This is a genomic window from Streptomyces sp. AP-93, from assembly GCF_022808175.1.
Classification (GTDB): domain Bacteria; phylum Actinomycetota; class Actinomycetes; order Streptomycetales; family Streptomycetaceae; genus Streptomyces.
This window is the reverse complement of sequence record NZ_JALGBX010000027.1, coordinates 1-115,343: the sequence shown is the minus strand read 5'-3', so window position 1 is coordinate 115,343 and position 115,343 is coordinate 1. Positions and strand designations below refer to the sequence as shown.

100 protein-coding genes, 1 tRNA gene and 1 pseudogene (1 of these 102 running past the window's edge) are annotated in these 115,343 nt (G+C 72.2%); 49 read left to right on the top strand and 53 right to left on the bottom strand.

Features of this window, described 5'->3' with window-relative positions:
* Positions 1-1,307 carry the 5' portion of a DUF1996 domain-containing protein gene (locus tag MTF69_RS34770; RefSeq protein WP_243340366.1) on the bottom strand. Its footprint begins 94 nt before the window's first position, so only the first 1,307 of its 1,401 coding nucleotides appear in the window; it begins with the start codon at positions 1,305-1,307; its stop codon lies off the left edge, out of view.
* Positions 1,308-1,316: 9 nt separating this feature from the next.
* Positions 1,317-2,075, bottom strand: a complete 759-nt coding sequence (locus tag MTF69_RS34765) for a DUF4142 domain-containing protein (RefSeq protein WP_243340365.1) — start codon at positions 2,073-2,075, stop codon at positions 1,317-1,319.
* A gap of 455 nt (positions 2,076-2,530) precedes the next feature.
* Here MTF69_RS34765 and MTF69_RS34760 point away from each other — a divergent pair, with 455 nt between their 5' ends.
* Positions 2,531-4,168 (top strand): alpha/beta hydrolase, encoded by a 1,638-nt coding sequence (locus tag MTF69_RS34760; protein WP_243340364.1) that lies wholly within the window; start codon positions 2,531-2,533, stop codon positions 4,166-4,168.
* Between the two features lie 83 nt (positions 4,169-4,251).
* Here MTF69_RS34760 and MTF69_RS34755 read toward each other — a convergent pair whose 3' ends face one another.
* Positions 4,252-4,707 (bottom strand): SRPBCC family protein, encoded by a 456-nt coding sequence (locus tag MTF69_RS34755; RefSeq protein WP_243340363.1) that lies wholly within the window; start codon positions 4,705-4,707, stop codon positions 4,252-4,254.
* A 105-nt stretch (positions 4,708-4,812) separates the two neighbouring features.
* Positions 4,813-6,948 (bottom strand): FUSC family protein, encoded by a 2,136-nt coding sequence (locus MTF69_RS34750; RefSeq protein ID WP_243340362.1) that lies wholly within the window; start codon positions 6,946-6,948, stop codon positions 4,813-4,815.
* A gap of 131 nt (positions 6,949-7,079) precedes the next feature.
* Here MTF69_RS34750 and MTF69_RS34745 point away from each other — a divergent pair, with 131 nt between their 5' ends.
* From MTF69_RS34745 to MTF69_RS34735, 3 genes are all read left to right on the top strand, one after another.
* Positions 7,080-7,742, top strand: coding sequence for a TetR/AcrR family transcriptional regulator (locus tag MTF69_RS34745; protein ID WP_243340361.1), 663 nt, complete (start codon positions 7,080-7,082; stop codon positions 7,740-7,742).
* Positions 7,743-7,890: 148 nt separating this feature from the next.
* Entirely contained in the window at positions 7,891-9,108 is a 1,218-nt protein-coding gene (locus MTF69_RS34740; RefSeq protein WP_243340360.1) for a cytochrome P450, read from the top strand.
* A gap of 328 nt (positions 9,109-9,436) precedes the next feature.
* Complete coding sequence (locus tag MTF69_RS34735; protein WP_243340359.1) at positions 9,437-10,021, top strand: TMEM165/GDT1 family protein; 585 nt, start codon at positions 9,437-9,439, stop codon at positions 10,019-10,021.
* Positions 10,022-10,040: 19 nt separating this feature from the next.
* On the opposite strand, the gene MTF69_RS34730 is transcribed toward MTF69_RS34735, so the two are convergent.
* The 4 genes from MTF69_RS34730 to MTF69_RS34715 all read right to left on the bottom strand — a co-directional run bounded on the left by MTF69_RS34730 (position 10,041) and on the right by MTF69_RS34715 (position 13,682).
* Positions 10,041-10,820 (bottom strand): VOC family protein, encoded by a 780-nt coding sequence (locus MTF69_RS34730; RefSeq protein ID WP_243340358.1) that lies wholly within the window; start codon positions 10,818-10,820, stop codon positions 10,041-10,043.
* Between the two features lie 183 nt (positions 10,821-11,003).
* Positions 11,004-11,915, bottom strand: coding sequence for an RNA polymerase sigma-70 factor (locus tag MTF69_RS34725; RefSeq protein ID WP_243340357.1), 912 nt, complete (start codon positions 11,913-11,915; stop codon positions 11,004-11,006).
* A 79-nt stretch (positions 11,916-11,994) separates the two neighbouring features.
* Positions 11,995-13,200: an NAD(P)/FAD-dependent oxidoreductase gene (locus tag MTF69_RS34720; protein ID WP_243340356.1), complete on the bottom strand. Its 1,206-nt coding sequence runs from the start codon at positions 13,198-13,200 to the stop codon at positions 11,995-11,997.
* Between the two features lie 116 nt (positions 13,201-13,316).
* Positions 13,317-13,682, bottom strand: a complete 366-nt coding sequence (locus tag MTF69_RS34715) for an iron chaperone (protein WP_243340355.1) — start codon at positions 13,680-13,682, stop codon at positions 13,317-13,319.
* Between the two features lie 125 nt (positions 13,683-13,807).
* Here MTF69_RS34715 and MTF69_RS34710 point away from each other — a divergent pair, with 125 nt between their 5' ends.
* From MTF69_RS34710 to MTF69_RS34700, 3 genes are read left to right on the top strand one after another with little or no spacing between them, the layout of a single operon-like run.
* Entirely contained in the window at positions 13,808-14,254 is a 447-nt protein-coding gene (locus MTF69_RS34710; RefSeq protein WP_243340354.1) for an SRPBCC domain-containing protein, read from the top strand.
* A complete protein-coding gene (locus MTF69_RS34705) occupies positions 14,251-14,604 on the top strand; it encodes a helix-turn-helix transcriptional regulator (RefSeq protein ID WP_243340353.1) in 354 nt (117 codons plus the stop codon). The genes MTF69_RS34710 and MTF69_RS34705 overlap by 4 nt, the downstream gene beginning before the upstream one ends.
* Before the next feature lie 26 nt (positions 14,605-14,630).
* Positions 14,631-15,473: a bifunctional 2-polyprenyl-6-hydroxyphenol methylase/3-demethylubiquinol 3-O-methyltransferase UbiG gene (locus tag MTF69_RS34700; RefSeq protein WP_243340352.1), complete on the top strand. Its 843-nt coding sequence runs from the start codon at positions 14,631-14,633 to the stop codon at positions 15,471-15,473.
* 25 nt (positions 15,474-15,498) lie between these two features.
* Here MTF69_RS34700 and MTF69_RS43570 read toward each other — a convergent pair whose 3' ends face one another.
* From MTF69_RS43570 to MTF69_RS34680, 4 genes are all read right to left on the bottom strand, one after another.
* Positions 15,499-16,194, bottom strand: coding sequence for an endonuclease/exonuclease/phosphatase family protein (locus tag MTF69_RS43570; RefSeq protein ID WP_243340351.1), 696 nt, complete (start codon positions 16,192-16,194; stop codon positions 15,499-15,501).
* Between the two features lie 57 nt (positions 16,195-16,251).
* Entirely contained in the window at positions 16,252-16,605 is a 354-nt protein-coding gene (locus tag MTF69_RS34690; RefSeq protein WP_243340350.1) for a hypothetical protein, read from the bottom strand.
* Positions 16,606-16,755: 150 nt separating this feature from the next.
* The gene (locus MTF69_RS34685) at positions 16,756-17,250 is read right to left on the bottom strand and encodes a rhodanese-like domain-containing protein (protein ID WP_243340349.1); all 495 of its coding nucleotides are present in this window, start codon (positions 17,248-17,250) and stop codon (positions 16,756-16,758) included.
* A 126-nt stretch (positions 17,251-17,376) separates the two neighbouring features.
* Positions 17,377-18,408, bottom strand: a complete 1,032-nt coding sequence (locus MTF69_RS34680; protein WP_243340348.1) for a helix-turn-helix domain-containing protein — start codon at positions 18,406-18,408, stop codon at positions 17,377-17,379.
* 289 nt (positions 18,409-18,697) lie between these two features.
* On the opposite strand from MTF69_RS34680, the gene helR reads away from it, so the two are divergent.
* On the top strand, positions 18,698-20,869 hold the full coding sequence (helR, locus tag MTF69_RS34675; RefSeq protein WP_243340347.1) for an RNA polymerase recycling motor ATPase HelR: 2,172 nt from the start codon (positions 18,698-18,700) through the stop codon (positions 20,867-20,869).
* Between the two features lie 30 nt (positions 20,870-20,899).
* Here helR and MTF69_RS34670 read toward each other — a convergent pair whose 3' ends face one another.
* A complete protein-coding gene (locus MTF69_RS34670) occupies positions 20,900-22,414 on the bottom strand; it encodes a cellulose binding domain-containing protein (RefSeq protein ID WP_243340346.1) in 1,515 nt (504 codons plus the stop codon).
* Between the two features lie 321 nt (positions 22,415-22,735).
* Here MTF69_RS34670 and MTF69_RS34665 point away from each other — a divergent pair, with 321 nt between their 5' ends.
* The 9 genes from MTF69_RS34665 to MTF69_RS34625 all read left to right on the top strand — a co-directional run bounded on the left by MTF69_RS34665 (position 22,736) and on the right by MTF69_RS34625 (position 32,412).
* Entirely contained in the window at positions 22,736-23,335 is a 600-nt protein-coding gene (locus MTF69_RS34665; RefSeq protein WP_243340345.1) for an acyltransferase, read from the top strand.
* 436 nt (positions 23,336-23,771) lie between these two features.
* Positions 23,772-24,941: a hypothetical protein gene (locus MTF69_RS34660; protein WP_243340344.1), complete on the top strand. Its 1,170-nt coding sequence runs from the start codon at positions 23,772-23,774 to the stop codon at positions 24,939-24,941.
* Positions 24,938-25,717, top strand: a complete 780-nt coding sequence (locus MTF69_RS34655; RefSeq protein WP_243340343.1) for a WecB/TagA/CpsF family glycosyltransferase — start codon at positions 24,938-24,940, stop codon at positions 25,715-25,717. The genes MTF69_RS34660 and MTF69_RS34655 overlap by 4 nt, the downstream gene beginning before the upstream one ends.
* Entirely contained in the window at positions 25,717-26,973 is a 1,257-nt protein-coding gene (locus MTF69_RS34650; RefSeq protein WP_243340342.1) for a nucleotide sugar dehydrogenase, read from the top strand. The genes MTF69_RS34655 and MTF69_RS34650 overlap by 1 nt, the downstream gene beginning before the upstream one ends.
* 4 nt (positions 26,974-26,977) lie before the next feature.
* Positions 26,978-28,105, top strand: a complete 1,128-nt coding sequence (gene wecB / locus MTF69_RS34645; protein WP_243340341.1) for a non-hydrolyzing UDP-N-acetylglucosamine 2-epimerase — start codon at positions 26,978-26,980, stop codon at positions 28,103-28,105.
* Positions 28,106-28,141: 36 nt separating this feature from the next.
* A complete protein-coding gene (locus MTF69_RS34640) occupies positions 28,142-28,912 on the top strand; it encodes a chain length determinant protein (RefSeq protein ID WP_243340340.1) in 771 nt (256 codons plus the stop codon).
* Positions 28,909-30,417: an oligosaccharide flippase family protein gene (locus MTF69_RS34635; RefSeq protein ID WP_243340339.1), complete on the top strand. Its 1,509-nt coding sequence runs from the start codon at positions 28,909-28,911 to the stop codon at positions 30,415-30,417. The genes MTF69_RS34640 and MTF69_RS34635 overlap by 4 nt, the downstream gene beginning before the upstream one ends.
* Before the next feature lie 15 nt (positions 30,418-30,432).
* Positions 30,433-31,557, top strand: a complete 1,125-nt coding sequence (locus tag MTF69_RS34630; RefSeq protein ID WP_243340338.1) for a hypothetical protein — start codon at positions 30,433-30,435, stop codon at positions 31,555-31,557.
* 18 nt (positions 31,558-31,575) lie between these two features.
* Positions 31,576-32,412, top strand: coding sequence for a glycosyltransferase family A protein (locus tag MTF69_RS34625; RefSeq protein WP_243340337.1), 837 nt, complete (start codon positions 31,576-31,578; stop codon positions 32,410-32,412).
* A gap of 10 nt (positions 32,413-32,422) precedes the next feature.
* On the opposite strand, the gene MTF69_RS34620 is transcribed toward MTF69_RS34625, so the two are convergent.
* Both MTF69_RS34620 and MTF69_RS34615 read right to left on the bottom strand, forming a co-directional pair.
* Positions 32,423-33,427, bottom strand: coding sequence for a glycosyltransferase (locus tag MTF69_RS34620; protein ID WP_243340336.1), 1,005 nt, complete (start codon positions 33,425-33,427; stop codon positions 32,423-32,425).
* Positions 33,337-35,415, bottom strand: coding sequence for an O-antigen ligase family protein (locus MTF69_RS34615; RefSeq protein ID WP_243340335.1), 2,079 nt, complete (start codon positions 35,413-35,415; stop codon positions 33,337-33,339). Before MTF69_RS34615 ends, MTF69_RS34620 begins: the two co-directional genes overlap by 91 nt.
* Before the next feature lie 82 nt (positions 35,416-35,497).
* On the opposite strand from MTF69_RS34615, the gene MTF69_RS34610 reads away from it, so the two are divergent.
* A complete protein-coding gene (locus MTF69_RS34610; protein WP_243340334.1) occupies positions 35,498-36,193 on the top strand; it encodes a hypothetical protein in 696 nt (231 codons plus the stop codon).
* Positions 36,194-36,249: 56 nt separating this feature from the next.
* Here the strand turns inward: MTF69_RS34610 and MTF69_RS34605 are convergent, their stop codons facing one another.
* From MTF69_RS34605 to MTF69_RS34575, 7 genes are all read right to left on the bottom strand, one after another.
* Entirely contained in the window at positions 36,250-37,296 is a 1,047-nt protein-coding gene (locus MTF69_RS34605; protein ID WP_243340333.1) for a glycosyltransferase, read from the bottom strand.
* Positions 37,293-40,592: a DUF4082 domain-containing protein gene (locus MTF69_RS34600; protein WP_243340332.1), complete on the bottom strand. Its 3,300-nt coding sequence runs from the start codon at positions 40,590-40,592 to the stop codon at positions 37,293-37,295. Before MTF69_RS34600 ends, MTF69_RS34605 begins: the two co-directional genes overlap by 4 nt.
* Before the next feature lie 44 nt (positions 40,593-40,636).
* Positions 40,637-41,752: a DegT/DnrJ/EryC1/StrS aminotransferase family protein gene (locus MTF69_RS34595; RefSeq protein WP_243340331.1), complete on the bottom strand. Its 1,116-nt coding sequence runs from the start codon at positions 41,750-41,752 to the stop codon at positions 40,637-40,639.
* Positions 41,749-42,537, bottom strand: coding sequence for a NeuD/PglB/VioB family sugar acetyltransferase (locus tag MTF69_RS34590; RefSeq protein WP_243340330.1), 789 nt, complete (start codon positions 42,535-42,537; stop codon positions 41,749-41,751). The genes MTF69_RS34595 and MTF69_RS34590 overlap by 4 nt, the downstream gene beginning before the upstream one ends.
* Positions 42,534-43,700: a DegT/DnrJ/EryC1/StrS aminotransferase family protein gene (locus tag MTF69_RS34585; protein WP_243340329.1), complete on the bottom strand. Its 1,167-nt coding sequence runs from the start codon at positions 43,698-43,700 to the stop codon at positions 42,534-42,536. Before MTF69_RS34585 ends, MTF69_RS34590 begins: the two co-directional genes overlap by 4 nt.
* Positions 43,697-44,704, bottom strand: a complete 1,008-nt coding sequence (locus tag MTF69_RS34580) for an NAD-dependent epimerase/dehydratase family protein (protein ID WP_243340328.1) — start codon at positions 44,702-44,704, stop codon at positions 43,697-43,699. The genes MTF69_RS34585 and MTF69_RS34580 overlap by 4 nt, the downstream gene beginning before the upstream one ends.
* An 88-nt stretch (positions 44,705-44,792) precedes the next feature.
* On the bottom strand, positions 44,793-45,899 hold the full coding sequence (locus MTF69_RS34575; RefSeq protein ID WP_243340327.1) for a Gfo/Idh/MocA family protein: 1,107 nt from the start codon (positions 45,897-45,899) through the stop codon (positions 44,793-44,795).
* 417 nt (positions 45,900-46,316) lie between these two features.
* On the opposite strand from MTF69_RS34575, the gene MTF69_RS34570 reads away from it, so the two are divergent.
* The 4 genes from MTF69_RS34570 to MTF69_RS34555 all read left to right on the top strand — a co-directional run bounded on the left by MTF69_RS34570 (position 46,317) and on the right by MTF69_RS34555 (position 50,111).
* Positions 46,317-47,186: a glycosyltransferase family 2 protein gene (locus MTF69_RS34570; RefSeq protein WP_243340326.1), complete on the top strand. Its 870-nt coding sequence runs from the start codon at positions 46,317-46,319 to the stop codon at positions 47,184-47,186.
* Between the two features lie 146 nt (positions 47,187-47,332).
* Positions 47,333-48,706 (top strand): MFS transporter, encoded by a 1,374-nt coding sequence (locus tag MTF69_RS34565; protein WP_243340325.1) that lies wholly within the window; start codon positions 47,333-47,335, stop codon positions 48,704-48,706.
* A complete protein-coding gene (locus MTF69_RS34560) occupies positions 48,703-49,716 on the top strand; it encodes a TolB-like translocation protein (protein WP_243340324.1) in 1,014 nt (337 codons plus the stop codon). Before MTF69_RS34565 ends, MTF69_RS34560 begins: the two co-directional genes overlap by 4 nt.
* 68 nt (positions 49,717-49,784) lie before the next feature.
* Positions 49,785-50,111: a hypothetical protein gene (locus MTF69_RS34555; protein ID WP_243340323.1), complete on the top strand. Its 327-nt coding sequence runs from the start codon at positions 49,785-49,787 to the stop codon at positions 50,109-50,111.
* A 103-nt stretch (positions 50,112-50,214) separates the two neighbouring features.
* On the opposite strand, the gene MTF69_RS34550 is transcribed toward MTF69_RS34555, so the two are convergent.
* The 3 genes from MTF69_RS34550 to MTF69_RS34540 all read right to left on the bottom strand — a co-directional run bounded on the left by MTF69_RS34550 (position 50,215) and on the right by MTF69_RS34540 (position 52,743).
* A complete protein-coding gene (locus MTF69_RS34550; protein ID WP_243340322.1) occupies positions 50,215-50,526 on the bottom strand; it encodes an SCO5918 family protein in 312 nt (103 codons plus the stop codon).
* 62 nt (positions 50,527-50,588) lie between these two features.
* Positions 50,589-52,193, bottom strand: a complete 1,605-nt coding sequence (locus MTF69_RS34545) for a DEAD/DEAH box helicase (protein WP_243340321.1) — start codon at positions 52,191-52,193, stop codon at positions 50,589-50,591.
* A 346-nt stretch (positions 52,194-52,539) separates the two neighbouring features.
* Positions 52,540-52,743, bottom strand: coding sequence for a cold-shock protein (locus MTF69_RS34540; RefSeq protein ID WP_053678014.1), 204 nt, complete (start codon positions 52,741-52,743; stop codon positions 52,540-52,542).
* Positions 52,744-53,079: 336 nt separating this feature from the next.
* On the opposite strand from MTF69_RS34540, the gene MTF69_RS34535 reads away from it, so the two are divergent.
* A tRNA-Met gene (locus MTF69_RS34535) sits at positions 53,080-53,153 on the top strand.
* Between the two features lie 135 nt (positions 53,154-53,288).
* Here the strand turns inward: MTF69_RS34535 and MTF69_RS34530 are convergent.
* The gene (locus MTF69_RS34530) at positions 53,289-53,588 is read right to left on the bottom strand and encodes a hypothetical protein (RefSeq protein WP_243340320.1); all 300 of its coding nucleotides are present in this window, start codon (positions 53,586-53,588) and stop codon (positions 53,289-53,291) included.
* A 367-nt stretch (positions 53,589-53,955) separates the two neighbouring features.
* Between MTF69_RS34530 and MTF69_RS34525 the strand changes: the two genes are divergently transcribed.
* Complete coding sequence (locus tag MTF69_RS34525) at positions 53,956-55,521, top strand: oleate hydratase (protein ID WP_243340319.1); 1,566 nt, start codon at positions 53,956-53,958, stop codon at positions 55,519-55,521.
* Between the two features lie 125 nt (positions 55,522-55,646).
* On the top strand, positions 55,647-56,132 hold the full coding sequence (locus MTF69_RS34520) for a peroxiredoxin (RefSeq protein WP_243340318.1): 486 nt from the start codon (positions 55,647-55,649) through the stop codon (positions 56,130-56,132).
* Between the two features lie 309 nt (positions 56,133-56,441).
* On the opposite strand, the gene MTF69_RS34515 is transcribed toward MTF69_RS34520, so the two are convergent.
* Together MTF69_RS34515 and MTF69_RS34510 are read right to left on the bottom strand one after the other, a co-directional pair.
* On the bottom strand, positions 56,442-57,359 hold the full coding sequence (locus MTF69_RS34515; protein ID WP_243340317.1) for a MurR/RpiR family transcriptional regulator: 918 nt from the start codon (positions 57,357-57,359) through the stop codon (positions 56,442-56,444).
* A gap of 155 nt (positions 57,360-57,514) precedes the next feature.
* Positions 57,515-58,804 carry a M14 family zinc carboxypeptidase gene (locus MTF69_RS34510; RefSeq protein ID WP_243340392.1) on the bottom strand — a complete coding sequence of 430 codons (1,290 nt, stop codon included), beginning with the start codon at positions 58,802-58,804 and terminating at the stop codon, positions 57,515-57,517.
* A 306-nt stretch (positions 58,805-59,110) separates the two neighbouring features.
* Between MTF69_RS34510 and MTF69_RS34505 the strand changes: the two genes are divergently transcribed.
* A complete protein-coding gene (locus MTF69_RS34505) occupies positions 59,111-59,926 on the top strand; it encodes a hypothetical protein (protein ID WP_243340316.1) in 816 nt (271 codons plus the stop codon).
* A 12-nt stretch (positions 59,927-59,938) separates the two neighbouring features.
* Here the strand turns inward: MTF69_RS34505 and MTF69_RS34500 are convergent, their stop codons facing one another.
* The 3 genes from MTF69_RS34500 to chrA all read right to left on the bottom strand — a co-directional run bounded on the left by MTF69_RS34500 (position 59,939) and on the right by chrA (position 64,788).
* Entirely contained in the window at positions 59,939-62,215 is a 2,277-nt protein-coding gene (locus tag MTF69_RS34500; RefSeq protein WP_243340315.1) for a helicase, read from the bottom strand.
* Between the two features lie 170 nt (positions 62,216-62,385).
* Entirely contained in the window at positions 62,386-63,150 is a 765-nt protein-coding gene (locus MTF69_RS34495) for a carbonic anhydrase (RefSeq protein WP_243340314.1), read from the bottom strand.
* A 228-nt stretch (positions 63,151-63,378) separates the two neighbouring features.
* A complete protein-coding gene (chrA, locus tag MTF69_RS34490) occupies positions 63,379-64,788 on the bottom strand; it encodes a chromate efflux transporter (protein ID WP_243340313.1) in 1,410 nt (469 codons plus the stop codon).
* A 227-nt stretch (positions 64,789-65,015) separates the two neighbouring features.
* Here chrA and MTF69_RS34485 point away from each other — a divergent pair, with 227 nt between their 5' ends.
* From MTF69_RS34485 to MTF69_RS34475, 3 genes are all read left to right on the top strand, one after another.
* Complete coding sequence (locus MTF69_RS34485; RefSeq protein WP_243340312.1) at positions 65,016-65,501, top strand: Chromate resistance protein ChrB; 486 nt, start codon at positions 65,016-65,018, stop codon at positions 65,499-65,501.
* Positions 65,498-65,932, top strand: coding sequence for a chromate resistance protein ChrB domain-containing protein (locus MTF69_RS34480; RefSeq protein WP_243340311.1), 435 nt, complete (start codon positions 65,498-65,500; stop codon positions 65,930-65,932). Before MTF69_RS34485 ends, MTF69_RS34480 begins: the two co-directional genes overlap by 4 nt.
* 120 nt (positions 65,933-66,052) lie before the next feature.
* On the top strand, positions 66,053-66,847 hold the full coding sequence (locus tag MTF69_RS34475; protein ID WP_243340310.1) for a hypothetical protein: 795 nt from the start codon (positions 66,053-66,055) through the stop codon (positions 66,845-66,847).
* A gap of 20 nt (positions 66,848-66,867) precedes the next feature.
* Here the strand turns inward: MTF69_RS34475 and MTF69_RS34470 are convergent, their stop codons facing one another.
* The 7 genes from MTF69_RS34470 to MTF69_RS34440 form a co-directional block, all read right to left on the bottom strand.
* Positions 66,868-67,884 (bottom strand): hypothetical protein, encoded by a 1,017-nt coding sequence (locus MTF69_RS34470; protein ID WP_374324850.1) that lies wholly within the window; start codon positions 67,882-67,884, stop codon positions 66,868-66,870.
* A gap of 47 nt (positions 67,885-67,931) precedes the next feature.
* The gene (locus tag MTF69_RS34465) at positions 67,932-71,348 is read right to left on the bottom strand and encodes a DNA polymerase III subunit alpha (protein ID WP_243340308.1); all 3,417 of its coding nucleotides are present in this window, start codon (positions 71,346-71,348) and stop codon (positions 67,932-67,934) included.
* A 207-nt stretch (positions 71,349-71,555) separates the two neighbouring features.
* Positions 71,556-72,251 carry a 4'-phosphopantetheinyl transferase superfamily protein gene (locus MTF69_RS43565; protein ID WP_243340307.1) on the bottom strand — a complete coding sequence of 232 codons (696 nt, stop codon included), beginning with the start codon at positions 72,249-72,251 and terminating at the stop codon, positions 71,556-71,558.
* Positions 72,248-77,032 (bottom strand): type I polyketide synthase, encoded by a 4,785-nt coding sequence (locus MTF69_RS34455; RefSeq protein ID WP_243340306.1) that lies wholly within the window; start codon positions 77,030-77,032, stop codon positions 72,248-72,250. Before MTF69_RS34455 ends, MTF69_RS43565 begins: the two co-directional genes overlap by 4 nt.
* Before the next feature lie 112 nt (positions 77,033-77,144).
* Positions 77,145-79,385 carry an MMPL family transporter gene (locus MTF69_RS34450; RefSeq protein WP_243340305.1) on the bottom strand — a complete coding sequence of 747 codons (2,241 nt, stop codon included), beginning with the start codon at positions 79,383-79,385 and terminating at the stop codon, positions 77,145-77,147.
* Between the two features lie 277 nt (positions 79,386-79,662).
* A complete protein-coding gene (locus tag MTF69_RS34445; protein ID WP_243340304.1) occupies positions 79,663-80,097 on the bottom strand; it encodes a YdeI/OmpD-associated family protein in 435 nt (144 codons plus the stop codon).
* A 157-nt stretch (positions 80,098-80,254) separates the two neighbouring features.
* Positions 80,255-80,668: a VOC family protein gene (locus tag MTF69_RS34440; protein WP_243340303.1), complete on the bottom strand. Its 414-nt coding sequence runs from the start codon at positions 80,666-80,668 to the stop codon at positions 80,255-80,257.
* A 674-nt stretch (positions 80,669-81,342) separates the two neighbouring features.
* Here MTF69_RS34440 and MTF69_RS34435 point away from each other — a divergent pair.
* From MTF69_RS34435 to MTF69_RS34420, 4 genes are read left to right on the top strand one after another with little or no spacing between them, the layout of a single operon-like run.
* Entirely contained in the window at positions 81,343-81,885 is a 543-nt protein-coding gene (locus MTF69_RS34435) for a transcriptional regulator (protein WP_243340391.1), read from the top strand.
* On the top strand, positions 81,882-83,177 hold the full coding sequence (locus tag MTF69_RS34430; protein WP_243340302.1) for an MFS transporter: 1,296 nt from the start codon (positions 81,882-81,884) through the stop codon (positions 83,175-83,177). The genes MTF69_RS34435 and MTF69_RS34430 overlap by 4 nt, the downstream gene beginning before the upstream one ends.
* Before the next feature lie 5 nt (positions 83,178-83,182).
* The gene (locus MTF69_RS34425) at positions 83,183-83,734 is read left to right on the top strand and encodes a hypothetical protein (protein ID WP_308401488.1); all 552 of its coding nucleotides are present in this window, start codon (positions 83,183-83,185) and stop codon (positions 83,732-83,734) included.
* Positions 83,735-83,775: 41 nt separating this feature from the next.
* Positions 83,776-84,636 (top strand): hypothetical protein, encoded by an 861-nt coding sequence (locus tag MTF69_RS34420; protein ID WP_243340301.1) that lies wholly within the window; start codon positions 83,776-83,778, stop codon positions 84,634-84,636.
* 10 nt (positions 84,637-84,646) lie between these two features.
* Here MTF69_RS34420 and rox read toward each other — a convergent pair whose 3' ends face one another.
* Positions 84,647-86,071: a rifampin monooxygenase gene (rox, locus tag MTF69_RS34415; RefSeq protein WP_243340390.1), complete on the bottom strand. Its 1,425-nt coding sequence runs from the start codon at positions 86,069-86,071 to the stop codon at positions 84,647-84,649.
* Positions 86,072-86,287: 216 nt separating this feature from the next.
* Here rox and MTF69_RS34410 point away from each other — a divergent pair, with 216 nt between their 5' ends.
* From MTF69_RS34410 to MTF69_RS34385, 6 genes are all read left to right on the top strand, one after another.
* Complete coding sequence (locus MTF69_RS34410; RefSeq protein WP_243340300.1) at positions 86,288-86,857, top strand: DinB family protein; 570 nt, start codon at positions 86,288-86,290, stop codon at positions 86,855-86,857.
* Between the two features lie 100 nt (positions 86,858-86,957).
* Positions 86,958-87,095, top strand: a complete 138-nt coding sequence (locus MTF69_RS34405) for a hypothetical protein (protein ID WP_243340299.1) — start codon at positions 86,958-86,960, stop codon at positions 87,093-87,095.
* 128 nt (positions 87,096-87,223) lie between these two features.
* Entirely contained in the window at positions 87,224-87,952 is a 729-nt protein-coding gene (locus tag MTF69_RS34400; RefSeq protein WP_243340298.1) for a hypothetical protein, read from the top strand.
* Positions 87,953-88,228: 276 nt separating this feature from the next.
* The gene (locus MTF69_RS34395; RefSeq protein WP_243340297.1) at positions 88,229-89,578 is read left to right on the top strand and encodes a discoidin domain-containing protein; all 1,350 of its coding nucleotides are present in this window, start codon (positions 88,229-88,231) and stop codon (positions 89,576-89,578) included.
* A complete protein-coding gene (locus MTF69_RS34390; protein ID WP_243340296.1) occupies positions 89,578-90,981 on the top strand; it encodes an MFS transporter in 1,404 nt (467 codons plus the stop codon). The genes MTF69_RS34395 and MTF69_RS34390 overlap by 1 nt, the downstream gene beginning before the upstream one ends.
* A complete protein-coding gene (locus MTF69_RS34385; RefSeq protein WP_243340295.1) occupies positions 90,978-92,042 on the top strand; it encodes a hypothetical protein in 1,065 nt (354 codons plus the stop codon). The genes MTF69_RS34390 and MTF69_RS34385 overlap by 4 nt, the downstream gene beginning before the upstream one ends.
* Here MTF69_RS34385 and MTF69_RS34380 read toward each other — a convergent pair.
* The 8 genes and pseudogenes from MTF69_RS34380 to MTF69_RS34345 form a co-directional block, all read right to left on the bottom strand.
* Complete coding sequence (locus tag MTF69_RS34380; RefSeq protein WP_243340294.1) at positions 92,035-93,324, bottom strand: alpha-L-fucosidase; 1,290 nt, start codon at positions 93,322-93,324, stop codon at positions 92,035-92,037. The genes MTF69_RS34385 and MTF69_RS34380 overlap by 8 nt on opposite strands.
* Before the next feature lie 29 nt (positions 93,325-93,353).
* Positions 93,354-94,331 carry a hydroxyacid dehydrogenase gene (locus MTF69_RS34375; RefSeq protein ID WP_243340389.1) on the bottom strand — a complete coding sequence of 326 codons (978 nt, stop codon included), beginning with the start codon at positions 94,329-94,331 and terminating at the stop codon, positions 93,354-93,356.
* A gap of 95 nt (positions 94,332-94,426) precedes the next feature.
* Complete coding sequence (locus MTF69_RS34370) at positions 94,427-95,404, bottom strand: carbohydrate ABC transporter permease (RefSeq protein ID WP_243340293.1); 978 nt, start codon at positions 95,402-95,404, stop codon at positions 94,427-94,429.
* Entirely contained in the window at positions 95,401-96,330 is a 930-nt protein-coding gene (locus MTF69_RS34365) for a carbohydrate ABC transporter permease (protein WP_243340292.1), read from the bottom strand. Before MTF69_RS34365 ends, MTF69_RS34370 begins: the two co-directional genes overlap by 4 nt.
* Positions 96,331-96,459: 129 nt before the next feature.
* Positions 96,460-97,767 (bottom strand): ABC transporter substrate-binding protein, encoded by a 1,308-nt coding sequence (locus MTF69_RS34360; RefSeq protein ID WP_243340291.1) that lies wholly within the window; start codon positions 97,765-97,767, stop codon positions 96,460-96,462.
* A 115-nt stretch (positions 97,768-97,882) separates the two neighbouring features.
* On the bottom strand, positions 97,883-99,022 hold the full coding sequence (locus MTF69_RS34355; protein ID WP_243340290.1) for a substrate-binding domain-containing protein: 1,140 nt from the start codon (positions 99,020-99,022) through the stop codon (positions 97,883-97,885).
* 111 nt (positions 99,023-99,133) lie between these two features.
* The gene (locus MTF69_RS34350; protein ID WP_243340388.1) at positions 99,134-99,859 is read right to left on the bottom strand and encodes a ribonuclease H; all 726 of its coding nucleotides are present in this window, start codon (positions 99,857-99,859) and stop codon (positions 99,134-99,136) included.
* An 81-nt stretch (positions 99,860-99,940) separates the two neighbouring features.
* Positions 99,941-100,759: pseudogene (locus MTF69_RS34345) on the bottom strand (MMPL family transporter); the annotation flags it as partial.
* Between the two features lie 275 nt (positions 100,760-101,034).
* On the opposite strand from MTF69_RS34345, the gene MTF69_RS34340 reads away from it, so the two are divergent.
* The 7 genes from MTF69_RS34340 (at position 101,035) to MTF69_RS34310 (ending at position 106,244) form a co-directional block, all read left to right on the top strand.
* Positions 101,035-101,733 (top strand): TetR/AcrR family transcriptional regulator, encoded by a 699-nt coding sequence (locus MTF69_RS34340; RefSeq protein WP_243340289.1) that lies wholly within the window; start codon positions 101,035-101,037, stop codon positions 101,731-101,733.
* The gene (locus MTF69_RS34335; RefSeq protein ID WP_243340288.1) at positions 101,730-102,476 is read left to right on the top strand and encodes a DUF2993 domain-containing protein; all 747 of its coding nucleotides are present in this window, start codon (positions 101,730-101,732) and stop codon (positions 102,474-102,476) included. Before MTF69_RS34340 ends, MTF69_RS34335 begins: the two co-directional genes overlap by 4 nt.
* Positions 102,477-102,591: 115 nt before the next feature.
* Entirely contained in the window at positions 102,592-103,017 is a 426-nt protein-coding gene (locus MTF69_RS34330) for an MmpS family transport accessory protein (protein ID WP_243340287.1), read from the top strand.
* Between the two features lie 67 nt (positions 103,018-103,084).
* A complete protein-coding gene (locus MTF69_RS34325; protein ID WP_243340286.1) occupies positions 103,085-103,507 on the top strand; it encodes an SgcJ/EcaC family oxidoreductase in 423 nt (140 codons plus the stop codon).
* A gap of 151 nt (positions 103,508-103,658) precedes the next feature.
* Entirely contained in the window at positions 103,659-104,366 is a 708-nt protein-coding gene (locus MTF69_RS34320; RefSeq protein ID WP_243340285.1) for a VanZ family protein, read from the top strand.
* A gap of 74 nt (positions 104,367-104,440) precedes the next feature.
* Positions 104,441-105,148 carry a response regulator transcription factor gene (locus MTF69_RS34315; RefSeq protein ID WP_243340284.1) on the top strand — a complete coding sequence of 236 codons (708 nt, stop codon included), beginning with the start codon at positions 104,441-104,443 and terminating at the stop codon, positions 105,146-105,148.
* Entirely contained in the window at positions 105,141-106,244 is a 1,104-nt protein-coding gene (locus MTF69_RS34310) for a HAMP domain-containing sensor histidine kinase (protein ID WP_243340283.1), read from the top strand. Before MTF69_RS34315 ends, MTF69_RS34310 begins: the two co-directional genes overlap by 8 nt.
* 40 nt (positions 106,245-106,284) lie before the next feature.
* Here the strand turns inward: MTF69_RS34310 and MTF69_RS34305 are convergent, their stop codons facing one another.
* The gene (locus MTF69_RS34305) at positions 106,285-107,622 is read right to left on the bottom strand and encodes a D-alanyl-D-alanine carboxypeptidase family protein (protein WP_243340282.1); all 1,338 of its coding nucleotides are present in this window, start codon (positions 107,620-107,622) and stop codon (positions 106,285-106,287) included.
* Positions 107,623-108,883: 1,261 nt separating this feature from the next.
* Here MTF69_RS34305 and MTF69_RS34300 point away from each other — a divergent pair.
* Positions 108,884-109,576 (top strand): N-acetylmuramoyl-L-alanine amidase, encoded by a 693-nt coding sequence (locus tag MTF69_RS34300; protein WP_243340281.1) that lies wholly within the window; start codon positions 108,884-108,886, stop codon positions 109,574-109,576.
* Positions 109,577-109,747: 171 nt separating this feature from the next.
* On the opposite strand, the gene MTF69_RS34295 is transcribed toward MTF69_RS34300, so the two are convergent.
* Positions 109,748-110,236: a hypothetical protein gene (locus MTF69_RS34295; RefSeq protein WP_374324834.1), complete on the bottom strand. Its 489-nt coding sequence runs from the start codon at positions 110,234-110,236 to the stop codon at positions 109,748-109,750.
* A gap of 328 nt (positions 110,237-110,564) precedes the next feature.
* Positions 110,565-111,086 (bottom strand): hypothetical protein, encoded by a 522-nt coding sequence (locus tag MTF69_RS34290; protein ID WP_243340280.1) that lies wholly within the window; start codon positions 111,084-111,086, stop codon positions 110,565-110,567.
* A 459-nt stretch (positions 111,087-111,545) separates the two neighbouring features.
* On the opposite strand from MTF69_RS34290, the gene MTF69_RS34285 reads away from it, so the two are divergent.
* Both MTF69_RS34285 and MTF69_RS34280 read left to right on the top strand, forming a co-directional pair.
* Complete coding sequence (locus MTF69_RS34285; protein WP_243340279.1) at positions 111,546-111,722, top strand: hypothetical protein; 177 nt, start codon at positions 111,546-111,548, stop codon at positions 111,720-111,722.
* A gap of 130 nt (positions 111,723-111,852) precedes the next feature.
* Complete coding sequence (locus MTF69_RS34280; protein ID WP_243340278.1) at positions 111,853-114,117, top strand: LamG domain-containing protein; 2,265 nt, start codon at positions 111,853-111,855, stop codon at positions 114,115-114,117.
* 132 nt (positions 114,118-114,249) lie between these two features.
* On the opposite strand, the gene MTF69_RS34275 is transcribed toward MTF69_RS34280, so the two are convergent.
* The 3 genes from MTF69_RS34275 to MTF69_RS34265 form a co-directional block, all read right to left on the bottom strand.
* Positions 114,250-114,420 (bottom strand): hypothetical protein, encoded by a 171-nt coding sequence (locus MTF69_RS34275; protein WP_243340277.1) that lies wholly within the window; start codon positions 114,418-114,420, stop codon positions 114,250-114,252.
* A 23-nt stretch (positions 114,421-114,443) separates the two neighbouring features.
* Positions 114,444-114,746 carry a hypothetical protein gene (locus MTF69_RS34270; RefSeq protein WP_243340276.1) on the bottom strand — a complete coding sequence of 101 codons (303 nt, stop codon included), beginning with the start codon at positions 114,744-114,746 and terminating at the stop codon, positions 114,444-114,446.
* A gap of 65 nt (positions 114,747-114,811) precedes the next feature.
* Positions 114,812-115,261, bottom strand: a complete 450-nt coding sequence (locus MTF69_RS34265; protein ID WP_243340275.1) for a hypothetical protein — start codon at positions 115,259-115,261, stop codon at positions 114,812-114,814.
* Positions 115,262-115,343: the final 82 nt, after the last annotated feature.

Below are 115,343 nucleotides of genomic sequence, written 5' to 3'. Positions count from 1 at the left end.
GGCTTGTGCAGCTGCTCGGGAAAGCTGTCCACCGCGAAGCGGGCGCCGGGGGGCGTCGCGTAGACGATCCGCTGCACCAGTTGCGGGACTGCCTTGAAGCCCGCCGGGCAGGCGCCGTCGCGGGCGGCGAAGGCCACGTGGGTGCGGTGGTTGGCGCTGTCGGTGTTCTTTCCGTCCCAGCAGCTCTGGAAGGCGAACGTCCGGACCACGTCGGTGCCCTTGGGGCAGATCGGGTACTTGTCCTTCAGCTGCCGGTTCTCGAAGCCGGTGCAGCTCCACGAGGCGTTGGCGTTGGCCGGGCCGTTGGTGAAGGCCTTGGCGTCGCCCGTGATGATCCTCAGGAAGCGGGGCATGGCGGTGACCCGGGAGACGGGGCTCCCCTTGAACTGGATGGTCACCTGCTTCGGGCGCAGGATCGTGCCCACGTTGGCGTCCTGGCCGCCGCCGGGGGCTCCCGCGTCCTGCTCGGCCTTGCCGTCGCGCAGCCGGAGCACCGGCCAGTAGTAGGTGGACAGGTCGCCGTTCGTGCAGGTGGTCCCGGAGGCGGCGAGGCTGTTGTTGGTGGAGAAGGCGTCCGTGGTCCTGTTGCCGACGTAGTCGTGCATGTGATGGGCGCCGTTGCTCACCCCGGGGGCGACGATCACGTTGTCGGGGTTGAGGTGGCGCTCTTCGTTGCGGCCGCACTCCACGGAGAAGGAGCCCTTGGAGGCACCTGACCGGGGGGCCGGGCGCCGTACGTTCGGTTTCACCGAGCCGATGGGGACGAAGTCGGCGCGGGCCGGTCCTCCCTTCAGGGCTCCGCCCGCGCCGCCCGCGCCGCTCCGGGCGGTCTCCTCTTCGGCGGCCGGCGCCTCCCGCATCGCGCAGGCGCTCAGCTCCGCCAGCCCGTCGGGGCGGGCGGTGGTCCGTCCGATCGCCTCGGAGAGCCGGCCGATCGACGCGCCGCGCCGGTCCTTCAGCTCCCCGAGCAGTGCGTCCGCCGGCGCCCGGCCGGTGGCGAGCCGCTGGTAGGCCTCGGCGATCTGGGTGTCCAGGCCGGCGAGTTCCCGGTCCACTTCGCCCCGTGCCTGATCGGGAACTTCGCGCAGCCGATCGCCCACGTCGGGGCAGTCGATGGTGGCCGTCACCGGCGCCGGGCGCGCCGGGTCCTGACCCGCGGAGGCCACTTGGCCCGCGATCAGCACCCCGCCGCCGCCCAGGACGAGTGCGGTCGCCGCGGCGAGCGCCTTGTACAGGGGACGGGCCTTGCGTTTGTGCCCTGACCGGTCCCGGCGCGCCGGGCCTTCCGTGGAGTCGTTGTCGCGCATGTGATCACTTCACTTCCTCGGTCGGATGTCGGTGGGAGGGGCCGCCGCGGGAGGGGCGGCCGTGGGAGGGACCGCCGTGGGCGGGCCGTCCGCGAGGCCTTCGAAATCAACCAGTCCGCTGGCCTCGAGGACCGCGATGTGGTCCAGGACCGTGGCGTTGGCGTCGGTGGCGAGCTCACGGACCACGGAGTTGCGTGTCTGCGCCCGCACTTGGGCGACGAGCGTGAACACCTTGCCGTGCGCCCGCCGCAGCAGCTGCACGAACAGCCGCTCGTACGTGGCCCCTTGGGCCCGGTCCAGCTGGTCGAGCCAGGCCTGCTGCTGGCCGGACGGCCGGTCCGGGAGTTCGACGCCGAGCGCCTGGCCCACCTCCAGGACCCTCCGGTCCAGTTCGGCGTGCCCTTCCACGAGGTGCTCGCCGGCCGTACGCACCGATGCGCGGGTCCCCCGCTCCTGGGCCTGCCGCCCCGCGGGCAGTTCCCACAGACCGGCGAGGCGGACCTTGCGCACGAACTCGCGGTCCTGCGGGGTCAGCGGCCCGAAGGCCGTGTTCATCAACCCGGCGCCGTCGTCATCGCCGGAGGCGGACGCAGGGGCCGGGGCGGGTGCGGGTGCGGGCGAGGAGCCGAGGGCGGACCCCGCGGCCGGGGCGGCCGTGGCGGCTGCGCCGCCGAAGCTCCGTACCGGTATCAGCAGCGCGATCAGGGTGAGGGCGAGGGCGCCGATGACGATGCCCGTCCCCATCACGTGTCGCGAAGCGACCGACATGCCACCGACGTTCGTCCGGCGGATTGACAGCACTGTGCCTCCTAGGCTCCCGGGACGGTCCGGGAGCCGCACGGCGCACGCCGCTCCCGCGGTCCCCGGGTGCCAACGGACGCTAGTCCCGGCTGCGGCTCCCCCGTCGAAGGCCCATCCGGACCGGACAAACATCCGGGCGACCCCCCGAAAGACTGCTACGGTGCCGCGCGCCCGGCCGCCGTACGGCCCGCGCTCCTGACGCCTGACGCCTGACGCCTGACGCGTGACGCCTGACGCCTGACGCGTGACGCCTGGCCCTGTTGCCTGACGTGAGGACAAAAACCCCGGCGCGTCGGCCAGTTGTCCGGATTTACGGTCATTCGCGAGGAGTAGAGGACCCCGCCCCTCAGGTGGATTCGCCCGGACCGCGGGGTGACCCAGGGTGGGGTCGGACCACCGCCCACCCGAAAGGAACGGCCTTCGTGCGCAAGAAACGACTGGCATCCCTCCTGGCCGCCGCCGGCCTCCTCGCGAGTACCGTGCCGCTGCTCGCGGCCGCCCAGGCCTCCGCCCTGCCCACCGACACCGCCCTGACCACCGACACCGTGCTGTCCACCGGCACCGTTCAGGCCGACGCCGCGTACCTGCGGCAGAAGCCGGCCTGGCAGCGGTGCGCCGCCGATCAGCCGGCCACGTACGAGTGCGCCAGCATCAAAGTGCCGCTCGACTACAAGCGGCCCTCCGGACGGACCCTCGACCTGGCGATATCCCGGGTGCGGAGCACGAACCCCGCCAAACGGCACGGGATCCTCCTGATGAATCCGGGCGGGCCCGGCGGGGGCGGACTCGATCTGCCGCTGATGTTCGCCGAGGCGGCCCCCGCGGAGCTGAGCGAGCGGTTCGACGTCATCGGCTTCGATCCGCGCGGCGTCGGCGCCAGCAGCCCCATCAGTTGTGGGCTGGCGGAAGCCGAGCAGGGCATCGACCGGCCGCTCCGGCCCGGGTTCTTCCCCTCCGACGTGGCCTGGGCGCGCTCCATCGCCGAGAAGTGCCGGCAGAAGGCCGGCTCCGTGCTCCCGTACATCACGACCCGCAACACCGCCCGCGACATGGACACGATCCGTGCGGTCCTGGGCGAGCGGAAGGTCTCGTACCTGGGCTACTCCTACGGGACGTACCTCGGCGCGGTGTACACGCAGATGTTCCCCGGCCGGACCGACCGCTTCGTGCTCGACAGCGGGGTGGACCCGGACCGGATCTGGCGGGGCATGTTCCAGGTCTGGGCGTCGGAGGCCGAACCGGCCTTCGCCCGCTGGACGCGGTGGGCGGCTCAGCGCGCGGGCGAGTACCACCTCGGCGAGAGCCCGGCGGCGGTGTCGAAGACCTTCTGGGACCTGGTGGCGCGCGCCGAGCGGGATCCGATCGTCTTCCAGGGGCAGAAACTGAACGGTGACGACCTCCGGGGGGCGCGCCCCCTCTTCTTCTATCCGGCGCAGGTCACCCCGCTGGTGGTGGCCCTGAAGGAGGCGGCCGAGGGGAAGCCGGCCACGGTCCCCGGCGCCTCCGGGCCGGACTTCGACATGAAGCGGGCGCTCGCCGGCCGGTCGGGGGCCCCGGCCGAGCCCGCCTCCGACAACTCCGTCGCCGTCTTCTGGAGCGTGGTGTGCGGGGACACGGACTCCTGGCCGCGCGTTCCCGGGCGCTACCTGCGCGACGCGGTCCGGGACAAGGCCGCGTACCCGCTGTACGGGGACTTCGCCTCGAACATCAAGCCGTGCGCCTTCTGGCCGCGGCCACTCGAAGCGCAGACCCCGATGAAGGCGCGGGCCGGCGTGCTGACCGTCCAGAACGAGTGGGACTCGCAGACTCCGCTGGTCAGCGGCCAGGGCCTGCACCGGGCGCTGAAGGGCTCGCGGATGGTGCTGGCACAGGGCGGTGAGGGCCACACGGTGTACCTGGCCGACCCCACCTCCTGCGCCAACGCCCCGGTCACCGCGTACCTGAGCACCGGCCGGCTGCCGGCCGCGGACATCACCTGCCGCACGCCGTCACCGGGCGCGGACCGGCAGGGGGCGCCGGCCAAGCCGCTGCCGCTTCCGTCCGGGCCCGGACGGTTCTGATCCGGCCCGGTCCTCCCCGGTCAGGACACTTCTGACCCGGCCCGGTCCTCCCCGGTCAGGACACTTCTGATCCGGCCCGGTCCTCACACCGGCCGTGGGGACGCCTCCACCGCCGCCTTGATCCGGCGGCCGAAGTCGGGGGCGTCCTTGCGCGCCGCGCCGAGCGCGAGGCCGACCAGGAGGCGTCCGAAACCGTGCCCGGTCAGGGTGTTGAAGACGCGCAACCGCGTCCGCCCTCCGGGGAGTTCCGCCAGGTCGTAGCCGCCTTCGGCGGTCACCAGGTTCTTGCTGAGCTCCGACCAGCGGATCATCACCGGCGCGTCGAGTCCGGTGATCCGGAACTCGCGGGCCGTCTTCATCCCGGCGTCCTTCACCGTGCTGCGGAAGACCGTCCCGACGGCGGTCGGGCCGTCCGGGGTCCGGGTGATCCGCTGGACGCGCGGGCTGAACTCCGGGTCGTTGCGCCCGTCCGCGAGGTACGCGAACACCTCCGCGACGGGCCGGTCGATCTCGACGCTCGCCTCGAACAGTCCTGACATGACCGCTCCTCACCACGGCCCCCGCCGCCCACTGCCACTACCCCGCCTGCCGGTACCCCGCCTTCCACGATCGCAGAGCCTGCCTCCGGGCGCACCGCCGCACGCTCAGGCACGGCCTGAGGCACCGGCCCCGGAGCCCGCCACGGCCCCCCGGTCGAGCAGGGCCACGTCCGCGGTCAGCGCGTCCAGCCAGGCCATCGCGGTGTAGAACACCGGCGGGGCATCCTCGGGTCCCGGCCGTCGCGGGGCGGGGCCGGCAGGCCCGGGGTCCGTGGGACCGGTGGCGTGTACGGGGTCCGCGGCCGCTGCCGCGCGGCGCAGGCCGGCCGCCACCCAGGCCCCGTACTCCCGCACCACCGCCTCCTCGCGCGGGCCGGGCGGGGCGCCGGGGGGTCTGCGGCCGCCCCACAGGACGTGGTGGCCGGTCATCATCGCCGCCTGCCAGTCCTCGCCCGGGGCGGCGGCCGGATGCTGCCGCTCCGTCTGGTACTGGGCGTACGCGCTCTCCGCCATGGCCAGCGCGTGCCGCACCCGCTGGTCGGGCTCCACCGCGCGGGCCCGCCCGAAGGCGGCCGTGGCCGCCTGGACGTCGTCGGCCGCGGCGTGCAGCAGCCCGGCCACGGCGCGCCCCAGTTCGTCGTGGGCGCCGCGCGGCCAGGCCAGCAGTCCGCACACCATCCCGATCACGCTGCCGACGAGGACGTCCAGGAACCGGACCTCGGCCAACTGCCAGGTGACGGGGGCGAGCTGGGCGAAGGCCATGGCGACCACCAGGGTGAACATGGCCTGCGCCCAGCCCACGCCGCGCACGGGCCCGACGCAGAACGCGAAGAGCATCAGCGGCGGCAGCACGATCGCGTACACCGTCCTCGCCTCCCCGGCCAGCGCGAGGACCCCGCCGGCGGCGACCGCGCCCAGCAGGGTGCCGATCAGGGCCGGCCGGACGGTGGCCCGGGTCTGCTCGGCGTTGGTGCGGGTCAGGCTGAGGACGGCGAGCATGGCCCAGAAGCCGTGCGGGAGGGAGTCCAGTCCGGCGACGGCGCGGGCCACGGCGAGGGCCATGCCGATCCGGACGGCGTTCTGGAAGTGCACGGACCGGGGCCCGGTGTTCGCTGCCAGCCGGTACCACCAGAGCCGCACCGGCCCCTCCGCGGCGTACCAGAACCGGTCGGCCGGCCCGGAAACGGGCCCCGCCTCCGGCCCCGCCGCATCGGCGGCACCCGCACGCCCCCGTTCGGCGATCCCGGCGGCGCCGCGCAGTACGAGCGCGGCGTCCGCCAGCTCCACCAGCGCGGCGTTGCGGAATCCTGGCCCGGGCCCCGTCACGGGGGTCCGGGCGAGGGAGACCTGCAGGTCCCGCAGCCGGGTGGAGTCCGTCGCGGGCGGGCTCCCCGCCCCGAGCAGCCCGGCCGTCCCGGACGCCGACTCGCGCACGGCCCGTACGAGCACCAGCTCGTCCGGCCCGGCCCGCGGGCCCGGCTCCGGCGGGGGCAGCGACTGGAGCCGGGCCAGGAGGGTGCGGGCCGCCAGCCCGGTGTGGGCCAGCGCCCGTTCCCGTACGCCGGGCCCCGCGGGCCGCTGCGCCTCCCCGACCCGGGAGGGCCGCAGGGCCTGCGCCCGCTCCGCGGCCCGGGCGGACTCCGCCGCGGGGAGGGTGTGGGGCGGCCGTTCCAGCACGGCGGCGCACCTGGCCGCCTCGTCCGCGGCTGCCGCGGCCAGGGCCCGGTAGCCGGGGACGACCGGGTCGGGCAGCACGGTGGCCTCGGCGAGGATCAGCAGCAGGACTCCGGCGACGGTGCCGGCCAGCCGCTGGCCGAGGGTGTCGGGGGCGTAGGGCGGGAAGCTGGGCAGGATGTACAGCAGCTGCAACCCGGGCGCGGCGCCCGCCGGGCGGGGTCCGGCCGCCGAGGAGAAGGCCACGCAGAAGCCGATGACCAGCATGCCCGCCACGGCGGCCCAGGTCCGCACCGACAGCCAGGTGCCCAGGACCACCAGCGCGCAGGCGGCGGGGAGCACCCGGGCGACGACCAGGGCCCGCTGGTGTCCGCTGCCCGGTATCCGGGAGAGCCCGGCCAGGGCGACGGCCGCGAAGAGCGCGTAGGTGGCCTCGACGGGCCGGTCCAGCCCGTACAGGAACCCGTAGAAGCCGATGCCGGCGGCGAGGGTGACCCGGACGGCCCGCCGCGCGGCCGCCGGCAGGGGGCCGGTGCCGGTACGGAGCTCCATCAGGGCGGCACGCACCCCTTCAGCGTGCCACCGGGCGCCCCTGCGGTCCTGCCGTATCCCTTGACACTTCGTCAGGCGGGGCGCAATTTATATCGGCAGCCCGATATAACTCGGCATCCCCATCCGACCAGCGCCCCGGAGGCCCGGTGGAGCCGCCCCGCACACGAGAACAGCCCCCGCGCCGCACGCCGCAGGCGCATCGCACCCCGCAGGCGCAGCGCAAGTCCGAGAGCCGCGCCCGCCTCATCGACGCGGCAGCCGGCCTCTTCGCCCGCAAGGGGTTCCACGGCGTCTCCGCCGAAGCCGTCGCCGAGGCGGCAGGGCGGACCACGGGCGCGCTCTACAGCCACTTCGGCGGCAAGGAAGGCCTGCTGCTGGCGCTCCTGGAGGTCTGGAAGGAGCGCACGAGCGAGGAACTGGCCGCCGAGATCGCGGCCGGGGACCCGGCCGACCCCGCCGTGCACTTCTCGGCGATGTGGGGCAGCCTCACCCGCCCGCACCCCGAGCACGGCGACTCCTGGCTGCTGCTGGAGACGGAGCTGTGGCTGCACGCCGCCCGCGGGCCCCTCATCGGGGACCGGCTCGCCCAGCGGTACACCGAGATCCGCGCCCAGCTCGGCGAGGGCCTGGCCGACTGGGCGGAGGCCACCGGAACCCCCCTGACCCGTACACCGGAGGAGACCGGCGCCCTGGTGCTCGGCATCCTGCTGGGCCTCGCCATGCAGCACCGGCTCGAACCGCGCGCCGTCCCCGACGGGCTCGTCATCGAGGCCCTCGGCGCCGTCCTGGGCCTCGACAGGGCCTGCTGACCCGTAGGACTCCTATCTGCGCCACCGATCCGTGCATCGATCCGTGCCACCGATCCGTGCCGCTCCGATCCGTGCCGCTCCGATCCATGCCGCTCCGTTCCATGCCGCTCCGCCCCGATCCGATCCGTCCGACGAAGGGAACCGCCCCGTGCTGCCGACCGGCAAGATAGACCTCCTTGAGGACACCTGGGCCCGTGAGGTCCCGCACGCCCAGTTCACCCGGCTGCGCCGGGAGGACCCGGTCCACTGGCACGAGGTGCCGGGCCCGCACGCCGGCTTCTACGCCGTCACCCGCCACTCCGACGTCAAAGCCGTCAGCCGCGACCCCGAGCTGTGGTCCACCGAACTCGGCTCGTTCATGATCCGCGACCAGAACCCCGAGTCCCTGCAGACCCTGCGCCTGGTCCTGCTCGGCATGGACGCCCCGCGCCACTCCCGGTACCGCTCGCTGGTCAGCGCGGGTTTCACGCCCCGGGTCGTACGAAGGCTCGCGGCCCGGATCCAGGAGCGGGCGGTCTCCCTGGTGGAGCGCGCGGTCACCCCGGGCCGGGACATGGACTTCGTCGCGGAGGTCGCCGCGTGGCTGCCGATCCAGACGATCTGCGAGATGGTCGGCGTGCCCGAGGGGGACGAGCGGCTGATCTTCGAGTGGAGCAACCGGATGGCGGGCTCCCAGGACCCCGAGCTCTCGGCCGGCAAGCACGACAGCGATCTGGCGGCCGCCGAGATCTACGCCTACTGCGACGCGCTCGCGGACGAGCGGCGGGCCCGACCCCGGGAGGACATCCTCTCGACGCTGGTCCACGCCGAGGTCGACGGGGACCGGCTGTCGCCGGACGAGATCAACATGTTCTTCGTACTGCTCTGCGTCGCGGGCAACGAGACCACCCGCAACCTGCTCTCCGGCGCCCTGCTCGCCCTGATCGACCACCCCGCGGCGCGCGCCGAGCTGGCCGCGGCCCCCGGGGACGAGGCCCTGTGGACCACGGCGACGGAGGAGTTCCTGCGCTGGGGCGGCTCGATCCACAACTTCCGGCGCACCGCCACCCGTGACACCGTCCTGCGCGGGCGGCCCGTCGCCGCGGGGCAGAAGGTGGTCACGTACTACACCTCCGCCAACCGCGACGAGGAGGTCTTCGCCGACCCCTTCGCCTTCGACATCCGCCGCACGCCGAACGAGCACCTCACCTTCGGGGGCGGCGGCCCCCACTTCTGCCTGGGCGCCGGCCTCGCCCGCACCCAGATCAAGGCCCTGGTCCGGGAGCTCCTGCGGCGTCATCCACAGGTGTCCCTCACGGGGGAGGTGCGCCGCCTGCGCTCGGACTTCATCAACGGGGTCAAGTACCTCCCGGTCCGCTTCGGATAGCCGGGACGGCTGGCCCGGGACCTCCGGCCCTCTCGGGACCTCTGGCCCTCCCGGGGCACCCGCGGCCGCTGTTACAGTTGTCGGCAGCGAAGGGGAGTAGTCCCGAAAACCGCTGGTCGACATACTGGACGCCTCGACGGGTCCCGGCCACCGGGCCACCGTGCTTCACGTGCGGGGCGGACGAGACCTTCGGCCAAGGCATGACCCGTCCCACATCACCGTGTGGGCCGCTTCGTCGTGCCGGGCCGAGTGGTTCTTCCCGTCGCCCCCTGCTGGGTGCCGATCCGAGCCATCAGAGCCCGGCTCCAGCAGAAAGCAGCATCCCGGAATGACTCTCGACCCCGTGGCGATCTTCACCGCCTTCGGTCTGATCTTCCTCGCCGAGCTCCCCGACAAGACCATGTTCGCCTCACTGGCCATGGGCACCCGGATGCGGCCGCTGTACGTATGGTTCGGCACCTCCACCGCGTTCATCGTGCACGTGGCCATCGCGGTCGGCGCCGGAAGTCTGATCGGCATGCTGCCGAACATGGCCGTCAAGCTCGTCTCCGCCGCCCTGTTCGCCTTCGGCGCCGTCGTCATGATGCGCTCCGGTGCGGACGACGACGACGCGGACTCGGCGGCCAAGGCCGTCACCGGTTTCTGGCCCGTCTTCACCACGGCGTTCATGGCCGTCTTCATCGGCGAATGGGGTGACCTGACGCAGATCACCACCGCCAACCTCGCCGCCACCAACGGCTGGCTGCCCACCGCCATCGGTTCCGCCGCAGCCCTCATGTCGGTCTCCGCCCTCGCCCTGATCGTGGGCCGGTTCATCGCCAAGCGGGTCCCCCTCAAGACCGTCCAGCGCTTCGGCGCCCTGTGCATGGCGGTCCTGGCCGTCTGGACGCTCGTCGAAGCCTTCACCGGCTAGACGGCCTGGACCGGATCCGTCAGTCCGCCCGCGGCGCGGCCTTGAGCAGGGCGAAGACCGCCCCGCTCGGGTCCGCCAGCCAGGCGATCCGCCCGACGTCGGGCACGTCCGCGCCCGGCATCAGCACGGCGGCGCCGCTGGTCCGCGCGGTGCTCACCACGGCGTCCACGTCCGCGACCGCGAAGTACGGCACCCAGCGCGCGTCCGTCTCCCCCGCCGTCAGCGGTGCCACCCCGCCGAAGGAACCGTCCTCCTGGTCCCCTTCGGCGGTGCTGAGCACCTGATAGGTCATGCCGGGCGCCTCCATCTGCCGTGAGCGCGTCCCGAAGAGGGCTCCGTAGAAGGCGAGCGCCGCCGGCGGATCCGGCACGTGCAGTTCGACCCAGCACAGCGCGTTGTCGGCGGAGGTCAGCTCCAGTCCCGGTGTCCGGCCCGGCTTCCAGGTGGCGAACTCGGCGCCCTGCGGGTCGGTGTACTGGGCGAGCCACCCCTCCCCCATGACGTCCATCGGCTCGACGCGGACGGCGCCCCCGCCGTCGCGCACGCCGCGGGTGGTGGCCTCCACGTCGTCGGTCCGGAAGTACACGGTCCACGCGGAGGTCGCCCCCGGATCGAGCTGCCCCACCGCGGCGACGGTCTTCCCGGCCGCCTGGAAGAACCCGTACCCGCCGGTCTCGGGCCCGAGCAGGTGGAACTCCCAGCCGAAGACGGCCCGGTAGAAGGCCGCGGCCCGGGGGATGTCGGGGCTCCCGAGGTCGATCCAGTTGGGCGAGCCGGTGCGGTAGTCGGTTCCGAGCACGGGTTCCTCCTGCGACGGGGATTCGGATGCGAGGTATGCGAGGTATTCGAGTATTCGAGGTACCCGCACGGCGGCCCCTCACCCCGGCATCCCCTCCCATCGCCACACGTACGGGTCCCCCCGGCACACCGCATTCGGCCGGTGCGTGTCTCCGCGGCCCACCCGCCCGGCCGCGCGCCCCGCTCACCGCAGGGTGGGCGTGGTCTCGGTTGCGGCGTGGGACAGCTTCTCCGGGTTGCGGACGAAGTAGAGGCCGGTGATGCGGGTGTCCTCGACGTGGAAGGCGATGACTCCGTCGAACTCCCCGTCGATGTGGACGGCCAGAGCCGGGGTGCCGTTGACCATGGTGGGGGCGAAGGAGAACGAGATGCCGCCCTTGGCGGCCTTGCCCGACATGCCGGCGAAGACGCGGGCCACGCTGAGGGCACCGACGATCGGCCGCAGTGCGGCGTGCTTGATGCCGCCGCCGTCGCCCATGTAGACGACCTCGGGGGCGAGCACGTCGAGGAGGCCCTGCAGGTCCCCGGTTTCGAACGCCCGCTGGAACGATTCCACGGCCGCCCGGGTCTCGCTCGCGGAAACCGTCCGGCGGGGGCGGCGGGCGTCGACGTGCTTGCGGGACCGGTGCGCGATCTGCCGGACGGCCGCCGGTGTCTTGTCGACGGCGGTCGCGATCTCCTCGTAGTCGAGGCCGAACACCTCGCGGAGCACGAAGACGGCCCGCTCGGTCGGCCCGAGCGTCTCCAGGACCAGCATCATCGCCATCGACATGCTCTCGGCCAGTTCCACGTCCTCGGCCACGTCCGGCGTGGTGAGCAGTGGCTCCGGCAGCCACTGGCCGACGTAGGCCTCCTTGCGGCGGCTCACGGTGCGCAGCCGGTTCAGCGCCTGGCGGGTGGTGATCCGCACCAGGTAGGCGCGCCGATCGGTGACCGCGGCGAGATCGACGCCCGTCCAGCGCAGCCAGGTCTCCTGCAGCACGTCCTCGGCGTCGGCCGCCGAGCCGAGCATCTCGTAGGCGACGGTGAAGAGCAGGTTGCGGTGGGCGACGAAGGTCTCGGTCGCCGGATCAGGTCCCTGCAAGGGAGTGTCCATGGTTGGTTCTCTTCCGTCAGTTTCCGTCGGCCTTGCGGCGGTTCGAATCCGTTCATGATCACCGGATCGGCCGGGCGGCTCAAGCGGTCTGTTCGGCGGCGGCCCTGATCCCGCCCTGCTCGGCTTCCAGACGCCGACCGCGGGCGTCGCCTCCCGACACGCGGTGCAAGCCGTACGAACCCGGCTTGTCCGCCTCCGCGACGAGGTGCTTCACGGTGCCCCTGCAGACGACTTCCTTGAGCTTCGCGCCGGGCCGGCCGCCGATGTGGAACCACAGCGCGGTGTCGTTCCTGTGGGCGAACTGGAAGATGCCGGCGCCTCGGCCCAGGCTGATGCACTGGCCGGCGAACACCGAGTTGAGGGTCTCCGGCTGTTCGCCCCCGATCCGGCTCAGCACCGTGTCGGCGACCCGCGCGCCCATCGGCGTCGCGGCCTGGCAGCTCATCCGCGGCGCCAGGCCCGAGGGGGCCGCCGAGTCCCCGGCCGCGAAGACGCGCCCGTCGTCCACGCTGGTCAACGTCTCGTCCGTGAGCAGGCGGCCCAGGGCGTCGGTGCTCAGCCCGCTGCGCGCGGCCAGGTCCGGGACGCCGAAACCGGCGGTCCAGATGGTCACCGCGCCCGCCAGTTCGCGGCCGTCCGCGAGCCGGACGGCGTCGCGCGTCACGGCCGTCACCTTGGTGTCCGGGCCTTCGAGCACGGTCACCCCGAGCGCCGTCAGCCGCCGGGCCACGGAGCGCCGCCCGCGGGCGTGGAGGTACGGGCCGAGGACGCCGCCGCAGACCAGGGTCACGGCCCGGCCCTGCTCGGCCAGTTCGGCGGCGGTCTCGATGCCGGTCGGACCGGCGCCGACCACCGTCACCGCGGCCGTCGACGGCGCGGCGTCGAGGACCGGCCGCAGCCGCTGCGCGTCCTCCAGGGTGGCGATCGGGTGGGCGAACCGGGCCGCGCCCGGCACCGTCGGGTCCGCGCTGCCGCTGCCCACCGCGTAGACGAGGTAGTCGTAGGCGACCCGGCCTCCCGAGGCCAGGGTCACGCTGCGCTCGGCGGTGTCGATGTGTTCGACGGAGTCGAGGAGCAGCGCCACCCCCTCGGCCAGCACCTTCTCGTACGCGACCACGGCGTCGTGGGTTCCGCCCGCCAGCTGGTGCAGGCGGATCCGCTCCACGAAGACCGCACGCGGATTGACCAGCGTGACCGTGACGTCCTCGCGCTGCTTCAGGCGGTTGGCGGCCATCACTCCGGCGTATCCGCCGCCGATCACGATCACCTGGGTGCTCTCGGCCATGGTGTCCATCTCCTTCGTTTCGAGGGTTCGGACACAAGACACCGGCCGGTCGGCGGTTGTGACAGCCTGCGCGCAGAATTCTTTTCAGTTGTTCCGAGGTCCCCTCGCCGCGGCGGTCAGCAGACCTTCCCGGGACCGGCCGCCGTGGCCCGCAGCAGGTCCTTCAGGAGGACGAAGTCGATCTTCTCCGGCCTGCGGAAGCGCAGGCAGCCCTTGCCCATGTCATGGCCCGCGAGTCGCTCCGCGAAGGCTTCGCGGACGTCGCCGCGCATCAGGTAGAAGGAGATGTACTGCTTCTGGCTGGCGAAGGCGATCTCCCCGACGCCTTCCCGTTCGTACGCGGGCATCCCGTACGCCATCACTTCGGTGAATCCGCGCAGCTCGGTCCGGCACAGCTCCCGCAGCCGGGTCAGTGCCTCCCTGCGCTCCTCGGGTACCTCGGTGAGGTATGCGTTCACGTCTTCCGCCTGGCTCTGAACCATGGACCCGAGCCTAGGCGAACCCGCGCCACCGCCCTCGCGCAACCTTGCGGTTGCGCAGGGGAAGGTGACGTGCAACTCTGTAGTTGCACCGAATCACTCAATCGCTTGCGACGAAGGAGTCCCTGATGAACGCGGACCGGATCGAACGCGACACCCTGATCGAGGCGTCCCTGGAGCGGGTCTGGTCCCTGGTGGCCGAGCCGGGCTTCTGGGTGGCCGACGAGGGCAGCCTGACGGGCACGGTGGCCAGGGAAGGGGAGTCGATCGTGGCGAAGAACAGCGAGTACGGCGAGTTCCCGGTACGGGTGGAGAAGGTCGAGCCGCCGACCTACCTGGCGTACCGGTGGGCCAGCGCCTTCCCCGGCCAGGAACTGCGCGAGGACAACAGCACCCTGGTGGAGTTCACGCTGAGCCGCGAGGGGAACAAGACGCGGCTGCGCGTCGTGGAGAGCGGGTTCGCGGCCCTGGCCGGGTCCGAGGAACTGCGCGGCAAGGCGCTGAAGGACAACACCGGCGGCTGGCCGCAGGTGCTCGACGCCTTCAAGAAGCGCGCCGAACAACCGGCCTCGTGAGCGAGGAAGGCCCCGGCCCCGACGAGGCGGTCGACCACGTCCTCGTCGCCCTGGCCGACCCGACCCGGCGCAAGCTGCTCGGCCTGCTCGCCGCTCACGGCGAGGTCAGCGCGACCACCCTGGCCGAGGGGCTGCCCGTCTCCCGGCAGGCGGTGGTCAAGCACCTCGCCGTCCTGGACGCCGCCGGGCTCGTCTCCGGCAGCCGGGTCGGACGCGAGGTCCGGTACACCGTGCGGCCCGCGGCCCTGGACGCCACGGCCAGGTGGATGGCCACCCTCGCCGCCGACTGGGACCGACGGCTGGCAGCCGTCAAACGGATCGCCGAGGCGGCGCAGCGGGATGCGCGCTAGGCCGCCACGGCCCGATAGTGGGAACTGTGAGCGACTGGCCAGAAGGAACCGGACGAGCCGCGCGAGCCGCGGCGAGCGCGGCGAGCGGCGCGGACCACGGCGGCGGGCACGAGCCCGTCGCCTGGTCCGGGCCGGAGGGCGCACAGGCCTTCGCCGCCGTGGAGGCGGCCACCGACTGGCTGCTCGGGTACCCCTTCGTCTTCCGGGCCCTGGCCCGGTGGGTCGGCAGCGGATCCGTCCTGGTGGACTACGGATGCGGGCCGGGCAAGGTCGCCGACCGCGCGGCCCGGCAGCTCGGAGCGAAGGTGCTGGGCGTGGACACCTCCCCCGAGATGCTCGCGCTCGCCCGCGGCTCGGGGACGGCGGTCGCCGAATACCACCTGGTCACCGACGGGCGCGCGGCCTGCCTGGCGGACGGCGGCGCCGACGCCGTGATGTGCAGCCACGTCCTGGCTTCGCTGCCCACCGAGGAGGCCGTGCTCGCGGTGTTCCGGGAGATCCGCCGGCTCCTGCGGCCCGGCGGCCCCTTCGTCCTGCTGGCCACCGATCCCGCGTGCAGCGGTACGGAGTACGCCTCGCTGAGCATCGGCGAGGCGGGTGCCACGTACGGCCCGGGCGACGAGCTGCCCGTACGGCTCCGGCGTACGGACGGCAGCTGGCAGGTGATGGCGAACCACGCGTGGCCCGTGAACTTCTACCCGGCCCTGCTGGAGCGGGCCGGATTCACCCTCCTCGTCCAGCACCGCCCGACGGTGGAAGAGGCCCTCGGCATCCCCGGCCTCGTCGACGCGGACCTCGCCGCCGGCCGCACCTGGTCGGCGGAGCGGGCCGGTCCTCCCCTGGTGATCACCACGGCGCTGGCGGTCTGAGAGCGGCCCGGGCGCTGGCCGTGTCTCAGCGCAGCTGGAGCACGCTGCGGACACCGGCGTGGTCGGAGGGCCACAGACCTGACGGGGTGCGGTCGGCCTGGGCGTGACCCACCCGGTTGGCCGTCAGCGCCTTGACCTTGCCGCGGAAGAGCACGTAGTCGATGCGCTGGGTGAGGGTGGAGGTGGCGTTGCGCAGGTCGGGGGCCTGGCAGCAGGTGAAACCGGGGTCGCGGGGGCGGGTGGCGGTCCAGGCGTCGGTGAATCCGGCGGCGAGCAGGCGGTTGTGGCTCTGGGTGTTGGTTCCCGGTGTTGCCCCGACTCCGCCGGCGGCCGAGTTGAGGTCGCCGAGCAGCACGGTGGGGAGCGTGGTGTTCAGCGGGCCCGCGAGCAGTTCGTCGGCCTGTGCTTCCTGGACGGCGGGGGCGGCGGGCTCGAGATGGGTGGTCACCACTCGGGTGGTGCGGCCGCGCAGCGTGGCGTCGGCCGAGGCCCAGCCGCGCTCGACCCGCAGCGGCGGACTGGGCGGGCAGCCCAGCACGGGGCGGCAGATGGGCACGTGGCTCTGGAACCGGGCGGCCTGCGGGTTGGCCACGGAGAAGGTGCGGGCGGGCAGGTCGGTGCGCGCCAGGAGTACGTCGCGGTCGGTGAGGCGGATGTCCTGCAGACCATCGGGCGTGGAGCGCGGGGCCTCGAAGTCGCTGCCGACGGTGACGCTGGCCACGGCCGCGTAGTGCTTGCCCCGGGCGGAGAGCTCATCGAGGAGGATCTGCAGGAAGTCTTATTCGACGTGGGTGGCGCTGCCCGGCCCGGCAGGCGTCTGGCTGCGCCACAGCACGGCTTCCTGCACGCCGACGAGGTGGGGATCGCTGTCGGCGATCTCGTCGGCCAGCGCTTCGGCCCGCTCGGGGAAGTCCGTCGCCCGGACGTTCGCCCATACCGCGGTCACCGCGGCGACGAGCCCCTGTGGGCTGGTGGCGGCGAGAACGGGCGCGAGGTCGGCGCCGAGGTAGAGGTTGCGGGTCATGACCCGCAGGGACGTACGACCGCCCTCGGCAGCCGAGGCCGCCCCGAGTGACCCGGGTGCGAGGAGCGCGAGTGCGCACAGGGCGGATGTGAACCAACGGCGAGCCATGCGGCAGCCCTTCCGGTCAAGGCGGGCGAACACCCGCATCCTGGCCGAAATCTAAAGTGACTGCCGGCAGCCGGCGATCCGGGTGTGAGCTGGACGGCCTACGGTGCGCCTGAGCGCGCCGCAGTCACCTCCGGCATCGTGCGGACGAGCTCAGCAGGCGCAGGAGATGCCCGAGCGCGGGGCGGTCAGATCGTCGATCGCGCGCTGGTCGGTGCCCTGGGCGGTCTCGAAGGCGAAGCCCTCGCGGACCCAGTACTCGAACCCGCCGAGCATCTCCTTCACCTGGTAGCCGAGTCGGGCGAAGGCCAGCGCCGCACGCGTGGCGCCGTTGCAGCCGGGGCCCCAGCAGTAGGTGACGACCGTCAGCTCCGGGTCGATCAGCGCCGGCGCCAGCTCCGCGATCCGCGCCGTCGGAAGGTGCAGCGCGCCCGGGATGTGGCCCTGGTCCCAGGCGGCCTCGCTGCGGGAGTCGACCACCACCAGCCCCGGGACACCGGAGAGCAGGTCGGCCCGTACGTCCGAGACGTCCGCCTCGAAGGCGAGCCGGGCGGCGTAGTGGGCTGCCGCGACGCCCGGAGCGGCGGCGGGGACGGAGAGGACGGCGCTGGTGAGCTCAGTGGAGACGGAGGAGACGGTCGCGGACATGGGGAAACTCCTTGTGCGGGGCGAAGGGCGGGATTTCATTCACCGGCCGGGGGACTCCCTTGCGGCGATGCCTCCATCCTCTGTTCCCGTCACCCCCGTGACGAGTGGCGTAAACGCCTCCACTCGTCAAGATCCCGCCAGGGGTGCGGTGACCCTGACGAACGCCTTCCGGTAGGCCGTCGGCGTCGTGCGCATCTGCCGGCCGAAGTGGTGGCGGTACGTCGCGGTGGAATCGAAGCCGACCGCCGCGGCCACCTCGTCCACCGTCCCCTCCCCCGACTCCAGCAGCGGCAGGCTCGCCGCGATCCGCTGGGAGACCACCCAGCGGATCGGGCTCACACCGTTGCGACGGGTGAAGTGGCGGAGGAAGGAACGTTCCGACATGTTCGCCGCGCGGGCCAGGGCCGGGACCGAGAGCGGGCCGTACAGTCGCTGAAGGGCCCAGGCCATGCTCCGGGAGATGCCGTCGTCGGCGCCGCCGGGGCCTATCTCGCCGACTGCCGCCTCGATGAACTGGGCCTGTCCGCCCTCGCGATGGGGTGGTACCACGAAGCGGCGTGCCACGGTGTTGGCGACGGCGGCGCCGTGGTCGGCGCGGACCAGGTAGAGACAGAGGTCGATGCCGGCGGCGCTGCCCGCGCTGCTCAGCACGTCGCCGTTGTCGACGTAGAGGACGTCCGCGTCGACCTCGATCGCGGGATGACGCTCGGCGAGGGTGCGGGCGTAGCGCCAGTGGGTGGTGGCCCGGCGGCCGTCGAGGAGGCCGGTCGCGGCGAGCGCGAAGGCGCCCGAGCAGATGGAGACCAGGCGCGCACCCCGGGCGTGGGCCGCGAGGAGGGCGTCGACCAGCGACGGCGCGATGGTGCCGCCGGCCGGGGAGACTCCGGGAATGATCACGGTGTCGGCGGCCGCGAGCGCGTCGAGCCCGTGCTCGGCACGGAGCGTGAAACCGCCCACCACACGCAGGTCGCGGCCCGGTTCCGCCGAGCAGACCCGCAGCTCGTACCAGGGCAGGTCCCCCAACTCGGGCCGCGCGAGGCCGAACACCTCGACCACCACGCCCAGTTCGAAGGGCGCCATGCCGTCGAAGGCGAGTACGGCCACCACATGGGCGGGGGGCGGCTTCGTGAGGTGAAGGGATACGGCCTCGGAAGTCATGGCCGTACTGTAACCAGGCGTCCTGACCGGGTGTCCTGACCAGGTGTCCCGACCAGGCCTCATCAGACTTCATGGGGCCTCATCGGCCGGTGAAGGAAGAGGGGATCAGGAGGGCGAAGAGGAGTACGCACTCCTTGCCACTTACAACATATAGCGCACTGGGGGGCTTGCGGCAAGGCCCCCTGCCTGGGGCAAAATCGCGGACCGAGGCCAGAACCTGCTGAAATGGGAGATTCACTCAGTGCGTGCGGATATGTCAGCTTATGGATCACACGGTTCCGTCGAGTCGATGACGATGACGACCGCCACCAGTGCGTTCGAACTTCCCGACCACCTCTCCCCCAAGGCCGACCCGGCTCTGATCGACGGCGACGAACGACATTTCGCGGCCGTCTCGCACTGCCTGGAGCAGACGATCGCCGAACTGTCCGACCGCCTGGAAGCCACGCGCAAGGCACCCGGCGGCATCGGCCGGGAGGCGATGGACCGCGACGCGGAGATCCACCGCCTGACCAGCCGGCTGCGCACCCTGCGGCGCTTCGGGCTGGACCTGTGCCTCGGGCACATAGTGCCCGCCGACGGTTCCGATCCCGTGTACATCGGGCGCCTCGGCCTCACCGACAGCACCGGGAACCGGCTGCTGCTGGACTGGCGCTCCCCCGCGGCCGAGCCCTTCTTCGCGGCGACGCACGCCGTCCCGATGGGCCGGGCCAGCCGTCGCAGGTACCGCTGGACCCGCGGCCGGATCAGCGACTACTGGGACGAGGTCTTCGCCTCCGACGGCCTCGAAGGGCGCGCCGCGCTCGACGACCAGTCCGCCTTCATCGCCAGCCTCGGCGGCAACCGGTCGGCCCGGATGCGCGACGTGCTCGCCACCATCCAGACCGACCAGGACGCCATCATCCGGGCCGGATCCCGGGGCGCCCTCGTCGTCGACGGCGGTCCGGGTACGGGCAAGACCGTCGTCGCCCTGCACCGCACCGCCCACCTGCTCTACTCCGACCCCCGGCTCGGGCACCGTCGCGGCGGCGTGCTGTTCGTCGGTCCGAGCCGTCCCTACCTGGCCTACGTCTCGGACGTGCTGCCCAGCCTCGGCGAGGAGGGCGTACAGACCTGCACCCTGCGCGACCTCGTCACCGAGGGAGCCGACGCCGGGGTCGAGACCGACCCGCGCGTGGCCGTCCTCAAATCCTCCGCGGACCTGGTGAAGGCGGTGGAGGCGGCGGTCCGCATCTACGAGGAGCCGCCCGCCGAGGGGATGAGGGTCTCCAGCCACTGGTCCGACATCTGGCTGGGCGCCGACGACTGGGCGGCCGCGTTCGAGGCGGTGGAACCGGGCACCCCGCACAACGAGGCGCGCGACCAGATCCGGGAGGAGCTGCTCACGATCCTGATGGAGAAGGACGACAGCGACGTATCGCCCCAGCTGCTGCGCCGTTCGCTGCTCCAGGACCGGGACCTGATCACCGCCCTCAACCGTGCCTGGCCGATGCTCGACGCGGGCGAACTCGTCGGAGACCTGTGGTCGGTGCCCGCCTACCTGCGCAAGTGCGCCCCGTGGCTCGGTCCCGATGATGTGGCCCTCCTCCAGCGCGCGGACACCCAGGCCTGGACGGCGTCGGACCTGCCGATCCTGGACGCGGCCCGGCAGCGGCTCGGCGACGCCGAGGCCTCCGTACGCAAGCGCCGCCACGAAGCCGCCGTCGCCGCCGAGCGTGCGCGCAGGTCCGACGTCATCGACCGGCTGCTCCAGGACACCGAGATCGACGAGAGCGAGGGCGCGGTGGGGATGCTGCGCGGACGGGATCTGCAGGACGCGCTGATCGACGGGGACGCGCTGCCCGGCGCCGAACCCGACCTGCTCGCCGGCCCGTTCGCCCACATCATCGTGGACGAGGCGCAGGAACTGACCGACGCCGAGTGGCAGATGCTGCTAACCCGCTGTCCGTCGCGGAGCTTCACGATCGTCGGGGACCGCGCGCAGGCCCGGCACGGGTTCACGGAGTCGTGGCGGGAGCGGCTCGAACGGGCCGGGCTCGACCGGATCACCATGGCCTCCCTCAGCGTCAACTACCGCACCCCGGAAGAGGTCATGGCCGAAGCGGAGCCGGCCATCCGCGCGGCACTCCCCGACGCGAACGTGCCGGCCTCCGTCCGCAGCAGCGGCATCCCCGTCACGCACGGCAGCGTCGCGGACCTGGCCGCGGTCCTCGGCGACTGGCTCGACACCCAGGCCGACGGCGTCGCCTGCGTCATCGCCGCCGACGCCGCGGACGCCCCCGCGTTCCCGGCTTCGCCCCGAGTCCGCACCTTGACGCCCACCCTGTCGAAGGGACTCGAATTCGACCTGGTCGTCCTCATCGACCCGGACACCTTCGGCGAGGGCATCGAAGGCGCCGTCGACCGCTACGTCGCGATGACCCGCGCGACCCAGCGCCTGGTCATCCTCACGAGCCCCTGAGCCGGCCCGGCCGCGTGGCGTCCGCGGGCGCTAGCGGAAGGCGCCGAAGGCCTTCGTGAAGGCCAGGGGCTGCTGGAGGATCGAGCTGCACGTCGCGTCGGCGTAGTTGACGACTCCGGCCGGGCACTGCTTGTCGCGGGTCGCGGACCACATCGCCAGCCTGCCGATTCCCTTCTCGCTCGCGAAGTCCACGAGCTGGGTGGCGTCCGCGAGGGTGAAGATCTCGCTCGTGACGTCGTTGACGCCGATCATCGGGGTGACGGCGACGGTCTTCCAGGCCGCCGCGTCGGAGAGGCCCAGTACTCCCTTGAGCTGGGCCTGCGTGGCCGTGGCGGCCTGGATCGCGTACCGGCCCATGTCGCCGCTGTAGGCGGGGCCGTAGTCCATGGCCATGATGTTGACGCCGTGGATCCGCACGCCCGCCTTCTTCGCATCCGCCAACAGGGCCACGCCCGGCTGGGTGAGGCCCTCCGGCATCACGGGCAGGGTGAAGGCCACGTCCAGCCCGGGGAGGGCGGCCTGGAGGAGGGCGATGGCCTGGGCGCGGCGGGTGTTGGCGGCCGTGTCGGGCAGGGCCGCGCCCTCGATGTCGAAGTCGACCTTGGTCAGCCGGTACTGGTCGACGACCTTGCCGTAGGCGGCGGCCAGCTCCTGTGCGGAGCCGCAGTTCAGGGCCAGTTCGTGCCCGGCGGCGCCGCCGAAGGAGACGCGTACGTCGCCGCCCTTGGCCCGCAGGGCTCCGATCTGCGCGGCGACCTTGTCGTTTCCGAGCTCGGTGACCCCGCCCCAGAGCGGCGCGCAGCCGCCGCCGGAGGTGATGAAGGCGAGGTGGAACTCCTTGACGCCGGTCTTGGCCGCCGTGTCGAGCAGGTCGTAGGCCGGGTGGAGGGAGGTGTCCACGTACGGCGCGAAGCGCGCGCCGACGGCCGGATTGCCGCTCCCGGGCGGGGTCGTGGCGGTGGGCGGGGTGGGCTTGGTCGGCGGGCCGGAGGGCCTGGGGGTCGCCGGAGCGCTCGTACCGGCCGTCGGCGCCGGCGTGGGCACGGCGGTGGGGGCTGCGGTCGGGGCGGCCGTGGGGCGTCCGCCCGGCGGGGGTGTCGTGCCTTGGCCCGCCGAGCACTTCGCTCCGTTGATCCGGCAGTCCGTCGGGTTGCCGGGGTGTGCGCTCGCACTCGTGACGAAGCCGATCGTGACGGAGGCTCCCGCGGCCAGCTCCTTGTTCCATGCCGCCGGCTTCACGGTGACGCGGCGGCCGCTGACCGTGTGCGAGCCGTTCCACAGGGAGTCGATCGTCGTGCCCGCGGGCAGGTCGAACTCCAGGGTCCAGCTGGTCTGCGTCCGGCTCGTGTTGTTGGTGATCACATACGTGCCGGTGTAACCGCCGCTCCAGGAGCTCGACTTGGTGTAGACCGCGCCGACCGAGGCGGCCTGGGCCGTACCCGTGAAGGCGAAGGCGGCGGCCGCGATCAGCGCCGCCACCGCCGTCCCGCCCGCGGCCTTCGCTTTCGTGCTCGTCCTGCGCCGGTGACCGGTCGTGCTGCCCATCGCGTGCCTGCCTCTGAATTGCTGGGGGAGTTCGGGGTTTCGGGGGGGTGGGGGTTTCCGGGTGCGGCAGCACGCTAGCCGCCCCGAAACGGACATTTGATCGATTCGGGGCGGTGGTCGCGAACCTTAGGTTCCACTTAAGGAAGCGATCGGGCGACCTTAAGACGGCCGGGCCGCCGCCACGGCCGAGGCGCCGTCAAGTCCACTGCGTGAACAGTCGGTTGATCTCCGGCACGAGCGGGGCCGATGCCGCATATGCTCCCTCCGTACCTCAATGCGAGGTACATCCGAACGCCTCGCGAGCCGTAAGGGGACCGCCCCGTGAGTGTCCGAATTCAACCCTCCTCCCAGGTCGACGAGACGGCCGAACTCGGGGAGGGGACCACCATCTGGGATCTGGCGCAGGTGCGGGAGGAGGCCAGGCTCGGACGCGACTGCATCGTGGGACGCGGAGCGTACGTCGGCCCCGGCGTACGGATCGGGGACAACGTCAAACTGCAGAACTACGCACTGGTCTACGAGCCCGCCGAACTCGGCGACGGGGTGTTCATCGGCCCGGCCGCGGTGCTCACCAACGACTTCTACCCGCGGGCCGTCGACCCCGACGGCCGGCAGAAGCGCGGCGGCGACTGGGAGGCGGCCGGGGTCGTGGTGGCCGAGGGCGCCTCGCTGGGCGCCCGGTCGGTGTGCGTCGCGGGGGTCCGGATCGGACGGTGGGCGCTCGTCGCGGCCGGCGCGGTCGTGTCGCGGGACGTAGCGGACTTCGCGCTCGTGGCCGGAGTGCCCGCCCGGCGCATCGGCTGGGTGGGCCGGGCCGGAGTCCGCCTTGTGGAACGCGACGGCGAGGCGGGCATCTGGGAGTGCCCGCGCACCGGCGCCCTGCACGACGAGACCGACGGAACGCTGGCCGAGCGCACCTGACGCAACGTCGGCAATTTGGGTCAATGGCATTTCCTCAAAACCACAATCAATGAACATCCTTGGGCATACCTTGTCCCTGTACACGGGATCTGAGCAGGCAACAGGCTGTGTTCAGTGGGGGGTTGTACACGACGAGGGCAATCGCAGACGAGGTGACGGCCGGCGCGGAACCATGCGCCCGTCCGCCGCCGCTCGTCCGCGCGCGCCCCGATCCGGAACTTCGCTGGAGGGGGATCCAGCGGGCCCGGACCGCTCGTGCCATCGGGGGATCACACCGTGGGCACGCGCACCGTCATGCGCAGTCCCCTCCGCCGGACGACGACCGCCGGGTCTGTCCTAGGAACGATTCAGAGGGGGTAGGTGTGTTGGAGCAGTACGGCTACAGCTCGGACATACAGGGCGAACAGGACGCGCGGGGAACCGGGGTGGGGAACCGGTGACCGCCAGACGATTAGAAGCACTGGCCCACGAGGACCCGTCGCTGCACGCCCTCGCCGAGCGGCTGCTCACACTGGCCGAGGCGGGGCTGCCCGAGATGTACCTGCCGGGCGCGGAGACCTTCGTCTTCACCCGGGTGGGGACCGTCTCCCCCGAAGGCGTGAGAAGCGTGGAACGGCGCGGTACCAGCACCCGGTACGCGGCCATCACCGCGCTGGGCGCGCGGTTCCTCCCCGAGGAGCGGCAGCACGCCCTCTTCGACGGCCGCACCGCCGGGGAGTTCACGGCGCTGCTGGTGGAACGGCTGCCGGCGGTGACCAACCTCGGCGACGCCGCGCTCATCGCCTGGGCCGCGGCCGAGACCGGCCACCCCAAGCTCGCGGACGCCGTGGCGAGGGTCGCCGAGCTGGACGTCCCCGGACGTCCGCAGTACACCGTGGAAGCCGCCTGGGTGCTCTCCGCCCTCACCGCGGCCCGGACCTCGGTCGACGTCGAGTACCGCCTGGCGGCCGCCCGCGACCGCCTGCTGGCGGCCCGGATCGGTGACGGCCCGCTGTTCCCGCACGCCACCGGGCCGGGGCTGGTTCCCGGGTACCGCTCCCACGTGGCCTGCTTCGCCGACCAGACCTATCCGCTCCAGGCGCTGGCCCGGCTGCACGCGAGCGCCCCGGACCCGCAGGCCCTCGCGGCGGCCGACGCCTGCGCCGCCCGGATCTGCGCCCTGCAGGGGGACGGCGGACAGTGGTGGTGGCACTACGACGCCCGCACGGGCGGCGTGGTGGAGGGCTACCCCGTCTACAGCGTGCACCAGCACGCCATGGCCCCGACGGCCCTCTTCGACCTGGCCGAAGCGGGCGGCACGGACTTCGGCGCCCAGATCCGCCGGGGTCTGCGCTGGATGACGGAGGTGCCCGAGATCAGCGGGCCCGACGGCACCCCGCGCGAGCCCATGATCCGCGAGGAGTACGGGGTCACCTGGCGCAAGGTCTACCGCGGCGATCCCGCCAAGGCCGTGCGCGCCGCCCGCGGACTCACCACCCGGGTCGCCCCGCGGGCCAGGCTGGCCCCGCTCGACCGGATCTTCCGCCCCCTGGCGGTGGACCGCGAGTGCAGGCCCTACGAGTTCGGCTGGCTGCTCCACGCCTGGCTCGGGGGGCTCGGGAGATGAACCACAGACAGTCCCTCTTCGGAGTGGCGCTCGACCCCCTGACCATGGACGAGACGGTCCAGCGCTGCCTCGACGCCGTGCGGCGCGGTGAGCAGATCGAGATCGGCATGGTCAACGCCGCCAAGCTGGTCAACATGCGCCGCGACCCCCGCCTCGCCGCGGCGGTCGCCGGCTGCGACCTGGTCCTGGCCGACGGCCAGGCCGTGGTGTGGGCCGGCCGCGTCCTCGGGGTGCGGCTGCCCGAACGGGTCGCGGGAATCGACCTGTTCATGCGGCTGCTGGCAGCGGCGGAGACCGCGGAGATCCCCGTCCACCTGCTCGGAGCGCGGCAGGACGTACTGGACCTCATGCTGGGCCGGATCGCCGAGCGGTTCCCCGCCCTGCGCGTGGCGGGCAGCCGCAACGGCTACTTCGAGGACTCCGAACAGGGCGAGATCGCCGACGCGGTGGCCGCGAGCGGGGCCCGCATGCTGTTCCTCGGCATGACCTCGCCGAAGAAGGAGATCTTCACCGCCGGCTACGGCAAGCGCACCGGCGCCCACGTGGTGCACGGCGTCGGCGGCTCCTTCGACATCCTGGCCGGCATCACCAAGCGCGCCCCCCTGGTCTGGCAGCGGATGGGGCTCGAATGGTTCTACCGGACCCTCCAGGAACCGCGCCGCCTCGGCAAGCGCTACCTCACCACCAATGCCGCCTTCCTCCTCATGACGGTCCGGGAACTCATCCGCCGCACACCGTCCACACCGTCTGCCGGTTCCGCGAACAGGAGTCACTGATGCGCGTCGTCGTCGTGGGACAGGGATACGTCGGCCTTCCGCTGGCCATCAGGGCCGCCGAGGTCGGACACCAGGTGGTCGGCTACGACGTGGACGCGCGGCGGGTCAAGAGCCTCGCCGCCGGCGAGTCGTACGTGGAGGACGTCTCCTGCGCACGGCTGAGCCGGGCGCTGGAGCTGGGCACGTACCAGGCCAGTGACCAGGCCCGGGACTGCGGCGGCTTCGACATCGCGGTCGTCACCGTCCCGACCCCCCTGCAGGACGGCGCCCCCGACCTGCGCTACATCGAGGAGTCCGCGCACACCCTGGCCCGCTTCCTGCGGCCGGGAGCCACTGTCGTGCTGGAGTCGACCACCTACCCCGGTACCACCGAGGAGCTGTTCGGCCCGATCCTGGAGGACGGTTCCGGCCTCACGGCCGGCGTGGACTTCCACCTCGGCTACAGCCCCGAACGCATCGACCCCGGCAACAAGGTGTGGGGGTTCCAGCAGACGCCGAAGGTGGTCTCCGGCGTCAACTCCCTCTCCCTCAAGGCCGTGGAGACCTTCTACGCGGGCCTCGTCGACACCACGGTGCCGGTGCGCTCCCCCAAGGAGGCCGAGCTGGCGAAGCTGCTGGAGAACACCTTCCGGCACGTGAACATCGCCCTGGTCAACGAGATAGCGATGTTCGCCCGCCACCTCGACATCGACGTGTGGCAGACCATCGAGGCCGCCTCCAGCAAGCCGTTCGGCTTCATGAAGTTCACCCCGGGCCCCGGCGTCGGCGGTCACTGCCTGCCCATCGACCCCTCGTACCTGTCGTGGCGGGTGCAGCGCGAGCTCGGCCAGAACTTCCGCTTCGTGGAGCTGGCCAACGACATCAACAGCCACATGCCCGAGTACGTGGCGCGCCGCGTCATGGACGCGCTCAACGCCAAGCGCCGCTCGGTCAACGGCTCCCGGATCCTGCTCCTGGGACTGGCGTACAAGAAGAACACCGGCGACGCCCGGGAGTCTCCGGCCGTACGGGTCTCCCAGCTGCTCCTGGACATGGGCGCCAAGGTGCGCGCGGCCGACCCCCACGTGGTGGAGAGCATCAAGGTCGACGCCCGCCTCTCGCGGGTGGAGCCGACCCGCAAGGAGCTGGCCGCCGCCGACGTGGTCGTCCTGCTCACGGACCACGACTCCTTCGACTACCCGATGATCACCGAGCACGCCTCGCTGATCCTCGACTGCCGCAACCGGCTGTCGGGACCCATGGTGGAGGTGCTCTGACCCGATGCCCAGAATCATCTGCGTGGCCGGGGCCCGGCCCAACTACATGAAGATCAAGCCGGTGATGGACGCCCTGGAGGGACGCGGCGCGGAGGTCGTCCTCGTCCACACCGGCCAGCACTACGACGAGTCCATGAACGACGTCTTCTTCCGCGACCTCGGCATCCGCTCCCCCGACCGCTATCTGGGAGCCGGGTCCGGCAGCCACGCCGTGCAGACCGGCCGGGTGATGGAGGCCTTCGAGCCGCTGCTCGAGGAGCTGGTCCCGGACGCGGTCGTGGTGGTCGGGGACATCAACTCCACCCTGGCCTGCGCCCTGGTCACCGCGAAGGCCGGGCCGCTGCTGGCCCACGTGGAGGCGGGTCTGCGCAGCCGGGACTGGAGCATGCCCGAGGAGGTCAACCGGGTCGCCACCGACCGGATCAGCGACTACCTGCTGGCGCCCTCCCCCGACGCCGCCGCGAACCTGCGCTCGGAGGGGTACCGGGAGGACCAGATCCACGTCGTCGGCAACGTCATGATCGACACCCTGTTCGCCAACCTGGAGCGGGCCCGGCGCTCCGACGTCCTCGACCGCTACGGGCTCACCCGCGGCGGGTACGGCCTGGTCACCCTGCACCGGCCGGCCAACGTGGACGATCCGGACGCCCTGCGCGGCCTGCTGAAGGCACTGGGCGAGATCGCGGGCCGCTGCCCGCTGCTGCTGCCGGTGCACCCCCGGGCGGCCGAGCGGCTCGCGGAGATCGGCGTACCGGGCGGCATCCGGCTGGTGCCGGCCGCCGGATACCTCGATTTCATCGCCCTGCAGGACTCGGCCCGCGTGGTGCTCACCGACTCCGGGGGCGTCCAGGAGGAGACCACCGCGCTCGGCGTGCCCTGCGTGACCCTCCGGGAGAACACCGAGCGGCCGATCACCGTCGAGCAGGGCACCAACGTCCTGGCGGGCACCGACCCGGACCGCATCACCGCCACGGTGCACCGGGTGCTCGACGATCCGCCCGCGCCCCGCTGCCCCGAGCTGTGGGACGGCCGCGCGAGCGAACGCATCGCCCAGGTGCTCCTGGAGGGCGGGAGCGCGGCGACCCGGCCGCGGCCCACCGACCTCGTCCCGGGCACCGTGCCCCTCGTCTAGGGCGGCTCAGTCCGACCACTGTCCGAAAGAAGGCTGATGGACCTCGCGGAGATCTGGCGGGTCATGCGCAGGCGCTGGTACGTGCTGCTGCCCGGGCTGCTGCTCACGGCCGCGCTCATCACCGGCGTGTACCTGCTGGTCCCGGTGGAGTACCGGTCCCAGAGCACCGTGACCCTCCTCAACTCGAAGAAGGCCACGGTTGCCTTCGACGGCAACCCGTTCCTGAGCACGCAGGCCTCGCTGACCGGCATGGCCGACGGGCTGGCCCGCAACCTCAACTCCGATGATTCCCGGGCCGATCTGAAGGCCCAGGGACTCACCGGCGTGTACGAGGCGAAGATCGCGGACAACGCCCAGGGGCCCTTCATGTGGCTGAGCGTCACCGGCACCGACCCGGCCGCCGTCCTGAAGTCGGACCAGCTGTTCACGGAGTACGCGCAGAAGCGGCTCCTGGAGTTCCAGGCCCAGCAGTCGGTGACCCCCGAGGCGATGATCCGCATGGCGACGATCGTGCCCCCGCAGAAGCCGGAGGCGCAGACGAAGACCCGGCTGCAGTACCTGGTCATGGCGGCGGCGCTCGGCTTCGTACTCAGCCTGGTGGCCACCTTCTTCGTCGAGGCGCGGCGCCGCAAGGCCGACAAGCCCGGCCGGCGCAAGGCCGTGCCGTCCGAGCCTGGTCCGCCCGAGATCCCCGGTCCCGGTCCCGGTTCCGGTTCCGGCGATCACACGGACCCGGTGGACCCCACGGCGACCATGGCGCTCAAGGTCCTGCCTCCGTCCGCCTTCCGCTCCAAGGCATCGAAGTGACCGCTCCCGCCACGGACACCGGCGCAGGCACCGGCACGGGCACCGAGGAATCGCCCGAAGCGCACTCCCTGGGCCGCAAGGTGGGGTCCGCCGCCCGGTGGAGCCTGGTCAACACCATGGTGATGCGCCTGGGCAACTTCGCCATGGGCATCGTCCTCGCCCGCTTCTTTCTCGGTCCCGAGGCCTGGGGCGTCTACGGGATCGCCCAGACGGTCCTGCTGGTCCTGCTCTCCGCGAACGAGCTGGGCGTCTCCCTGGCCATCGTGCGCTGGGAGGGCGACCCGCGCCGCTTCGCCCCGACGGTCCTGACCCTGAGCGCCGCCTCCAGCTGCCTGCTGTACGCGGTGCTGTTCGCGCTCGCCCCGGCGGTGGCCGGTGTGCTGGGCTCGCCCGAGGCCTCCGGCGTCCTGCGGGTGATGTGCCTGGTCGTGGTCCTCGACGGTCTGTCCCAGGTGCCCGCCGGCTTCCTCACCCGCGCGTTCGCGCAGGGCCGGCGGATGGCCGTCGACGCGGTCAACTTCGTGCTCAGCACCACGGTGACCCTGCTCCTGGCGATCCAGGGCTGGGGCGCGATGAGCTTCGCCTGGGGCGCCGTCGCCGGCAGCGCGGGCGCGCTCGTCGGCTGCTGCCTCGCGGCCCCGGGCACCCTGCGGTTCGGCTGGGACCGGGAGCAGGCCCGGGCTCTGCTCCGCTTCGGGCTGCCGCTCGCCGGAGCCAGCCTCCTCGCCCTCGGCGTCGCCAACGTGCCGCCGATGGTGGTGGGTTCGACCCTGGACCAACTGGCGCTCGGCTTCTACGTGCTCGCGTTCAACATCTCCGGCTGGCCCGTACGGATCGTTTCCGAGGCGGCCCGCCGGGTCTCCTTCGCCGGATTCTCCCGGCTGGCCGACTCCCCGAAGGCGCTGGCCGACGGGTTCGGCCGGGCCCTGGGCGTCCTGGTGACGGTCACCGTCCCGCTCTGCGTCCTGCTGGCCGGCCTCGCCGGACCGATCGTGGTGCTCGTCTACGGGGAACGCTGGGAGCCCGCCGCCCGCGCACTGCCCTGGCTGATGGCACTCGGCCTGATCCGCATCGGCTGCGAACTCGCCTACGACTGCCTGGTGGCCATCGGCCGGCGCCGCTCGCTGATCGCCGTACAGGGCCTGTGGCTCCTCCTGCTGGTTCCGGTCCTCGTGACCGGCGCCCGCACCGGCGGGATCGCGGGGGTGGCACAGGGTCAGGTCCTGGTCGCCGGGGCCGTCGTGGTGCCGGTGTACCTCTTCGCGCTGCACCGCGGCGGCATCCGGTTCGGTACCGTGGCGCGCGCCTGCGCCTGGCCCTTGCTCGGCGGCGTCGTGATGGCGGGCGCGGTCCTCGGCCTGGAGCAGCTCCTCGGCGACGGCGTCCTCGCGCTCCTCACGACCGCGGCCGCCGCCACCCTGTGCTATGCCGTGTGCGTCCTGCCCAGCTTCGGGTACCTGCGCGGCACCACACCGGCCGTCGCGGCCACGACGATCAAGGACTGACAGACCATGGCACGCGTGCGCAAACGACTGTGGGCCTGGCTGCTGGCCGGGTTCTTACTGGTCGCCGCCCTGACCCTCTACCAGGCCGAGCGGACGGGCCGCAGCGAGTCGGCGGCCGATTCCTGCCCGGAGAGCGCCCTCGAATGCCCCGGCCAGGAGAAGCCCCTCCCGCTGCCCGTGCCCACCGCCGCGCCCACCGACTCGCCGTCCGCGCCGGTCGGCCCGAGCCCCTCCGCGACCCCGGCGACCTCGGCCACCCCGTCGCCCACTCCTCCCCCGCCGGGCAGCAGTGCGCCGCCCGCGCCGGGCCCCGGCTGCGACGCCGCCTCGCCCGGCGCCTGCGGCTTCCCCGACGCGCGTTCCACCGGTCCCCGGATCGCGCTGGAGCGGCACGACACGGGGAACATGTCGGTCAAGACCGACGGCATGGTCATCAGAGGCTGGGACATCCGCGGTTCGCTGGACGTCTACGCCGACAACGTCACGATCATCGACAGCCGGATCACCTCGACCAACTGGTGGGGCGTCAACCTCCGTCCGGGCTTCAAGGGCCTGAGGGTCCTGCACACCACGATCACCGCGCTGCCGGGCAAGGGCCCCGACAACGGAGGCGTCAACTACGCGGTCTCCAACATGGGCGAGAGCTCCGTCGAGGTCGGCTGGTGCGACGTCTCGGTGTTCGGCAACGCCCTGTCCATGGGCCAGGGCAACCTGCACGACAACTACGTGCACGACATCGTCGCCTTCCGGAACCTCGGCGGGGAGTGGCAGCACACCGATGCCGTGATCAGCGGCGGCGGCAACAAGGGCCGGCTGACGGTCCGCCACAACACGCTGCTGAACTCCGTCCCCGTCGACAAGGGCGCCAGCGCGGCGCTCGGGCTCTTCGCCGACACCGGCGTGGTCTCCAACGTGGTGGTCGACGACAACTGGCTGGCCGGAGGGGCGTACGCGCTCTACGGCGGCGGCCCGGGAGCCACCGGCATCCAGGTCACCGACAACGTGTTCTCCACCCAGTACCACCCCCACAGCGGGCTCTACGGGGCGGTCGCCGCGTGGAACGCGGGCGGCGCGGGGAACGTGTGGCGCGGCAACCGCATGTCGGACGGGCGGCCCGTCGTCCCCGAGCCCTCCCCCTGACCACCGAGAGGACATGACATGCGCCGCATCGCCCGGGCCCCCTGGGAACTGCTCAAGCGGGCCTTCGGCTGGCTGGTGCTCTTCGAGGCCAGGAACAAGCTGCTGCTGGCCCCCTCGGCCCTGCGGCTGCGCCGCTTCGAGAACACCGAGACCGGCAGACTCGGCTCGCTCCTGGGCCGCCCTCCGGCCGCCCTGGTCGCCACCGTCATCGCCACCCACAGGCGCCCCGAGGCCCTGCGCGCGGCGGTGCGCTCGGCGCTGGCGCAGACCGTGGCCGACCAGGTGGTCCTCGTCGTGGACGACGGGGCCGGGCTGCCCGAACTCCCTTCGGATCCGCGGCTCTTCGCGGTGTCGCTGGCCCGGAACACGGCCACGGCCGGCGTGGTGCGCAACGTGGGGATCCGGCTGAGCCGGTCCCGGTACGTGGCCTTCCTGGACGACGACAACCTGTGGGAGCCGGACCATCTGGAGCAGGCCCTGACGGTCCTGGAGTCGCCGGGCGGACCGGACGCGGTGTACACGGCGCTGCGCAGGATGCTCCCGGACGGATCGCAGCGGGACGTGCTGTCGGTGCCCTTCGACCGCCGCCGCTCGGCGCACGAGGCCTTCCTCGACACCAACGCCTTCGTGGCGCGCCGCACCCCGGCCCTGTACTTCAGCCGGCTGCGGCGCACCCCCGAGGTCCTGCCCCGCGAGGACTGGGAGCTCGTACGCCGCTACAGCCGGCGCCACGAGGTCCGCCACCTGCCCCGGCCCACCGTCCGCTACCTGGTCAACCCGGAGAGCTTCTACACCGCCTGGGAGGGGCCGGCGCCCACCGGTCCGGCGCCCACCGGTCCGGCCCCCGTGGCCTGAGCCGGTCCGGTCAGGGCCCCGGGGTGGCGCGCAGGGCGGTCCGGCTGGTCAGGGCCCGCGCCGCGGCCCGGTTCGCCGGGCGGCCGAGCGCCGCGCGGGAGGTCTCCCGTAGCAGCACGGCCGCGTGGAAGGCCACGGTGGCGGGCGCCGAGTGCCGGCGGGCGTAGAGGCGTACGCGGTTGAGGGTCAGCAGGGTCCACAGGCGCGGGGAGACCTGCGACTCCCCGCCGAGGTGGACGGCCGAGGCGGCGGGTTCGAGGCGGGTGGCGAAGCCGTGGTCGCCGGCCCGCAGACAGTACTCGGTCTCCTCCGAGTACAGGAAGAACGATTCGTCCCAGGCTCCGCAGGTCTCCAGGCACTCCCGGGAGAGCGCCATCAGCGCACCCGACGCCCAGTCGGCGACCGTCTTGTTCCCGTACGCCGACGGATCGGTGACCAGCTCGCTCCACCGCGGGAAGCGTCCCGCGCGACGGTTGCCGATCACCGCCTCGCCGAGGGCCCGGGTCACCCGGGACTCCCGGCGCAGCGAGTGGTGGAGCGTCCCGTCCTCCTCGTACAGCAGCGGGACGCTGATCCCCACCCGGCCCCGGCCGGCCACCGGGTCGCCGAGCGCGCCGACCAGGAGGTCCGCGCAGCCCTCTCGCATCCGGATGTCCGGGTTGCACACCAGGGCGGCGCGGAAGCCGCCCTCCCATTGCGCGGCGGCCGCCAGGGCGGCGTTCACCCCGGCCGCGTAACCGGCGTTGCGGCCGGTCTCGACGACGGTGGCCTCGGGAGCCAGCGACCGGATCAGGTCCACGGTGCCGTCGGCGGAGTCGTTGTCGGCGACGACCAGCCGCCAGTCGACCCCTGCCATGCCCTGTGGCAGGGAGGCGAGGAACTCGGGTATCACCCGGGCGCTGTTCCAGGTGACGACGACGACGGCTACCGGACCGGCTGCATCCGGCCGGCCGGGGCGGTCGGCGGCTGGGGAGCCGGGAACTGCGCTGTCGCGGGCTGTGCTGTCGGAGGACACGGGGACTCCAGGGTTCGGGGCTCGGGCGCGGCGCGCCGGATGAAGCCGAGGTAGCTGCCTCCGGCGGCGATCGTCAGGAAGAACATCCCGGCGAACATCGGGAAGCTGAGGGCGTCGAAGGTGGCCGCGCTGACGAGGGCGACGAGGGCCGAGGCGAAGAAGGCCTGGCCTAGCTCCCGGTCGGACTCGTCGGCGGCGAGACGGCGGATGGCGCCGCCCTGGTGGATTCCGGTGAGGAACAGCGCGAGGAGCGCGAGCAGACCCAGCAGACCCATCTCCGCCAGGGTCAGCATGTACTGGTTGTCGGTGAAGAAGTAGAGGTCCGGGGTGAAGGTGCCCAGGCCCCGGCCGAACAGCGGGCGCTCCTCCAGGTAGGGCACGATCGCGCTGTACTTCACGGTGCGGGCCTGGGTGCTGCTGTCGGAGTTCGACACGAAGGACGCGAAGAGCGTGGTGATCGTGCCGATCAGTCCGGGGACCAGGACCTTGAAGACGGCCACCGAGCCGAGCAGCAGACCGAAGGCGGTCCAGCGGCGCTGCGGCTTCCACCGCGGCACCATCACCAGCACCACGATGAGCGCCCCGATGATGGAGGTCCGCGACACCGTCAGGGGCAGGGCTCCGCCCATCAGCGCCACCGGCGCCCAGCGGCGCCAGCGGCTCAGCTGCGCCCGGACCGGATCGAAGGCCTGCTGGATCGCGAAGGGCAGCAGCAGGGCGAGCATGCCGCCGAACTCCAGCGGCTGCGCGGTGGTCGAGCGCGGCCTGGTGAACGCACCGCGGTCCAGGGTGGTGATCTGCGCGACGCTCGACTGGAGCCCCGGGATGCTGATCTTCTCGGCGATGTTCGTCGCGGTGAAGAAGTCGTAGTAGCCGATGGCGGCGACCACCGCCCCCATCACGACGGCCCGCCGCAGCAGCACGTCCAGGCGTGCCCGGTCCTGGATCCCGGCGGAGATCAGCACCACCAGCGATACCCAGACCAGCAGTCCGATCAGCCCCCGGTCGGCGCCCAGCACCTCCTTGTGCGAGCTTCCCCGGGAGGCGTTCGCCAGGTACGAGGCCAGGACCGACACGGCCAGCAGCCACATCGCGACCCGGGGCAGCCGGGTGCCGGGGGCCGGTCTGATCCGGCCGGTCAGCCAGGTCGCCAGGTACCAGAACAGGGCCAGGAGCGCGAAGACGTTGGCCGGGGTGCCCACGCCGCCGAGGCCCGGCAGGGTCAGGTTCGAGGGGATGAAGAAGGCCAGCCCCATGTAGCCGGTGAGCAGGGCGGTGGCGTCCAGTTCGCGGTGGCGCGACCGCTTGCGCACGCGCGTCCGGTCCGTACCGGACGCACCGGCCGTCCCGGCCGCGGCCTCGGCGGCCTCGCGCCTGCGCCGGCGGCCCGCCAGCAGGCTCTCCATGACGAAGGAGGCGGTGAAGCCGGCGACCAGGCCGGCGATGATCACGGCCAGTACCTGCTGGTAGCGGGTCTTGAGCTGTGGTTTCGGGGTCTGCGGCAGCACCACGGGGGCCGTCTGCACGAAGTACGCGGGCTGTACCTTGGCCGCCGCCTGGAGCGCGTTGAGCTGCTCCCCGGCGAAGTCGGTGAGCGTACTGGTCTCCTTGAGCACCTTGTTGCGGTTGGTGCCGGTGACGGTCAGCGTGAGCATCGGACCCGAGGCGTTCGCGGCGAAGCCGACCGTGTAGGGGTCGGTCACGCCGAGACCGTGCAGGTCCCGCGCCGCGTCCGCACCCGACAGGGTTCTGATGAGCACGTCGGCGGTCACCACGAGCGAACCGCCCGCGTTCGCGATGGGGTTGCCGAAGGCGGGGGCCAGCTCGGCCACGGCCGTGGAGTCGAGCAGGGCCACCGAACTCTGGGACTGGTAGGACACCGGGACCGTCTGGTACAGCTGCACGCCCGCGAGGAGCCCGCACAGTGTGAGGGGCGCCATGACGTACCAGCGGCGCCGCAGTACCGCTGCTATCTCACCGATGTTCACGAACGCTCCCTCGCAACTGCCATGGAACCGTTGGCGTGTTGCCCGGCGTCCTGGGAAGATCGAACACGACGGAAGGAATCCTGTGTCGCCTGGTGAGCTGTTCCGCACGCTGCGCCGCCGCTGGTACGTGCTGGTTCTGGCGGCAGTGGTCGCGGCCGCCGGGGCGCTCCAGGTGCTCCGGCCCACCACGACCTACGTGAGCACGGCGATCGTCGTCCTGAAGCCGCCGGTGACGAGCAACCAGCCGAACCAGCTCGCCAATCTGCAGCCGCCCCTGGCCGCCGTCTCCCTCGCCGCCGTACAGCAGTTGGACTCCTCCGACGGGGAGGCCGAACTGCGCGCCGCCGGGGTGGCGGGCACCTACCGGCTGATCCCGCGCAACAGCGGCACGAGCGTCACTCCGCGCTATCTGATTCCCTCCCTCCAGATCCAGGCGGAGCACACGGACCCGGCCACGGCCGACCGTTCGGTGCGAGCAGTCGTCGAGGTCTACGGAAAGCACCTCTCGGACATGCAGGCCGAGCAGAAGATCCCGGCGGCGGGCCGGATGAGCATCACCCTGCTCGTACCGCCGTCCGCGGTGGCCCAGCTCGGGACCAAGAGCCGAGGACTGGCCGGGACTGCGGTACTGGCCCTGGTCGCCGGGGTGGCCTGCACCGTGTGGACGGACCGGCTCCTGGCGGGCCGCGCCCGGCGCCGGCGCGCACGCGCCGACGCCGCAAGCCCCGGGCAGGAGCGGGACGGGAGCCCCGTGCCGGCGGCCGCGGCGGCCCGCTGAGACAGCGGGCCGCCCGGCCGCCAACGCCCCTGGTACGGGGCGGTGGTGCGGTGTCATCAGATCCCTCGGCGCTTCCAGGACTGCCACCAGAGCCATTCGCGTCCCCGGTCGGCGACGGCGGACAGCACCAGTGGCTGGAGGTACGGCATCACGCGGGCCCCGATCCGCCGGCGCCGGCGCAGCGCCCCGTACTCGGCGAGCGAGGTGTACTGCGGCAGGCATTCGGCGGCGAAGGCCTCCAGGTCCTCGACCGGGACCACCCCGGTGCGCCCGCGGTCGTAGGCCCGGTAGGCGCGCCGCAGGGCGTACCGGGCGAGCCGGGTGCGGGCCGCCGTGGACAGCCGGCCCGCCTCCGGGAGCAGGCCGCCGCACTTCTCCAGCACCGAGTCGAAGGCGACGAGGCGCTGGCGCAGGTCGTCGAGCTGTCCGCCGAAGTCGGTGGTGGACATGTTGTTGCCGTGGACCCGGTAGAAGGCCTGGTCGGCTCCCCGGACGTAGCCCACGTCGGCGTGGGCCGCGAGCCGCATCCACATTTCGATGTCCCCGGCGTGCGGAAGCTCCGGGTCGTAGCCCCCGACCTTGCGCTGGAGGCTGGTGCGCACGACCACCTCGGGCGAGGTGATGCACCCGGTGCCCTCCCGGAAGCGCCGCTCCAGCCACCACCGGCCCGGATAGACCACCGAGCCGGTGCTCCGCGTGCGGGCCCCGGGCAGCGGCCCGCCGTGCTGGAACCGCAGCGGCCTGCCGTAGGCGAAGCCGGCTTGCGGGTGGGCGTCGAGCAGGGCCGCGGCGCGCACCAGGGCGCCGGGGACCAGCCGGTCGTCGGCGGAGAGCAGGGCGACGTAGTCCCCGTCCGCCCACTCCAGCAGGCCCTCGTTGTAGGTGGCGATGTGCCCCTGGTTCTTCTCGTGGACCCGGACCTCGATCCGGGGGTCGGCCGCCGCGAGGGCGCGCGCGACCTCCGCGGAGTCGTCGGGGGAGGCGTCGTCGATGATCAGTACCCGTACGTCGACGCCTTCCTGTTCGTCCAGGACGCTCTTGACGCAGTCGGCCAGGAAGTGGCCGTACTTGTAGCAGGGGATCACCACGCTGACGGTGCTCACTGGCCGGACACCTCCGTGGAGCCCTCCGCGAGTGGGGCGGGGGGCGTGGTGGTGAAGACCGGGCCGACCCAGTAGTTCACCGATCCGAAGGTGTTGTTCGGGAAGACCGTGGCCGCCCCGTACTTGTAGAGGCCGTTTCCGGTGCCCGCGCCGCCGCCGTCGGCCGGAGCCACCAGCGGGTAGGAGCGGTGCGCCGCGCTGAAGTAGCCGCCGTCCACGGAGTACTTGCCGTTCGGCGCGTGGTACGAGGCCACGTACTCGGTGTTCGCGGTGATGGCCACCGGGGTGGTGAAGTGCAGCTGCTGCCAGCCGGACAGGGTCTCGCTGCCGAAGGTTCCGGTGGCCAGGAGCGTGCCGGTGGCGGACCAGAGGCTGCCGGTGTGCGTACCGGTGTTCCCGGGGCCCTTGTAGAAGGTGACGCCGGTGACGTAGCCGGCGACCGAGGACTGGAAACGGGTGCCCAGTTCCACGGAGTTGGTGTCGTCGCCGACGTTGGCGGTGGTCGGGGTGGCGTTCGGACCCCACAGGGTGCAGGGGCAGGTCACCGCCGGCGGGGTCGCGCTGGTGGTGAAGGTCCAGGTGACCGGCTCCGCCATGGCGTTGCCCCACAGGTCGGCGGCCTTCACCGAAGCCGTGTAGGTGGTGTTCAGCGCCAGTTCGGAGGACGGGGTGAAGGTGGCGCTGTTGGACACGTCGAGGATCTTGCTGCCCGGGACGTTGGCGCCGCCGGGGCCCTTGAGGGTGAACACCAGGGTGTCCATGTCCACGGCCGAGCTGAAGGTGGCCTTCACCGTCGTGGTGATCGCGGTGCCGGTGGCCGCGGACTGCGGGGTGGTCGAGGTGACGGTCGGGGGCGTCGTGCTCGCGGTGGCGGTGTCGAGGACCGCGTCCACCCAGTAGTTGCTGCCGGAGGAAGCGGTGGACGGGAACCCGCCGGTGCCGCTGTAGCGGTAGACGCCGTTGCCGCCGTCGGTGCCGCTCTTCAGCGCGGTGAAGGGAGCCAGCCCGGCGCCGGCCGAGGCGAAGGTGGTGTCGAAGGAGTACCCGCCGTTGGGGGCGAAGTAGGAGGCGATGTAGGTGGTGTTGGCCTTGACTGGGATGGGCGAGGAGAAGTTGAGCTGCTGCCAGCCCGACGCCGTCTCGTTGGTGAAGGTGCCCGTGGCCAGGCGCTGGCCGGAGCTGCTCCACAGGCTGCCCGTGTGGGTGCCGGTGTTGGCCGGGGACTTGTAGAAGCGGACGCCCGAGATCGAACCGGGCACCGAGGAGCGGATCTTCACGCCGAGTTCCACGGCGCTGCCGTCTCCGGCGTTGACGGTGCCCGGGACCGCCGCGGCGGGCCAGACGGTGCAGGGGCACTCCTGGGGGCCCACGGTCAGCGGCACGGTGGTGGTGGCTCCGATGTTGACGCTGTCGTCCACGGCGCGGACCTTGATCTGCGCGGAACCGGGCGTGGTCGGGGTCCACTTGTAGCTCCAGGACCCGAAGCCCGCGGTGGCCTTCCAGGTGGTGCCGCCGTCGGTGGAGACCTCCACGCGGGCCACGACTCCGCCGCCGCTGTCGGAGGCGGTGCCCGTGATGGTCACGGGCCGCAGGGCGGGCACCGTGGCGTTCGCCGCGGGGCTGGTCACGGTGATGACCGGGCCGGTGTGGTCCGTGGAGGCGGTGGCCACGAGCAGGTTGCTCTGCAGGGACTTGGGCTGGACCCCCATGTCGGCGAAGATGTTGACCGTCGCCTGCTGCATCCGCTTGTCCTCGGTGACCACCGCGTCGTCCGGGTTGCCGGTCGGCATGTTGGTCAGGCCCCAGGACCACTGCACGGTGCCGGACCCGAAGACCAGGGCGCCCGAGGTCTGGTCCCGGAAGGCGACCAGGCTGTGCGTCGCGGTCCCGTTGCCGTACGTGTTCCCGTAGTCCAGGCGGTACTTGCCGTCGTTGATGTCCACCGTGGTGGACGACATCGCGATCTGCCCGGGCGGGCGCGCCGCGTCCTCCACGTCGCTGTCCCACTCGTAGCCGAGCGTGCCGACGGGGAAGGTGGCGGTCTGGGAGGGGGTCAGGTTCGCGACGGTGGTGCCGCGCCACAGCCGCATCTTGGCGTACGCGCCGGGGACGGTGATCGCGTCGCTGCGGTAGCCGTTCACGCTGAAGAGCGAGCCGGTGACCTGGTTCTGCGGCTGGTAGGGCCGGCCGTTCGTGGCGCTGGCCGGGTCCATGAAGGTGCCCGTCCAGATCCCGCTCGGGTCGGGGATTCCGTTGGGCTGCGGGAAGGAGAGCTTGGTCTCCTTGTAGCAGACCAGGGTCCGGTTGGCCGTGTTGGCCCCGTCGATGCTGGGGGCCAGGCGGGTCTTCCAGAAGACCTCGTTGCCGGCGAAGTACGTCTGGTTGACGCCCGCGTGGCGGGCGTTCAGGGCGTTGGTGAACTGATCCTGGGTCCAGTACTCGTCGTGCCCCGAGGACATGAACACCTTGTGGTTCTGCAGCTGGGTGGCACCCATGGTCGACATGTCGATGCCCGACATGTAGCTGACGTCGTACCCGTTGCGCTCCAGCCAGGCGACCATCTGGTACTCGGATCCGTAGATCCCGTTCTCCCCGCCGATGTCCATCGGCCGGTTGTAACTCACCTCGTAGGCCCGGCCGTCGGGCGCGGGGCCGGCGCCGTCGTACAGGTCCTGGCCGCCGTAGTTGTTGTAGGCCTGCCAGGTCTGGTCGCTGGTCTGCACGACGATGTCGGAGTGGCTGGAGTCGTTGCGGACCACGAACGGGTAGGGCATGACGCCGTTGCCGTCCGCCTGGTCGAAGTTGACTATGTAGAGGCCGGAGACGGCGTCGGAGGGCACAGTCCATGACGAGGTGACCGGCCAGTTGCCGCAGTCGACCAGGCCGGTGGAGGGCTTGGTGGTGCAGCTCTGCGGGTTGCCGCCCTGCGGGAAGTTCGCCGGGTGGGTCTGGGCGGCCTGGGCCGGGGTCGACATCAGGCGGGCCCCGTCACCCCCGTAGTGGCCGAGCCGGTAGACCGAGACCTTGTACGCCGTCGGCGACTGGATCTTGAACTGCAGGGTCTCGCCCGCCTGCACGCTCTCCCGGGCCGGGAAGCCCTTGATGTCGCCGTAGGCGCTGGGTGCGAACCAGTCGGACATCGGCGTGCCCGCCTTGGAGTTCTCGCACACGATCGAGTTGGAGCCGGGGCCGCACGGGTCCGCCGCGACCGCCACCGATGGCGGCAGCGCCGCCGCCATCAGGGCCGCCACCACGGTGAAGAGCCCGTACCGCAGCAGCCTTGTCCGTCTGTTCATCCGAACCTCATCTGGGAGTGGCTTGGTGATTCGACGCCGGAGCGTCAGCGCAGCGCTGCTGAGAGCGCGTCCACGACCCGCTGCTGTTGGGCGGCGGTGATCTGCGGGAAGAGCGGGAGGGAGAGCATCCGGTCGGCGGCCAGTTCGGCGTGCGGGAAGGACCCGCGGCCGTGGCCGAGGTGGGCGAAGGCCGGGGTGAGGTGGACCGGGGCCGGATAGTGCACGCCGGCGCCGATGCCCTCCGCGTTGAGCTTGCCGACGACCGCGTCGCGGTCGGCGCCGCTGACCCGGATGACATACAGGTGCCAGACGTGGACGTTGCCCGGCGCCGTGACCGGCAGGGTGAGGCGTCCGGTGGCCGCGAGGTCTCCCAGCAGCGCGTCGTAGCGGGCGGCGGCGGCCCGGCGGGCCTCGTTCCCCCCGGCGAGCCGGGCCAGCTTCGCCCGCAGCACCACGGCCTGCAGACCGTCGAGCCTGCTGTTGAAACCGGCCACGTCGTGCCGGTACTTGGCCACGCCTCCGTGGTTGGCCAGCGCCCGGACCAGGTCGGCGGCCTCCTCGTCGTCGGTCACCACCGCGCCCGCGTCCCCGTAGGCGCCCAGGTTCTTTCCCGGGTAGAAGCTGGTCGCGGCGATCTGGCCGCTGCCGGGGGTGCGGCCCTCGCGGGAGGCGCCCTGGCTCTGCGCGGCGTCCTCGACGAGCTTGGCGTACGGGGGCAGGCCCGCGGCCAGGCCGGCCGTGTCGGCGCACTGTCCGTACAGGTGGACCGGGACCACCGCGCGGGTGGCCTTGGTGACCGCGTCGAGCGCTGCCTGCGGGTCCAGCAGCAGGGTGTCGGGGAGGCAGTCGGCGAGCACCGGCCGGGCGCCGATCCGGGCGACGGCGCCGGCGGTGGCGATGAACGTGTTCGCGGGCAGCACGACCTCGTCGCCGACGCCCACCCCGCTCGCCCGCAGGGCCAGTTCCAGGGCGTCGGTGCCGTTGGCCACGCCGACGCAGTGCCCGACCCCGGCGAAGGCCGCGTACTCGCGCTCGAAGGCCCGGACCTCCTCGCCGCCGATGAAGGCGGTGTCGGCCAGGACGCGGTCGAATCCCGCACGTAATTCGTCCGCGACCTCGGCGTGCGCGGCCTTCAGGTCGACGAGCGGTATCTGGTTCATGCGGCTGTGCTCCCCATCCGTGTCTCCGGCCTCCGGCCGGTCTCCGACTCATCGGCCCGCAGCTCGTCGAGCGCCGGGCCCCCCGCCTCGCGCAGCCGGCGGGCGGGGCTCCCGGCCCACACCTCGCCGGCCGGCACGTCGGCCAGGACCGTGCTTCCCATCCCGGTCAGCGACCAGGCGCCGACCTCGCAGTACTCCCGGACCAGCGCGCCGGCGCCCACGTAGGCCCCGCGCCCCAGCCGTACCCCGCCGCCGAGGCGGACCCCGGAGGCCAGGGTCGCGAAGTCCCCGACCTCGTCGTCGTGGGTGAGGACCACGTGGGGCATGACCGCCACGTGGGACCCCACCCGTACCGCCGCCGTCAGCACGCAATGCGCGAGCAGCACCGTGCCCGCGCCGAGGACCGAGGAACCGGAGAGCGCCACCGTGGGGTGGACCACGGTGGCGTACCGGCTCTCGGGCAGGGCCAGGCGCCGCACCAGGCGCGCCCGCACCCCGTAGTCACGGGGGCTCCCGACGCAGACCACCACGCGGGCGTCCGGGCGTTCGTGCACCAGGTCGCTGCCGCCCAGCACGGGGACGCCGTCGACGTCCCGGCCGTGCAGGGCCGGATCGTCGTCGAGGTGTCCGGCCAGCCGCCAGCGCGGGACCCGGCCCGCCGCCAGGTCCGCGGCGGCCGCGTCCCGTACGGCCTGGGCGGTCTCCCGGGCGAAGCCGCCGGCGCCGACGATCAGCAGGCCTGTCGTCGGCGCGGTCCCGGTGGCGGGAGCGTGCGGACCGCTCATCCGCCGTCGGCCTGTGCGCGCAGCACCGTCACCACCCGGTCCTGCTGCTCCTCGGTCATCGTGTGGAACAGCGGCAGGATCAGCGAGTCGCGGGTGATCCGCTCGGTCACCGGCAGCGCCGCCGCACCGTGACCGGCGTACGCGGGCTCCAGGTGGGAGGCCATGATCCCGCGGCGGGCGGAGATCCCGGCCTCGGCCAGCACCGCGAGCAGCTCATCGCGGCCGACGGGGAAGTCCTCGGCCAGGAGCACCCAGTACGACTGGAAGTTGCCCTCGCCGTGACCGGGGTCCCGGACCGGGGTCAGGCCCCGGACCCCGGCGAGGAGCTGCGCGTAGCGGGCGGCGAGGAACCGCCTGCGGGCCACGATCTCGTCCAGTTTGCCCAGTTGCACCAGGCCGACCGCCGCCTGGATGTCGGTCATCCGGTAGTTGTAGCCGACCTCCAGGTAGCTCTCGGCGATCGGCTTGCTGCTCGCGTGCCGCTGCGCCGCGGACACGTTCATGCCATGCTCGCGCAGCCGGCGCAGCCGCTCGGCCCACGCGGCGTCGTCCGTGGTCACCATGCCGCCCTCGCCGGTGGTGATCACCTTGCGGGGGTGGAAGGACCAGGCGGCCAACAGCGCTCCCTGGCCTACCGATTTGCCGCCGACGGTGGCGCCGATGCCGCAGGCGGCGTCCTCCACCAGGGCGAGGCCCCAGTCGGCGCAGGCGGCGCGCAGGGCGTGCACGTCGACCGGGACCCCGGCCTGGTGGACGGCGATCACCGCCTTGGTGCGCGGGGTGCGGACGGCGTCCACGGTGGCGGGGGTCAGGTTCCCGGTGGCCTCCTCGACGTCCGCGAAGACCGGCTGCGCGCCCACGTAGCGCACCGCGTTGGCCGTGGCGATGAAGGACAGCGAGGGGACGACGACCTCGTCGCCCGGACCCAGGTCCAGTGCGATGAGCGACAGGTGCAGGGCGGTGGTGCACGAGCTCACCGCGATGCCGTGCTCCGCGCCCACCCGCTCGGCGAAGGCCCGTTCGAACTCCGCGACCCTGGGGCCCTGGGCCACCCAGCCGGACAGGACCGCGTCGGCGGCGGCCCGCGCCTCGTCCTCTCCGAGCCACGGGATCATGACCGGAATCCGGGCGGGAGCGGCGGCGGAGGCGTCCTGGGCGCTCATCGGCCGGCCTCGAGGGCGGCCGCGTCACCTGAAGCCGCGTCCGCGCGCTCGGCCCGCCACCAGTCGACCAGGTCCCGCAGCCCGGTGCGCAGGTCGATCTTCGCCGTGAAGCCGAGGCGGTCGGCGGCCTGCGAGGTGTCCGCGAGCCGGCGGGTCACCCCGTTCACGGCGCGGGCCGGTCCGTGCTCGGGCGCCAGACCCTCGGCGCCCATGGCCTCCAGGAGGCCGTTCGCCAGGTCGAGGAGACTCGTCTCGGAGCCGCTCGCGATGTTGAACACCTCGTCGGTCAGGTCCGATTCGGCCGCCAGCAGGTTGGCCCTGGCGATGTCCCGGACGTCGACGAAGTCCATGGTCTGGGTGCCGTCGCCGAGGATCAGCGGTGGTTCGCCCGTGGCGATCCGCTCCATCCAGCGGATCAGTACCTCGGTGTACAGCCCGTGGATGTCCATCCGGGGGCCGTACACGTTGAAGTAGCGCAGCGCGACGTAGTCCAGCCCGTACATGGAGTGGAAACTGCGCAGCACGCCCTCGTTGAAGGCCTTCGCGGCGCCGTAGAAGGTGTCGTTGTTGTACGCGTGGTGGCGCTCGGTGGTCGGGAAGGACTCCGCCATCCCGTAGACCGAGGCCGAGGACGAGGCGATGACCTTCCCCACGCCGGCGGCCGCGGCGGCCTCCACCACGTTGAACGTCCCGTCGACCATCACCTCGTTGGCCAGCCGCGGCTCCTCGGCGCACTGGGTGATCCGGATCGCCGCCAGGTGGAAGACCAGATCGGCCCCCTCGGTCGCCTTGCGCACGGCGGGTATGTCCCGTATGTCGCCCTCGACCAGGTCCACCACGCCGCTCGGCAGGGCGCGGGCCAGGTTGGCTCGGCGCCCCCGGACGAAGTTGTCGAGCACGACGATCTCGCGTGCCCCGTTGTCCACCAGCAGGTCCACCAGGTGCGAGCCGATCGTGCCCGCTCCGCCGGTGACCAGAATCCTCTTGCCTCGTACGCTGCTCAACGCCCTGCCCCTACTGAGTCGGTCATGGTGTTCCCTGCTGTGCCCGGCGCGCCGCACGCGGCCGCGTACCGGGAGGGGTCTGGAGAGGTCAACGTCCGGTGCGCAGTCCGACGACGGCGCCCTTGAACTCCAGGCTGCGGGAGGCCGCTTCGAGGATGTCGAGGACCTGGAGTCCGGCCCGGCCGTCGGTGAGCGCCGGCCGCCTCGTCCTGATCGCCGCGGCGAACTCCTCGACCATGCTGCGCAGGGCCTCCTTCTCGCCGAGCGCGGGCGCCACCATGTCGCCGGTCCGGTAGGAGACGAGCATGTCGCGGCGCTCGTCCGCGCCGATCTCCTGCGGGGCCGTGAGGTCGACCCCCCGGTCGAACACCGCCACCCGCTGCGTGGGGTTGAGGTCGTCCCACACCAGGGTGCGCTTGGAGCCGCCGACCATCGTGGTGCGGACCTTCACCGGGGACAGCCAGTTGACGTGCACGTGCGCGATGGCGCCGGTGTTGAGCTGGAGCGTCAGGTAGGCCACGCAGGACTGGCCGGCCCCGATCGGGTCGGCCCCGTGCGCGGCGACGGCGACCGGGTGCACGTTGTCCGGGAGGATGAAGTCGAGGACCGAGAGGTCGTGGGGAGCCAGGTCCCACAGGACGTCGATGTCCTTCTGGACCAGCCCGAGGTTGATCCTCACCGAGTCCACGAACTGGATGTCGCCGAGCTCGCCGGAGCGGACCATGTCCCGGATGCGGGCCACCGCCGGGGTGTAGCAGTAGGTGTGGTCGCACATCAGGGTGAGGCCGCGTTCCTCGGCCTCGTTCACCAGCCGCAGCCCGTCCTCGTAGGTGGCGGCGAGCGGCTTCTCCACCAGGACGTGCTTGCCGGCGCGCAGGGCTGCCAGGGCGACGTCGAGGTGGGTGCCGGCCGGGGTGGCCACGGCGACGGCCTCGACGGCGGGGTCGTCCAGAACCGCCGCGTAGTCGGCCGTCGCCTGGACCGTCGAGTACCCGCCGAGCACCTGCCGTGCCCGGTCCACGTTCAGATCACAGAGCCAGCGGAGCCGGAACTCCGGACTCGACTGGAAGTTGCGGACGAGATTGGGGCCCCAGTAGCCCGCTCCGACGACGGCGACCCCTAACGGCTCGGTCCGTCCCGCACCCGCACCTGCGCCCGCGGCGTCCCGCCCGGCGTCCTTCGCGGTGTCCTTCACAGCGTTCCCTTTCCTTCCGCGCACGCCCGCGGGCGTGTCGACGACCCATGGCCGGAACGCGTGCGAAGGAAGGGGGTGCCGTCGAGGGCATGCCGGGCGCCTGTGCGCCCCGAGCGTGACCCGCCGACGGTGATGGCCCCCACGACCGATGCCGTACGTGTTGCACGTACTTCCGCCCCCCGGCCGTCCGGCACCCCTCGCGCCGGCCGGCCACGGACAGGCGGCCTGTTCCCCCAAGCCGCCGAATCCGTAACCTGCCCCAACTACCCTGCGCCGACTGGATCGCAGCGTGGACCACGGCGTTGCCGAAGCACGCCCAATCCGGTCGGCTGCGTTCAATCTAGACCACCGGGCGTACCCCCGGGGAGAGTTGGAGGAAACGGTCGGTACGGGCGTTCGAGCATGCATACTTCCGGGGTGACCAGCATCGTGATCCCGGCCCACAACGAGGGCCGGGTCATCGGCCGGCTCCTCGACGCGCTCCTCGCCGAGGCCCCGGCCGCGGGACCCGACATCGTCGTGGTGTGCAACGGCTGTACGGACGACACCGCCGCGGTGGCCGCCGCCCGAGGCCCCCGCGTACGCGTGGTCGAGATCCCGACTCCCTCCAAACACCGGGCACTTCGGGTGGGCGACGAGCACGCGCGGGGCTTCCCCCGCCTCTACGTGGACGCGGACGTGGTGATCGGCGCGGCCGACGTACGGGCCCTCGCCGACGCCCTCGCCACCAGCCCGGCCCTGCTCGCCGCGGCCCCCGGCCGGGACATTCCGCTTACCGGCTGCGCCTGGCCGGTCCGGGCCTACTACCGCGTCTGGCAACTGCTCCCGGCCGTCCGCGAGGGGCTGTTCGGGCGCGGGGTCATCGCGGTGACCGAGCCGGGGCACGCCCGGCTCGCCGCCCTGCCGCCGCTGATGGCCGACGACCTGGCCGCGTCCCTGGCCTTCGCGCCGGAAGAGCGCCGGGTGGTGGAGTCGGCCAGGGTCGTGGTGCTCCCGCCGCGCACCTGGGGCGACCTGATCAAACGCCGGGTGCGGGCGGCGACTTCCTCCGCCGAGCTGGAGCGGTTCCAGGCCGCGCGGGCCTGCGAGCCGGCCGCGGCGCCCCCGCCGTCCGCGCGCACCGGTACGGGAGACCTCCGGGCGCTGCTCCGGGCCCGGCCGCACCTGCTCCCCGGAGTGGTGGTGTTCGTCGTGGCGGCCCTCGCGGCCCGCCGGGGCGCCCGCAAGGCCATCCGGACCGGGGACTTCTCCACGTGGCTGCGCGACGAGAGCAGCCGCCAGGGCTGACGGCCGAATGGGAGGAGCGGCCGACTGGGCGGAGCGGCCGAATCCCGCCGTACCCAGCCCAGTTGGCCCGTACAACCATTAGGGTGCCACTCGCACGTACGACTGGCTCACCGCACAGACGCACGCCGGACCGGGAGTTCGAAAGCATGTACCTCGCGGACCGCTCCGCGCCCGAGGACGCGAAGACCGCCGCCGACGGATCCCCCGTCCGCGGACCAGCGGTCGCCTCGGCCGTCCTCGCACTGGGCTCCGTCAGCCTGATCACCGACGTCTCCTCGGAGATGGTCACCGCCGTCCTGCCGCTCTACCTCGTCGCCGGACTCGGCCTGAGCCCGCTCGGCTTCGGCGCGCTCGACGGCCTGTACAACGGGGTCAGCGCGCTGGTGCAGCTGACCGGCGGCCACCTCGCCGACCGGATCCGCAACCACAAGCTGATCGCCGGCCTCGGCTACGGACTGTCCGCGCTGTGCAAGCCGCTGCTGCTGCTCGCCCACAGCCTCGGCCCGGTGGCGCTGATCCTCGCCCTGGAACGCACCGGCAAGGGCCTGCGCACCGCCCCGCGCGACGCACTCATCTCCCTTTCCACACCACCCGAGTTGCAGGGTCGGGCCTTCGGCGTGCACCGCGCCATGGACACCACCGGCGCGCTGCTCGGGCCCCTCGCCGCCTTCTTCATCCTGAGCGTGACGGTCGACGGGTACGACGCCGTCTTCGGGGTCAGCGCCTGCGTGGCCGCACTCGGCGTCGTGGTGCTCCTGCTGTTCGTCCCGTCCGGCGCGGAGCCGCGCCCCGCCCGCCCGAAGCTCGCCGCTCCCCCGGTACCGGCCCCGCGGCAGCCCGCCTCTCCCGGGGCCGCCTCCCCGAAGCCGGACGCGGTGAACCTGCGCGATGCGCTGGGCCTGCTGCGCCTGCCCCGGCTGCGCGCCCTGGCGGGCTGCGCCGCCCTGCTCGGGCTCACCACCGTCAGCGACGCCTTCCTCTACCTGCTGCTCCAGGACCGCACCGGCATCGGCGAGCGGTGGTTCCCGCTGCTCCCCCTGGGCACCGCGGCCGTGTTCCTGCTGCTGGCCGTGCCGGCCGGCGCGCTCGCGGACCGCATCGGCCGGCGCACCGTGTTCCTCACCGGGCACGCCCTCCTGCTGGCCGGCTACGGGCTGCTCCTGTGGGCCCCCGGGCTGCCCGCGCTCCCCTACCTGGTCCTCGCCCTGCACGGCATGTTCTACGCCGCCACCGACGGGGTGCTGCCCGCCGCCGTCGCCGCGACCGTACCGGCGAAGCTGCGGGCCACCGGCATCGCGCTCGTCGGCACCGGTCAGGCCCTGTCCCGCTTCGGCTGCTCGCTGGCCTTCGGCGCCGCGTGGACGGTCATGGGCTCGGGCCCGGCGCTCGCCGCCGCCGCGGCCGGCCTGTGCTGCTGCGCGGCCGTCGCCGGCTTCGTACTCCGCCCCACGGCCCCGGACGGCGCCACCGCCGGGAACCCGCACCCCCGACGCACCCGACGCCCCCGAGGAACCCGATGACGCGCTCACGCCGGCTGCTCGTACTCGCCCTGGCCGTGCTGCTCCTCGGAGGCGTGGCCGGCGTGCTGGTGGTGCGCGCCGCCGCCCGGTCCGAGCAGACCCGCGCGGGCGACCCGACGGCCGCCCCGGGCAAGGTGACGCTCGACCGGCGCGGCGGCCTGGCCTTCCTCAACGGCGCGCAGGGCCGGCACCGCGGAGCCCTCGTCTCCGTACCGGACCGCTCCCAACAGGACGAGCGGACCGCATCAAGCCTCACCTGCCTGCGGTTCCACGCCGCGGCCGGCACCGGCGTGTGCCTGAGTTCCTCTCCGGGCACCCTCGCCCAGGACAACCGGGCGCTGATCGTCGACTCCGAGCTGCGCACGCTGCGCACGTTCCCGCTCGCGGGCACCCCGTCCCGGGCCCGGGTCTCCCCGAGCGGCCGCTTCGCCGCCTGGACCGTCTTCGTCGCCGGGGAGTCCTACGGGTCCGCGTTCTTCTCCACCCGCACCTCGATCGTGGACACCCGCAGCGGGGCGCTCGACGCGGACCTGGAGAAGTTCGCCATCGAGCTGGACGGCCGCCCCTACAGCGCGAGCGACGCAAACTTCTGGGGGGTCACCTTCTCCAAGGACGACGACACGTTCTACGCCACCCTGGGCACGAACAACCAGACGTACCTGGTGAAGGGGTCGATCGCGCGGCGCAGCGTCACCACCCTCGCCTCGAACGTCGAGTGCCCGTCCCTGTCCCCCGACGAGACCCGGGTCGCGTACAAGAAGCGGGTGCAGCGCGGGGCCTCCCTGTGGCGCGAACACGTGCTGGACCTACGAACGTTGCGGGAGCAGCCGCTGGCGGAGAAGCGCAGCGTGGACGATCAGGCGCTCTGGCTCGACGACCGGACCCTCGCCTACGCCCTGCCCGCCGAGGGCTCCCCGGACACCACGGACCTCTGGACGGTCCCGGCGAACGGCACCGGAGCCCCCCGCGTCCTGGCCCCGGCGGCCTCTTCGCCCACCCGGCTGGGCTGACCGGCTGGGTTGACCGGCCGGGCTGACGGGAGCCGTACCCGGGGGCCCGCAGAATCGTTGGGGCGGGCATGGGCACTCCACACGCCGTCTCCCCGTCCCCGGCCCGGCACCGGGCACCCGAGCGCGCCCCCGCCGCGACGGCACGGGGCATCCCCCGGCAGCAGTCGGGCAGCGCCGCCCCCTCGGGCGGGGCGGTCGTCTTCGAGCAGCTCGCCCGCGAGTGGGAGGCGCGCGGGGCCACCGTTCCCGGCCGTCCCGACCCGCTGTGGGAGCGGCTGATCACCTACGCGCACTTCCAGCGCGAGACGGACGCCACGCTGCGCAGCCTGCGCCTGGACGGAGCGGAACCCCCTCCGGCCCCCACCTCGGCGGGCCCGCGGTGGACCCGGATGTAAGCCGGGCACGATCCGGGGGGGGCGTACGGAAAAGCCCGGGGCCCCGGTCGGTGGTGGCCGACCGGGACCCCGGGCTCCGTACACGTTGTTCCTGCGGCTCCCGCTACACGCCCGAGGGGGCGCCGAGCATGGCGGACGCCTTCTGGAGCGGGGTCAGGCCGTCGGCGGGCGCCGGGACCGTTTCGAGCGGGCGGCAGGTGAAGCCCAGTGCGGTCAGGGCCCTGACCACCTCGGCGGCGGTGAAGTCGCGGCGGTCCTGGCGGGTGATGACGGCTCCCACCTGCTTCACGGGGTAGGACCGGCGCCCTATGACCACCGAGTCACCGGTGATCGGTTCGGGCTTGACGCCCTTCATCGATTCCAGGACCCCGGCCTTGGTCAGGTCGAACGGAAAGCGGGCGATGACGAAGCGCATGCTGCCTCACAGGTAGAAGAGAACCGTCCGTGCCCGGTCCGGCAGGATCCGGGCGGGGCTACCTAAGCCGCCGTGGTGGCCGCGGACTGGCGCTGCGGCCCCCGGGCGTTGGCGGAGGTCCTGCTGCGCCGGTCCTGCGCGGGCCGGCTGCGGCGGCCCCGGGAGGCGCCGCCTGCGGCGCCCCTGGGCCGCTCGGTGACGGGGGCCGTGATGACGACGGGGATGCCGGACGGCGCCTGGGCACCGGTGATCCGGCTCAGCTCGGCCTCGCCGGAGCGGACCTGCGCGGTCTGCGGGGTGATGCCCGCGGCCTGCATGAGACGGACCATGTCGCGGCGCTGGTTGGGCAGGACCAGGGTGACGACGCTGCCGGACTCACCGGCGCGGGCGGTGCGGCCGCCGCGGTGCAGGTAGTCCTTGGGGTCGGTCGGCGGGTCCACGTTGACGACGAGGTCCAGGTTGTCGACGTGGATGCCGCGGGCCGCGACGTTCGTGGCCACGAGCACGCTGACGTGCCCGCTCTTGAACTGCGTGAGGGTACGGGTGCGCTGGGGCTGCGACTTTCCGCCGTGCAGCGCAGCGGCGCGCACCCCGTTGCTCAGCAGGTGCTCGGTCAGCCTGTCCACGCCGTGCTTGGTGTCCAGGAACATGATCACGCGGCCTTCGCGGGCGGCGATCTCGGTCGTGGCGGCCTGCTTGTCGAAGTTCTGGACGTGCAGGACGTGGTGTTCCATCGTGGTGACGGCGCCGGCCGAGGGGTCGACGGAGTGCACGACCGGGTCGGTCAGGTAGCGGCGGACCAGCAGGTCGACGTTGCGGTCGAGGGTGGCGGAGAACAGCATCCGCTGGCCCTCGGGGCGCACCTGGTCGAGGAGCGCGGTGACCTGGGGCATGAACCCCATGTCGGCCATCTGGTCGGCCTCGTCCAGGACGGTGATCCCGACCTGGTTCAGCCGGCAGTCACCCCGCTGGATGAGGTCCTTCAGCCGGCCCGGGGTGGCGACGACCACTTCGGCTCCGGCGCGCAGCGCGCCGGCCTGCCGGTGGATCGGCATGCCGCCGACGACGGTGGCGATCCTCAGCTTCACCGCGCGGGCATAGGGCGTGAGGGCGGCGGTGACCTGCTGGGCGAGCTCACGCGTCGGTACGAGGACCAGCGCGAGCGGCTGGCCCGACTCGGCCTGCTGGCCGGCGGTACGGGCCAGCAGCGCGAGGCCGAAGGCCAGGGTCTTGCCGGAGCCGGTACGGCCGCGTCCCAGGACGTCCCGGCCGGCGAGGCCGTTGGGCAGCGTGGCCGCCTGGATCGGGAACGGCGTCGTCATGCCCTCACGGGTGAGGGTGGTGAGGAGCTGGGCCGGCATGGCCAGGTCGGCGAACGCCTCGACGGCGGGCAGCGCCGGGACCACGGTGACCGGCAGGGCGAATTCGCCCTGCGGTGCGGCGGGACGGCGCCCGTAGCCGCCGCCACCCGAGCGCTTGGGGCCGCCGCCGCCACCGCCGCCGGAGCGGCTGGGGGCCGAGGAGCCGAAGCGGCTGCCGGAACGGCTGGAGGAGCCGGAGGAGCCGCCGTACGAGCCACCGTAGGAGCTGTTGGAGCCGTAGGAGCTGCCGGATCCGCCCGAACGGGAGGACGAAGAGCGGTCATTCATGCGGGTCGTGCGGTTCATGCAGAACCTTCCTCGATACGGCGCACATCGAGGAGTTCTCGGCAGCGGAAATCTGGCCGCACGAGGATTCACAAGAATGAGCCGGAGCATAAAAAATATGACGGAGTTGAATCGAACTTCGATCGACCCGTCAGATAAGGATTATCACCCTATGTGCCGGCGAAATATGCGCCGCATGCGGGTGGGGAGCCGAGGAGTGCGTCCATCGGCCGAACGGTGGGGCGCTGGGACAGGTTTCCCCGTCGCGCCGCTCACGCGGGCCCAGACGGCCCGCAGATCAAAAAACGCAACGAGCTGGGGCCCGCACCCAAGGTGCGGGCCCCAGCTACGCGGTTACGCGTGAACGTCAGGCGGTGACGATGTTCTCGGCGGTCGGGCCCTTCTGGCCCTGCGCGATGTCAAAGCTGACCTTCTGGCCTTCCTGAAGCTCACGGAAGCCCTGCGAGGCGATGTTCGAGTAGTGGGCGAACACGTCAGGACCGCCACCCTCCTGCTCGATGAAGCCGAAGCCCTTTTCCGCGTTGAACCACTTCACGGTGCCATTAGCCATGTTTTTTAACTCCTTCGGGGCACAGCCCAGAGATCCGCACTGTGCGAACCTCAAGTCGCCGATGATTGCCCAGCCCGGAAAACGCCGGAAAAACAAGAACACTCACCCGGCTCCTGCGAGAGGAGCGGGCAGAGGTGCTCGAAATTTTGGGAACCACAACTGCAACTCAAACCACAGTAGCACGCCGGGGTCGGATCGGCGTGAAAATAAAATCCGCTCCTTCACCGGTCCGGAAATCCTCGACGGGCCCCGTGTGCATTTTCCGTACGGCGGCCCGGATTTTTCGGCGGTGGTCGGGACCGGGCCCGGGATCCCGTACAGTGATGTTCACAACGACGCGGGGTGGAGCAGCTCGGTAGCTCGCTGGGCTCATAACCCAGAGGTCGCAGGTTCAAATCCTGTCCCCGCTACGAAAGGTACGGCCCCCTTGACGCCCAGGCGTCAAGGGGGCCGAACCCGTTTTCCGGCCCGCGTCAGGGCCGATGCGGCCGCCCTGGCGGTGAGGTGGCCGGCTACAGCTCGGTCAAGTAATGCGTGCGGCTCGTTCAGATGGCCCGGGTCTCTCCCGCCGGGTGGGCGCTCAGCTCGACCACCTCGACGCAGCGCCGGAGCTTGGCCTGGGCGCGGGGCGAGTCGGAGACGGGGACCACGATCTCGCACACCGCGAGGCCACCGCCGTCGGCGACCCTGAAGGACAGCGTCCTGACGGACAGGTTGTTGAGCACCGCGGAGATGCGGTTGAGGGCGTGGCCGCCGTCCCGGAGGGTGATGGTCAGCGCGTGGCAGGCGGTGTCGCCGGTGCGCACGGCGTCGTCGACGGCGGGGAGAACATCGCTGCGGGTCATGAGGGGGTGGGCTCCTGTCCTGGGGCGGAGTGCGTGGTCCCGGAAAACAAGAAGACCCCTCGCGGATGCGAGAGGTCTGCGTGCGGGCGGTGGGCTGCCGGGGTGGTACCGGTTCAGCTCCGGGCCGGCACGCCGGCGCTAATCTTCTGCTGGCGCATGCGAGGAGTCTGGCATGCCGCCGCCGACATGTGACACCACATCTCACGATGCGGATGGCCCGCGCGGCAGGCCCCTCGGGAGGCACCCCCTCCGCCCGGCACCCGCCCAATGGCGCACCCCGGTCGCGACCCGCCGTGGTGGGTGGTGGCCTGGGTGGGTGACCGTACGGCCGACCGGGGCCCGTGCGGCCCGGGCGAGGAGACACATCGTGGCCAAGGCCTATCTGGTGGGTGCCGGCATCGCTTCCCTGTCGGCGGCGGCGCTGCTGATCAGGGAGGGCGGTTTCGCGGGCTCGGACATCACGATCCTGGAGGCTCAGGGCCGCACCGGCGGGAGCCTGGACGCCGCCGGAGACCCCGAGAACGGCTACACCATGCGCGGCGGCCGGATGTTCGAGCTGCACTTCGAGTGCACCTACGACCTGCTGCGCTCCATCCCCTCGCTGGACGCTCCGGGCACCTCGGTCACCGAGGACACCTTCGCCTTCCACGAGGACTTCGCCTGGAACGACAAGGCCCGCCTCGTCGACTCCTCCGGCCTGCGGGTCGACACCCGCTCGATGGGGTTCTCCGAGCGCGACCGCCTGGACCTGGTCGCGTGCGTGGCCTCCCCCGAGTCCCGGCTCGACGGCAAGCGGATCTCCGACTGCTTCACCCCCGGGTTCTTCACGACGAACTTCTGGTACATGTGGTGCACGACCTTCGCCTTCGAGCCCTGGCACTCGGCGATCGAGTTCCGGCGCTACCTCAACCGGTTCGTGCACCTCTTCAAGACCTTCGACACCATGTCGGGCATCTACCGCACCCGCTTCAACCAGTACGACTCGATCGTGCGCCCGCTCCAGAGCTGGCTGCGGAGCAACGGCGTCGTGTTCACGATGAACACCACCGTGACCGACGTGGAGCTGGCCGACGGCGAGGGCACCACCGTCACCGCCCTCGCCTGTACGCGCGAGGACTCGGCCGTGCGGATCCCCGTCGCCGCCGAGGACCTGGTGTTCGTCACCAACGGATCGATGACCGCGAACTCGACCCTGGGATCCACCGACACCCCCGCCGTACTGGACACCTCCGCGCCGGACGCTTCGTGGCGCCTTTGGCAGAGCCTGGCGGCCAAGCGCCCCCACCTGGGCGACCCCTCGGTGTTCGCCTCCTCCGTCGAGGACTCCACCTGGGGCTCCTTCACCGTCACCACGCAGGACCCCACCTTCTTCAAGGCCATGGAGGAGTTCTCCGGCAGCGAGGCCGGCAAGGGCGGTCTGATCACCTTCAAGGACTCCGGCTGGCTGCTGACCATCGTCCTGAACCACCAGCCGCACTTCCACGAACAGCCCGAGGGCACCTACGTCTGGTGGGGGTACGCCCTGTTCCCGGACAAGGCCGGCGACCACGTGGGCAAGACGATGGCCGAGTGCACGGGCCGCGAGATCCTCACCGAGGTGCTCGGGCACCTGCGCCTCGAACAGAGCGAGCAGATCCTGGAGTCCTCGGTCGTCGTTCCGGCGCTGATGCCGTACATCACCAGCCAGTTCCTGGTGCGCAAGGCCGGCGACCGGCCCGAGGTGGTACCGGAGGGCTCCACCAACCTGGCCTTCATCGGCCAGTACGCCGAGGTCCCCGACGACGTGGTGTTCACCGTCGAGTACTCGGTGCGCACCGCGTGGACCGCGGTGGCCCGGCTGCTGCACCTGGACCGGCAGCCGCCGCCGGTCTACAAGGGCGGCCACGATCCCAAGGTGCTCCTCGAAGCCCTGCACACCATGCACCGCCGCTGAGCCCCGGCCGCGCCCGTCGTCCGGTCGCGCCCGTCGTCCCGACCCCCGCCCCGGCCTGCGGGCGGCGACACGGCGGGCGCCACCGGGTACCGTACGCCCCTCGACGACAGAGAGGTGCGGCCATCGTGACCCGAATCCCGGACGTGGGCGATGTGGTGGGCGATTTCTCGCTCCCCGGCGGCCTGCTCGGCGAGACCGCGTTCGTCCGCGGGCAGTACGCGCTCGGCGAGCAGCGCGGCAACCCGGTCGTTCTCGCCTTCTACCCCGGCGACAACACCCCCGTCTGCACGACGCAGTTGTGCTCCTACTCCGACGGGCTGGAGGCGCTCTCCGCGTGCGGTGCCCAGGTGTGGGGCATCAGCCCGCAGGGCGTCGACAGCCACGAGGACTTCGCCCGGGCCCGCGGCCTGCGGATTGCGTTGCTCGCCGACACCGACCGCAAGGTGGCCCGCGCCTTCGGCATCGCCGCTCCCGTGATCGGTCTGCGGCGGGCCGTTTTCGTCATCGCGCCGGACGGCACCCTGCACTGGAAGCACGTCGGGACCCTCGGCATGAGGTTCCCCTCCGCGGAGACCATCGCGGAGCAGCTCGCCGGCGTGGCCGCCGGCTGACGCGCCGGCCGATCGGACGAACGGCGCCGATCGCCGGTGGAGAAGTACTGGGCGGCCTCGGCCCAGGGGTTGGCCGAGGCCGCGGAGGCGCTGCGGGATCCGAAAGCCGGACGGGACACCTGGCGTCACGTGAGGAGGAGAAACGTCACGCCGGTATCTGGTTCCAGGAGGGTGTGGGGACACCTTCCTCGGCATCTCTACGGATGACCGCGCCGCCATCAGTAAACATATATACCGTTGAGTAAGCAAGGGTATGAAAATATTCATGTGTAAGGGTGGTGTGAATACGGCACCTCACCCCGGTTCGCCCTAGAGGAAGAAGCCGTGCTGGTCCGCGGCCTGCTCATAGCTTTCGAGCCGGGCCTGCGTCCGCTCGGGGTCCGCGTCCGCCATCGCCTGGAGCAGCGCCGCGGACAGGACGCCCGGCGCCGCGTACGAGTCGAAGACCAGCCGCGAACCGGTACCGGCCGTCAGCGCCACATCGGCTTCGTCCACCAGCGGCCCCAGCGTGCGGTCCGTGATCAGCGCGATCCGCAGCCCCGCACCGCGGGCCACCCGCAGCGCCGCCAGGGTCTCCTTGGCGTGCCGGGGCATCGCGAAGGCCAGGACCCAGCTCCCGCCCGCCGCCCGGGCCTGCAGCAGCGCGTCGGAGGCGACGCTGCCGCCGCCGGTCACCAGGCGCACGTCGGGGTGGATCCGGCGGGCCGCGTACGCGAAGTACTCCGCCAGCGAGACGGAGATCCGCAGCCCGAGGACGGTCAGCGGCACCGACCGGGCCAGCTCCCGCCCGATGTCGAGCACCTGGTCGGTGTCGGCGAGCAGTTGCCGGACGGTGCGCAGGTTCTCGATCTCGGCGTCGACGGCCGCCTGCAGTTCGTTGCGCCGGGTCTGTTCGGGGCTGTCCGGGGCGCCGGCCACCGCACTCAGCGCGATCGGCTGGAGCACGTCGCGCAGGGCCGGATAGCCGCTGAAGCCCAGGGCCGAGGCGAAACGGGTCACGGAGGGCTGGCTCACGCCGGCCCGTTCCGCGAGTTCGGTGATCGAGAGGAACGCCGCCTCGGTGAGGTGGTCGACGAGGTACTGGGCGATCCTGCGCTGGCCCGGCGAGAGCGGGTGCCCGTCGAACAGCGCCCGGACCCGGTCGGCCGGGGCCCGCTCGTGATCGACCGCCTGCCCGCTCGGCGTGATCGCTGCCGCCTGTGCGCGCGCCTGCTGCCCCGATGACACCGGCGGACCTCCCTCTCGTGCCACTCCGTGATCCCAACATAGCTCACGGCATCCGGCTGACCAGCGCGCTTCCCCCTACGGCCGGCCGTGGGGGACGCCGTGAGCGCCCGCGGGTGCGCACCGGTTCCGCCGCCTCGTCCCGAGATGACGAAACGTCAGCAGGTCTGCACCGGCTGTCCCGTTGCGATCCGGTGCGGGGCCCGGCCGTCGAGGAGGAGCACCACGAGGGCTCGTAGGGGCTGGCTCAGCGGAACGAACGCGCCGCCGTCGGCGGTGGGTACGGACCGTACGCCGTGGAGGGCAAGGCGGCTGCCGGTCGCGGCGTACTGGGCCGGGGTGAGCCGGTAGCCGCAGGGCGGGTCGGCGAGGATCTCGTCCCCGCCCGCGGGGGCGTTGTCCGCACCGCCCAGCGGGACCGGGCCCACCGCGCTCCCCGCCGCCCGGCGGGCCCCCTCCGAGGCCGCCGCCAGCGGGCCCGTACGCGTGGCGACGTAAGCGAACAGGCCGCGCAGAGCTGCGAGTTGGGAGCCGACCCGGCGGCGGTGGTTGAGGGACGGGTCGGCCCGCTCCGCTTCCCCGGCCGCGCCCGCGGGTGCTTCGATGCGGCTTTCGATCAGCAGGGCGACCGCATGCTTGACGCCCGCCGTGTTGCGCAGGATCCGCTCCTGGCCGTCACCCGCGGACTGCCCGACCGGCGTGCCGGTCACGGGGTCGGTGCGGATGCCGTAGGTCCCGGTGGAGTGGCCGGCCGCGCGGGCCGCACCGCGTACGTACGCGGCGGACAGGACGCGGGACTGCGCGTACACCGCCGGGCCGGTGTTGAGGTTGCGCGGCCAGAGGTCGAAGAGGTCCTTGTCGTACGTCCCCGGCGTCGCCCGGTACTCGTGCAGGTCGTACACGAGGTGCGGCCGGCGGTCGCGCAGCACGGCGGCCGTCGCCCGCGCCTCGGGCGAGGCCAGGGCCATGTGGTCGCGGTTGATGTCGGTGCCCCCGGCGTTGGAGCGGGTGCCGGCCGCCCGCCCGTCCGGGTTGGCGGTCGGGACCACGAGGAGGGTGACGGCCTCCAGGAGGCGCCGGGCCGCCGCGTCCCGGGCGTGGGCGAGGTCCCGTACGGTGCTCAGGCACGCCTCGCGCCCCGCCGGCTCGTCTCCGTGCTGGCCGCACACCAGCAGCACGGTGACGGGGCCCCGGCCCAGGCTCACCAGCCGCAGCGGGCGGCCCCGCAGGGTCGTACCGATGGTCCGGACGGTGGCGCGCTCGCCGCGGCGCCCCACCGCGTGGAGGAGGTCCCGCTCCTGGGACTCACTGGTCCAGTGCGCTCCGTACGTGGCCTCGAAGCCGGTACGGGGCGCTCCTTCGGCCGCACGCACCGGGTCGGGGGTCAGGGCCACCGCCAGCACGGCCGTCAGGGTCGCGGCGAGTGCGGACAGGCCGCGCGCCGTCATCTTCTCGATCACGCCCCTGGTTGTAGCGGGATCCGGGCCCCGGCGGCGGGGATCCGCTCCTGAACTCACCCGGGTGGCCGGGCGAGTTCCTCCGGTACGGGCCTCGGCGCCGCTGCCGAACGGCACTACGGCCGCACTCGTGCGGGTGGCGTTCGGGCGCTGCGGGCGCGGTCCGGGCGGGACCGGCGGGCCGGCCACGAGGATCGCGGGAACGCGATCCGACCGGGGCACCGGGAGTCCGATGGAGGAGGTCTTGGTGGGACACGTGACGGGTCCGCCCGGTACCGCGGCCGGGGAGGCCGGCCGGTGACGGTCACCCTCCTCGTCGCCTTCCTCGCACTGACCGCGGGCCTTGCCGCGAACCGGTTCCTGCGCCCCCGGCTGATGGGCGGTGACGACGCCGAGGGCATGGGGGTGCGCGACCTCATCGGGCCCCTGATGACCCTGACGATCCTGATCCTCGCGTTCATGCTCGTCACCGCCTCGAGCTCCAACGGGCGGGCCGACGACGCCGCGCGGGCGGAGGCGCACGCACTGGACCACCTCGCGGAAGTGGCGGACTACGCTCCCCCGGCGTTGCGTCAGCGGCTGCGCGGTGACGCCGTCTGCTACGCGCGGGCCGTCGTGTACAAGGAATGGCCTGCCATGGCCGGGGGAAAGGGGTCCTCGGCCCCCAGTGTGTGGAGCAGGGACTTCCGCGCGGCCTTCAAGGAAGTCGGCACGGGCAGTCCCGCCTTCGGCATGCTGGTCGCCGCGGATGATCAGCGGTCGCTGGGCCGGCAGGCCAGGATGGCCGAAGCCACACCGACCGTCCCGGGCCTGGTTTACTGGTTCATGCTGGTGAACCTCGCCGTGACCGTCGTCGGCCTCGGTCTGTGCCTGCCCCGCACGGGCAACAAGGGGCCGCTCAGCGCCCTGGTCGTCGTCACCGTGCTGCTGACCGCGACGCTGCTCATCATCCGGGACGTGGACCGCCCCTTCGGCGGTGTGATCGTGGTGAAACCGACGCGGATGGCGGAGGTCGAGGAGGAGTCGGTCCGGGACTTCCTGGCCGACCACACGGCGGACGGGCTCCCGTGCGACGAGCAGGGCCGGGCAAGGCGGCCGGGGGGCGGCCCGTAGGACCTGACCCCTCTACGACTGTTCGTCCAGGCCTTGCGGCAGCCGGCCGGTGTGGAGCACCCCCAGGGTCTGGGTCGCGCGCGTCAGGGCCACGTAGAGGTCGCTGGGTTCGTGGTCGGCCGGTTCCACGACGATCACCGTGTCGAACTCCAGGCCCTTGGCCTGCCGCGGTGCGAGCAGGACCACCGGTCGGGTGAGGTCGGGCTCCTCCCCCGCCCGTACGCCGGGCAGCACGGCCGCCAGTTCCCCGTGCAGCGGGCGCGGGGCGATCACCGCGAGGCGGCCCTCGGCCGGCGCGCCCTCCCGTACCGCGTCGGCCACCGCCGCGGCCAGGTCGTCGGTCCGCGCCACCCAGGGCCGGCGGCCCGTGGAACGGACCGAGCTCGGCGGCTCGAAGCCCGGGTGGCGGGCCCGGAGCACGGCTGCCGCCAGCTCCATGATCTCGGCGGGCGTACGGTAGTTGACGCCGAGCCGCACGAGCTCCCAGCGGTCTTCCACGTAGGGCGCCAGGATCTGCTGCCAGGAACCGCAGCCCGCCTCGTCGCCGGTCTGGGCCGGATCGCCCACCAGCGTCATGGAGCGGGTCGGGCAGCGCCTCATGAGCAGGCGCCAGGTCATGGCGGACAGTTCCTGGGCCTCGTCCACGATGACGTGCCCGAAGGCCCAGGTGCGGTCTGCGGCGGCCCGTTCGGCCGCGCTGCGGTGGTCGGCCTCCTCCTGCCGCTCGGCCATCCGCTCGGCGTCGATGATGTCGTGGGCCGCGAGGAACTCGTTCTCCGTGTCCTCGAACTCGTACGACTCCGACCCGGCCGACAGGTCCAGTACGCCCTGCGCGTACGCGACGCGTTCGAGGCGCTCGCGCTCCTCGGCGGCGCGCCGCGCGGTGTCGTCGACTCCGAGCAGTTCGGCGGCCTCGTCGAGCAGCGGGACGTCGGCCGCAGTCCAGTCCGCGTCGCCCGTCGTCGTACGCCGGATCAGCGCGGCCTCCCGCTCGGGGAGGTGGGTGGGCTCGGCGAGGTAGTCGGAGATCAGCTGCCGGGGGGTGAGCGGGGGCCACAGCGTGTCGATGGCGGCGTGCACCTCGGCGCTGGTCGCGATCTCCTTGCCCAGCTGGGCGATGTCGTCGGGGCCGAGCAGGTTGGGGCCGCCGTAGGGGTCGGCGCCGAGCCGGTCGGCGAGCTGTTCGGTGAGCGCGTCGATGATCCGGAAGGCGAAGTACGGGCGTGCCAGGTTGTGCGGCAGTCCGGTGGCGCGGGCCCGGTCCCGGGCCTCGTGGGCCATGGTCCGGTCGAGCAGCAGCGTCCCGTAGTCGTCGTGGTCGATCTCCAGGGCCGGTTCGGGGACCACGTCGGCGTCCTCGCCGCTGCCCGCGGGCACGGTCTCCGGCAGCGCCTGCCGGTCGCTCACGACGCGGGCGAGGATCTCCGCCATCTCCGCGCGCCCCTTGACGGCCGCGGCGCCGGGGCGGTCCACGGCGCTCGCGCGCACGCCGGGGAACAGCTCGCCCGGGGTGGCGAGCAGCACCCCGGTCTCGCCGAGGGCCGGGAGGACCTCGCCGATGTAGCCGAGGAAGGCCGGGTTCGGACCGACGATGAGTACGCCGCGCTTGGCGAGCAGCTCGCGGTGCGCGTAGAGCAGGTAGGCGGCCCGGTGCAGGGCCACGGCGGTCTTGCCGGTGCCCGGGCCGCCCTCGACCACCAGGATTCCGCGGTGGGTGGAGCGGATGATGCGGTCCTGCTCGGCCTGGATGGTCTGCACGATGTCGTGCATCCGGCCGGTCCGGGCGGCGTCGAGAGCGGAGAGCAGCACCGCGTCCGCGTCGGCCCCCTCGTGGCCGGTGCGTTCGGTGTCGGCGAGGTCGAGGATCTCGTCGTGCAGGGCCGTGACCTCGCGGCCCCGGGTGGTGATGTGGCGGCGCCGGCGCAGCCCCATGGGGGAATATCCGGTCGCGAGATAGAACGGCCGTGCGACTTCGGCCCGCCAATCGAGTACGAGAGGCGTGCGCTCCCCGTCGTCCTGCCTGATTCCAATGCGGCCGATGTGGTGGTCCGAGCCGTCGGAGAACTCCAGCCGGCCGAAACACAGGCCGCTTTCGCCCGAGTTCAGAGCGGAAAGCAGACCGGACTGTTCAGCGACCACGACATCCCGCTCCAGGCGCGCCTGGAACCCGCTGCCGGCCTCGCCGAGCGCACCCTGCACGGCGCGTTCGGCCTGATCCCTCAGGTCGTCGAGGCGCGCGTAGAGAGCCGTGATGAATTGCTGCTCATTCCGGAATTCTTCGGTTGACAATTCCACTCCTGACGCGGTACGGTGTCCCCATAAGCTTTTTCATGTCTTAGCTCTGCCTCGATGTGAAACATCAAATATACGCAGACAAACACCCCGGCCGTCAATCGGTCCGGGGTGTTTTTGCGCGGCCAGGGGATTTGTGCGTGGCGCCGATGACAGGTGAAGGGGATTTACTCGGTGCGCAGCATGCGGACCTTCTGGTCGACCAGGTCGTAGCGTGCGACCGCCACGGCGAGCCTGCCGGTGGCTATCCTGCGGGCCAGGTCCGGCTCCCCCGCCAGCAGGCCCCGGGTCCGGCGCGCGTGGGCGTCGATGGTGGCGGCGACCCGGGCCTCACCGTGCCGGCCGTGGTCGATCGACGGCCGGATCTGCTCGGCCAGGTACTGGATATGGGCGGGCAGCTCGGTACCCGTCTCGTCGGCGTGGACCGCGGCGCCGACGGCCCCGCACGACTGGTGGGCGAGCACCAGGACCAGGGGGACGTCGAGCTCCAGGACCCCGTACGCGATGCTGCCGAGCACCGCCTCGTCCAGCACCTCGCCCGCCGCGCGTACGGTCAGCAGATCACCGAGCCCCTGGTCGAAGACGAGCTCCGGCGGTACCCGCGAGTCGACGCAGCCCAGCACGATCGCGAAGGGGTGCTGCTCCCGCGCCACTTGGAGGCGTACGGAACGCGACTCGTGCGGGTGCTGCTGGCGGTACGCCGCCCAGCGCCTGTTGCCGGCCGCCAGGCGCCGCAGCGCCTCTTCCGGGCTCGGCGGACGGCCCCCGCCCAGGGCTTCGGCGGAGGCCTCGGAGGCGGAGGCCGGGAAGACGGAGCCGAGCCCGATGACGGAGCCGACGGACCCGGCGACCGCCGTACCGGCCAGGGCGGTGCGCAGGAGGACGCGACGGCTGGGCGAACTGGCGGGAGACGCCTGTGTGTTCGAAGACATTCGGGGACGTTAACCCCGCACCGGCTGGCCGGGACCACCCCCGGGCGGAAATGGCGGGTTCCTCCCGGAGCCCGGCTCGATCGGGCCGACGGTGTTGTAGGGAACGCTCACCGGCCGGCATGCCGACCGGCACTTTGCTCCAAACCCGCCGGTACCCGGATCCGCGTGCACATCGGTCCCGACGGCCATGACGGTCACCGGGGCCGACATTGCCGACCTCCTCGCGGCTCAGATGCCGGGGAGCCCGGTCAGGGCTGCGGCAAGTCCGAGGGTGGCGCAGATGCCGAGGGTGCGCAGGATGCTCCAGCGGAGCTTGAAGATCAGCAGCGCCGCGATCACGGTGATGGCGAGGGCTGCGGGGCGCAGTGTGGTGAGGTCGGGCAGGGCGAGGTGCAGGGGGCCGAACGTCTTGTCGTCCACGTCTGTGAAGAGGGCGTGCTCAGCGAAGTAGAGGGCGAGGTTGGCGATGACGCCGACGACGGCGGCGGTGATGCCGGTCAGGGCGGCTGAGATCCTGCGGTTGCCGCGAAGCCGTTCGATGTAGGGGGCGCCGAGGAAGATGAACAGGAAGCACGGCACGAAGGTCACCCAGGTCGTCAGCAGGGCGCCGAGCAGGGCCGCGGCCCACGGGTCGAGGCCGCCGGGGTCGCGGTAGGCGCCGAGGAACGCGACGAACTGGACCACCATGATCAGTGGGCCGGGAGTGGTCTCGGCCAGAGCCAGGCCGCTGACCATCTCCTTGGCGCTGAGCCAGCCGTACGTTTGCACGGCCTGCTGCGCGACGAAGGCCAGGACGGCGTAGGCGCCGCCGAAGGTGACCAGCGCGGTGCCGGAGAAGAACAGTCCCTGGGCGGTGAACACGCTCCCTGTGCCGGTCAGCAGGGCGACGGCGGCCAGCGGGACGGCCCACAGCAGCAGGCCGGCGGAGAGGATGCGCCAGGTTCGCCGGCGGCTGGGCTGCTCGTGGTGAAGCGCGTCGTCCGGGATCAGCGGCGCCGGCCCGCCACCGGCCCCGTGACCCGCCGGGGGCTTGAGTGCGTCGGGCTTGTAGCGCCCGATGAGCCACCCGGCCAGAGCGGCGGCGGCGATGACGACGGGGAACGGCACCGAGAACAGCGCCAGCGCCGCGAAGGAAACGGCGGCGAGGGCTATCAGGAGCGGGTGGGTCAGGGAGCGCTTGGCGACCCGCGAGACGGCCTGGACGACGATGGCGACGACCGCGGGCGCAAGACCGGCGAAGACGCCGACGAGGGCTGTGGTCGAGCCGAAGGCGACGTAGAGCGCGGACAGGGCGAGCAGGGCCAGGACGCCGGGCAGGACGAACAGGGTGCCGGCGATCAGGCCGCCACGGGTGCCGTTGAGGAGCCATCCGCTGTAGATGGCGAGCTGCTGGGCCTCCGGGCCGGGCAGGAGCATGCAGTAGCTCAGGGCGTGGTTGAACCGCTGCTGGCCGATCCAGCGTTTGTCCTCCACCAGGGCCCGCTGCATCACCGCGATCTGGCCGGCCGGGCCGCCGAAGGTCTGCCAGGAGATCACGAACCATGCCCGGGTCGCCTGCCGCAGCGGAATGACATCGCCACCGGCAGGGGCTTGATCGGCTGTACTCGAAACACTCGGGGGCTGGTCGGTGGTGGTCACCGGCACTCCCTTTCGTCCTGGTGAAGCCGTACGAGACGGCGGTGGACGGGACGGTCCGGGCGCACGCGACCGCGTACCTCCACCCCTCCCATGGCTGTGTAACCATGGTTACATCGCGCGTCGGATCGATGGAAGGGCAGGACTCGAGGGATGGACGTGAACAGCTCGTTGCAGCCTCGGACTGCGGCTGCGGCCGCGGCCGCGGCAGACCGGCCGGGAAGCCGCACGTGAACGGGCCCGAGCGGCAGTGGGCGCTGCTCTCCTACCGCCTGCCGCGCGAGCCCTCCACCCCGCGGATCACCGTCTGGCGCAAGCTCAAGCGCCTGGGAGCCGGACAGATCAGCGACGGCCTGGTCGCTCTGCCCGCAGGTGCCCGCACCCAGGAGCAGTTGGAGTGGATCGCCGAGGAGGTCACCGACTTCGGCGGCACTGCCACCGTGTGGATCGCCCACCCGGCCGCCGCCGGCCATGAACAGCAGCTCGTGGAGGACATGACCCGGGCCCGGGCCGCCGAATACCAGCAGGTCCTCGCCCAGGCCGAAGACGCACGCGACACGGACGACGCCGACCGGCGGCGCGTACTGGCCAAGCTGCGCGCCGAACTGAGGCGCATCCAGCGGCGCGACTACTTCCCCCCGCCCGACCGCCATGCAGCCGAGAGCGCCGTCGAGGCCCTGCACCCCGCCAACACCACGGAAGAGAGCACCCCATGAAGTGGGCCACCCGCGCCGGCATCCACATCGACCGCGCCGCCTGCGCCTGGCTGATCGGCCGCTTCATCGACCCCGAAGCCGAATTCGTCTTCGTCACCGACCCCGCCCAGGTCCCCGCCGACGCGACCCCCTTCGACATGCGCGGCGTCGAACTCGGCCACCACCACGGCGACTGCAGCTTCGAGACCGTCCTGCGCGTCCACCGCCTCACCGACGACCCCGCCCTGCACCGCATCGCGCAGATCGTCCACGAAGCGGACATCGACGACGAACGCTTCCACGCCCCCGAAGCCCCCGGCCTCGACGCCGTCCTGCGGGGCCTGTCCATGACCGGCGACGACCGCCACACGATGGCCGTCGCCAACCCCGTCTTCGACGGGCTCTACGCGTACTACCAGCGCGCCGCCGTCCTGGGCCACGAACCCACCTGACACAGCCACGGGCACGTGGGGTCAGGGAATCGCCCCGGCCTCACTGACCGTAACCCGTCGCACCGCTCCCGGCCCCGCCGGCCATCCGGATCAGCTCGGGAGCGGTCACTATGCTGCCGAATGACCGAACAGGCGCCCGAACCACTGACCCTCGAAGCCGCCCGGGACCTTCAGAACGCGCTCCGAGCCGAGATCGCCCCTGGCCTCAGCGAGCGGGAACTCGACGCGGTCGAGGCGCGGTTCGGCTTCGCCTTCTCGGCTGACCACAGGGTCTTCCTTTCCGCCGGGCTCCCGCACGGGTCGCGAAGCTGGCCCGACTGGCGGGGCGGCGACCCCGAGGACCTCGCCGGGCGACTCTCGCAGCCGATCGAGGGCGTGCTCTTCGACGTGGAGCACAACGGCTTCTGGCACCCGGCCTGGAGTCCGAGGCCGGCAGGGACATCCGACGCGCTGCAGATCGCACGGTCCGAGCTGGCGGCCGTCCCGCAGCTGGTCCCCGTCTACAGCCACCGCTACCTGCCCGGCACAGCAGGCGAATGCGGCCACCCCGTGCTGTCCGTCCACCAGACCGACATCGTCATCTACGGAAACGACCTCGCCGACTACGTCCGAAACGAGTTCGCCGGCCGGGCGAGCAGCCTTCCCGCCCGCTCGACCGTCGACTTCTGGTCGTACTTCGTCCATGGCGGTCCCGGCACCGACGTCGCCATGCCCACCCCGCACACCCCCTGCGCCGTCACCGCGACGGAGGCTGTGCGCACTGGCCCGGCCTCAGTCGCTTCGGCCACTGGTCGACAAGGTCGATGCGTACAACGACTGGGGGCGATCCGGCACGGCACACGTGAGCAACTGGCCGGAGCGATCGTCGCGGAGGCTGAGCGTCTGCTCGCCGGTGCCTGGCCACCGCTGGACTGAGCACCCAGAGAGTCGGGGTTTCAGGCTGCAGGGCGCTCGCCCGATAAGGCCCGCCGGGGTCCTGGTCTCGGTGTCAGGAGCGAGGCCGGGCGAACCGCGCCGGGGCCGAAGCGCCGACCGACCCGGTCGATGACCGGTTCCAGCGCGCGGGCGTTCTCGGTGGGGCGGTCGAAGGTCAGTTGCTCCGAGGCGCCGGCCGAGCCGGTCAGCTCGCCGACCCGGGTGGACACCGCCCGCACGCGCGCCCGTTGGAGCCCGAGTGCGGAGAACAGTCCGTACAACGCCTGCTGGAGGCAGGGGGTGTGGGCGGTGGGCTCGGGCAGGGTGCGCGAACGCGTGGTGGTCGACCGGTCGGCGTAGGTGACCTGCAGCTCGACCGTCCGGGCGACCTGTCCGGCGATCCGGAGCCGGGCTCCGAGGTCCGTGGCCGCGCCGAGCAGGGCGCGGCGGACCTCGGCCGGGTCGAGGACGTCCCGGTCGAAGCGCCGGGCGCTGGTGATGGTGGCGGGCGGTCCGCCCGGGCTGACGGTGCGGCGGTCGGTCCCCCGAGCCCGCTCGTGCAGGAGGCGACCGGCGGAGGCGCCGGCGATCCGCTGCACCGTGGTCAGCGGGAGGGCGGCCAGATCACCGATCGTCCCGATCCCGTACCGGAGCAGCGAGCGTTCCAGGACGGACCCGACCCCGGGCAGTGCCCGTACCCGACAGCCGTGCAGGAAGCGCTCCAGTTCGGCAGGGTCGTCGGGCAGCACCCGGACGGTGCCGGGCGGAGCGGTGTCGGCGGCGAGGGTGGCGAGCAGACGGTTCGGGCCGATCCCGCCCGTGCTGACCAGTCCGTACCGGGCTGCGAGCCGGGTCTGGAGCCGGTCCGCGAGCTCTGCGGGAGACTGCCCGAAATAGCGCGTGGCACCGGCCAGATCCAGCAGCGCGCCGTCCGGTGGGAGCGCCTGGACGACCGGGGTGATGTCACCCAGCACCGTGAACAGTTCGCGGTAGGTCTCGAAGCCGGCGCGGTGGAAGCGCAGGTGAAGGATCGTCACCCTGGTAGTGGTAGTGGGAGTGGTACTGGTACTGCTGCTGGTGCTGGTCATCCGGCGCTCCCCTGACTGGCGTGCCACAGCCGCCCTGCACCGCCGCCGCCCTGTCCGCCGGGAGCCGGCCGGGCTGCCGAGACTGCCTCGCCGTCGGAGCACGGGGGCTCGCCGGCGAGCAGCGTACGGACGGCGGCGGGGCCGCCGTCCCGGTGGGCGTCGGCGATGTCCTGGAGGTTCCAGGCGTGGGTGCCGATGACGGAGACGGACTTGCCGCGGCGGGAGACGGTACCGCGCGCGAGGAGCAGGAAGTGGTGGAAGAGCGGGTAGGCGGCCTGCTCGTGGGTGTCGTCGAAGAAGGTGAGGTCGATCTGACCGGCCGGGCTTCCGTCGTCCAGGGAGACGAAGATGGTGCGGCGGCCGGAGCGCATGGGCGGGGTCTGGATGGCGACCTTCGCGCCGGCCACCAGTACGGTCTCGCCGGTCGTCTGGTACTTCAGCCGGGAGGAGGCCGTGACGCCGAGCTCGGTCAGCAGCGGGTGCAGCGGTTCCATCAGGTGCCGGGAGGCGTCCATGCCGATGACCTCCAGCTCGGCGTCCAACTCCTCGCTCGGCGTCATCACCGGCAGACCGCTCGGCCCGGGGTACGAGCCTGCGCCGGCCGGGGTGAGGGTGAGCTGACCGGCTCCTGTGGAGGTCCGCTGGTGGCGGTGGAGCTCCTCGATCTGCAGGAGCAGGTCACGGCGGCCGGCTCCGGGGGCGAGGGTGGCGAAGGCGCCGATCCGCGCGAGGCGATCGGCCACCGGGTGGGCGGGCCGGGCGCGGGCCCAGAAGTCGGCGAGGTCCGTGTACGGACGGCCCGCTTCGATCCGGGCGGCCTGCTCCTCGGTGATGCCCTGGACGTCGGCCAGCGATATCCGCAGGCCCAGCCTGCCGTCCGGGAGCCGCTCGGTGCGGTAGCTGGTGGCGGAGTACTGGACATCGAGCGGCAGGATCGGCACGCCGCGGCGCCGGGCGTCGGACAGCACCAGCCGCTTCGGGTACATGCCGGGGTCGTGCTCCAGCAGCCCGGCGTAGAACGGCGCCGCGTAGTGCGCCTTCAGCCAGGCCGACTGCAGGGTGGGCAGCGCGAAGGCGGTCGCGTGCGCCTTCGCGAAGCCGTAGGCCCCCATGTTCTCCAGCATCCGCCACACCGCGTCGATCACCTCCGGCCGGTAGCCGGCCGCGGTGGCGCTCTGCCGGTACCAGGTCTGGAGCTTCGCCAGGCGCTCCGGCTGGGCCAGGGCACGGCGCGCTTCCTCACCCATGGCCAGGTCGCTGCGGGTCATGGTGGCGAACAGGCCCGCCACCTGCTCGTTGTAGATGACCACCCCGTAGGTGGAGCTCAGCCACCGCTCCAGGTCCGGGTGGGGGTAGGTGACGGCCTTCTTGCCATGCCGGCCCAGGAGGAACGGGCGGATCATGTCCGCCTGGACCGGGCCCGGGCGGAACAACGAGATCTCGGCGACCAGGTCGGCGAAGGTCTCCGGCTGGAGCCGGCCGAGGAGGTCCTTCTGGCCGGGGGACTCCAGCTGGAAGACGCCCAGCGACTCGCCCTCGCGCAGCAACTCGTAGGCGGCCGGGTCGGTCAGCGGTACCTGAGTGCGGTCGTCCAGGTCGATCCGCTCGCCGGTGGTGCGTTCGATCTCGCGGACCGCGTACGCCATCGAGCTCTGCATCCGTACGCCCAGGACGTCGAGCTTCAGCAGGCCGAGGCCGTCCTTTTCGACGTCTTCCTTGTCGAAGACGGTGGCGGGGAAGCCTTCGGTGGCGGTGGGGACGACGGGAGTGCGCTTGAGGAGGGTGGCGTCGGAGAGGATGACGCCGCAGGGGTGCATCGCGGTGCCGCGCGGGAGCGCGTCGAGGCCTTCGACGAGGTCCCACAGCCTCCCGTAGCGGTCGGCGTGGGCGGCGACCTGCCGCAGCTCCGGGAGTTCGCGCAGTGCGGTGCGGGCCGAGCGGGCGGCGATGTGCGGGAACGCCTTGGCCAGGCGTCCGACCTCGTCCGGGGGCAGACCGAGGGCCAGGCCGGCGTCGCGGATCGCCCACCGCACCCGGTAGGTCTCCGGCATGCTGAGGGTGCAGACCCGCTCGGTGCCGAACCGGTCCATGATCCGGCGGTAGACGTCCAGGCGGCGTGCGGACTCCACGTCGATGTCGATGTCCGGCAGCGTGCGGCGGCGCAGGTTGACGAAGCGCTCCATCAGCAGCCCGTGCTCCAGCGGGTTGGCGAAGGAGATGCCGAGCAGGTGCACCACCAGGGAACCGGCGCCGGAACCCCGGGCTTGCACCCGGATGCCCATCTCCCGGATGTCGTCGACGACTTGGGCCACGGTCAGGGCGTACGAGGGCCAGCCGAGCGTGTTCAGCACCCGGAGCTCCTCCTCCAGGCGGGTCCGCATGGTGGCGGAGCGGTCGTAGCCGTGGCGGACCATCGCCGCCTCGCAGCGTTCGCGCAGGGCCCGGGCGGACGTGCCGGGGGCCAGGCCGATGACGTGTTCCTCCGGGAAGTGGACCCGGCCGATCCCGAGGTCGGCGTACGGGTCGAGGCGGCACTCGGAGGCGGTACGGGTGGTGGTGGCCAGCAGGTGTGCGGCCCCGCCGTTCTCCTGTCCGGCTGCCCGGGCGACTTCCTCGGCGAGCTCGCCCATCTCGGCGGCGCTCTTCAGCGACCGCTCGCCGTTGCAGGTGTGGCCGGGCCGGATGGGGGTGAGCAGACGGGCCGAGTCCAGTACGTCGGCGACCGGCGCCTGGTCCGGGGTCGCGTAGCGGACCGCGTTGGTCAGGACGGCGAGCAGGTCGAGGTCGGCGGCCAGTCCGAGCGTGCGGGCGGCCAGCCGGAGCGAGCCGGGCCCCGTGCCGGTGCGGCGGTGGTGCACGGCCTCCAGCCGGAGGTGCTGCCCGAACGCCTCCCGCCACGGTGCGAGCAGCTCGGCCGCCCGGTCCGGGCGGCCGTCGGCGAGCGCCCGTACCGGCTCGGACGCCGGTCCCAGCAGTACGGTGAGCCCCTCGGCATGCTGCTGGATCGCGGGCCAGGGGACGATCGGCTGCCCGCCGCCGGCCTGCTGTCGGGCGGTCCAGGCGGCGGTGATCAGCGCGCACAGGTTGGCCCAGCCGGCGCCGTCGCGGGCCAGCAGGGTGACCCGGGGTGCGGAGTCGGCGACGAAGGCGCCGCCCCGGGCCGGGGTACGGCCCTTCGACGGCGCCGGGCCGGCCGGGGCGAGGGGCGGGACCGCGAGGTCCGCACCGAACAGCGGCCGGATCCCGGCCTTCGCACAGGCCTGCGCGAACCGGACCGCCCCGGCCACCGTGTCCCGGTCGGTCAGCGCCAGCTCCCGCAGACCTTGCTCCGCCGCCCGCTCGACCAGCCGGCCGGGCAGCGCCGCGCCGTAACGCACCGAGTATCCGGAGGCGACATGCAGGTGCGCGAACATCGCGTCACCACCTCCAGCTCCTGGTCAGCCCCCGATCGTCGACACCCGACTCCCCGTCCGGTCTCTCCAGCGTAGACCGTATTCGATAGTCTGTTCGACATGCACGTCAAGGCATTACCCCAGGTGGAGCAGGCATCACAGACCGTTCCCGGCTGTTCCGCTTCCTGCTGCCTCCGGGTGCGTGTGGCGCCCAGGACGGGAATGCCGTCACGCCGGTGCCGCGGCCGGTGACCCGGCCGGTGCCGCGAGGACGAGGGCGAGCACCGCGTCTCCCGCCTGCCACGCCATCGCGCGGCGCCGCCCGCCGAGGACGGGCGGCCGCAGGCCCAGGATCGCGATGCCCCGCGCCGCGGTGCCGAAGACGCCGGTCCGGTCGGCCTTGACCGCCGCTTCCTTCAGCGCCCAGGCGCCGGCCAGCGCGTCGGGCCGGTCCGTACCGACGAGGGAGAGTTCCCCGGGGGAAAGCACGTGGTCCGCGACCCGCCGTACCGCGGCTGCCGAGGAGGTCTCGCACAGGTCCACTCCGACCGGCTGCGGTGCGAGGGCCGCGGCGACGTGGTGGGCAGTGTGGCTGATGGAAACGTGCAGGGCCGGCACCGGGCACCCGCCGACGAGGACGTGGGGGCTGCCGTCGCAGCGCGGGAGGATCTCCGCGTCGGCCGCCGGGACGGCGAGGAACTCGCCGACCAGGCGCTTGGCGAGCAGCCGTCCCGCCGCCCACTCGGCCTGCCGCCAGGCCGGCAGCGCCCGGACCACCTGCCGCTCGGCCGGTGAGAGGGGCGCGAGGGACACGGCCCGGTGGAGGTCGGGGCGCCGGGCCACGAGGACCCCGGCCCCGCCCCATCGGTGGATCTGTCCCGGCACGGCCGGCGGGAAGACGGTGTGCACGGCGGCGGGGGTCACGCGGCGGCGGCGGGGGCGTCGGTGGCCGCGTCCGTGGCCGCGTCCGCTTCCGTCGCCGTGTCCGCGTCCAGCTGCCGCAGTTCGCGCTCCAGCGCGGTCACGGCCTGCCGGATCTGGTCGGGTGTGTGGTCACAGGTGATGAAGAAGCGCAGCCGGGCCATTTCCTCCGGTACGGCCGGGTGGAGGATGGGGTTGACGCTGATGCCCTGCTGGAAGAGGGCCTCCGCGAGCTTCAGGGTCTTCAGCGAGTCCCCGACGATGCAGGGGACGACCGGCGTGTCGTGGCTGTCCCCGACGTCGATCCCCGCCTCGCGCGCCAGGCGGACGAACAGCGAGGCGTTGTACGCGAGACGCGTGACGCGCTGCGGCTCGGTGCGCAGGAGGCGCAGGGCGGCCAGCGAGGCGGCGGTGTCGCCCGGGGTCATGCCGGCGCTGTAGACGAACCCCGGAACGGTGTAGCGCAGGTACTCGACGACCGCGCGGCTCCCGGCGACGTAGCCGCCGCAGCTGGCCAGTGCCTTGGACAACGTGCCCGACCACAGATCGACGGCCGAACGCTCGATGCCGTGGTACTCGCCGATGCCCATGCCCGTCGTGCCGATCGTGCCGATGCTGTGGGCCTCGTCGATCATCAGCAGCGCGCCGTGGCGGCGCTTGACCTCGACGAGGGCGGGCAGGTCGGCGATGTCGCCGTCCATGCTGTAGACGCCCTCGACGACGACGAGCACCCGCCGGTACTGGTCGCGGACCTGGCCGAGCACGGCGTCGAGTGCGGCCGCGTCGTTGTGCGGGAACGGGCGCCGGGTCGCGCCGGAGAGCTTGCAGCCCTGCAGGATGCTGTCGTGGGCGAGGGAGTCGTGGAGGACGAGGTCCCCGGGGCCGACGAGGTGCCCGATCACGGTGACGTTGGTGGCGTGTCCGTTGGCCAGGGTGAGCGCGGCTTCGCATCCGAGCCGCTCGGCGAGTTCCGCTTCGAGTTCCAGGTGGAGCGGACGGCTGCCGGACAGCAGCCGGCTGGCGGACACCGAGGTGCCGTAGCGCTCGACCGCCTCCTTGGCGGCCGCCTTCACCTTCGGGTCGGTCGCCATGCCCAGGTAGTTGTAGCTGGAGAAGGAGACGAGTTCCCGGCCGTCGACGACCGTCGTGTCCGTCATGCCGCCCTCGTGGACGAGGAAGTACGGATTGGCGAGCCCCAGCCCGGCGAGCATCCCGATCCGCTCACCGTGGGCGGCCACCTCCGGGAAGCAGTCGATCCGCGTGTGCTCCTCCGGCGCGGCCGGGTCGTCCGTCCGCTGGTCCGGGGGCGCCGGGACCACGCACAGGCCTGGGAAGTCCGCGGCCGCGGGCGGGTCGGGGTCCACCGCGACCGGCGGCATGTCTGCGGACGTCCCGGGCGGAGGCCCGTCACCCTGTCCGGCGCGCTGCCCCGGGACGGCGGTCGCCGCCGTGGCGTCCGGGCAGCCGCCCGTGATCAGCGCGGCGATCCGGGCGACGGTCGGCCGGTCGGCGGCCCGCTCGTCGAAGGTCCACTGCGGCCACTGCCGGTTGAGGGAGGTGAACAGGTCGGTCAGCATCAGCGAGTCGAAGCCGAGGTCGTCGATCAGCAGCTGGTCGTTGCTCAGCTGTTCCACCGGGAAGGCGCTGATCCGGGCCACCTGCGCGAGCACGGCTGCGGTGACCTCGCCGGTCACCTCGGGGGCCGCGGCAGTGGGGACGGCCGGGGCGGTGGGGACGGCCGGGGCGGTGGGCACCGGCGCGGGGAGCGTCTCCGTGAGGCGGGCGAGCAGCTCCGCCTGCTGCTGGACCAGCTGGAGCAGTTCGCCCATCGGGGTGTTCGCCGGGTCGTACGTCGGGGCGTTCATCGAGGTCTCCTCGGGCTGTGCGGGTTCTACGGGCTGCACGGGCTGTACGGGCTGTACGGGGCACACGGGCTGCGGCGGGACGGAGGCGGCGGCGGGGGCCCGCTTCGTGGCGCGTCTGGCCGGCACCCAGTAGGACTGGGTGGCGAGCCCGGCCACCGGCAGGTCCAGCAGCCGGCGGTCCTCCTCGGCGACCAGGGCGCGCGGGTCGACCGGGACGCCCAGGACCACGAGCCGGGCGAGGGCCAGGGCGAAGGTGCGCCCGCCGTCGGCCATCCCCTCGACGGGGACGACATGGACGTCGTCGTGGCCGGTGAGGTTGCGGCGGACCGAGGTGAGGAGCGAGCTGCCGCCCGTCACCTGGAGGAAGACGCGGGCCCCCTGGTCGTAGGCGGTGCGGACCGCGTCGCCGAAGAGGACCGGCGCGGACGCGTGACGGGTCCACAGCTCGCGCAGCCGGCCGGGGTCGGTGCAGACCTCGGCGTTCACGGACGAGACGAACGGCAGGACGGGGCCGGCGATCGGGCGGGCGGTGAGACCCGCGCGGATGGTGTCCTCGACGGCGGCCAGGTGCGGCGAGTGGAAGGCGTTGGACACGTCGAGCGCCGCCGTGACGACCCCCGCTTCCGCGCAGGCCTCGCGCAGCGCGGCGAGCCCCTCCGGCGTGCCGCTGACCACGATCTGTCGCGGCTGGTTGAAGCAGGCGAGCCACACGCCGTCGATCCCGTTCGTGAGCCGGCGGCAGGTCTCCTCGTCGGTCTGCACGGCGAGCATCCCGCCCGCGAAGCGGGACTCCGCCTGCCGGAGGGTCGCGCCCCGGTGCACCAGCAGCCGGACCGTGTCCACGTTGGTGAGCGCTCCGGCGGCCGCGGCCGCGGCGAACTCCCCGGCGCTGTGCCCGAGGGTGAGGTCCGGACGGATGCCGCAGTCGGCGAGGACGCGGGTGGCGGCCATCTGGACGGTACCGAGGAGCGGCTGGCACACATCGGTGGCGGCGAGCCGTTTCCTGAGCTCCTCGGTGTCGCCGTGAGACCGGGCCTCCTCGCCGTACAGCAGGTCGGAGAGGTCGAAGCCGACGTCCCCGCGGGCCACGGAGTCGAGGACGGCGACGGCCGACCGGAAGGCGGGGAACCGCTCGTGGAGGTCCCGCATCATGCCCGGCCGCTGGCTGCCCTGACCGGGGAAGAGGAAGGCCACGCTGCGCTGCGCGGCCGGCAGGGGGGCGTCGGCGGCGAAGGCGCCCTCGCCGAGGTCGCCCCGGGCACCGGCCAGGAGCTGCTCGCGGGCGTGGCGCAGCCGCTCGACGAACGCGTCCGTGCCGGTGGCCACGATCGCGAGCCGGGCCGTCAGCGGTTCCCGGGAGCCGAGGGTGTGGGCCACAGCGGCCAGCGGGGCACGGTGCGCCGTGTCGAGTGTGTCGAGTACGTCGCCGATGTGCCGGTCCAGCAGTTCGGCGTTGCCTGCCGAGAGGAGGACGAGGTGCGGTCCGGTGTCTTCGGGGCGGTCCGGGAGGTGACCGGCGGCCGTGTCGGGCTGCCGCTCCTCCAGCACCACGTGGACGTTCGTGCCTCCGAAGCCGAACGAGCTGACGGCGGCACGCCGCGGGGTGCCGGTGTCCGGAAACGGCAGTGCGGTGGCGGCGAAGCGCAGGCCGGCGGCGGAGATGCCCAGGTCCGGGTGGGGGGTGGTCTCCGGCTGCGGCACGATCGTGCGGTGGTGGACGACCAGGGCCGTCTTGATCAGTCCCGCGATGCCCGCTGCGGCCAGGGAGTGCCCGATGAGGGCCTTGCCCGCGCCGAGGTAGCACAGGGCGGGGTCGTCGTCCGGGTACTCGGTGCGCAGTCGGCGCAGGGCCTCGGACTCGGCGCGGTCGCCGGCTGCGGTGCCGGTGCCGTGGGCCTCCAGGAAGCCCACGGAGGAGGGCGCGACGCCCGCGTCCTCGTAGGCCCGGCGCATGGCGCGCAGCTGGCCTTCGGAGGTGGGGACCAGCGGTCCGGGGGACGCGCCGTCGTTGGCCGAGCCGATGCCCTTGATCACCGCGTAGACGCGGTCGCCGTCGGCCAGCGCGTCGGCCAGCGGCCGTATGACGACGACACCGGCGCCTTCGCCGAGGACGAAGCCGTCGGCCTCCTCGTCGAACGGGCGGCACACCCCGGCGGCGGACAGGGCGCGCAGCCGGGAGAAGCCGACCAGGCTGTCGGGGGTGAGGTTGAGGTACACGCCGCCGACGAGGGCGATCCGGCAGCTGCCGGATCGCACCTGGGCGATCGCCTGGTCGAGGGCGACCAGCGAACCGGAGCAGGCGGCGTCGACGGCGAAGCTGGGACCACCGAGGTCGAAGTGGCGGCTGACGGTCCCGGCCGCCATGTTGAGGAGGCTCCCCGGCAGGGTGAAGGCGTCGATGGTGCCGAGCTGCCGCGCCCGCTCCTTGGCGGCGTCGGCGGCGTCCGCTGCGTCCGCGGCGTCGGCGCCGTCGTCCGCCGCGTGCGCGTCCTCGGCCAGGGTGATGGCCCGGAGGGGAGCCGCCATGAGGTCCTTGTAGTCGGACACCGAGAGTCCGAAGAACACCCCGGTGTTCTCGCGGTCGAAGTCGCCGCGGCCCAGCCCCGCGTCGGCGAGCGCCTCGCGGCTGACGTCGAGCATCAGCCGGTGCTGCGGGTCCATGGCCCGGGCACGAGCGGGAGGTACGCCGTAGTGCGCCGCGTCGAAGCGGTCCAGGTCCTCCAGGAAGGCGACCTGGTCGGTGTACGAGGCGTTGGGGGCCGACCGGTTGCCCGGCTCGTGGAAGGTCCCGTGGTTCCAGCGTTCCCCCGGGACGGCGGAGAACTGACGCTCGGCGCTCATCAGGAGCTTCCAGTAGGTGCGGATGTCGGGGGCGCCCGGAAAGCGGCAGCCGAGTCCGACGATGGCGATGTCAGTCATGGGTCTTCCTTGTCGTAGCGCCCCGGACGGACGGCGGCCGGGACTGGGCGGGGCTGGAGGGTCGGAACGGAGCGGGGCTGGACCGGATGGGAGAGGGGAAAGCGCCCGGTGGTCAGCGGCGCGCGTGGGCGTGGGTACGGACGACGGTGCGGCTCGGGGAGCAGCGGCCCGGGGCGCACCGTCTCGCGGTGGCCGGTGGCGGCCGGGGCGCCGGCTGCGGCACCTTGGGTCTCAGCGCCTTCGGTGCCCACCAGTTCAGGCCGCCCGCCATGCGCATGAGCGCCGGTACGAGGACGCCCCGGACGAGCGTGGCGTCGAGGAGGACGCCCAGACCCGCGCCGATGCCGAAGAACTGCAGGAGGGAGACCTGGGAGGTACCGAAGCTCAAGAGGGTGAACGCGAGCAGGGCGCCGGCCGTGGTGACGATGCCTCCCGTCCGGGCGATGCCCGTGACGATCGAGTCGGTGTTGCCCTCCCCGGCGTCGCGCGCCTCCTTGATCCGGGCCAGGACGAACACCTCGTAGTCCACCGAGAGTCCGAAGAGGATGCAGAACAGCAGCACCGGCATGGTCGTGCTGAGCGGTCCGGGCGTGAAACCGAGCAGGCCGCTCAGATGGCCCGTCTGGAAGATCCACACCATCGCTCCCAGGACGGCCGTCAGGCTCAGGGCGTTCAGCGCGATGGCCTTGAGCGGCAGGAGGATGCTGCGCGTGAAGCCGAAGAGCAGCACGAACGTGGTGACGGTGATCAGGGCGAGCGCCAGCGGAATCCGGTCCGCCACCGTGTCCTTGGCGTCGACCAGTACCGCGGTCGGCCCGCCGACCAGGACTTCTGAGCCCGCCGGGGCGGGGACGTCGCGGACGTCGTGCACGAGCTGCTGGGCCGCCCGTGAACGGGGGTCGACCCGCGGCACCACGGAGAGCTGGGCCGGACCGTCGCCCCCGGAGCCGGAGCCGGAGACCGGGGAAACCTGGGCAACGACGGAAACCTGGGCGACCTGGGGAAGCGCGGAGAGCCTGCGGACGTAGTCTTCCCGCGCCGACCGGGGCGCCGTGCCCGTCACGGAGACGGTGAGCGCGTCGGCACCCTTCATGTCGAACGCGTCGCGCACCAGGTCGCCCGTCTGCCGGCTGGCTGCGCTCGTCGGCAGCGCCCGGTCGTCGGGGGTGGCGAAACCGGCGTGCGCGAACGGCGCGGCGAGGACCACCAGCAGGCCGATCACCGGCAGCGCCGCGAGCAGCGGGCGGCGTACGACGATCCGCGCCAGCCCTTCCCAGAAGCGCGATCCGGAGCCCGTACGGGCCCGGCGGCGCCACGGCACGGGCCAGGCGTTCACGCGCTTGCCGAGCAGCGCGAGCAGAGCGGGCAGGACGGTCATGGCGCTCACGGCGGCGATGGCCACCACGGCGATGCCCGCGTAGGCGAAGGAGCGCAGGAAGTACGGCGGGAACACCAGCAGCGTCGCGAGCGCGGCGGAGACCGTCGCGGCACTGAAGGCGATCGTGTGGCCGGCGGTGCGCACGGTCCGGATGGCGGCCGTCCGCGGGAGGTACCCGGCGGCGAGCTCCTCGCGGAACCGCGAGACGATCAGCAGCCCGTAGTCGATGCCCAGCCCCAGGCCGAGCGCCGTGGTGAGGTTCAGCGCGAACACGGACACGTCGGTGACGGAGCCGAGGACGCTCAGGACCAGCAGGGTCCCGGCGATGGCGAGGACGCCTATCAGCAGCGGCAGCGCGGCGGCCACGACGCTGCCGAACGCCAGGACCAGCAGGATCAGGGTGCCCGGCAGCACGACGGCCTCGGCCCGCTTCAGGTCGGACTCCGCGATGTCCTGGAGCTCGGCGTCGGTGAGCGCCGGCCCTCCCACGTGCACGGTCAGGGCCGCGCCGGGAGCGCCCTGGGCACTGGGGGCGGTCAGCTCCTCGCTCAGCCGCTCGACCCGCGCACCGAGCTGTTCGCCGTCCCCGTCCACGTGCGCGACCAGCATGGCCGCCTGGCCGGTCCGGCTGCGCAGCTCCGCCGCGCCGCCGGTCCAGTACGAGGTCACGGCGCTCACGTGCGGCTGGGCGGCGAGCCGGCGGGTCAGCTCCTCGCCCTCGCTCCGGGCCGCCGGGCCGTCGACGGAACCGTCGCGGGCCTGCGCGACGACGACCAGGTTGGGGGAGGCCCCCAGGTGCTCGGCGGCCACGAGGGCGGCGCGGCTGGACTGGGAGCGGGGATCGTCGTACCCCTGCGTCTTCAGCCGGCCGGTGGCCTCCGCGCCGAACACGACGGACAGCGCGAGGAACACGAGGGCGGCGAAGAGGACGAGTCCGGGACGGCGGGTCACGAAGACGCCTGCGCGACGGGACATCGGGGTCTCCGATCCGGGTGGCGGATCGTCCTGCTCTGGTGCAGGACGATGGATCTCCACCGTGCCCCGGTCGGGGACGGGGCCGTAGCCCCGGTTATTCGTTACTTGACAGGAGTCCCCCGTACGCCGTCACCGTCACCGTCACGTCACGGTCGCTGTTCCCCTCCACGTCCCGGGTGGGGTTCTGCGCCGTGCGGCGGATCCGGGCCCACAGGGGCAGGGCGCACCGGCGCGGCGCGTACTCCCCCGTGGACCACGGGCCCATTGCCTTCGGGGGTCAGCCCCGCAGGGTGGCGATGGCCTTCTCGATGCGCCGTTGGCGCGTCTCGGGCATCTTCGCGCTCTCGATGGCGCGCACGTGCTCGCGCTTGCGGCTGTCCGTGAGGGTGTCGTAGGCGGCGCGGGCGGCCGGGTCGTCGTCCAGGGCCTGGGCGAAGTCCGCGGGCTCGACGGCGACGCGCGGCTCGGTGTCGAGCTCCAGCTCGACCTCGATCTCTTCGCCGATCTCGACTTCCGAGGCCCGCCGGTTGGCATGGCTGAGGCCGATCAAGTGGCGGCCGCGCAGGAAGGCGACCCGGCTCCTCCAGGAATGCCCGTTGATCGTGATCGTCACCGGCGGCCGCGAGCCCTCACCGAGCGCTGCCACCACCTCGGGCGGAACCAGCAGCCCCCGCATGGGCTCAGGTGGCTCGACGACGGACTGAAACTTCAAGATCTTCTCCTGTTCGTTCTGCCGTTCCCCGCGGATCCCGCCCGCCCGGCTCCGCTCGCCGCTCCCGCTTCCCGCACGCGTCTCACAGCCGTCCGGGCCGGCAGCGGCACGCTCCCCGCGCCCGCCGTCCCGGACGGCTGTGAGACGAGGATCGCGGCTACTCGGCGTAGGGCTGGTCGGTTCCCTGGGCACTGTAACCGAGACTCCAGATGTAGCCCTCCGGGTCGGCGAAAGTGCCGCCGTACCCGCCCCACGGCAGGGCGCCGGCGGGCTTGAGGACCTTGGCGCCGGCCTCCTGGGCCTCCGCCATGATCTCGTCGACCCGCGCCTCACTGCGGACGACGTAGGTCAGAACCAGCCCGCTGAAGCCGCTGCCTTCCTGGTCCGTGCCCACCTGGTCGGCCAGGCCTTCGCGGCTGTAGAAGCCGACGGGCGAGGCGCCGTCCGAGGCGAAGAACACCGAGATGCCGAAGTCGTTCTCGACCTTCCAGCCGAGCCCCTCGGTGTAGAACTGCTTGGCCCGGTCCATATCCCGGACACCAAGAAGGATCGAGCTGACGTGCGCTTTCATGCCGTACTCCTTGCACTGTGGATGTATGCGTGCCGGACATGCGGGCCAGGGCCCGGATGTCGCATCGGCGTGTGTTCGCCGGTCAATCGGTAGGAAGGGGCCGGGAGTCGGGACCGCGTCGGGGCGAGTGACGCGTCCGGGTCGTGCGGAAGGGAAACCGTGTGACTGGCGAAGCCCATGATGAGTAGCCTAGGGGCGGCTCCGTGAACGCGCTTCTCGATTCCTGATCGATCCGGATCCACACCGGACGTTCACGCGCATGCCACGCGGAGCGCCTCCGCTTCCCGCGACGGTGCACCCGATGCCCCGTCAGCAGCCCTCCAGGGGCAACGCAGACTTGACGCCGGCCTTTCGTTCCGGCGCGGGTGTACGTGGCGGCCGGACGGTTCGCCGAGCCGGACCCCGACCTGCCGGAGCTGGCGGACCGGATCCGCACACTGCTGGCCGAGGTCGCGGTGGACGGGGCCTGGCGGCGCTTCCTGCCCGGGTACGCCCCGCCTTCCGCCCCTGAGATCTGCGCCGCACTGGAACCGGTGGAAACGCACGAGGCCGCCGCGTTCCTGGTCCGGGTCGCGACCGTCGACCTCGTCTGGCCGGACCACCGGCACCTGCCCACCGAGGCCGCCGGGAGAAAACCCTTGCCCAATGGTCAAGAAGTGTTGACCATTGGGGCCATGCCTACCGATGATCTTCCCGAGACGTTCCACGTCACCACGGACGAGCAACTGCGTGCCGTTTCCAATCTCACGCGTCACCGCATCATGGCCGTGCTCCGCTTCGAGCCCGCGACGATCACGCAGATCGCCGAGCGAGTGGGCCTCGCCAAGGGGAGTTCCAGCTACCACGTACGGCTGCTGGAGCGGGCCGGCCTGGTGAAGGTGGTACGGACGCGGAAGGTCCGGGGGGTTACCGAGCGGTACTACGCCATGGCCGCGCGGGCGATCGTGCTGCCGGATCCGGGCGAGGGAGGGCCGGATGTGCTGATGCGGCATGCGGTGGCGGACCTGGAGGCAGCGCCGGTGGACCGCGAGCGGCACGTGGGGATGGCGCATCTGCGGCTCACCGACGAGCAGTTCGCGGAGCTGGGGGCGCGGCTGCAGGCGCTGGCGGAGGAGTACCGCAAGCTGTCCGATCCGTCACTGCCGGACGCGTCACTCGTCTTCGCACTGTTCCACCCGGCACCGCGCCGCGAGCAGGCCGAAGGGGACGCCAAGTGACGTCAGACGTACCGAAGTTGCCGACCGGGTTCGGACGGCTGTGGACCGCGCAGACGGTGTCCTCCCTCGGTGACGGGGTGTCGCATGCCGCACTGCCCCTGCTCGCGCTGACGTTGACGCGGGATCCGATGGCGCTCGCCGTCGTCACGGCCGTCGGAACGCTGCCGTGGCTGCTCTTCGGGGTGCTCGGCGGTGCGCTGGTGGACCGCTGGGACCGTCGGCGCACGATGTGGGTCGTGGACGCGGCGCGTGCGGTGCTGCTCGTGATACCGGCGGCAGCGGCCGCGCTCGACGTGCTGAGCATTCCGCTGCTCGCGGCCGTCGCCTTCCTGCTCGGCCTCGGCGGGCTCTTCTTCGACACGGCCGCCACGGCCTATCTGCCGGATCTGCTCGGCCGCGACCCCGCGCTCCTGGAGCGCGCCAACTCCCGCCTGCGCAGCGCCCAGACCGCGGCGTCCGGCTTCGCGGGGCCACCTGCGGGCAGCGCCCTGCTCGCGCTCGGGCGGGCGGTTCCGCTGCTCGCCGACGCGGTGTCGTTCGCGCTCTCCGCACTGCTCGTACGGTCGTTGCCCGCCGTACCCCGGCCCGTACCGCAGGCCCGCGAGTCGCTGCTGCGGCAGGCGCGGGCCGGCGCATCGTACGTGTTCCGGGATCAGTTGCTGCTCGGGCTCGCACTGCGTCCGGCGGTCGGGAACATCGCCTTCCTCGCCGTGGAGACCGTACTCGCCCTCTTCGCGCACGATCGTCTCGGCATCGGCGCCTTCGGCTTCGGCCTGCTCCTCACGGCGGAGGCCACCGGCGGTCTGCTCGGCGCGGGCATCGCCTCCTTCCTCGGCCGACGACTCGGCACCGGCACCGCGCTCACCTGCACGGCCGCCGTCGAGGGACTCGCCATCCTGGGCCTTGCCGTCGCCCCGAACCCGTACGTCGCCGGCCTCGCGCTCGCCGTCTGCGGAGCGGGCATGGGCGCCACGATGGTGCTCGCCCCCTCCCTCCGACAGGCGGTCGTCCCCGCCCACTTGATGGGCCGGGTCGCCTCCACCTCCCGCATGCTCGCCATGTGCGCCGCCCCGTTCGGTGCCCTGCTCGGCGGCTGGCTGGCCACCGCCTACGACGTCCGCACCCCGCTCTACGCCGCCGCCGGCCTTCTCCTCACCATGACCGCCGTCACGTCGACCATGACCAGCAACCGCCAGGTCGAGGCGGCGCTGCGGGCCGCCGCCCCGGCCGATGATCCGGAGCACCCGGAATCCGGGGAGCCCGCTACGAGGCTGCTTCCCTCCAGCGGCTGAGCGTCTTGCTGCTGTCGTCGTACCTCTCCCACGAGGAGAGTATCGGCGCCGGCCTCGTCGCCGACTCCCTCACCGACCTGGTCCTGGACCGGACCGGTACGGAGCCTGGTACGGAACCAGGCAATGAGGGGGGTCAGCGGCCGCCGGCGGCCGTGGCCTGGGTCAACGCGTCGAGCCTGCGGAGTCTCGAGGCCGCCGTCCACCCCGGCCTGGAGGCCGTGTCCATCGGCTCGTGGAACGGCCCGCCGTTCAGCCTTGCGCCCTTGACCGGGCTGCCCCGCCTGCGGACCCTTTCCGCCTACCCCGGCACGCTCGCCGACCCCACGGAGGTCGCCGGGCTGACCCGACTGGAGTTCCTCGAAGTCGGCCCCCTGGAATGGCGGGTCCTCCTCGATGCCGGAGCCGTCCCCCGCAGCCTCTCGGCGGCCGCCATCGTGGTGCACGGCGACCAGGATCCGCTGTCCGTCGCCGCCATCGCCAACGAACTGCTGGCCCTCTGGGACCGCCCTCGGATCATCCGGACCGTGCTCGAAGGAGACCTCGGCCCGATCGCCTAGCCGCCCGCCGGGGGTGTGGGGCGCGTGCATAGAATCCGGCCATGTCGATCGCACCTTCCCTCCCCATCCTCCACGGCAGGAAGGGAACCGATCTCCGTGTCACCGGACGGGAGTTGGTCCTGCGCCGGGCGCCCCTGGAGCACCGCATCCCCTTCGCCGCGATCGCGGGCGTCCACGCGGAGGGGCGGGCCGTCGAGGTCAGGCTCACCGCACCCGCCGCGATCGCGCCGACCGTCCTCCGGGTCGAGGACGTCAGCGAGGCCGCCGCCACCGCCTTCGCCCGGGCGGTGAACGCCGCGCTTGCGCCGGCCGACGCCGCCGGTTCCGTCGTGGTCGACGGCTCCACCCTCGTCACCACCCGCACCGCCGAGAGCGAGCCGGAGACCAGGACCCCGCGGGAGGCGTTGCACCGGAAGGTCAAGTGGCTCTCGGCGGGCTCCGCCCTCGTGATCGTCGCGATGAGCGTGCTCGTCGGGTTCTTCGGGGAACCCGTCAACATCGTCGGCATCGTCCTCTTCGGTGGTACCGGCTTCCCGCTCGTGATCGCGGCCGTCGTGCTGGCCCCGGAGGGCCTCAGGCCCTGGCGCCTCCCCCGGCACGGCATCACGGTGACGGCCGATCACGCCCGCGACTCCGCTCAGCCGTGGCTCTACCTGTACTCGGACCTGGACGGGAACGTGTGGAAGTACCTCGACTCGAGCGGCCGCGTGAGCGTCGAGGTCAGCTACGACCCGCGTGACCCCCGCAAGGCCGTTCGCGCCGACGGCGCGGGGCGGTGGACTGCGGGGATCCTCCCCGTGAGCGCGGGCATCGCCGGCCTGATCCTCCTCGCCATGTTCTTCGTCACCCCCTTCATGGACTTCGGCCCGACGGGCGAGGAGTACAGGAACCAGTACCGGTAGGGACGCGCGGTCAGGCAGAGGCGGCGCCGAACCACTTCGGCAGGTGGGCTTCGAGGTCGTGCTGGTCTTCGCCGACCCATGCCACGTGGCCGTCGGGGCGCAGCAGTACGGCGGGCACGTCCAGTTCCTCACTGACGTCGACGACGTGATCGATCCGGTCGGCCCACCCGGCGGCCGAGAGCCGGCCGGTCTGGTCGAGCAGGAGTCCGCGGCCGGTGTGCATCAGCTCGTAGAGGCGTCCGCGCTTCAGCTCCACGTCCCGCAGCCTGCGGCCGAGCAGTTCGTGGCCCTCGCCGAAGTCGTAGCGGACCTCGACCGCGGTGATCATCCCCGTCACGTACCGGTTCACCTCCTCGAAGTCCATCAGCTTCGCGAACAGCTCCCGCAGCGCGGTGGGACCCGCGTCGGTCCCGAGCAGCGTGATCTGGGCGCGGGTGTTGTCCAGTACGGCGGCGCCCACCGGGTGGCGCTCGGCGTGGTAGCTGTCGAGGAGGTCCTGCGGGGCCCAGCCGTTGACCGCGGCGGCGAGCTTCCAGCCGAGGTTGAAGGCGTCCTGGACGCCGAGGTTCAGCCCCTGTCCGCCGGTCGGCGGGTGGATGTGTGCCGCGTCGCCGGCCAGCATCACGCGGCCGACCCGGTAGCGCTCGGCCTGTCGGGTGGCGTCGCCGAAGCGGGACATCCAGCGCGGCGAGTGCACGCCGAAGTCGGTGCCCGCGAAGGCCCGTAGCTGCTGCTTGAACTCCTCCAGGGTCGGCGCGGTACGGTCCTCGGCCACGCCGTCGGCGGGTACGACGATGCGGCACGAACCGTTCTCGCCCGCGCTGACGCCGAAGCGCAGCTGGGTCTTGCGGACCTCCGCGACGGCGGCGGCGATGGTCTCCGGATCGGCGGTCACCTCCATGTCGCCCAACAGGGTCTCGACCGTGGCGGGTTCGCCGGGGAAGCCGACGCCGAGGAGTTTGCGCACCGCGCTGCGGCCGCCGTCGCATCCGACGAGGTAGCGCGAGCGCAGGTGCGTGCCGTCCGCCAGCTCGACGGTCACCCCGTCCTCGTCCTGGCTCAGGCCGACCGCTTCGCAGCCGCGCCGGATTTCGGTACCGACTTCGAGTGCGTGCTCGCCGAGCAGCCGCTCGGTGACCGGCTGCGGGATGGCGAGGCCGTACGGGTGCTCCGTGTCCAGCTGGTCCGGCCACGGCTTCATGATGCCGCCGAACAGGCCGCCGACCTGGAACTTCTCGCTGACGGCGAGGAATCGGTCCAGCAGGCCGCGCTGGTCCATCAGCTCGACGCTGCGCGTGTGCAGGCCCTGGCCGCGGGACTCTCCGGTCGGCTCGGTCAGCTTCTCCACCACGACCACGCGGACGCCGTGCAGGCGCAACTCGGCAGCCAGCATCAGACCCGTCGGTCCACCGCCGACAACGGTCACGTCCGTCACGTCGGTGACGTCGGTCGTGTGGGGTACTTCGGTCATCACGCAATCACCTTTTCCGCAGGTTCCGCCTTGGGCCAGTGATTCTGCGTCAGCACCGGGGCCTTGCCGCAAGCCCCCCGGTGCGCTATAAGTTGAGAGTGGCAAGGAGTGAAAACACCTCCTTGCCATTCTGCGTTCCGGGGGGAAATCCGCTGGCGAGACCGGCCCCTCACGGCGAGCATGGACCGCATGAGTGATCAAGGCGAGCGATGGACCCTGGCGACCGTCTACCCCGACATGTGGGCGGACCCGGACGACGACCCCCGTACCAGCGGAGAGAACGGTCCGGAGGGCGAGCTCGCGACCTTGCACGAGTTCCTCTCGGACTACCGCCTGACCCTGCGGATGAAGTGCGAGGGCCTGGATCCGGAACAGCTGGCCCGGCGGTCGGTCCCGCCGTCGACGATGTCGTTGCTCGGCCTGGTGCGGCACCTCGCCGAGGTGGAGCGGGACTGGCAGAACTGGATCACCGACGGCGATCCGCTGCCGAAGCTGTACGGCGTGCGCGACGGGGACTTCGACGGAGCCGTCGCCGAGCAGGCCGCCGTCGACGGCGCGTACGCCGATCTGGAGCGCGAGCAGGCCGCGACCGACGCCGCGCTGGCCGCGCATCAGGATCTGGGCGAGCGGCTGGGGAAGGACCGGATCGCGGTGCGGGAGCTGATGGTGCACCGGATCGAGGAGTACGCGCGTCACTGCGGGCACGCCGACCTGCTGCGCGAATGCGTCGACGGGAGGGTGGGCCAGTGACCAGGGGCGGCCGGGGCGGGAGCTGCCTGGTCGGGAGCAGCTGGGCCGGGAGCTGCCTGGCCGGGAGCGGGTCGCGGGTCCCTGGCTAGGCTTTCGCCCCATGAACGTCATACGGCTGTCGAGACGAGCGCGCCGGGGCGACAACCCCGCTGCTGTCGTGGTCGGGGCGGTCAACCTGCTCCTCAGCACCCTGCTGCTCTCGATGATGATCGGCGGGCCCTTCCGCCCGCCGTGCTGATCCTGGTCCTCCTGGTCCTCTGAGGGAGGCCGGGGAGGGCCCGGAGGGAGCGGAAGGGGCGCGCGCGGGAGCGGGCGAACCCGTGTGACCATGGCTTCCTCCGTACATCAGCACCTCATGGGGGGACCATGCGCACCCGTACCACCACCGCCTCGGCCGGCCTCGCCGCCGTGCTCGCGGCGGCCCTCGTCCTGTCCGGCTGCTCGGCGTCCCGTGGCGGGAACACGGCCGGGAAGGGGGCAGCCGGCACTTCCCCGCCGGCAGCAGCCTCCCCCGCACCGGTGCCCGGTGGCGCCGGGTACGAGGACCCCCGGCCGCAGGACCAGAACCTGCTGGCCTGGACCGGGGATCCGAACGACGCGGGGCACGTCACCGCCCAGTCCGCGGCCGGGGTCGGCGGACGGGTCACCCTGGTCCGCATGGTGCTGCGCGAGCAGCTCACCTGGTCCAACATCTGGCTGGGGCTGGCCGGCATCGACCCGAACGCCCAACTGTCCAACTGCTACCTCGGCGTGTACGACGCCAAGGGCACGCTGGTCGCGTCCACCGCGGACGTCTCCCCCCAGCTGATGACCGACGCGATAGCCAAGCCGTTCCCCCTCGCCAAGCCGTTCGCCGCCGCCCCCGGCACGTACTTCGTCGCCCTCCTCCTCAACGGCAACTGGGCCACGAACGCCCTCACCCTCAAGGCCACGGGCGCCGGGATCTCGGTGAACGCGGGTCTGAACCCGCCGAGCCTGCGCTACAGCACCGTCCTGACCGGTCAGACCTCGCTCCCGGTCAGCGTGAACCTGGCCGAGCAGTCCACCAGCACGATCAACACCGGCTGGGCCAGCCAGTGGTACGCGATCTCCTGAACGCTCCTGCCGGCTCCCGTAGCTCCTGAAGGCTCCTGAGGGCTCCTGAAGGCTCCTGAAGCTCCTGCCCGCGAATGACTGGTAGGAAAGTTTCCTGTTTGCTAGCATCCCGCTTCGGCGGCTCGGCGCGGTGCCCGTTCCCGTGGGCATGACGCGCTCAGCGAGAGCTCTGACCCGGCCGCTGTGACCGCGCCCGTCCCTGCCCGCACCCGGGCAGGGACACGGGGTCTCGTACCGGTGCCAGCTCTCGCCACCCACCAGGCCAGGGAGTCAGGAATGCGCCTGAACACCCCAAGCACGCCTCATGTTCACACATCGCCCCGCACGATCGGTGTGGTCATCACCGCCGTACTCCTCCTCGTAGGCGGCCTGTTGCTCGCCTATCCCGAACGGGCCGGCGCCGCCGCCGACCCCCTCATCTCGCGCGGCAAGACCGCCACGGCGTCCTCCGTGGAGAGTTCGAGCTTCGGTCCGCAGAACGCCTTCGACGGCAGCTCCACCACCCGGTGGGCCAGCCTCGAGGGCAAGGACCCGCAGTGGATCCGCGTCGACCTCGGCGCGAACGCCAACGTCACGCGTGTGGCGCTGCGTTGGGAGGCCGCGTACGCCAAGACGTACCGCGTCGAGATCTCGGCCGACGGCACCACCTGGACCCGGCTCGCCAACGAGACGGCCGGGAACGGCGGCACCGACGACTGGACCGGCCTCTCCGGCAACGGCCGCTACCTGCGCGTGTACGGAACCGCCCGCGGCACCTCCTACGGGTACTCCCTGTACGAGGTCGAGGTGTACGGCACCCTCGACGGGGGGACTCCCCCGCCGACCGGCGCCTTCACCGTGGTCGCCGCCGGTGACATCGCCGCCCAGTGCACCGCCTCGGACAGCTCCTGCGCCCACCCCAAGACCGCCGCGCAGGCCCAGAAGATCAACCCGAAGTTCTATCTGACGATGGGCGACAACCAGTACGACGACGCCCGGCTCTCGGACTACCGGAACTACTACGACACCTCCTGGGGCGCGTTCAAGGACAAGACCCGCCCGGTGCCGGGCAACCACGAGACCTACGACCCGGCCGGACCGCTCACCGGTTACAAGGCCTACTTCGGGGCCGTCGCCTACCCCCAGGGCAAGAGCTACTACAGCTTCAACGAGGGCAACTGGCACTTCATCGCCCTCGACTCCAACTCCTTCGACCAGAAAGCCCAGATCGACTGGCTCAAGGCCGACCTCGCCGCGAACACCAAGGGCTGCATCGCCGCCTACTGGCACCACCCGCTGTACTCCTCCGGCGGGCACGGCAACGACCCGGTGAGCAAGCCCGTCTGGAACATCCTGTACGGCGCCAAGGCCGACCTCGTGCTGGGCGGCCACGACCACCACTACGAGCGGTTCGCCCCGCAGGACCCGAACGGGAACGCCACCGCCGACGGGATCACCGAAATCATCGGCGGCATGGGCGGCGCCGACCCGTACGACATCGAGGACGTCCAGCCCAACAGCCAGAAGCGGATCAGCGGTACCTACGGAGTCCTGAAGCTGGACTTCACCGATTCCGGCTACAGCTGGAGCTACGTCGCCACCGACGGGACGACCAAGGACACCAGCCCGAAGTACACCTGCCACTGATGTACCTGGCCACCACAGGCCGCCGGGCCGCTCCGGCCCCGCCCCCCACCACGGGGGCGGGCCGGCGCGTCCCCGCCGCCGTCCTGGCGCTCGGTACGGTCAGCCTCGTCACCGATGTCTCCTCCGAGATGGTCAGCGCGGTGCTGCCGCTCTACCTCGTCCTCGGGCTCGGCCTCTCCCCCCTCCAATTCGGCTTTCTCGACGGGCTGATGAGCGGAGCCGGCGCGATCGTACGGCTGCTCGGCGGCCACCTCGCCGACCGCGGCCACCGCTACAAGCACGTCGCGGGGATCGGCTACGCCGTCTCGGCCTGCTCCCGGCTCGGCCTGCTCCTCGCGGGCGGCGCCACCGGCGGGATAGCGGCGGCCCTGGCCGCCGACCGGGTCGGCAAGGGCATCCGTACGGCGCCCCGCGACGCACTGATCACCCTCAACAGCCCGCCCGGCGAACTCGGCCGGTCCTTCGGCGTGCACCGGGCCATGGACACCACCGGCGCCCTGCTCGGCCCGCTCGCCGCCTTCGCCCTGCTCTGGGCGACCGCGGGCGCGTACGACGCGGTGTTCGTCGCCAGCTTCTGTTTCGGTCTGCTCGGCGTGCTGCTCCTGGTCCTCTACGTTCCCGGCCACCACCGCCCGCCGGCCACGCCCGGCCAGGCTCCGCCCCGGGGCAAGGCGTTCGGGGCGCTGCGCGACCCCGCCTTCCGGCGGATCCTCTGGGCCGCCGCCCTGCTCGGCGGCGCCACCATCGGCGACGCCTTCGTCTACCTCCTGCTCCAGCGCCGACTGGGCCTGGACCCCGGCTGGTTCCCGCTGCTGCCGCTCGGCGCGGCCGCGGGCTATCTGCTCCTGGCCGTCCCGGTGGGCCGGATCGCCGACCGGGTCGGCCGCCGACTGCCGTTCCTGTACGGACACCTCGCCCTGCTCGGCGCCTACCTCGTCCTGCTCGCTCCGGCCGGCGGGCCGGCCTCGCTCCTCGTCGCGGCCGTCCTCGCGCTGCTCGGGATCTTCTACGCGGCCACCGACGGCGTGCTGATGGCCCTCGCCGGGCCGGTACTGCCCGCCGGGGGCCGAGCGGGCGGGCTGGCCGTGCTCCAGACCGGCCAGGCCCTGGCCCGGATGCTCGCCGCGGCGGGCTTCGGCGCCGCGTGGACGGTGTGGGGGCCGCGGCCCGCGCTCTGGGGGGCGACGGCGGTACTGCTCGCCGCGCTGGCGGGCGGCTGGGCACTGCTGCCGCGCGATCCGGGCGCGCCCGGCGATCCGTCCGACCCGGGCGTTCCGTGCGATCCGTGCGATCCGTGCGATCCGGCAACCTCGGCCGCTCTGCCCGCCCCGGCCGTTCCGCCCGACCCGGCCGCCGCCGTGGGGCCGGGGCAATCCCCCACCCGTGAGAGGAGCACCTCATGACCACGCCGCTCACCACCCCGGCGCCGCCACGCCGGCTCGGCGCACGGGCCCGTACCGCCGTCACGGCCGCCGCGGTCGTCATCCTCCTGGGCTCCGCCACCGGGTACGCCCTGCACGCCGGGCACCGCCCGGCCGGCCAACGGGGCGTCGCCGACGCCTCGTTCGCGCTCGGCGGTCCAGCCCTGTACTTCCGGGACTCCGCCACGGGCCGGGTGGCGCACCAGCCCCTGTCCGCGACGGCGGGCGGAGCCGGGCGCACCACGGGCGGCCCCGCCTGCGACCGGTTCCACGCAGCCGGGGGCACCGCCCTGTGCCTGCGCGCCGAGCCGGGGGTGCTGCCGAAGACGTACGCCGTCGTCCTCGACCGGCAGCTGCGCGAAGTGAGGCGGACGACCGTGCCGGGGGTTCCGACCCGGGCCCGGGTGTCCGCGTCCGGGCAGATGCTCGCCTGGACGGTGTTCGCCACCGGAGACTCGTACTCCACCACGGGGTTCTCCACCCGGACCGCCGTCCTCGACCTGCGCACGGGGTACCTGGTGAAGTCCTTGGAGGAGATACCGCTCACCATCGGCGGTGTCCGCTACCACTCCGCCGACGTCAACTACTGGGGCGTGAGCTTCGCCCGCGACGACAGCCGCTTCTACGCGACCGTCTCCACCAAGGGGCGTACGTACCTCGTCGAGGGGAACATGGGCGACTGGTCGGCGAGGGCGCTGCGGGAGAACGTCGAATGCCCCTCCCTGTCGCCCGACAACACCCGGGTCGCCTTCAAGAAGAAGGTGTCCGACGACCCGGCCGCCCCCTGGCGGCTGTACGTCCTCGACCTGCGGACGATGGCCGAGACCCCGCTCGCCGAGACGCGCGGCGTGGACGACCAGGCGGCCTGGACCGACGACGGGACGGTCGCCTACGCCCTGCCGGGCGCGGACGGGCGCGCGAGCGACGTCTGGACCGTCCCCGCGGACGGGACCGGAGCACCCCGGATGTCCGTCGCGGGCGGATCGTCGCCGGTCGCGGTAGCGCAGGACGCGGCCGACGGACGCCTGCCGCAGGTCAGTTGAGCTCGGCCGGCGGTCCGGCTGCCGTCACCGCGGCCAGCCGGGCTCCGGCTGCGGCTCCGGCTGCGGCTCCGGCTCCGGCTCCGGACAGGCGGATCCGCAGTTCCCGCACGGTGAGGGGCTCCACCCGGTGGACACGCCGGACCCCCACCGTGCGGCCCGAGGCGATCAGCCGGCCGTCCGCCCAGACCTCGTGGCCGTCCACGCGCTGGCCCCGGGTGAGGTCCTCGCGCAGTTCCACGTGGTCCACGCGGACGGGCCTGCCGAAGTCCGCGACGAGGTCGGATCCCCGGGCGGTGACCGTGAGGACCGAGGAGTGCGGATCGCCGAGGCGCCGCTCCAGCTCTCCGGTGAACTCGAGGAGCCGGGCCCGGTCGGCTTCGTCGACCAGTCCGCGCCGGTCGGGCGGGACGCCCAGGAGCAGGCCGGCGCCCAGCCCCACCGAGGAGTACCAGATCTCCAGCAGTTCCTCGCGGCTCTTGAGGGTGGCGTGGTTCCCCGGTTGCCAGAACCAGTCGGCGCGCAGGGGGACATCGCACTCGGGCGGCAGGTAGGCGGCCGAGCCGAGCTCGGTCTGCCGGTCGTCGTACAGGCTGATGCCCGTGGAGTGCGTGACGTAGCGGCAGGGGTCGGCGGCGAGCCCCTCCTCGTTTCCGGCCCAGCGGATCGTGGGGCGGCCCATGTTGAAGACCATGGCGTCCGGCTGGTGCCGGTCGATCACGGCCATGACCGCGTCCCAGTCGTACGTACGCCCCTCGGAGCCCGCGCCGTCGAACCACAGCTCGCACAACGGGCCGTAGCGGGTGCAGAGTTCGGTGAGCTGGCGGAGGTAGAAGGAGTCGTACACGGCGGGCTGCTCGTAGCAGTCCGCGTTGCGGTCCCAGGGCGAGAGGTAGAGCCCGAGGCCGAGGCCCGCCTCCCCGCAGGCCTCGGCCAGTTCGGCGACCACGTCGCCCGCTCCGTCCTTCCAGGGCGAGGAGGCCACGGAGTAGGCGGTGGTGTCGGTCGGCCACAGGCAGAAGCCGTCGTGGTGCTTGGCGGTCAGCACGACGTACTTCGCTCCGGCCTCGACAGCGGTACGCACCCACTGGCGCGCGTCGAGCTGCGCGGGCCGGAAGGTGGCCGGGTCCAGGGTCCCATCACTCCACTCGACGCCGTTGAAGGTGTTGATGCCGAAGTGCAGGAAGATCCCGAATCCGGCTTCCTGCCAGGCGAGTTGACCCGGGGTGGGCAGGATGGGGGTCTCGGCGGGACCGGCGGGGGGAGTTGAGGGACCGAGCGTCATGGGAGGCTTCCGGGTTCTTCGGCGGGCGTTCAGGCCGAGTGGGCCAGGCTCGCCGGGTGGACGGCGTAGGCGAAGGGGAGTCCTCGGGCGTACCGCTCCAACTCCTCGGCCGCGCAGGCCGCGAGGCGTCCGAGTTCGTTGCCGAGGGATCCGGCGATGTGCGGGGTGAGCAGTACGTTCGGCAGGTCGTAGAGCGGCGATCCGGCCGGGAGCACGTCGGGGTGGGTGACGTCGAGGACGGCGTGCAGCCGGCCGGAGACGACCTCCGCGGTGAGTGCCTCGGTGTCGACCAGCGTTCCGCGTGCCGTGTTGACGAGGGTGGCGCCGTCGCGCATGAGGGCGAGGCGGCGGTTGTCGATCAGGTGGCGGGTCTCGGGGGTCTGGGGCGCGTGCACGGTCACCACGTCGCTGCGGCCCATCAGTTCGTCCAAGTGGACGGGCTCGACCCCCAGGGCCCTGGCCTCGTCCCCGTCCAGGTACGGGTCGTGGACCAGTACGCGCGCGTCGTAGGAGCGCAGCAGCTCGATGACGCGGCGGCCGATGCGCGAGGCGCCGATGATGCCGACGGTCCTGCCGTAGTTGCCGATGCCGGGGTACAGCGTGAGCGGGTTGAGCTGTGTGCGGGCCTCCCGGTAGGCCCGGGCGGTGGTGAGGACGCGCTTGTTGGCGAAGACGATCGCGGCGACCGTGAACTCGGCGACGGGCTGGGCGTTGGCCTCGGCCGCGCTCGTGACGGACAGCCCGCGCCGCCAGGCCGCTTCCGTCATCAGCCCCTTGACGGTTCCGGCGGTGTGCACCACGGCGCGCAGGGACGGGAGGAGGTCGAGGGCCTGCTCGGTGAGGGGCGGGCAGCCCCAGCCGGTGAGCAGGACCTCGGCCTCGCGCAGCCGCGCGGGGTCGGCCGCGGTGAAGTCGGTGACCAGGAGGTCGGGGTCGAGGTGAGTGGTGGCGGCGAGCCGGGTCAGGGCAGGGGCGTCCAGCAGGGCCGCCTTCGTCTCCCGGTCCATGGCGAGGAGGGTGCAGGGCTTGCGCAGCCCGGCGGGGTCCCGGGTCGGGGCGGCGTCGCCCGTGAGGTCGGGGTCGCTCGTCGGGGCGGTGTCCGTCACTTGACCGCTCCCGCCGTGAGGCCGGAGCGCCAGAACCGCTGCAGGCCGATGAAGGCGAGGGCGAGCGGGATGACGGCGACCAGGGATCCGGTGATCGCGAGGGAGTAGAACTCCGGGTACTGGAGCACGACTTGGTTCCAGCTGTAGATGCCGAGCACCGCCGGGTACAGGTGGTGGTCGTTGAGCATGACCAGCGGGCCGAAGAAGTTGTTCCAGCTCGCCGTGAAGGAGAAGAGGAAGAGGGTCATGAAGCCGGGCATGAGCATCGGCAGCGAGATCGACCGGAACACGCGCAGCTCGCTCGCTCCGTCGATCCGGGCGGCCTCGAGGACCTCACCGGGTACGTAGCCCTCGGAGAAGACCCGGGCCAGGTACACGCCGAAGGGGTTCACGAGCGCCGGGATGAGGACCGACCAGTAGGTGTTGACGATTCCGACCTCGGAGGCGAGCAGGTACTGCGGCAGAGTGATGACGACGGTGGGGACGAGGGTGCCGGTCAGGACGAGGCCGAAGAGCGCGCCCTTGCCGCGGAACTCGTACTTGTCGAAGCAGTATCCGGCGGCGACGCTGATCAGTGAGGACGCCAGTGATCCGACGACGGAGTAGAGGAGGCTGTTGAGCAGCCAGCGGCCGAAGATGCCGTCGTCGTACGTGAAGACGGCCCGGAGGTTGTCGAGGAGGTGGAACTCGCCGAATCCGAAGCCGGCCGTCCCGAAGAGGTCGGCGTGGTTCTTGGTGGCGGCGATCAGCAGCCAGGTCAGCGGCATCAGGGTGTAGAGGACCGCCACCAGGAGCACGGCGTTGACCACGGCCCTGGAGGCCATCGCGCCGCTCCGGCCCGGCCTTCCGGCCTGCTTCCGCTTGCCCTGCCGGGCGGGCGGGGCTCCGAGTGCGGGCGCCGGCTCGCCGCCGGGGGCGGTCGTGGGCGGGGCCGAGGGGGCCGCTTGGGCCGTCTGGGCCGTCTGGGTGCTCATGCCGAGTCACCTCGCTTTCCGATCCGGGTGACGACGTAGGAGAGGGTGCCGGCGACGAGGGCCACGAGGAGCGAGGCGGAGGACGCGAGGCCGTAGTCGTGCCGCTCGAAGGCCGCCTTGTAGATGAACATCATCGGGGACCAGTCCGAGCCCATCGAGCCGGCCCGCTTCGAGAGGAGCATCGGCTCGCCGAAGATCTGGACCACGCCGACACAGGTGAACAGGAGCGTGAGGAAGACGGCGGAGCGGATCATCGGCAGTTTGATCCGCAGGGCGATGCGCAGTTCGCCGGCGCCGTCCATGACGCCCGCTTCGATGACCTCGCGGGGCACTGCCTGCAGGGCGGCGAAGAAGATGATCATGTTGTAGCCGATCCACTGCCAGGCCGCGACGTTCACCAGCGAGGGCAGGACGCTGCCCGCGGCGAAGAAGTCCCAGTGGCCGCCCGCCGCTTCGATCCAGTCCAGGACCGGGCTCAGGCCGGGGGTGTAGAGGTAGGTCCAGATGATCGCCGCGATCAGTCCGGGGACCGCGTGCGGCATGAAGACGGCGAACTGGACGAGGCGCTTGGCCTTGGCCGCGGCCGAATCGACGAGCAGGGCCAGGGCGAGCGCCGCGCCGATCATCACGGGGATGTAGACGGCGCAGTACGCGGCCACGTGCAGGAAGGAGGAGGTGAAGCCGTGGTCGCCGATCGCCTTGGCGTAGTTGCCGAACCCGCTGAAGACCCGTTCGGTGCCGCCGAATCCGAGGCCGGAGGAGCGCTCGGTGAAGAAGCTCATCCAGAGCGCGTAGCCGACGGGCAGGATCAGGACCGCGGTGAAGAGCAGGAAGAAGGGGCCGAGGAAGACGAGCACCGCCCTGCCCTGGCCTGGCCGGCGCACGGGCGCGGCGCCGCGCGCTGAACGAGTGAGTGGTGCTGCCACCGGATCTCCTTGGTGGTGCGCTGCGGAGGAACGGAACGGACGGGGAAGGGACTTCGCTGCAGGGCTGGGCGGGGCCCGGGTGCCGGGAGGGGCCCGGGGGCCGGGAGGGCTGCGGGCCCCGCGCGGCGCCTACTTCGCGAGGTTGAGCCCCCGGCCCTTGATGGCCGCCTCGGCGGCGGTCTGGCCGGCCGCGAGTCCGTCGGTCAGGGTGCCCTTGAGCGCGGCGTCCTGGATGGCGGTGTTGGTGGCCGTCTGCACCGGGCCCCAGACCCAGCCCGGGACGATGGTGTCGACCTGCGCGCCGGCGATCGCGTACACGTCGTCGCCGCCGAAGAATCCCTTGTCGTCGAAGGCCGCGGCGGCGATCGTACGGAGCTCGGGGCTGGCGGGCAGGCTGCTGCTCGGCGCCTTCAGGCTGCTGAGGCGGGCCTTGACGCCCTCGGGGCTGGTGGCCGCCCACGCGGCGAACTCCGCCGCCTCCTTGACGTGCTTGCTGCCCTTGGTGACGGCGTAGCTGGTGCCGCCGAACATGCCGGTGGCCGGGGTTCCCCAGTGCGGCAGCGGGGCGACGCCCCACTTGCCGGAGTCCTTGGCCAGGGCCGTCATGGTGCCGCCCGCGCTCCACGAGGCGCCGATGAAGCTGGCCATGACGCCGTCGGCCTTGGCCTTCGCGAACTCCGGGCCGTTGATCTTCAGGTTCATCACCAGGTCGTCCTTGACCAGGCCCTGCCAGTACGAGGCCACCTTCTGCGAAGAGGCGTCGTTGATGCCGACCTTCCAGCCATCGCCCTCGGTGCCGTACCACTTGGCACCGGCCTGCCAGGACAGCGCCGCCAGCAGGGGCGCGTCGTCGTTGCCCCAGCCGCCTATGCGCACGTTCTTGTCGGCGGCCTTGATCTTCTCGGCGGCCGTCTTGTACTCGTCCCAGGTCTTGGGGACTTCGACGCCCGCGTTCTTGAAGAGGTCCTTGCGGTAGTAGAGGAGGTTGGGCGTGGCGTCGTACGGCACGGCCCAGGTCTTGCCGCCGAGGGTCACCCGGTCCTGGACGCCCTGGGGGAACTTCGCCTTCACGGTGGCGCCGGCCGGGCCGGTGATGTCCTCCAGGAATCCCTGGCTGACGAACTCCGGCAGGGTCGGGTACTCGATGCCCGCGACGTCGGGAGCGTTCCCGGCCTTGATCGCGTTGCTGATCTTGGCGTACCCGTCCGGTCCGCCGGTGATGGCCGAGTAGGTGACCTTGATGTTCGGGTGCGACGCGTTGAAGGCGTCCACCACCTGCTGGGCACCGCCGGTCCAGCCCCAATAGGTCAGGTTGACCGGCTCTTTGGGTGCGTCGGCCTTCGGCGCGGCGCCCTCGCTCCCACCGCAGGCAGTGGCGAACAGGGCCAGCGAGAGCGTGGCGAGGGCGGCGCGGGAGGTACGGGAAGTGAGCTTCACTGCTCTGCTCCTCAGATGCGAGCCGTCGATGCGGCGAGGTGATGCACATCATTCGGCCAGAGGAGAAGGGAGTCAATAGAAAAAGAAAGCTTGAGAAAGAAAAGCCAAGTAACGGTTAGGCCTCGCTGGAAGCGCGCACCCGCAGCTCGGGGAGGATGGCGATCCGGCGTCTGGGCCGGCCCGGCTCGCGCAGCCGCCGTACGAGCAACTCCACTCCGGTGACCCCGACTTCGTGCTTCGAGGGCGCCACCGCGCTCAGCGGCAGGTCGGCCAGGGATGCCACCTCGTCGTCGTACGAGACCAGCGCGACATCGCCCGGAACGGCCAGCGAGGCAGCGCGCAGCCGCTGCAGCAGCACCATGGCCTCGTGGTCGGGATGGACCAGGGCGGCGTCGACGCGGCCCTCCCGCACCGCCTCCACGAAGGCGGCCATCACCTCTTCGTAGACGGCGTCACCCGCCCCGAACTCCGCGAGGTCGAGGAAGAGCGCATGCTCGGCGACCTCGGGGCCGGCCTCTTCCATCGCCGCGCGGTAGCCCTTCTTGATCCAGGGTGCGGTGGGGGTTCCGCCACGCATCACCAGGGCGATCCTGCGGCGCCCCGTGTCCAGGAGGTGGCGCACCGCCAGCCTGGCTCCGTACCCGTGGTCCGTGCCGACGTGCTCGGCGGCGGAGGCCTGCTGTTCGGGGCGGCGCTCGATGAGTACGACGGGGACGCCCAGCTCCTCGTACCACTGGCCGCCCGGCTTCCCGTCGGCGGCGGAGGGCGCGAGCAGCAGCCCGTCGACGCCGTCCGCGACCATCCGCGCGGCCTGCGCCTTCTCGGTGTCCACGTCGTACGTGGACACGGCGAGGGTCAGCCGCACCCCGAGGGCATCCGCCGCCTCCCGGGCGCCCTTGATCACCTCGGGGTAGTAATAGGCGGAGGACGGCACGATCAGCCCGAGGACCAGCGGGCGGCCGCGGCCGGGGCCCGCTCCGGATCCCGCTCCGGCGCCGGTGTCGGTGCCGGGAGCGGCCGAGGTCGCGCGCGCCGCCGCCGGTGCGGCGGTCACGGCGGCGGTCTCCGCCCAGTCCTCGGGCAGCATCGCGCCGCCGTGCACCCGGGCCAACAGGCCGCGTTCGGCGAGGACCTCGACGTCCTTGCGGACCGTCACCACGGACACGCCGAGCTCCGCCGCGAAGTCCGTGACGCGCATGGATCCCGCTTCGCGGACCCGGCGCAGGATCGCCTGCTGTCGTTCCTCTGCGTGCACGGTGGAGCTCCCCTCGCCTGCATCCCCTGGTCGAGGTCAGCGTAGCGCGCGAAAGCCGAAACTTCCGTTTTCTTTCGAACGAAAGCTTTGCATAGGGAGTGTGGCTGAAAGCTATCCGGCGTCGGCTCCGCCGCAGTCGGGGTGACCCCAGCGCGACCCCAGCTTGCCGATCTTCTCCCCCGCCGCGTACTGCTTCCCGCAGGGGCAGGTACCGGGGAACTTGGCCTTGATGGTCACCCCGACCCGGCCGGCGGTCGCGCCCTTGGCGGCCGTCCCGTTCTTGGCCGACGAGGCTCCGGTGGGACGGCGGGCGGAGGTGCTGCGGGCCGGTGTGCTGCGGGCCGGCGCCGGGACGGACACGGACGCGTGCCCCAGCGCGGTACCCGCCGGCTCCTGGCTCACGGCCGCGTCGCTGGCGGCCTGGTCGGCGATCGCGTTCAGGTGGTCGCCGTCCTCGCGGTGCGCGGGGACGTAGCGGAACTCCACGTCCCGGTCGGTCAGCAGGGCGTCGATGCTCTCGACGAGCTCGCGGTTGGCCACCGGCTTGCCCGCGGCCGTCTTCCAGCCGTTGCGCTTCCAGGCCGGGAGCCACTGGGTCACGGCCTTCATGGCGTACTGGGAGTCCATCCGCACCTGCACGGCCGTGCCGGGGGCCACGGCCTCCAGCAGCCGCTGCAGAGCGGTGAGTTCACCGACGTTGTTGGTGGCCCGGCCCAGCGGACCGGCCTCCCAGCGCTCGGGGTGCCCGTGGACGTCGGCGATGACCCAGGCCCATGCGGCCGGCCCGGGATTTCCCTTGGCCGCCCCGTCGCAGGCGGCGATGATGCGATCAGACATCCCCCGATCATGCCTCACCGAGACCGCCACCCGTGCCCGCGGCCGCGGCAGGAGCCGGTCCAGGAACGGCGGCAGCCACCAGTTGGCCCGGCCCATCAGGAACATCGCCGACGGGACCAGCACCAGCCGCACCACGGTCGCGTCCAGGACCACGCTCACCGCCAGGCCCACCGCGAGCATCTTGACCACGACGGTCGGCGAGGCCGCGAAGGACAGGAAGACGGCTGTCATGATGAGCGCCGCACTGGAGATGACCCGGCCGGTGGCCGCCAGGCCCGTGCCGACGGCGACGGTGTTGTCCCCGGTGCGGTGCCAGGCCCCGGCGATGGCGGAGAGCAGGAAGATCTCGTAGTCCATCGACAGGCCGAAGACGTTTCCGAACATCATCATCGGTACGAACGACTCGATGGGCACGGGCTGCGACACCCCGATCAGCCCGCTCCCCCAGCCTCACTGGAACACCGCGACGAGGACCCCGTAGGACGCGGCGGTGGTGAACAGGTTCAGGGCGACCGCCTTCAGCGGGACCACGACACTGCGGAACACGAAGGTCAGCAGCACGAGCGCGGCGGCCAGCACGATGGCGATGATGAGCGGCAGCCGATCCTTGACGGTGTCGCGGAAGTCCAGCTGGCCGGCGGTGGATCCGGTGAGGTAGCCCTCCGCGCCGGTGCCGGTCAGTGCGTCGGGCAGGGTGGTGGCGGTCAGCGTCGTGAACAGGCTGCCCGTGCCGGCGCTCTGCGGTCCGGTGGCCGGGGTGACGGTGGAGACGAGCAGGCGGCCGTCGGGGCTCGGCGCGAGCGGCGTGAACCCGGCTATCCCGGCGGTGTCCCGCAGCGCCGCCGTGAGTTCGGCGCCGATCCGGTCGGCGGGGACGGTGGCTTCGTGGAGGTCGGCCACCAGGACGAAGGGGCCGTTGGCCCCGGGGCCGAAGCCGGGCCCCTCGCCCTCGGCGATCCAGTCGTAGGCCGTGCGCGTGGTGCTGCCCGCCCGGTCGGCGCCGTCGTCGACGTGGCCGAGGCGCAGCGAGAACAGCGGTACGGCGCACAGCGCGAGCAGACGGCGCCTCCAAGAAGTGTCAGGGCTGACACGAAGCACCTTGGCAGAAAATGTCAGGACTGACAATTGTCACCCCTGACAATTGACAGGGGTGACGCCATTGCTAGGCTTCGACGGTGAACCAAGATCCGGCCGAGCCCGCCTCCACACCCCCGCCCGCACCCGCACCCGTCTCCGACCGGGAGCCGGAGCCGGAGTCGGAGCACGGGCTGCGCGAGCGGAAGAAGGAGCGGACCCGCAAGCTGCTGCGCGAGGGCGCCGCCGCACTGTTCGCCGTGCACGGTTTCGCGGGCACCACGGTCGCGGACATCGCCGCCTGCGCGAACGTGTCCGAGCGGACCTTCTTCCGCTACTTCGAGAGCAAGGAAGCCCTGCTCCTGCCCGACAGCGTCGACCTGTTCGCGTACGTCGAGGCCGAACTGGCCCGGCGCCCACCGCAGGAGGATCCGCTCGACGCGGTCTGCAACGCCCTGATCTCCGCGGTGGCCCCGTTCGCGGCGTCCAGCCTCACCGCCCTGACCCACTCCGTGGCCATCGCGGGCGACGAACGCGTGGTGGCCGCCCAACTCGTCCAGCTCTTCGCCGAATTCGAGAACCGGCTCACGCTCTTGGTGCTGAACCGGCTCCCCGCCGACACCTCCGGGGCCGACCTGCGCGCCGGCGTGATCGCGGGCGCGGCCCTGTCCGCCGTCCGCGCCGTCCTGCGCACCCAGCGCCGGCGCCGCGCGAACGGCACCCTCACCGACACCCCGCCCTCCGCGCTCCTACTGGAGGCCTTCGGAACGCTGAAGCAGATCGGATCCGCCCCGCAATGAAGCTCCGACGCACCCCCGTCCTCGCCACCGCCGGGCTGGCCGCCGCCCTCGCCGGCGTCTTCGTCGCCGACGTCGCCGTCGAACACACCGCCCAGGGCCGCATCGCACGGGCGGCGGGCTGCCGCCTCCAGGCCCGCGGGCCCGTCACGGCCGAACTCTCCGGCACCTTCGCCGGACTCCGCACACTGACCGGCCGGCTGGGCTCCGTACACCTGGCGGCCGACGGCGTGCGCCGCGCCGACGCCGACACCGACATGGACATCAAGGCCGACTTGTACGACGTCACGCGCGACGGCGGCATCAGCGGCGGCCGGGCGACGGCCACCATCCCCTACGAGGCCCTGCAGAAGCGCCTGGCCGACTCGGGGGAAGCCGCCGCGGGCGCCGACGGGCTGACGGTGGGCGGCGACGCGAAGGGACTCACCCTCACCGGAACCGTGGGCGGCCTCGGCCTCCCCGTCACCGTGCACGCGAGCACCAGCGCCACGGCGGCCGGCCTGACGATCACCCCGACGACGGTCACCGTGCTGGGCCGCGAACTGCCGATAGCCACCGTGAGCGCACTGCCCGGCGCGGCCGGCCTGGCCGAGCGGCTCGCACCCCGCACCGTGGACGTCGGCGAGCTGCCCGAGGGGGTCAGCCTCACCGGAGCCAGGGCCACCGGCGAGGGCCTCACCCTGGACGCCTCCCTCACGAAGTCCGCCGCTTCGGACACCGCAGGGAGGGACTGCAGGGAGGCGTAGACCACCTCCTCCACCTTCCGGTTCGCAAAGGCCTGAATTTGCTCCAATCTCCCATTCCACCGGGCCCACCCGCCCAGAATTGACTTTACGGATTCTTTAAATTTACCCTCCACTCATGCGCAAATCATCCGCCACCACGTTCTCCGCCCTCGCCCTGGCGGGCCTGGCGCTCGCCGCCGCCGGCTGCTCCGCCGCTACAGCCGACAAGGCCGTGGACCAGGTGGTCGACAAGGCCGTGAACGAGACCTATGAGGTCACCTACGAGGTCACCGGCAAGACCGTCGACTCGGTCTCCTTCCACGACGGAGGGGGCACGGCCAGCGCGCCGAACCTCGCGACCGCCGAGCAGCCGGGCGCCACGTGGACGAAGACGGTCACCCTGCGCGGCATCATGCCCGCGGCCGTCGCCCCCAGCTCGGTCGACAACACCGCCGACCTCACCTGCAAGGTCATCTACAAGGGCAAGGTCATCAAGGAGGCCACGGGCGAAGCGGCCACGGCCGGCGGCTGCGTCGCAGTGTCTCCGGTCACCGCCGAGTAGCCGGTCCGGCCACTCGGGCAGCCCGTACCGCAACAGGCTTGACCTCAACCGCGCTTGAGGTGTGAGCATGATCCGCATGACCACCGACCTCCCGTCCCGCGCGGCGGACATCGAAGCGATCAGCCGGCTCGTCGCCACCGTCGAGCACTCCCAGCGGACCAAGGACCCCGAGGAGTTCCTCGGTCTCTTCCACCCGGACGCGATCTGGACGACGGCCCACGGCAAGGTCCTCATCGGTCTCGACGCGATCTCGGAGTTCACCCGCAAGGTCCTGCCCGCGGCGACCTGGGACGGCCAGGTCACCTACGAGGTGCTCCACGTGCTCTGGATCCGCCCCGACGTCGCGGCCGTCAAGGTCCGCCAGCGCTACCTGTCCCCGGGCGAGGAGAGCGAGGGCGCTCCGCTGTACGTCATGGCGAAGCAGCCCGACGGGCGCTGGCTGCTGACCGCCTGCCAGAACACGGGGGTCGTCGTCGACGGGACGACCTGATCGGACGAGCCCGAATCGGCTCGCGCGCGGCATCGCGTACGAAGGTCCGAACTGGCCACGCACGCCCATCCGGAGGCGGACACCGCGTGTATCGCCGGCGTATCGAAAACCGCATACGCCACCGCAACGGCCCACGGTCTCCCCTGGGGACATGAACCACAACGCATCCCCGTCGCCGCCCCGCCGCACGCGCAGGCGCGTGCTCCTCGGCCTGGCGGTCCTCGGCGTGGCGAGCGCCCTGTACGTCGTGCGGGGGCCGCTCATGATGTCCGCTCCGAGGTGCATGGCCGGGCAGTGGCACGGCTGCCTCGACACGTTCAACGGCGTGGTGCTCATGACCCTCGTCACCCTGCCCCTGTCCGTGCTGGTGGCGTGGGCCCTGGCGCGCCGTCGGCGTGCCGCCGGCATCGGCGCCGGATCGGCGTGGCGGATCTCGCTGGCCGAGGTCGGCATGGTGCACGGAACGCTGCCGTTCGTGTGGATGACCATGATGCCGGGCTCCGGAGCCGGGATCGTCCCCGGCCGGTTCAGCCTGGTACCGGTACGGGACCTGGTCACGATGGGGCCGCTCGGGATCGCCGGCAACCTGCTGGTGTTCGCCTCGCTGGGGTTCTTCGCCCCGATGCGGTGGGCGGCGCTGGCCTCCGTGCCGCGGGTCCTGGCCCTCGGGACGGGTTGCTCGGTCCTCGTCGAGACCGCGCAGTACGTCCTGCAACTGGACCGGGTGTCCTCCGTGGACGACGTACTCGTCAACGCCGTCGGCGCCGCCCTGGCCGCTCTGGCGTCGCGCCGCTGGTGGCGGACCACGGCACCGGCGCCGTCGGACCGGTCCCGCCCCGCGCTGACGCCGACGGGCTGAGTCGCGTACCCGATGCGCACCCGATGCGCGCCTTGCATACGACGGCGATATGTCCTGGTGCTTAGGCTTCGTGCATGCGCGTACTGATCGTCGAGGACGAGCCCTACCTGGCCGAGGCCGTCCGCGACGGTCTGCGGCTGGAGGCGATCGCGGCCGACATCGCCGGCGGCGGCGACTCCGCCCTGGAACTGCTCGGCGTGAACTCCTACGACCTCGCGATCCTGGACCGCGACATCCCCGGCCCCTCCGGCGACGAGGTCGCCCGCCGCATCGTCGCCTCCGGCAGCGGCATCCCGATCCTCATGCTCACCGCTGCCGACCGGATCGACGACAAGGCTTCCGGGTTCGGACTCGGCGCCGACGACTACCTCACCAAACCGTTCGAGCTGCGGGAGCTCGTCCTGCGGCTGCGGGCGCTCGACCGCAGGCGCGCGTACGCCCGGCCCCCGGTCCGCGAGATCGCGGGCCTGCGGCTCGACCCCTTCCGCCGGGAGGTCTTCCGCGACGGCCGCTACGTAGCGCTCACCCGCAAGCAGTTCGCCGTGCTGGAGGTCCTCGTCGCCGCCGAGGGCGGGGTCGTCAGCGCCGAAGACCTGCTGGAACGGGCCTGGGACGAGAACGCCGACCCCCTCACCAACGCCGTGCGCATCACCGTCTCGGCCCTGCGCAAACGGCTCGGCGAACCGTGGGTCATCGCCACGGTCCCCGGGGTCGGCTACCGCATCGACACCCAGCCGGAGGCCGGACACGAGGAAGCAACCCCGGGAGCAGACCGTGGATAGGGCGCCCGGGTTGAGCGTTCGCTCCAAACTCACCCTCAGCTACGCCGGATTCCTCATGGTCGCCGGGGTCCTGCTGCTCGCCGCGGTGTGGCTGTTCCTCCTGCGGTACGTCCCCGATCGCGCGCTCATCGTCTCCGCCGACACGCCCACCCACGGTGTCTTTCCCATCCGCTCCAACCTCCTGCGCGTCTTCGCTCCGAGGGCGGCCGCGGTACTGGCGTTCCTGCTGGTGCTCGGCCTCGTGGGAGGGTGGATCCTCGCCGGCCGGATGCTCGCACCGCTCACCCGGATCACGGACGCGGCGCGGACGGCCGGGAACCGGTCGCTGTCCCACCGGATCCACATGCAGGGCCGCCAGGACGAATTCCGTGAACTCTCCGACGCCTTCGACTCGATGCTCGAACAGTTGGAGTCCCACGTGGCCGAGCAGCAGCGGTTCGCCGCGAACGCCTCCCACGAGCTGCGCACCCCGCTGGCCATCTCGCGGACGCTCCTCGACGTCGCCCGCAAGGACCCGACGCGGGACCGGGGCGAACTCATCGAACGCCTGTACGTCGTCAATGCGCGGGCGATCGACCTCACCGAGGCCCTCCTGCTGCTCAGCCACGGCGACCGCGCGGACCTCACCCTCACCCGCGGGAGCGTCGACCTCTCGCTCCTCGCCGAGGAAGCCGCCGAAACTCTGCTTCCCCTCGCCGAGCAGCGCCGGATCACCCTCGACGTCACCGGCGGGCCGACCCGGACCGACGGCTCCGCGGAGCTCCTGCTGCGGATGGTGACGAACCTCGTCCAGAACGCCGTCGTCCACAACCTCCCCACCGGCGGGAGCGTGACGGTCCATACCGAGGAGCACGGCGACACGAGCCTGCTGCGCGTCGAGAACACGGGCCCCCGGCTCCCACCGGAACTGGTCCCGACCCTCACCGAACCCTTCCGGCGCGGGGCGGACCGCGTACGCACCGACGAGCACGCCGGTGCCGGGCTCGGTCTGGCGATCGTGCACAGCATCGTCCGCGCCCACGCCGGCACCCTCGACCTCGCCCCCGGCCCCGCCGGCGGCCTCCTCGTCACGGTCCGGCTCCCCGGCGGGCGGTAGGCGGTAGGCGGTAGGCATCGCCCGTACCCGGCACAGCCCTCTAGCGGAGGCGTAGGAGTTTCGCGCCGAGGGACGGTGCGGACAGGTCCGTCTGGAGCGCCACGGGGACCGTCGGGGCGCCCGGCCCGGTGCCGATGGTCAGGACCCCGATCTCGGTGCCGGCCCGCGCCTCCTCGGGGAGTCCCTTCTCCCCCACGGCCAGAGTCAGTTCGAGCCGCTGGCCCGGCACGGCGACGACGGCCGTGTCCCGGGTGGCCACCACCGGGGTCCGGGTACCGAGCCCGTCGTCCACGTAGCCGACGACCTGGCCCTTCTTGACCGCGCCGGCCGAGATCAGTGCCGCGCGGACGGCCTCGATGACCTTCTTGCTGTTCTGCTTGACCAGGATCAGGCTGTTGGAGCCGTCGGGGTCGGCGCCGGTGACGTGCTGGTCGAGCATCGTGCCGAGGATCAGCGGGGTCTTGTCGCCCACCGTCTTGTACGCCGCCCACATCAGCGCGCCTCCGGCCGCCGAACTGGAGCCGGTCTTGATGCCCTTGATGCTGAGTCCGGCGATGAGCAGGTCGTCGTTGTTGTTGTTGAGCGGCTCCCGCAGGCCCGGGACGGTGGCGTTGGGAAGCTGGACGATCGCCCGGAACGCGTCGAACTTCATGACCTCCTCGGCCAGTTTCAGCTGATCGACGGCGGTGCTCACGGTCTTGGCGTCGAGCCCGCTCGGGTCCGTGTACGTGGTGGAGGTCATGCCGAGCGCCTTGGCCTCGGCATTCATCTTCTCCACGAACGCGGCCTCGGAATCGCTCCCGGTGTCCCAACGTGCCAGCAGGCGGGCGATGTTGTTGCCCGAGGGGATCATCAGCATCTTCAGCATGTTCTGCTGGGAGAAACGGGTGCCGGCCGTCAGGCCCGTGATGCGCGATTCGCTCACCGAGGTGCCGTCCGCGACGGCCTTGGCGTCCACCTCGATCTGCGGGCCGTCCTCGCCCTTCTTCAGCGGGTGGTTCTTGAGGATCACGTAGGCCGTCATGACCTTGGCGACGCTGGCCGTCGGCACGGGCTTCTGCTCCCCGAACGTGCCGACGTCGCCCGCGCCGCCGACCCGTACGGCGGCCTGGCCCTTCTCCGGCCAGGGCACGTCGAAGCGACCGTCGAGGGTGACGGCGGACGCGGCGTCCCCCCGGGTGAACAGGGCGTCGGGCAGCGGCCGCAGCGCCTGTACGACGGCCAGTACGGCGACCAGCAGGAGCAGCGGCGGCACCCAGATCCGAACCCGCCGGGCGACGGTCCGGCCGGGGGTCGCGGGCGGCGGCGGGGTATTGGTGAGCTGCGCGAGCAGATCGAGCGCGGGCAACGGCTGCTCGGTGGTCCCCTCGGGGGTCACGCCAGGCGGCCGGGCCGGGCCGGGCGCCCGCGCGGGGTCGGCCCCTGGGGCGGGAGCCCGCCCCGAAACGGGAGCCGTTCCAGGAGCCGGGGCGGTTCCCGGAGCTGACCCGGTTCCGGGAGCGGGAGCCGTTCCCAAAGCCCGCACGGTTCCCGAAGCCGGGGCATCCCCCGCCGTCGGCACGGCAGGGGCGGGCCGTACGCGTACCGGCGCAGGCCCTGGTGCTGACGTTGACGTTGACGCCCATGTCGGCACCGACGACGAGGGGGACTCGTCCAGCGGCTTGAGCGCGATGAACGTGCTCGTCCTCTCGGAGTCCGACTCAGGACGGGTACTAGTACCGGTACCAGTACCAGTACCAGTACCGGTTGCTGCCATCGTGTCCGGCGCGGGGTCGGGCCCCGGACCCGACTCCGCATCCGGCCGCGCCCGCGGGTCCGGAGCGGGCAAAACCCGGAAGGCCCCCTCCGGAACGGCTTGCGGCTCCGACCCGGACTCCCGCTCCGGCCGCGCCACGGGCCCCGAGTCAGGCACGGCCGTGGGCTCGGACGCAGACACCGCCTTGGCCCCGGATGCAGGCGCGGACGCAGTCCCGGACTCCTGAGCGGACGCAGCCTCAGGCTCGCCGCCAGACGCGGGCCCGGAAGCGGACGAAGGCGCGGGCACCGCCCTGGACGGTGGGACGGCCTCGGGGCCGGGTGTGGACGCAGTCTCAGGTTCGGACCCGGACCCGGCCGGGGGCTCCGGCATGGCGCCCGAGGCGGGGTCGGACGAAGGCGCGGGCGACGTCGCGGGCGCGATCGCGGATGCGGGCTCGGAGCCGGGCTCCGGCTCGGAGCCAGTCTCGGCATCGGGCCCGGGAGCCGCCCTCGGCGCCGGCACGGTGCGCGGGTCCGGACCCGGCCGGGGTGCGGGGTCGGGCGTTGGCCGCTGGGCGGGAGCCGGTGTGTGCGCCTCGCGCGCGCCGGGCGTCCTCGCCGGGGGCTCGTCCCTCGTCGCGCCGGGCGTCTCGCCCTCCACCGGTACCGCCGTCATGCCGTACACCGCCTTGCTCGTGCCGTTCTGGATCAGCAGCCAGTCTCCGGGCCGCATATGCGCAGGTGATGCGCGCTGGATGACCAGTTGGTCACAATCCGTCCGGCCGGGCCCTGGCCGGCATCCGTCGTCAAACGATCATCAAACGATCACGCCCCCATCATGCGCGCCCCGAAGAATCGCCCTCTCCCCCACGCACGGCACCACCAGGAACCGGACACCGCTCATGAGCCCCAGCACCCCCGGCCCCCCGGCTCCGTCGCGGCGACGTCTGCTCGCCGGCGGCGGGGCCGTGTTCCTCACGGCGACCACAGGCTCCCTGTTGGCCGCCCGGTCCGGCGGCTCCGCGCAGAGCGACGACGACCGCGCTCCGGGGGCGGGACCGCCCGCCGCCTCGCCCACCGCCTCCGCCGCATCCGGATGGATGCCCGGGGTGGCGAAGATCCCCCTGGAGCGCAACTTCGTCCTCGGCGACCGCGATGCGCAGCGCGGGCTCGTGCTCCACGTCCAGGAGGGCGAGGGCTCTTTGTACGAGCGGTTCAACACCCCCGGGATCAAGACCTCCTCGCACTTCTGGGTCTCCCGGGACGGGGAGACGGAGCAGTACGTGTCCGTCCTGGACCGGGCCTGGGCGCAGGTGGAGGGCAACGGGTCCTGGGCCTCGGTCGAGACCTCCGGTTTCGCGGCCCGGGCGCTCACCGAGGCGCAGGTCGACGCCGTCGCCCGCATCTACGCCTGGGGCGCCGGCTCGCACGGCTGGCCGGCGGCCGTCAGCGAACGCCCGGACCAGCCGGGTCTGGGGATCCACGCCATGGGTGGCGCCGAATGGGGCGCGCACGCATGCCCCGGCGCCCTCCGGTCCGGCCAGCGCGCCGAGATCATGCGCCGGGTGCGCGAGCGCCTGCCCGGCGGGGAGTGAGCCGGGCCGCGTGCGCTCGACGACCCGGCGGCGGGGCAGGACGACGCATCCGGTGACATCTTTCGGGCGGCTGACCGTTTTGATGTGAGACGGACGGAGTCGGAGTGCTGCGGTCCATCTCGCCATGAAGTCCCAAACGCTTCGCCATGGCGTTCTGTGGGATCAAAGATGTCAAGCCGCGCGCTTGTGGATCGCGCCGAGGTAGAGGCGTTCACGATGGGGCACGTGGTCGTCGCGTCCAGGCGTGAAGAACACCGCGCAGACGTCCGCGGGTTGGGTAAGGATGCTTGATTGCTCACCGAACGTGAGGCGGTCGTTGACGTCGTGGCGGCAGTCGACTGCATCGAGGCCGGCGATCAGGTCTTCTCGGAGCACTGAGGACGGGTAGGACTCCGAGTCCGGCAAGACCAGGGCCGGCAACTTGGTCGTCGAGCCTGGCCGGAGCCTGATCCAGATTCCGCTTACAAGGCGTTGGGTGATGACCAGCTCCAGGCCGTTCCAAGCGTGGGGGTAGCCGTCAATGTCCGGTCTCATCCGGATGGCGGGGTGCGGGTGCCCTGGACCCAGGAGATCCTCGGCCTCCGCCAGCGGCATGCTGCAGTGAAGCGGGCCGATACGGCCGGTCCGGGCGAAGTCGACGAGCACGTTCATCAAGGTCACGACGGCGACTCTGGCATCTTCTCGTGCCGGCCCACACCTGAATAATGCTCGAGGGCCCCTCAGCACGGCTCACCGGGTCGACACGATCGCGTGCGGGTGGTCAGGTCGGTGCCCCGCGGCAGAGTCGCAGTCGCGGGGGCTCCGATCCGGATCGGTGTCGGCCCTCGCCCTTCGTCTGCTCGGCGAGCAGTGCCTGGGTACGCCCCTTGAGGAAGGTGTACCGTGCCCGAGACCCCGAGCGCCGTGGTCCGTACGCCCTGAGCTCCGGTGGCCGGCCCATACCGGCCGGTGACCGGAGCGGGAGGGGCGGCTACGGGCTGGCCGAGGGTCAGCTGGTGACCGTGTCGTCGCAAGCCGGCTTCGGCGGGGCCTTCGCCAGAACGTCCCGCCAGTAGGCGGCCTCCCCGGCCACGCCCCGCTTCACGGGCTGGACGACCTCGGCGAACGCGAAGCCGTAGTTCTTCGTCCCGGGCCCGGCCGTCAGGTCTCCGGGGCCGACGGCCACCACGTACTGACGGCCGGCCTCAAGGAGCACCTCCTGCCGGTTCGGGGTGACCGTCAGGGTGTAGCTGCCCGGGGCCCCGCCGGCCTGTACGCGCTGGGTGATCGCCACCGCAGGCGCCCATTCCTCCTTCACCACTTCCAGGACGCGCACCGGCGTCGTCACGAACTTCCGCGCCTCGGCGTCGGAGATCCCCTCCAGCGAGACCGGTCCGGCCGGGCCGGTCGCCTCGACCACGGCGATGCCCTGCGCGGAGGTGGCAACTTCCGTATCCGTGCCGTACGGCGCGTCACACAGGCTCTCCACGTTGCGCCGCATCTCGGCGCCGTATCCGGCGAGCAGGGTCACGTTCCGCGTGATCCTGTCGGTCGCGGCGGTTCCCGAGCCCTGCGTCCAATGCCCGCCTTCTTCGCACCGGAGAACTGCCACACCTTGACCGCGTGCGCCAGCACGGCGCCGCCGTGGCGGCGGCCGCGGGGGGCGGGGCGCCGAGCAACAGGGCGGAGGCGGCAGACAACGCGGCGAGGGCACGTTGCATCCCGCCAACGGTAGGACACCCCCGGACGGGGCCAATCGTTTCACCGAGCCGGTCCTCCGACATCACCCGTGGGGAGTGCTCCTTGTCGGTGTCCGGCTACGGCGCCGAAGCGGCCGCGCCGTTCTGCTTCCACTGGCGGCTGCTCGTGCCCGGATCGTCTCCGGCCGCGTCGACAACGACGATCCTCGGCGTCGCTGCGTGACGGGCAGCCGGTCTTTCGCCCTGTACGCGGCATCGCACCGCCCGGTCCGGTCAGGCGTTGTTCCGGTGTGGACAACGACTTGCTGGACGCGCCCCTCGACGGGGTCACCGACCCGTGCCTGAAACTGATCAGCAGGGACGAGGCACGGGCCGTGATGGCGCTCCTCGGGCTGCTCGACGACGATCAGCCCGAGGAGACCCTTCAGCCGCCGGGGAGTTGCGCTTCCGCATCGGGTCCCGGCTAGGGGTCCGCCCGGAGGGATCCCCCGTTGATCATGCGCCACACCCCGTGTGGCACAGTCCTGGAGCTGTCCTGGGGTTGTCATGGCTCGGGGCGGGGGATGCGGACACCCACACGTCCACTTGTGAGCTGATATGAGAAGATTTGCGGCCCTATGGCTGCGCGCATGGGCGCCCGTTCTGGCCGCCGTCCTCCTCGTCGGAGGACAGGTGACGCCCGCCGCGGCCCTCACCACTACGCCCGGCGACGCGGCGGCGGCCGCCTACACCCGCGATTCGGTGCGCGCGGCGACCTGGAATATGTGCGGGGAGGCCGGCGGCAACTACGCCTCCGAGGCTGGCTACTGTCCCTACCGGAACGGCAACAAGACCGACACCGGACGCAAGAAGCCGGACGGATCGGCGATCTACGACTACGACGGCCCCCGCAAGAAGATGGAAGGCGTCGTCAAGCTCATCAACGAGCGCAACCTCAACGCCGTGCTGCTTCAGGAGGTCTGCGCCGGTACGACATCGGGCGACCTCTACGGAACGAGCCACCTCGACGAGCTCGCGAAGCTGCTCGCCGGAAAGGGGTGGAGCTTCGCGTCCGCGGGCGTGACACGGCCCGACGACAGCGACGGGCCCGAGCCCGAGCGCAGGGATTCCGAGCTCATCGACTCCGAGGGCTCGGACTGCCGTGGCGACGCCCTGACCGGCCAGTTGAGCGTCGCCATCGCCGTCAAGGGGCAGATCACGTGGAAGTCGGAGAACGACTTCGACACCCCCGTCGGCACCGGCCTCTCCATGAGCAGCAGCACCATCCTCTGTGCCGAGGTGGCCGGCTGGGAGAGTCACCTGTGCAGCACGCACATCTCCAACTTCAACAACGACAGGTTCAAGAAGAAGGACGAGCCGCACTGGGAGGTCCCGATCTCGCAGGAGACGGCCGAGGCCTACTACCAGAAGCAGCTCGGCATCGTCGTGAACGTGGTGAAGAAGTTCCCGTCCGTGGTCCTGGGCGGCGACTTCAACACGCGCAACCAGGAGACGCTCCAGCCGCTCTACAGCCTGATGGCGGAATGCGACCAGCGAGCGTACCTGCCCAACGACGGCGTGTACAACGACGCCGTCAACGAGGACACGAAGTTCACCCGGACCAACGCGGCGCTCACGCCCGAAGGAGGTTACGTCTCGTACGACGTCACGTCGTCCAAGATCGACTACCTCTTCGCGACCGGCGGCTTCACCGGTTGCGACTCGCGGACCGAGTTCGGCGACAGGACGAACTACCTGGTTGAAGTCCAGCCGCTGTGCCAGAAGGTCAAAATGGTCGTCTGTAAGCCGGACGACAACGCCTACTCCGACCACACCCCGGTCTACGGCCACACTCAGGGCAGCCCCGCCCTCTCCTGGAAGCTCGACGGCCGCGCCACGGCGACCACCGGCGGCTCGGCCGGCCTCACCGGCGCGAGCGGCGACGGTACGAGCGACTGGCGGACGGCCGAGCACGGCGGCGCCCTGTACATGGACGGCCGCGTGGACGAGGCCATCGCGGCCGGCGGCCCCGCGTTCGACACCGCCCACAGCTTCACCGTGTCGGCCTGGGCCAAGCTCGACGCCTCCGCCAGCACCTCCGCCGTCCTGTCCCAGGACGGCAACCGGGCCAGCGGCGTGATCCTCTTCTACAACGCGGGGGACAAATCCTGGCGCTTCGGCCTGCCGAGGAAGGACGACGACGGGTGGAACATCGACCAGGCCGTCGCCCTGGGCGCGGAAACGGGGCAGTGGACCCGACTCACGGGCGTCTACGACTCCGCCACCGGCAAAGCGAGCCTCTTCGTCGACGGTACGAAGAAGGCCGAGACCACGCACACCGACAGGTGGCGCGCCAGCGGCCCCTTCGTCGTCGGCCGCGACCTCGTCAGCGGCGTACGGCAGGCCGGCTTCAAGGGCCACATCCAGCGGGTCGAGGCCTTCAACTACGCCCTTCGGGACGACCAGGTCGCCTCCTATTCCGGGACCATGGCGTTCCCCACTGGCGAGAACATCGCGATGCAGGGTCCGCAGGGGGAGCTCTCCCAGGGCTGCCACCAGCATCCCGGCGATTTCGGCAACGCCTTCGGCACGGCCGGCAGCCTCACGCCCACGCTCACCGCGACGGTCCGGCACCCCGACCCGTCCAAGAACGTGTGGGCCGAGTTCTCCCTGTGGGACATGACCACCTCGACCCAGATCCTGAGCCTGGGCACGCCGGGATCGAAGAGCACCACGACGGTCAAGGGCCAGGGCACCGTCTCGCTCACCGTGCCGAAGCTCATCCCCGACCACAGGTACGGCTGGCGGGTCCGCACGGCTGACGACACCACCAACAACACGCCCGTGTCCGCCAACTGCCACTTCACGGCACCCGCGGCCTGATCCCCCAGCAGACGAACCCCGCGTGCCCCGGCCGGAGACGATCCGACCGGGGCACGCCCCGTTCCCAGCCCGGGATCCAGGGGTGTCCGTCGGAGCCGCCGCGACCCCGGCCATGATCCGCCGGACACCCGCCTACTTCGTGGTGGCGAAGGCGACTGGCTCGTAGGCAACGGTGGCTCCGGGGCAGTCCTCGGCGAGCCCGAGGAGCGCTTCGCGCTCGCGGTCGTCGGCGGTCAGGGCCCAGCACAGCAGCAACGGCTCCAGCCGAGCCCACTGTTCGTCCGTCAGGTCTCCGCGCCTCACACCAAGATCATCACAGACCCTGATCAGGGGTCTCCCTCCGCCGGAAACACCGGGTTTCCGTCCTCGCCCGTGAACGGCGGACGAGACGGCAGGTGCCCCAACGCCTGCCAGACGGCATGGGCGGCAGCGAACTTCACATCGCCCGGACCGGTATCCGCAGGAGCGACGGCGATCTCTGTGATCTCCACCAGCAGGCTGCGGACGCCGACGGGCAGTTCCCTCAGTGCGTACCAGGCGCCATCTCGTGCTTCCACCACGACGCCCGCGTCCCCCTCGCCATCAACGGCTGCCGGGTGACTCCAGCGGAATACGTCCGCACCAACCACGACCCCGGCAGCCCTTAGGGCTGACATGCGAAGACCCCCGCGCCGCGGGGGTCTTCTGCCTTCGGTCAAAACGTGCGCTGGGTGGACCAGTTCGCATGGCTGGACGGGTTGGTCAGGTCGAAGGTGGTGCCGGAGAGCCGTCGGTCCGGGCCGCGGACTCCGGTGTAGCGGCCGATCGGCCCGTGCGACCAGCCAACGGTGAAGTAGATGTTCTCCCCGTCCACGGAGCCGTCTCGGAGGGTCCCCACGGTGTTCCCGGACGACACGGTTCCGAAGAGCCGCCCGCTGCTGTCCTGCGTCAGGTCCACCCGCACCGTGGCGTTGGTCTGGTAGAGGTACCAGACTCCGCCGGCGTTGAATGCGGGCACCGCCCTGACCTCCTGCACCGGACTCGCGGCGGCGGGGGCGGGGGCGGCGCCGCTCGCGGGGGCCGCTAGACCGGCCCCTGCGACGGAGACGAAAAGAGCGACGGCGATCGTGGTCAGGAGCTTGCGAGTACGGGGTACCACGGACATGAGCCCTCCGTAAGTTGTTGGGTGGCCCGGGAGGGCCGGATGTGGCTTATGGGTCCTTGCCTTCAGTGGCTTCCCTGGAGTG

Bases quoted from the DNA above. Each gene is read 5' to 3' on its own strand.
- wecB (WP_243340341.1), top strand. From the start codon at position 26,978: ATGCCCAGAATCATCTGCGTGGCCGGGGCCCGGCCCAACTACATGAAG.
- MTF69_RS34385 (WP_243340295.1), top strand. From the start codon at position 90,978: ATGACCACGCCGCTCACCACCCCGGCGCCGCCACGCCGGCTCGGCGCA.
- MTF69_RS34690 (WP_243340350.1), bottom strand. From the start codon at position 16,605: ATGGCTCGCCGTTGGTTCACATCCGCCCTGTGCGCACTCGCGCTCCTC.
- MTF69_RS34595 (WP_243340331.1), bottom strand. From the start codon at position 41,752: ATGAACCAGATACCGCTCGTCGACCTGAAGGCCGCGCACGCCGAGGTC.
- MTF69_RS34725 (WP_243340357.1), bottom strand. From the start codon at position 11,915: ATGGACACTCCCTTGCAGGGACCTGATCCGGCGACCGAGACCTTCGTC.
- MTF69_RS34375 (WP_243340389.1), bottom strand. From the start codon at position 94,331: ATGGACCGGGAGACGAAGGCGGCCCTGCTGGACGCCCCTGCCCTGACC.
- MTF69_RS34410 (WP_243340300.1), top strand. From the start codon at position 86,288: ATGGACCGCATGAGTGATCAAGGCGAGCGATGGACCCTGGCGACCGTC.
- MTF69_RS34335 (WP_243340288.1), top strand. From the start codon at position 101,730: ATGAAGCTCCGACGCACCCCCGTCCTCGCCACCGCCGGGCTGGCCGCC.
- MTF69_RS34455 (WP_243340306.1), bottom strand. From the start codon at position 77,032: ATGACTGACATCGCCATCGTCGGACTCGGCTGCCGCTTTCCGGGCGCC.
- MTF69_RS34475 (WP_243340310.1), top strand. From the start codon at position 66,053: ATGACCGAACAGGCGCCCGAACCACTGACCCTCGAAGCCGCCCGGGAC.
- MTF69_RS34540 (WP_053678014.1), bottom strand. From the start codon at position 52,743: ATGGCTAATGGCACCGTGAAGTGGTTCAACGCGGAAAAGGGCTTCGGC.
- MTF69_RS34680 (WP_243340348.1), bottom strand. From the start codon at position 18,408: ATGACTTCCGAGGCCGTATCCCTTCACCTCACGAAGCCGCCCCCCGCC.
- MTF69_RS34390 (WP_243340296.1), top strand. From the start codon at position 89,578: ATGTACCTGGCCACCACAGGCCGCCGGGCCGCTCCGGCCCCGCCCCCC.
- MTF69_RS34765 (WP_243340365.1), bottom strand. From the start codon at position 2,075: ATGTCGGTCGCTTCGCGACACGTGATGGGGACGGGCATCGTCATCGGC.
- helR (WP_243340347.1), top strand. From the start codon at position 18,698: ATGACGATGACGACCGCCACCAGTGCGTTCGAACTTCCCGACCACCTC.
- MTF69_RS34350 (WP_243340388.1), bottom strand. From the start codon at position 99,859: ATGTCTGATCGCATCATCGCCGCCTGCGACGGGGCGGCCAAGGGAAAT.
- MTF69_RS34300 (WP_243340281.1), top strand. From the start codon at position 108,884: ATGAGCCCCAGCACCCCCGGCCCCCCGGCTCCGTCGCGGCGACGTCTG.
- MTF69_RS34545 (WP_243340321.1), bottom strand. From the start codon at position 52,193: ATGAACCGCACGACCCGCATGAATGACCGCTCTTCGTCCTCCCGTTCG.
- MTF69_RS34420 (WP_243340301.1), top strand. From the start codon at position 83,776: ATGTCGATCGCACCTTCCCTCCCCATCCTCCACGGCAGGAAGGGAACC.
- MTF69_RS34370 (WP_243340293.1), bottom strand. From the start codon at position 95,404: ATGAGCACCCAGACGGCCCAGACGGCCCAAGCGGCCCCCTCGGCCCCG.
- MTF69_RS34400 (WP_243340298.1), top strand. From the start codon at position 87,224: ATGCGCACCCGTACCACCACCGCCTCGGCCGGCCTCGCCGCCGTGCTC.
- MTF69_RS34440 (WP_243340303.1), bottom strand. From the start codon at position 80,668: ATGAAAGCGCACGTCAGCTCGATCCTTCTTGGTGTCCGGGATATGGAC.
- MTF69_RS34600 (WP_243340332.1), bottom strand. From the start codon at position 40,592: ATGAACAGACGGACAAGGCTGCTGCGGTACGGGCTCTTCACCGTGGTG.
- MTF69_RS34590 (WP_243340330.1), bottom strand. From the start codon at position 42,537: ATGAGCGGTCCGCACGCTCCCGCCACCGGGACCGCGCCGACGACAGGC.
- MTF69_RS34405 (WP_243340299.1), top strand. From the start codon at position 86,958: ATGAACGTCATACGGCTGTCGAGACGAGCGCGCCGGGGCGACAACCCC.
- MTF69_RS34625 (WP_243340337.1), top strand. From the start codon at position 31,576: ATGCGCCGCATCGCCCGGGCCCCCTGGGAACTGCTCAAGCGGGCCTTC.
- MTF69_RS34550 (WP_243340322.1), bottom strand. From the start codon at position 50,526: ATGCGCTTCGTCATCGCCCGCTTTCCGTTCGACCTGACCAAGGCCGGG.
- MTF69_RS34280 (WP_243340278.1), top strand. From the start codon at position 111,853: ATGAGAAGATTTGCGGCCCTATGGCTGCGCGCATGGGCGCCCGTTCTG.
- MTF69_RS34265 (WP_243340275.1), bottom strand. From the start codon at position 115,261: ATGTCCGTGGTACCCCGTACTCGCAAGCTCCTGACCACGATCGCCGTC.
- MTF69_RS34655 (WP_243340343.1), top strand. From the start codon at position 24,938: ATGAACCACAGACAGTCCCTCTTCGGAGTGGCGCTCGACCCCCTGACC.
- MTF69_RS34735 (WP_243340359.1), top strand. From the start codon at position 9,437: ATGACTCTCGACCCCGTGGCGATCTTCACCGCCTTCGGTCTGATCTTC.
- MTF69_RS34715 (WP_243340355.1), bottom strand. From the start codon at position 13,682: ATGGTTCAGAGCCAGGCGGAAGACGTGAACGCATACCTCACCGAGGTA.
- MTF69_RS34495 (WP_243340314.1), bottom strand. From the start codon at position 63,150: ATGTCTTCGAACACACAGGCGTCTCCCGCCAGTTCGCCCAGCCGTCGC.
- MTF69_RS34555 (WP_243340323.1), top strand. From the start codon at position 49,785: ATGGGCACTCCACACGCCGTCTCCCCGTCCCCGGCCCGGCACCGGGCA.
- MTF69_RS34395 (WP_243340297.1), top strand. From the start codon at position 88,229: ATGCGCCTGAACACCCCAAGCACGCCTCATGTTCACACATCGCCCCGC.
- MTF69_RS34320 (WP_243340285.1), top strand. From the start codon at position 103,659: ATGAACCACAACGCATCCCCGTCGCCGCCCCGCCGCACGCGCAGGCGC.
- MTF69_RS34435 (WP_243340391.1), top strand. From the start codon at position 81,343: ATGCCTACCGATGATCTTCCCGAGACGTTCCACGTCACCACGGACGAG.
- MTF69_RS34710 (WP_243340354.1), top strand. From the start codon at position 13,808: ATGAACGCGGACCGGATCGAACGCGACACCCTGATCGAGGCGTCCCTG.
- MTF69_RS34720 (WP_243340356.1), bottom strand. From the start codon at position 13,200: ATGGCCGAGAGCACCCAGGTGATCGTGATCGGCGGCGGATACGCCGGA.
- MTF69_RS34670 (WP_243340346.1), bottom strand. From the start codon at position 22,414: ATGGGCAGCACGACCGGTCACCGGCGCAGGACGAGCACGAAAGCGAAG.
- MTF69_RS34510 (WP_243340392.1), bottom strand. From the start codon at position 58,804: ATGACGGCGCGCGGCCTGTCCGCACTCGCCGCGACCCTGACGGCCGTG.
- MTF69_RS34330 (WP_243340287.1), top strand. From the start codon at position 102,592: ATGCGCAAATCATCCGCCACCACGTTCTCCGCCCTCGCCCTGGCGGGC.
- MTF69_RS34585 (WP_243340329.1), bottom strand. From the start codon at position 43,700: ATGAGCGCCCAGGACGCCTCCGCCGCCGCTCCCGCCCGGATTCCGGTC.
- MTF69_RS34530 (WP_243340320.1), bottom strand. From the start codon at position 53,588: ATGACCCGCAGCGATGTTCTCCCCGCCGTCGACGACGCCGTGCGCACC.
- MTF69_RS34480 (WP_243340311.1), top strand. From the start codon at position 65,498: ATGAAGTGGGCCACCCGCGCCGGCATCCACATCGACCGCGCCGCCTGC.
- MTF69_RS34325 (WP_243340286.1), top strand. From the start codon at position 103,085: ATGATCCGCATGACCACCGACCTCCCGTCCCGCGCGGCGGACATCGAA.
- MTF69_RS34560 (WP_243340324.1), top strand. From the start codon at position 48,703: ATGACGCGCTCACGCCGGCTGCTCGTACTCGCCCTGGCCGTGCTGCTC.
- MTF69_RS34640 (WP_243340340.1), top strand. From the start codon at position 28,142: ATGGACCTCGCGGAGATCTGGCGGGTCATGCGCAGGCGCTGGTACGTG.
- MTF69_RS34315 (WP_243340284.1), top strand. From the start codon at position 104,441: ATGCGCGTACTGATCGTCGAGGACGAGCCCTACCTGGCCGAGGCCGTC.
- MTF69_RS34650 (WP_243340342.1), top strand. From the start codon at position 25,717: ATGCGCGTCGTCGTCGTGGGACAGGGATACGTCGGCCTTCCGCTGGCC.
- MTF69_RS34465 (WP_243340308.1), bottom strand. From the start codon at position 71,348: ATGTTCGCGCACCTGCATGTCGCCTCCGGATACTCGGTGCGTTACGGC.
- MTF69_RS34450 (WP_243340305.1), bottom strand. From the start codon at position 79,385: ATGTCCCGTCGCGCAGGCGTCTTCGTGACCCGCCGTCCCGGACTCGTC.
- MTF69_RS34565 (WP_243340325.1), top strand. From the start codon at position 47,333: ATGTACCTCGCGGACCGCTCCGCGCCCGAGGACGCGAAGACCGCCGCC.
- MTF69_RS34755 (WP_243340363.1), bottom strand. From the start codon at position 4,707: ATGTCAGGACTGTTCGAGGCGAGCGTCGAGATCGACCGGCCCGTCGCG.
- MTF69_RS34685 (WP_243340349.1), bottom strand. From the start codon at position 17,250: ATGTCCGCGACCGTCTCCTCCGTCTCCACTGAGCTCACCAGCGCCGTC.
- MTF69_RS34380 (WP_243340294.1), bottom strand. From the start codon at position 93,324: ATGACGCTCGGTCCCTCAACTCCCCCCGCCGGTCCCGCCGAGACCCCC.